The sequence below is a fragment of the Clavibacter tessellarius genome, from assembly GCF_001618005.1.
GTDB classification, from domain to species: Bacteria; Actinomycetota; Actinomycetes; order Actinomycetales; family Microbacteriaceae; genus Clavibacter; species Clavibacter tessellarius_A.
On record NZ_LQXA01000005.1, the window covers coordinates 1 to 81,066 of the forward strand.

An 81,066-nucleotide genomic window follows, 5' to 3' on the forward strand; every position below is an offset into this window, starting at 1 on the left:
CTCCCCCTCCCCGTCCGGATCCGACGACGCCGCTCCCCGCGGACGCGCCCGCGTCCTCGCCCATGCCGCCCGCCTCGGGATCGACGTCGAAGTGGTCGACCGACCGGAGGCCTCCTCGCTCGAGGAGGCGGCCGCGGGCCTCGGCATCGATCCGTCGCACCTCGTGAAGTCGCTCGTCGTGAAGCGGCACGACGGCGCGCTGCTCATCGCGCTCGTGCCGGGCGACCGGCAGATCAGCTGGGCGAAGCTGCGCGCTCTCGTCGGCGTCAACAAGCTCTCGATGCCGGCGCCCGAGGTCGCGTTCCAGGCGACGGGCTACGAGCGCGGCACGATCACGCCCCTCGGCGCGGAGGGCGACCTGCCGGTGTACGCCGACGAGCGGATCCGCGGCCGCCGCATCGGCATGGGCGCGGGCGAGCACGGCGTCTCGGCGCTCGTCGACGCGGATGCGCTGGTGACGGCGCTCGGCGCCACCCTCGGCGACATCACCGACGAGCTGACGATCCGCCGCCCCTGATCCCGCGCGAGGCGGCATCGGGGACGGCGGACCGGTCGTGCACGGAGCGGGTCAGGCGCCGATGAGCTGCCCCGCGAGGTACCCCATGAGGTCGTCGAGCGGAATGCGCTCCTGCGCCATGGTGTCGCGCTCGCGCACCGTGACCGCCTTGTCGTCGAGCGTGTCGAAGTCGACCGTGACGCAGAACGGCGTGCCGATCTCGTCCTGGCGCCGGTAGCGGCGGCCGATGGCGCCCGCGTCGTCGAACTCGATGTTCCACACCTTGCGGAGCTCGGCGGCGAGCTCGCGTGCCACGGGCGACAGGCGCTCGTTGCGCGACAGCGGCAGCACCGCGACCTTCACGGGCGCGAGCCGGCGGTCGAGGCGGAGGACCGTGCGCTTGTCGACGCCGCCCTTCGCGTTCGGCGCCTCGTCCTCGTGGTACGCGTCCACCAGGAACGCCATCATCGACCGGGTGAGGCCGGCCGCGGGCTCGATGACGTACGGGATCCAGCGCTCGTTCTTCGTCTGGTCGAAGTAGGAGAGGTCCTGGCCGGACGCCTCGGAGTGCGTGCGCAGGTCGTAGTCGGTGCGGTTCGCGATGCCCTCGAGCTCGCCCCACGCGCCGCCGGCGAAGCCGAAGCGGTACTCGATGTCGACCGTGCGCGTGGAGTAGTGCGAGAGCTTCTCGGCCGGGTGCTCGAAGAGGCGGAGGTTCTCGGGGTCGATGCCGAGGTCGGTGTACCAGGCGTAGCGCTGGTCGATCCAGTACTGGTGCCACTCGGCGTCGGTGCCGGGCTCGACGAAGAACTCCATCTCCATCTGCTCGAACTCGCGCGTGCGGAAGATCCAGTTCTGCGGCGTGATCTCGTTGCGGAAGCTCTTGCCGATCTGGCCGATGCCGAACGGCGGCTTCTGCCGCGCCGCGCTCAGCACGTTCGCGAAGTTGACGAAGATGCCCTGCGCGGTCTCGGGACGGAGGTAGTGCATGCCCTCCTGGTTGTCGACGGGGCCGAGGAAGGTCTTGAGGAGGCCGGAGAAGTTCTGCGGCTCGGTCCAGGAGCCGGGCTGGCCGGTGTCCGGGTCCTTGATGTCGGCGAGGCCGTTGACGGGCGGGTGGCCGTGCTTCGCCTCGTACGCCTCGAGGAGGTGGTCGGCGCGGTAGCGCTTGTGCGTGTGCAGCGACTCCACGAGCGGGTCGCTGAAGACCTCGACGTGGCCGGACGCCTCCCACACTCGGCGCGGCAGGATGACCGAGGAGTCGAGGCCGACGACGTCGTCGCGGCCGTTGACCATGGTCTGCCACCACTGGCGCTTGATGTTCTCCTTCAGCGCCACGCCGAGCGGCCCGTAGTCCCACGCGGAGCGCGAGCCGCCGTAGATCTCACCCGCCTGGAAGACGAATCCGCGCCGCTTGGCGAGGTTGATGACGGGGTCGAGACGCGAGGGGGTTGCCACGATTGCTCCTAGGTGGGGCCGGACTGGGTGCCCGGTCGGCGGACGACGACCGGTGGGCGGGCGCCGCGGGTCGCCGGGAAAGGCGGCCCCCAGTCTACGGGCGGGCGCTCAGTCCTCGTCGCCCGCGGTCCGGCGGTGGGCCAGCTCGACGATGCGGACGGTCTCGAGGGAGTCGCGCGGCTCGACGGGCACGGGTCCGCGTCCGCGCACGGCGTCGGCCATCGCGGCGTAGAAGTCGGCGTAGCGGCCGCGCTCGGTGGGGATCCGCTCGCCCGCGGGATCGCCCGCCGCCTCGACGAGCGTGCCCCACTCCGACTCGGGCGCCTCGCCGAAGCCGGCGTCGGTCGGCGACGCGCCCCGCTTGAGGAGCGGCTCCTGCGGGTCGAGCCCGTGCACGGCGTACGCGCCGGCGGTGCCGAGCACGCGGAAGCGCGGGCCCGCGAGGGCGGCGACTCGGCTGACGGTGATGTGCGACTGCACGCCCGACTCGTGCAGCAGCGAGTAGAAGGCGTCGTCGTCGCTAGCGGATCCGTCGCGCACCGTCGCGAGCTCGGAGGCGAAGTCGACGACCGGGCCGAAGAGCTGGAGCGCCTGGTCGATGAGGTGGCTGCCGAGGTCGTAGGAGATGCCGGCGGCGTCGGCCGGGGTCTCGCGGTCCTGCCAGCGGTCGCGGACCGGGCCGCCCCAGCGCTCGAAGGTCGACTCGAAGCGGTGCACGTCGCCGAGGCGCCCCGACTCGATGAGCGCGCGCACGGTGAGGAAGTCGCCGTCGAGGCGGCGGTTCTGGAAGACGGAGAAGGGCACGCCGAGCGCCTCGGCCCGCTCGATCAGCATGAGCGCCTCGTCGACGGTCGCGACGAACGGCTTGTCCATCACGACGGCGAGGTGCGCGTCGAGCGCCTGCATGCCCTGCTGCAGGTGCGCGGAGGCGGGCGACGCGATGACGACCATGTCGAGCTCGGCCGAGCGCGCGAAGAGCTCGTCGGCCGAGGGGACGACGTCGACGCCCGGGTGGCGCTCCCGGACCTGCGCGGCGCGGTCGGGGTCGGAGGTGGACACCAGCGCGACGCGGTACTCCGGGCTCGCCTCGAGGAACGGCGCGTGGAAGACGCGGCCCGCGAGGCCGTAGCCGACGATCCCGACGCGGATGGGCGCCTCGGCGGCGGTGTCGGACGGGGCTGCGGCGGAGGCGGTGTCGGGTGTGCTCACCCGACCGATGCTACTGAGCGTCCGGGTCCCGGTCGCCGTCCGTCGGGGCGTCGGGATCCTCGGCGGACCCCTCGTCGGCGTCGCCCGCGTGCGCGTCGATCGCCCCGCCGAAGCGCCGGTCGCGGTGCACGTAGCTCTCGACGGCGTCCCAGAGGTCCTTCCGCCGGAAGTCGGGCCAGAGCCGGTCGAGGAACACCATCTCGGCGTACGCCGACTGCCAGAGCAGGAAGTTGCTCGTGCGCTGCTCGCCGGAGCTGCGGATGAAGAGGTCGACGTCCGGCACGTCGGGCAGGTAGAGGTAGCGCTGGATCGTGCGCTCGTCGACGCGCGACGCCTTGAGGCGCCCGGCGTCCACGTCCTCGGCGATGCGCTTCACGGCGTCGCCGATCTCGGTGCGGCCGCCGTAGTTGATGCACATCGTGAGCGTCATCCCGGTGTTGTCCTTCGTCATCTCCTCGGCGACCCGTAGGTCGTCGATGACGCTGCGCCAGAGGCGGGGGCGGCGGCCGGCCCAGCGGATCCGCACGTTCCAGGCGTTCAGCTGGTCGCGGCGGCGGTGGATCACGTCGCGGTTGAAGCCCATGAGGAAGCGGACCTCCGCGGGCGAGCGCTTCCAGTTCTCGGTCGAGAACGCGTACACGGACAGGTGCGTCGCGCCGAGCTGCACGGCGCCGGCGACGGTGTCGAACCACGCCTCCTCGCCCGCCTGGTGCCCGGCGGTGCGGGGCAGGCCGCGCTGGTTCGCCCAGCGGCCGTTGCCGTCCATCACGACCGCGATGTGCTGCGGCACGAGGTCGGCCGGGATCTCGGGCGGACGCTCCCCCGTCCAGTCGAGCGGCAGGTCGGTGCGGCCGGGGACCTCGGGGCGTCGGCTCATGGGGTCGTCTCCTGTGCTCGGGATCGGTCGGCGGGGTCGGCGACGGCGGTCGCGTCGTCGGGGTCGGGGTCGGCGTCGCGCGGGGTGGCCCGGACGACGGACGCGGTCGCGGCGGCGAGGGCCGCGGCCGGATCCGGGTCGGCGCCGTCGAGGTCGGGTGCGTCGAGCGGCACGGGCTGCTCTGTGGGCGGGAGGAGCTGGCGGGCGTCGCTGCGGTCGACGAGGCCCAGCGAGCGGATCCCCCGGTCGAGGTGCCACTGCGCGTAGGCCGCGACCACACCGCTCGCGCGCGCCTGCGACCGGAGCGTCGCCGCCTCGGCGTGCCGCCAGTCGCCCGTGAGGAGCGCGGAGAGCAGGGCGAGGGTGTCGGGGTCGAGGCGCGGGGATCCGGGCGGGGCGGCGGCATCCGCGACCACGCCGCCGAGCTGCACGACGAACGCGGAGTGCGGGCCCGGCGCGCCCGTGACGGCGCAGTCCTGGAAGCTCGGCGCCCAGCCGGCCATCGAGAGGCTCCGCAGGAGGTACGAGTCGAGGGTCAGGCTCGCGCCGTGCTCGCGGCGGCTGAGCGATCGGAGCGCGCCGACGAGGAGCAGGTACTGCTGCAGCGAGCCCTCGTCCTCGGTGACGCGGTCGGCCGTCTCGACCATGGCGCTGGCGGCCGTGTAGCTGCCGTAGTCGGTCGCGATGAGGGCGCCGTAGGACGCGATGGACTCGGCCTGCGTGATGATGTCGAGCGTCCGGCCCTCGAAGAACTGGGCGTCGGCGACCATGAACGGCTCGAGCCGCGCGCCGAACTTGGACTGCGTGCGGCGCACGCCCTTCGCGACGGCCCGGATCTTGCCGTGCTGCCGGGAGAGCATCGTGACGATCCGGTCCGCCTCGCCCAGCTTGTGGGTGCGCAGGACGACGATCTCGTCACGGTAGAGGGGCACCCGTCGATTATCCGCCCCGCGCCCCGGCTCCCCCTCCGCCGCCGCGCGGGTCCGTCCCGGTCCACCCGGCGTCGCGCGGCCGGGTACGGCACCCGCGCTGTGCTATCAAGGGGAGGCCATGGATCCCGTCCCCCTCACCATCCCGCTGTGGGCGGACCTCCTGGCGGTCAGCATCGGCAGCCTCCAGGGCGCCATGTTCGCGGCCGGCTTCCGCGACCGGCGGCTCGACCTGCTCGGGGTCGCCATCATCGGCACGGCCACGGGGCTCGGCGGCGGCCTCCTCCGCGACGTGTTCCTCAACGTCACGCCGGCCGCGCTCTCCAGCAACTGGCTCATGCTCGTGGCCGTCGCCGCGGCGCTCGGCGGGATGCTGCTCGAGCGGATCTTCACCCGCCTCGACGTCGTCATCACCGTGCTCGACGCGCTCACCATCGGCCTCTTCTGCGCCATCGGCACGTCGAAGGCCATGGCCGCCGGCGTCCCCGAGGTGCCCGCGGTCTTCATCGGCGTCGTCTCGGCCGTCGGCGGCTCGTTCGTGCGCGACCTGCTCCTCAACCTGCCCATCGCGATGATGCACGTGGGCTCGCTCTACGCGGTCGCCGCCGCCGTGGGCGCGGTCATCGTGGTGGGGCTGGCCGCGTTCGGGGTGCCCATGTGGGGCGCCGCCATCGTCTGCGTCGCCGTCACCGCGACCACGCGGCTCCTCGCGGTGCGCTTCGGCTGGAGCCTGCCGGAGCAGCGCGCGCTCAGCCGCCTGCGCTTCACGGCGCTGCGCCGCCCGCGTCCCCGCCGCTGAGGCGCCCGCGTCCCCGCAGCTGCGCCGCCCGCGGGACGCCCCCCGCGCACGATGACGGCCGGGCGTCGCCGCCCGGCCGTCATCGTGGTGGTGCCCCGCGGATCAGACCGCGGCGAGCTCCGGTTCGCGTACCGTGCGGCGGATCGCCCGGTTGACCGCGGAGACGATGGCCTCGAGCGAGGCCGTGGAGCTGTCCTCGTCGATGCCCACGCCCCAGAGGCGCACGCCCTCGACCTCGAGCTCCACGTAGGACGCGGCCAGCGCGTCGCCGCTCGCGCTGAGCGCGTGCTCCACGTAGTCGAGGAGGCGCACGTCCACGCCCTGGTCGGCGAGCACCTGGAGGAACGCGGCGATGGGGCCGTTGCCCGCGGCGGATGCCTGCCGCACCTCGTCGCCGTCGCGGAGCTCGACGTCGAGCGAGACGGATCCGCCCATGTCGCTCGAGGTGCGCGTGGAGGTCAGCTCGAACCGCCCCCACTTCTCCTCGGCGCGGTCGAGGGGCGCGGGGAGGTACTCGTCCTGGAAGATCGACCAGATCTGCGCGCTCGTGACCTCGCCACCCTCGGCGTCGGTCTTGGCCTGCACGACGCCGGAGAACTCGATCTGGAGGCGGCGCGGCAGGTCGAGCGAGTGGTCGGCCTTCAGCAGGTACGCGACGCCGCCCTTGCCGGACTGCGAGTTGACGCGGATCACGGCTTCGTAGGAGCGGCCGAGGTCCTGCGGGTCCACCGGCAGGTACGGCACGGCCCACGGGATCTCGTCGACCGTCTTGCCCTGGGCCGCGGCGTCGACGGCCATGGCCTCGAAGCCCTTCTTGATGGCGTCCTGGTGCGATCCGCTGAACGCCGTGTACACGAGGTCGCCCGCCCAGGGGCTCCGCTCCGGCACGGCCAGCTGGTTGCAGTGCTCGGCCGTGCGCTTGATCCCGTCGAGGTCGCTGAAGTCGATCTGGGGGTCGATGCCCTGCGTGAACAGGTTGATCCCGAGGGCGACGAGGTCGACGTTGCCCGTGCGCTCCCCGTTGCCGAACAGGCAGCCCTCGATGCGGTCGGCGCCGGCCAGGTAGCCGAGCTCGGCGGCGGCGACGGCCGTGCCGCGGTCGTTGTGCGGGTGCAGCGACACGATGACCTCGTCGCGGCGGTCGATGTGGCGGCACATCCACTCGATGGAGTCGGCGTAGACGTTCGGCGTCGCCATCTCGACGGTCGCCGGCAGGTTGAGGATGACCTTGCGCTCGGGCGTGGGGTCGAGCACCTCGACGACGCGGTTGCAGATCTCGGCCGCGAACTCCAGCTCGGTGCCCGTGTAGCTCTCGGGCGAGTACTCGTAGTACACGTCCACGTCCGGGATCGTCTCCTCGTACCGCTTGCAGAGGCGCGCGCCCTCGAGCGCGATGTCGATGATCCCCTGACGGTCGGTGCGGAACACGACGTCGCGCTGCAGCACGCTCGTGGAGTTGTACAGGTGGATGATCGCCTGCTTGGCGCCGCGGATCGACTCGTAGGTGCGGGCGATGAGGTGCTCGCGCGCCTGCGTGAGCACCTGGATGGTGACGTCGTCCGGGATCGCGCCCTCCTCGATGAGGCTGCGCACGAAGTCGAAGTCGGTCTGGCTGGCCGATGGGAAGCCGACCTCGATCTCCTTGTAGCCCATGCGCACGAGCAGGTCGAACATGATCCGCTTGCGCTCGGGGCTCATCGGGTCGATGAGCGCCTGGTTGCCGTCGCGGAGGTCGACCGCGCACCAGCGCGGCGCCTCGGTGATCCGGCGGGAGGGCCAGGTGCGGTCGGGCAGGTCCACCTGGATCTGCTCGTGGAACGGGCGGTACTTGTGGATGGGCATCCCGCTGGGGGCCTGCGTGCTCTTCATGGTCGTCTCCTCGTCGTGTGCGGGTCAGCCGTGACGGGACTCCGCGACGAGGAGGGCCGGATCAGGCCTCGCCGCGGCGACTAAGGAGGAGGCGGCCGGACTGCATGGGTCCACGGTACACCGGCGCCCAGGCGGTCCGCACCCGCGGCCGGGCGGCGCTCATCGGGCGGAGCGGAGCACGCGCGTGAGGTCGCGCACCGACGTGGACGGCAGGTACGCCCGGGTGAGGGCGAGCCCGATGGTGGGCAGGGCGGTCGCGTCCGGGTACGCCATGATCAGCGGCACCAGCTCCGGCTGGAACTTGCGCTTGAACTCGAGCAGCGAGCGGAACCCGTAGACCGGCTCGAGCGAGTCGGCGAGGAACTCGAGGATCCGCTCGACCGCGCTCTCCCGGCGCTCCTCCCCCGGCGCGTCCGACGCGGTGTCGGGCGACGCCGCCCGGGTCTGCGCGAGGGGCGCCGCGGAGAGGCTCATGAACTCGATGCCGTCCTCCTTCATGCGCATGGCGGAGCGGGCGATGAGGAACTCCATCACGCCGTTGATGCCGTCGGGCCGGCGGCGCATGAAGTCGAGGGTCCAGCCGATCACCACGCCGTCGCGCCTGGTGGGCAGCCAGCTCGTCGCGGCCTGGACGCGGTCGTCGGCGTCGACCGCGAGCATGAGGCGCACCTGCGGGTCGCGCAGCTCCTCGACCCCGCCGAGCGTGAAGCCCATCTCGGGCAGCTCCTTCTCGGCGACCCACTCCTCGGACATCTGGTCGATCTGGCTGGCCCACGCCAGCGGCAGCTCGGCCCACGTCGTCCACTCGGCGCGGATGCCGGCCCGGTCGGCCCGGTTGATGGACGTGCGCACGTCCTGCCACTTCTTGCCCGTGGTCTGCCAGGTGCCCGGGCGCACGACCGTCTCCTCGGCGACGACCAGGGTCTCCCAGCCCATGTCGCGGAACAGCGGGGACATCGACGCGGGGACGCTGTAGAACACCGGCGTCCATCCGTTGTCGTCGGCGAAGCGCGCGAACTGGCCGAGGACGTCGCGGAGGGCCCGCTCGTCGTGGGCGGGCGCGCCGAGCGGCGCCGCCGTCGTGATGGCGACGCTGCCCACCACGCGGTAGGCGACGACCGTGGCTCCGTCCGCGGCGATCCAGTACGAGTTGCCGGGCCAGGTGGCCATGTGCGAGAGCGAGCCGATCGCGCCGCGCTGCAGCGCCGGGCGCACGAGCGACGCGGCCCGGGGAACGGCCTGGATGCGCACGTCCGCGATGGCCCGCAGGCTCGCGATGACCAGGATGATCCAGAACACCGGTCCGACGCCGCGGTAGACGATGTCGGTGATCGGGTCCGTGGGAAGGAAGTCGAGGGACTCGCCGCGGAGGAACGAGGCCGGGATGAAGCGGTCGGGTGCCTCGGCCAGCAGGTCGTTGAGGTCCACGGTCCGGGTGAAGGCGTCGGACAGCGCGAGGCCGACCCCGACGAACAGCGCCATGAGGCCCGCGAGCGCGCCCGCGACCGTCAGGAGGAAGCGGCGGATGGCGGGGGCCGTGGAGAGGATGGTGAAGTGCCGCCGCATGAGCACCAGGACGATCGCGCTCCCGAGCGGCAGCAGCACGGACGCCGCGAGCGCGGCCACCGCCTCCGGATGCGCGGACGGGGACGCCGACAGGCGCGGCGAGACCATGTCGCGGTGCACGAGCATGCCGAAGGCGTACGCCGACAGCACGGCGAGGAGCCCGTTGACGGCGACGGCGAGCCACACCGCGAACCGGCGTCCGCGGGCGAGGCCGTAGGCGGCGACGAGGAGGGCGAGCAGCGGGGCGACGGACAGGAGGATCGGCCCGACCCCGCCGCCGATGCGCGCCAGCATGATCTCCTGCAGGCAGTCGTGGGTGAAGTCGCTCGACAGGCAGCGCGTGGAGATGGCGTCGCCCGGCACGCGGTCGTCGACGAACAGGAGGGCGATGGGCGCGAGCGGGCCGTACCGGCTCCGCGACAGCAGCGCGATGGCGGGACCGGTGCCCAGGATTCCGACGACGGTGGCGAGGATCACGCGCACCTCGTGGTGGGAGCTGCGCTGCCAGCGCGCGCCGACGGCCGGGCGGTGGAGGAGCGCTCCGGCGACCCCGCCCGCGATGATCGCGAGCAGCCGGTAGAGGTCGGACGGCTGACCCGAGTAGAGCAGGAACACGAGCACCACGACCGCGAGGACCACGCGGATCCGGCGCCGCCACAGCACCCCGGCCCACGCGCTCGAGAGGGCGAGGACGCCGGCCACCGCCGTCAGCGGATCGGCCGTCGCGATGCCGCGGACGCCGTGCGACCACAGCTCGCCGTCGACGAGCCCCTGGGCCTGCACCGCGATGCCCAGGAGCGAGCCGACGGTGCCGGTGAGGAGGAACCCGAGGAGCGTCCGCCACCAGCCCATCAGCCGCTCGGCGGCGCCGACGAGCACGAGGACGGCGAGGAGGGACACGACGAGCTCCACGGGCCCGTCCGTCAGGAAGGCCGCGGTCGCCGTGGTCCACCAGTGCCCGCGTTCGACGACCGCGACGTAGCCGGTCGCGAGGTCGTGGTGCACCGTGTGCGCCCACCGGTCCGACACGGCGGGGAGGATGCCCAGCAGCAGCACGACCACGGCGATGCCCGTGGTCGCGGGGAGGGTCAGGGTGCGCATCATCAGCGCGCGACCGGTGCCCGACAGGGTGAGGAGCGGAGGGCGCGGGCTCATCGCGAGAGCCCCAGGCGCTGGCCGAGCGCCGGGAGCGCGTCCTGGACGCAGCTGGTCACGGCTCCCCAGTCGTGGGCTCGGCCGGGGGCGAGGCCCATCCGCGTGTCCATGCCCGCGGCCTTGGCCGCGGCCGACATCTCCTCCACCTGCGAACGGAAGGCCTGGTCGTTCTCGCCCACGCAGAAGAAGGCGCTCATGTCGTCGTAGGGCGCGCGGGCCTTCATCACGGCCTCCGGCGCGGCGGCCGCGAAGAGCTCCTGCGAGCCGCCGAACCCGGCCTGGACCGTGTCGGGTCCGCGGTTGGGCGTGAGCTCGCCCGAGATGTCCATGAGCGAGCCGAAGAGGTCGGGGTGGCCGGTGCCGAACTGCGCGGCGCACGTGCCGCCCTGCGAGAAGCCGAGGACGGCCCAGGCGTCGCGATCGGGGAGCACGCGGAGGTGGCTGCGGATCCACGCCGGCACGTCCACCGTGACGTACGTCTCCGAGTTGCCGAGCGGGGAGTCGATGCACAGGGGGTTGGCGTCGTCGGCGCCGAGCTGGTCGGGGATCACGACGATGGGCGCGAGACCGCCGTGGTCGGCGGCGTAGGCGTCGAGCAGGGTGTCGAGGCGCCCGGAGTCGATCAGGTCCACGGGCGAACCGGGCTGACCCGACATCCCCACGATGACGGGGAGCTGCGGGGCGTCCGCGACGAGCGCGGCCGGCGGCAGGTACACGAACGCCTCGCGTGCGGGGAAGCCCGACTGCGTGCCGGGGATGGTCACGCTGCCGACGCGCCCGCGGTGCGGCAGGTTCTCGCGCGCCTGCCACGTCTCGTCGAGCGGTGCCGACGCGTCCCTCGTCCCCGGGTCGCCCGCGGGGAGCGGTCCGGGGAGCGCGGAGACGTCGAGGGGGCTGATCCGCGACAGGCCGAAGACCGCCGCGATGTTCGGGTACTCCTGGATGTCGTCGTTGATGCCGACGGCCGCGGCGAACGCGACGAGCGGCACGACCAGCACGGCGACGACGGTGTGCAGAGCCCGGAGGCTCCGCGGCGGGGCCGCGCGCCCCCCGATGCCCGTCACGGCGCGTCGTCCGCGGACGAGGGACACCAGCGCGAGGCCGAGGCCCATGCCTCCGACCGCCGTCCAGCCGCGGGTCGGCATCGACAGCACGACGCCGAAGAGGTCCAGCACGTCGCCCAGGAGCCACGCCAGCGCGATGCCGGAGAGCGCTCCGAGGAGGGCCGCGAGGCCGAGGACGCCCGCCGTGCGGACGGGGTCCTCGGCACGTGCGCCGCGCACCAGCCGGGCGCGTCGCGCGATCACCGCGAGGAGCACGAGTCCCACGATCGGCGCGACCGCCACCGCGGTCACGAACGACGTCGAGATGATGGGCAGGTCGGCGAGTTGCTTGAGCACGGTCTTCCTCTGGAGCTGGAGGGTGGCGATCGAATGTAGCCCACGACCATGGGCGGGGCCGGAGCCGCGCGCCGAGCGGCTACGGAGTCGGTCGCGTGCCGGTCAGCCGGTGCTCGAAGGCGAAGACCACGAGCTGCACGCGGTCGCGGAGGCTGAGCTTCGCGAGGATCCGGCTCACGTGGGTCTTCACGGTCGCCTCGCTGAGGAACTCGGCCTGCGCGATCTCGGCGTTGCTGAGCCCGCGCGCCGCGAGCACGAAGATCTCCCGCTCCCGGGAGGTGAGCGACGAGAAGGCGGGCGGCGCGACGCGCGGTTGGGAGCCGGGATCGAAGTGCTCGAGCAGCTGCCGGGTCGCGGATGCGGCGATGACGGAGTTGCCCGCGTGGACCGTGCGGATGGCGGCGAGGAGGAACTCGGGGTCGGCGTCCTTCAGGACGAAGCCGCTCGCGCCGGCCCGGATGGCGCGCGCCGCGCTCTCGTCGAGGTCGAAGGTGGTGAGCACGAGGATGCGGGGCGGGCGCTCCCCGCGCGCGTCCGCCGCGCGCAGCACCTCGGCGGTGGCGTGGATGCCGTCCATCACGGGCATGCGGATGTCCATGAGCATCACGTCGGGCCGCTGCTCGCGCGCGAGGCCGACGGCCTCCTCGCCGTTGGCGGCCTCTCCCGCGAACTCGAGGTCGGGCTGCGAGGAGATGAGCATGCGGACGCCGGTGCGGAACAGGGCCTGGTCGTCGACCAGGGCGACGCGGATGGGGGGTGTCGGCACGGGGGTCCTTCTGTCGGGGTGCGGGAGGGCGGGGCAGCGGATGCGCGGGTCGGCGGATGCGCGAGTCAGGACGCCGTCGAGCGGTCGTCGTCCGCTCGGCGGGCGGCGGCACCGCGGGCGGCGGCGGTGCGGTGCGGGCTCATGCGCGGGTTCGGCGTCGCCGTGCCCGCGGCGGCGGCCTCGGGCGGGAACAGCTCGTCGAGGGTGAGGGGCCGGCTGCGCGCGTGGGATCCGGCCGTCGCGGCGGCGCCGGGCACGGGCACGCGCGGCACGGGTCGGGTGGCCGGCGCGAACGGGACCCACGCCGAGACCGTCCACACCCCGTCGCGCACGCCCGCGGAGAACCGTCCGCCGGACAGCGTGGCGCGCTCGCGCATGCCCGCCAGGCCGTGGCCGACCGGCTGCGGGGACGTGGCGGGCGCGGGCGGCAGGACGGGCAGCGCGATGATCCCGGTGGTGGTCCGCGCGGGCCGGACCGGATCCGGTAGCGTGCGGCTCCGCACCGCGACCGACACGCCGTCGGGCTCCCACGCCAGCTCCACGTCGACGGGGTGCGCGACGTCGCCGTGCCGCAGGACGTTCGTGAGGGCCTCCTGCACTATCCGGTACACGGCGAGCTGCTGGCCGGTGCCGAACGCACCCGGCTCGCCGGTCTCGACGACGGCGATGGTGAGGCCCGTGGAGCGCATCTGCTCGATGAGGTCGCTGAGCTCCTTGAGCTCGGGCTGCGGGCTGTCGTCGGAGCTGTGCCGCAGCTGCGCCAGGAGGATCCGGACGTCGCCCAGCGCCTGCCGCGCGGTGGTCGAGATGGTGCGGAGCGCCTGGTCGGACGCCTCCGGGTCCACCAGACGGGCGTAGCGGGCGCCGTCGGCCTGGGCGATCACGACCGCCAGCGAGTGCGCGACGACGTCGTGCATGTCCCGGGCGATGCGGTTCCGCTCCTGCTCGACGACGACGTCGTGCAGCGCGCGCGCCTGGTCGCGCTCGGCCGTCTCCTGCGCGCTCCGGCTGGCGTGCGACGCGCGCGACGCGACGACGAGGCGGCCCGCGGTCCACGACGCGAGCAGCACGCTCCACGCGCAGAGGAGGAGGAAGAGCACCAGGGTGGCGTACGCCGTCCACTCCCCCGTGCTGAAGGCCGCGCTGCCGATCGGCACCCGGCCCGACTCGTAGGAGAGGTAGAGGGCGGCCACGATCCCGCCGACGAGCGCGGAGGCGAGGCCGAGCGCGCGCACGATCCGGCCCCCGTACGCGGCGCTGCAGTACACGACGCCCGCGACGGCGAGGTCGCCGGGCTCGACGCCCACGCCCGCCCCCATCTGGATGACGGCGCCCGCCCACGCGATGGCGAGCGAGAGGCCGGGCGACAGGCGGCGCACGGCGAGGGCGGCGCCCATGACGAGCACGAGGACGAGCGAGACCGGCGATGTGGTGAACGAGAGGACGCCGAACGCGCCGGCGGCCATGACGCCGATCGAGCCGGGCGCGAGGAGCGCGACGAACGCCACGGCGAGGACGACGTCGAGGACGACCTGGTACCTCGGGATCCTGCGCAGCATGGGACCACCGTAGGGGCCGCGCCCGCCGGGCGCGCCCCGAGCGGCCGAGGATCCGCGGCCGGTCGCCCCGATCTCATCCGCGCGATGTACGCGCGGCGGCTCCCGTGTCCCGGTCAGAACCCGAGGCGGCCGAGCAGCTTCGGGTCGCGCTGCCAGTCCTTGGCGATCTTCACGCGCAGCGAGAGGAACACGCGCTTCCCGACGAGCGGCTCGATCTGCGCGCGCGCCACCTGGCCCACGTGCTTGAGCCGCGACCCCTGCGCGCCGATGACGATGCCCTTCTGGCTGTCGCGCTCGACGAAGAGGTTCGCGTAGATCTCGAGCAGCTCCTTGTCCTCGCGCTCGATCATGTCGTCGATCGTCACGGCGAGCGAGTGCGGCAGCTCGTCCTGCACGCCCTCGAGCGCGGCCTCGCGGATGAGCTCGGAGATGCGGGCCTCGAGCCCCTCCTCGGTGACGGCGTCGTCCGGGTAGAGCTGCTCCGAGACGGGCAGGGCCTTCAGGAGCTCGCCCACGAGCGCGTCGAGCTGGATGGCCTCGACCGCGGAGACGGGGACGATGGCGTCCCAGTCGCGGAGCTCCTGCACGGCGAGGAGCTGCTCGGCGACCGCGTGCCGCGACGCGGAGTCGGTCTTCGTGACGATGGCGATCTTGCGGGCGCGTGGGTACTCGTCGAGCTGCTCGTTGATGAAGCGGTCGCCCGGGCCGATCCGCTCGTCCGCGGGGATGCACAGGCCGATGACGTCGACGTCGCCGAGCGTGGTCTGCACGAGCGAGTTGAGCCGCTCGCCGAGGAGCGTCCGCGGGCGGTGGATGCCCGGGGTGTCCACGAGGATCAGCTGCCCGTCGGGCCGGTGCACGATGCCGCGGATGGCCTTGCGGGTGGTCTGCGGCTTGGAGCTCGTGATGGCCACCTTCTCCCCCACCAGCGCGTTGGTGAGCGTCGACTTGCCCACGTTCGGGCGGCCGACGAAGGAGACGAACCCGGCGCGGTACGCCGGGGCGCCGCCGCGGGGCTTGCGCTTCGGCCGGGCGGCCTCGGCGGCGGCGTCGGCGGCGCGGTCGATGCCCCACGCGGCGTCGGAGAGCGGGGCGGGCGCCGCGGCGTCGGCATCCGTCGTCGGAGCCGCGGCCACGTCGTCGTCGTCCCGGGGGTCAGTCATGGTCGTGTCCTCTGCTGGCGGCGGCGCCCGCGGGGGCCGCCTCGTGGTCGTCGTCGTCCGCGCGGTCGCGCTCGACGAGGATCGTGCTGATGCGCGTGCGGCGCCCCTCGACCCGGTCGGCCGTGAGCACCAGACCGCCGACCCGCACCACGGATCCGCGCTCCGGCAGGCGGCCGAGTGTCTTGGCGAGCAGGCCGCCGGCGCTGTCCACGTCGTCGTCGTCGAGCTCGAGGCCGAACAGGTCGCCCAGCTCGTCGATCGGGAGCCGGGCGCTCACACGGTACACGCCCTCGCCGAGGTCCTCGTACTCGGGCACGTCGCGGTCGTACTCGTCGCTGATGTCGCCCACGAGCTCCTCGATGAGGTCCTCGAGCGTGACGAGCCCGGCGATGCCGCCGTACTCGTCCACCACCATCGCGAGGTGGTTCGACTCCAGCTGCATCTGCCGCAGCAGCGCGTCCGCCTTCTGCGACTCGGGCACGAACACGGCGGGACGCGCGAGCTGGTCGACGGTCGCGCCCTCGGCCTCGAGGGGCCGCTCGTAGACCATGCGCGCGAGGTCGCGGAGGTACAGCACGCCCTCGATCTCGTCCGAGTCGCGCCCCGTGACGGGGGCCCGGGAGATGCCGCGGGAGAGGAAGAGGCCGAGGGCGCTGCCGACCTGCGCGGTCTGCTCGACCACGACCATGTCGGTGCGCGGGATCATGACCTCGCGCACCACGGTGTCGTTGAACTCGAAGATGGAGTGGATGAGCTCGCGGTCGTCCTCCTCGAGCACCTCGAGCTCCGTGGCCTCGTCCACCATGCTGAGCAGCTGCTCCTCGCTGGTGAACGTCGCCACGGTCTTGGGGCGGCCGGGCGTGACGCGGTTGCCGAGCGCGACGAGGGCGTCGGCGACCGGGCCGATGGCCACCCGGATCACGCGCACCATGAGCGCCGTCCACGCGAGGAGCGGGCGGGCGTGCACCCGACCGACCGAGCGAGGGCTGGCCCCGACGAGCACGAAGGACACGGCGGTCATGATGGCGGCGGCCACGAGCAGAGTGATCCACCACTCCGCGATCGTGTCCGCCAGCGCCAGCGTGACGAGCACGGCGGCGCTCGTCTCGGCGATGATGCGGACGAAGCTCAGCGCGTTGACGTACGCGCCGGCGTCGGTCGAGATGGCGAGCATCGACCGTCTCGCGCGCGACGTGAGCGCGAGCTCCTGGATGTCGGCGCGGGACAGGGACGAGATGGCCGACTCGGAGGCGGCGAGGAGGCCGCCGAGGACGACCAGGAGGAACGCGGGGACGAGGAGGGCGAGCATCGTCGGCGGGTCAGCGACCGCGCTCGCTCATGGCGAACCCGATCAGGATGTCGCGCTGGAGCCCGAACATCTCGCGCTCCTCGTCGGGCTCGGCGTGGTCGAACCCGAGCAGGTGCAGGATCCCGTGCGCGGTCAGCAGCAGGATCTCCTCCATGGTCGAGTGCCCCGCCGTCACGGCCTGCTCGGCGGCGACCTGCGGGCAGACCACGATGTCGCCGAGGAGCCCGGCGGGCGTCGGGCGGTCCTCGGTGCCGGGGCGCAGCTCGTCCATCGGGAAGCTGAGGACGTCCGTGGGACCCGGCTCGTCCATCCACTGCACGTGCAGCTGCTCCATCGCGCCCTCGTCCACCATCACGATGGCGAGCTCGGCGTCCGGGTGCACGTGCAGGGTGTCGAGCGCGTAGGTGGCGAGGCGCTGGATGAGCGGCTCGTCGACCTCGATCGCCGACTCGTTGTTGATCTCGATGCTCATCGGGTGCTCCCAGGGGCGATGCGGCGCTCGGCGTGAAGGTGGTCGGCGGCCTGGCGCTCCGCGTCGTAGCGCGTGTACGCGTCCACGATGCGGCCGACCAGGGTGTGCCGCACGACGTCGTCGCTCGTGAGGCGGGAGAAGTGGATGTCGTCCATGCCGTCCAGCACGCGGGTGACGAGCTGGAGGCCGCTCGACCCCGTGGGCAGGTCGACCTGCGTGATGTCCCCCGTGACCACCATCTTCGAGCCGAAGCCGAGGCGGGTGAGGAACATCTTCATCTGCTCCGGAGTGGTGTTCTGCGCCTCGTCGAGCACGACGAACGCGTTGTTGAGGGTGCGCCCGCGCATGTAGGCGAGCGGCGCCACCTCGATGGTGTTGGAGGCCATGAGCTTCGGGACGAGCTCGGGATCCATCATCTCGTTGAGCGCGTCGAACAGCGGCCGGAGGTACGGGTCGATCTTGTCGGTCAGCGAGCCGGGCAGGTAGCCGAGCCGCTCGCCCGCCTCGACGGCCGGGCGGGTGAGGATGATCCGCTCGACCTCCTTGCGCTGCAGCGCCTGGACGGCCTTGGCCATGGCGAGGTAGGTCTTGCCGGTGCCCGCGGGGCCGATGCCGAACACGATCGTGCTCGCGTCGATGGCGTCGACGTACTGCTTCTGGCCGGGCGTCTTGGGGCGCACGACGCGGCCGCGCGACTGCACGATGGCCTCGCTCAGCACGTCGGACAGCGTCCGGGCGTCGTCCTGGCCGAGCCGGCGCGCGCTCGTCTCGATCTCCTGCGGTTCCACGTGCTGTCCGTCCTCCACCATCGCCACGACCTCGTCGATGAGCCGACGGGCCGACGCCACGTCCGCCCGGGTGCCGACGAGCGTGATCTCGTTGCCGCGGACCCGGACGTCGACGTCCGGGTGCTCGCGCTCGATCTGCCGGAGCAGCCGGTCCTGCGGCCCGAGGAGGCGCACCATGAGCACGCCGTCCATCGTCGCCGTCTGCTCGACGCGCTCCTCCTCCGCGGACGCGCCGCCCCGCGGGTCAGAACCCGACATGGTCCCCCTGGCCGAAGCCCGCGAGCACGTGCGCGTGCACGTGGAAGACCGTCTGGCCGGCCGCCGCGCCCGTGTTGAAGACGAGGCGGAACTGCCCGCCCGCCCGCTCGGCGCCGATGCGCGACGCGAGGTCGACGACCTCCGCGAGGAGGCCCGGGTCGCCCGCGGCGAGCTCGACGACATCGCGGTACGCGGCCGTCTTCGGCACGACCAGGACGTGGACGGGGGCCTTCGGGGCGATGTCCTGGAACGCGATCACGCGCTCGGTCTCCGCGACGATCTCGGCCGGGATCTCGCGGGCGACGATGCGCTCGAAGACGGTGGGCTCTCGGGTCTCGCTCATGCGTCCAGCCTACGCGGCGCCCGCGACGTCACCATCGCCCGAGGGCCGCGTTCACGAGCGCGAGCGCTGCGGGTCCTGCGGTGGACGTGCGGAGGATGCCCGAGCCGAGCGCGACCGGGATCGCCCCGGCCTCCCGGAGCACCTCGACCTCCGCCGGGCTGATGCCGCCCTCGGGTCCCACGACGAGGAGCACGTCGGTCGCCTCGGCCTCGGCGGGGGCGGCGAGGTCGAGCGCGGACAGCCGCGTCGCGGCGGTCGGGTCGAGCACGAGCACGCGGGCGGTGGCGGCCATCCGCGCGAGGTCCTTCGTCGTCGCGAGCCCCTCCACGCCGGGCACGCGCGGGCGGATGGACTGCTTCACGGCCTCGCGCACGATCGCGCGCCAGCGGTCCCGCCCCTTGGCGACCTTGGCGCCCTCCCAGCGGGAGATCGAGCGCTGCGCCTGCCACGGGATCACGGCGTCGACGCCCAGCTCGGTCGCGGCTTGCACGGCGAGCTCGTCGCGGTCGCCCTTCGCGAGCGCCTGCACGAGCACGACGCGCGGCGACGGCTCGGGGTGCTCCTCGACACCGTCGACCCGCAGCTCCAGCCGCTGCGGATCCGCGGTCGTGACGATGCACGACGCGATCGTCCCGCGGCCGTCGCCGACGAGCAGGCCCTCGCCCGCGCGGATCCGGCCGACGGTCACCGCGTGCCGCGATTCCGCGGCGCCGAGCGCAACGACCGCTCCCACGGCCAGCTCGCCGTCGCCGAGGTCGTCCGCGAGGTGGAAGTGCGCCACGGTCAGACGTTGAGGAAGCGGTCGCGGAGCTTCTGGAACAGGCCCTGCTGGAAGTGCGCCAGGTGCGGCGCCGGCGCCTTGTTGCGCTTGGCGAACTGCTGGATGAGGTCGCGCTCCTTGTGGTCGAGCTTCTGCGGCGTGACGACCTGGATGCCGATCTTGAGGTCGCCGCGCCCGGAGCCGCGGAGCTTCGTGACGCCGCGCCCGCGGACCGTGATGATCTCGGCGCTCTGGATGCCGGGGCGGAGCTCCAGGTCCACGTCGCCGTCGAGCGCCTCGATGCGCGCGTCGCTGCCGAGGATCGCGTCGACCATGCTCACCTCGACGGTGGCCAGGAGGTCGTCGCCGTTGCGGCTGAAGACGTCGTGGTGCGCGACCTTGATCTCCAGGTAGAGGTCGCCGTTCGGTCCGCCCGCGGGGCCGACCTCGCCGGAGCCCGGCATCTGGAGGCGGAGGCCCGTATCGACGCCGGCCGGGATGTCGACCGGCACCGTGCGGCGCGCGCGGACGCGGCCCTGGCCGGCGCACGTGGGGCAGGGGTGCGGGATGACGGTGCCGTAGCCGCGGCAGGTGCCGCAGGGGCTCGACGTCATGACGTTGCCGAGGAGCGAGCGCACCTGGCGCTGGATGCTGCCGGAGCCGCGGCAGATGTCGCACGTGACGGCGCTCGTGCCGGGCTGCGCGCAGGATCCGTGGCACGTGTCGCACACGACGGCCGTGTCGATCTCGAGGTCGCGGTGCACGCCGAAGATGACCTCCTCGAGCTCGACCTCGACGCGGAGGAGCGCGTCCTGGCCGCGCTCCTGGCGCGAGCGCGGACCGCGCCCCCCTCCGCCCTGCTGGCCGCCGAAGAACGTCTCGAAGATGTCGCCGAACCCGCCGAAGCCCTGGCCGCCGCCGCCGAACCCGGCCTGCGGGCCGAGGTCGTACTGCTGGCGCTGCTGCGGGTCGGACAGCACGTCGTACGCGTGCGTCACGAGCTTGAACCGCTCGGCGGCGTCGGGGGCGTCGTTGACGTCCGGGTGCAGCTGGCGCGCCTGCTTGCGGTACGCCTTCTTGATCTCCTCGGACGTCGCCTCGCGGCTCACGCCCAGTACTTCGTAGTGGTCAGCCACGTCGGGCCCTTCGGTGGTGATGGTCGTGGGGAACAGGGGCGGTGCGCCGGCGTGCGGGCGTCACCGCTCCTCGAGCAGGCGCGAGAGGTAGCGCGCGACCGCGCGCACCGACGCCATGTTGGTGGAGTAGTCCATGCGGGTCGGCCCGAGCACGCCGAGGCGCGCGAGCACGCCTCCGGAGGAGCTGTAGCCGCTGGTGAGCACGCTCGTCTCGCCGAGCCCGAACGGGGCGTTCTCCCGCCCGATGCTCACGGAGACGCCGTGCTGGTCGGCTTCCATCTCGCCGAGCAAGCGCAGGAGCACCACCTGCTCCTCGATGGCCTCGAGGACGGGCGAGATGCTGCCCGGGAAGTCGCGCTCGGTGCGGGCGAGGTTCGCGGATCCGGCGAGCAGCAGGCGCTCCTGGCGGTTCGCGAGCACCTGCTCGACGAGCGTGCCCGCGAGAGCGGCGGCGGCGGCCCGCTGGGCGGGCTCGACCTCGTCGGCCAGGGTCTCGAGGCGCGCGGCCGCCTCGGCGAGGCCGAGACCGCCGACGGCCGCGTTCACCCGTGTGCGCATGGCCGCGAGGAACTCCTGGTCGGGATCGCCCTGCAGCTCGACGACGCGCTGCTCGACGCGGCCCGTGTCGGTGATGAGCACGGTGAGCACGCGCGTGGCCGACAGCGCGACCAGCTCGACGTGCTTCACGTGGCTCGTCGCGAGCGACGGGTACTGCACGAGCGCGACCTGGTTGGTGAGCTGCGCGAGGAGCCGCACGGTGCGCGCGAGCACGTCATCGAGGTCGACCGACTGGCCGAGGAACACGTGGATGGCCTGGCGCTGCGCCGGGGTGAGCGGGCGCACGTCCGCGAGCTGGTCGACGAAGAGTCGGTAGCCCTTGTCCGTCGGCACGCGTCCCGAGGAGGTGTGCGGCGCCGCGATGAGCTCCTCCTCCTCGAGCAGGGCCATGTCGTTGCGGATGGTGGCGGCCGAGACGCCGAAGGCGTGGCGCTCCACGATGGACTTGGAGCCCACGGGCTCACGGGAGGACACGTAGTCCTGCACGATCACCCGGAGGACGTCGAGTCCGCGTTCCGAGACCATGGCGGCTCCCTCCTGGCACTCGTCGGTTCTGACTGCCAATCGTACCGCGTGGATCCGACGGCCCGGCATTGCCGGTCGCGCGTCGGCGGAGGTAGCGTGGTGGGGCCGGGCGAGGCCGGGCACCACCCACACGATCCCGCGCGATCCACCGGCCGTCGGCCCGTGCCGTGCACCGAGAGGCCCGCGATGTCCGCACCCGATCCCCACCCCTACGGCGCCCCCGCCCCCCTCACCCCGGGCGAGGACCGGCTGTGGGCGTCGCTGACGCACTTCCTCGCGATCCTCATCGTGCCGTCGTTCATCGTCTGGCTCGTGTTCCGGGAACGCGGTCGCTTCACGGACCAGGAGGGCAAGGAGGCGACGAACTGGACGATCAACGTCGCCGGCGTGCTCGTCATCCTCAACGTGCTCCAGGCCGTCTTCGTGGTCATCCCGTTCCTCGGGATCCTCATCTCCGTGCTGCTCGGCCTCGTGATCTTCGCGGTCGTCGTGGTCAACATCGTGTTCGCGATCATCGGCGGCGCGCGCGTGCAGGGCGGTCGGCCCTACCGCTACCCGCTCAACATCCGGTGGATCAAGTAGTCGGGGACCGATGAGCGCCAGGATCCGCCACGTCGCCGTGGACTGCCGGGACCCGCACGCGCTCTCGCTCTTCTGGGCGGGCGTCACCGGCTTCGCGGAGGATCCGGACGAGCCCAACCGCCCCGACGAGGACGCGGCGTGGCTCGGCGACCCGGTGTCGGGCCTCGGCATCATCCTGCAGCGCACGGACGCGCCGAAGACGGCGAAGAACCGGGTGCACCTCGATCTGGCGCCCGACGACCGCACGCGCGACGAGGAGGTCGACCGGGTGCTCGCCCTCGGCGCGACGCTCGTCGCCGACCGGCGGAACGCGGACGGCAGCGGGTGGGTCGTGCTCGCCGACCCGGAGGGGAACGAGTTCTGCGTGGAGCGCAGCGACGCCGAGCGCGAGGCGGGCGACGAGGTGGGCGCGGTCGTCCTCTGACCCGGCGGCGGTGCGCGCCGGCCTCGAGGAGGCGGCGGACCACGGCCCGTGTCAGTCCTCGAGGAGGCGGCGGACCACGGCGTCGGCGAGGAGCCGCCCCGACAGGGTGAGCACGAGGGTGCCCGCGAGGGCGGCGCGCGGGTCCACGAGGCCGTCGGCGATGAGCCCGGCGACCTGGCGGCGCCCCTCGACGGTGAGGGTGGGAATGGACAGGCCGTCGCGGATCCGCGCCCCGAGCAGGACCCGCTCCACCTCGCGCGTGGCGTCGTCGAGGTTCTCGCGGCCGGCGCCCGGGGAGGCGCCCGCGAGCACGCGGTCGGCGTAGGCGGCCGGGTGCTTCACGTTCCACCAGCGCACGCCGCCGACGTGGCTGTGCGCGCCGGGTCCGACGCCCCACCAGTCGTGGCCCTGCCAGTACGCGAGGTTGTGGCGGCTGCGGCGGCCGCCGCGGGCCCAGTTGCTCACTTCGTACCACTCGTAGCCGGCCTCGCCCAGCATGCGGTCGGCCAGCTCGTACATGTCGGCCTGGAGGTCCTCGTCGGGCTCGGGCACCTCGCCGCGGCGGATCTGCCGCGCGAGCTTCGTGCCGGGCTCCACGATGAGCGCGTACGCGGACAGGTGGTCGGGCTCCTGGGCGATCGCCTGCTCGAGCGAGGCGCGCCAGTCGTCGATGCTCTCCCCCGGCGTGCCGTAGATGAGGTCGAGGCTCACCTCGAGCCCGGCCGCGCGGGCGCCGCGGACGACGGGCGCGATGCGGGCGGGGTCGTGCGTGCGCTCCAGCGTCGCCAGCACGCGCGGCACGGCCGACTGCATGCCGAACGAGACGCGCGTGAAGCCGCCCGCCGCGAGGGCCGCGAGGTAGGCGTCGTCGACGCTGTCGGGGTTCGCCTCGGTCGTGACCTCGGCGCCCTCCGCGATGCCCCACGTCTCGCGCACGGCGTCGAGCATCCGCACCAGGTCCTCCACCGGCAGGAGGGTGGGCGTGCCGCCGCCGAGGAACACGGTGGAGGCGGGCCGTGCGGGTACGCCGGAGTCGCGGAGGGCGGATCCGGCGAACCGCACCTCCTGCACGGCCTGCGACGCGTAGTCCGACTGCTTCACGCCCCGGAGCTCGGGCGCCGTGTAGGTGTTGAAGTCGCAGTAGCCGCAGCGCACGCGGCAGAACGGCACGTGCAGGTAGACGCCGAACGCGCGCTCGTCGGCGCCCGCGGACGCGGAGGCGGGCAGCAGGCCGTCGGCGGGGGCGGGATCGGCGAGGGGCAGGGCGGACGGCATCCGTCCATCATCCCCCGGCGCGGAGGCCGGTCCGTGCAGCGGCCTCCGGCAGGATGGGCGCATGACCGCCGCCCCCACGCCCCGGCCCCTCCACGTCCTCTGGGACGTCGACGGCACGCTCCTCCACAACAGCCCGCGCTCCGGCAGCATGTACCACCGCGCGATCGAGCTGGCCGCGGGCGAGCCGCTCGTGGACCGCACGGTGCACGCGCACGGCAAGACCGACGGGCAGATCATCTGGGAGACCCTGGACGTCTACGGCCTGCCCGAGTCGCTGCACGCGCCGGTCCGTCAGCACCTCGAGGAGCTGTCGCGGGTCGAGCACTACGGTCCTGGCCGCCGCACCGTGCCGGTCGGCGTCCCCGAGCTCGTGGCCGACGTGGCGGCACGCGGCTGGGTGAACGCGCTCCTCACGGGCAACTCGCCGCTCCGCGCCCGGTACAAGCTCGACGGCGCCGGGCTCGACGTCGGCCTGTTCGACTGGGACGCGTCCGCGTTCGGGCACGAGGCCCGGATCCGCAGCGACCTCACCCGGCGGGCGGCCGCCGAGCTGGCCGGCGCGCCCGTCGTGATCATCGGCGACACCCCCGCGGACGGCGTCGCCGCGGAGGCGGCGGGCTTCCCGTTCGTCGCGGTGGCGACGGGGGCGTATGACGTGGACGCGCTGCGGGCCCCGGACGCGCACGCGGCGCTCGTGGTGCCGGACCTCCGGGCCGGGCGCGACGAGGTGCTCGCGTTCCTGGACGGGCTCGCCGCGCGCTGATCCCGGCACCCGAGGGGCGGAGCACGCGGCGCCGCGGATCAGGCCGAGGCGACCGCCGGGTGCAGCGAGCGCAGGTACCTGCGCGTGAAGATCCCCTGCACGACGCGGAGGACGGGGCTCGCCAGCCGCAGCGGCCACGAGGCCGGGCGGGAGAAGACGCGGAGGGTGAGCCACACGCTGCCGTCGGGCTCCCGGGAGACGAGGAACGCCTCCTCGCCGCTGAACGGGTGGCCGGGCAGCGTGCCGTAGGCGAAGCCGACGCGGTCGGCCTCCTCGACGGTGTAGACGACGCGCACCGGCGCCTCCGGGTGGAACGGCCCGAACGGCATGCGCAGCACGGCCGAGGTCCCCGACGTGATCCACGCGGTCCCGTCGTCGCCGTACAGCGCCTCGCGCGGGCGGTCGGCGGGCACCTGGGGCACCCCGTCCTCGTCGAACTCCAGTCCGCGGTAGCCGGGCTCGTCCGGCACCTCCTGCTCGATGCGCGTGACGTCGATCCCGCTGCCGCGCTGCACCCCCCAGGTCATGAGGAGGGCGACGGCCTGCTCGAAGCGCTCGTCGCCGCTGCCGAGCCGGGCGCTCGCCTCGGCGGGGCGGTAGCCCTCGGGCGGGTAGGTCATGAGATCGACGGCCTGGGTGCCGCCGACGGAGCCGTACGTGACGGCGGTCGCGGTGTAGGTGCTGCGGCGCATGAGGATCAGACTACGGCGTGCCGCTGGACGTCCCGGCCGACGCCGGGCGGACCGCTGCGGAGCGGAGCCGAGCCGGTGCTCCGAGCCATCGCCGGATGCGCCGCGGCGCGTGCCGCCAGCATGGACGAGCCCCCGTCCGAGGGCTCTCGGTGCCCCCGGGCGGGGGCTCGGACCCTCGACGTCATCCCTCCGGATGAGGATCCTGACGGCGCCGTCATCCCCGCGATGCAGGGGCCCGAGGACCGTCACCGGATCGTGATCCGAACGCGCGCGGCCGTCCTCCGCGGACCCCTAGCCTTCAGTCGGCGCCGGGCCTCCCGAGCGTCGCGCATCCCCCTCTCCCGACGCTCGTCGTCGGTCCTCGGAAGGTCCTCCCGTGCTCCGCTCCCTCACCGCCCTCGCCGTCGCCGGCTCTCTCGCCGTCGCCGGAGTCGCCGTCGCGACCCCCGCCTCCGCGGCCGCCGGCGGCACGTTCTACTCCGTGCCCTACGACTCCTCGCTCTTCCAGGTGACGACGGTCGCCGGGCGCGCCGAAGCACAGCCCGCGTCCTTCGAGACGTGGCGCGCCGCCGGCTTCCCGGCGCCGCAGCCCGCCGCCACGCAGTACGTGCGCTTCACGTGGGAGTCGACCGTCCAGGCCGACAGCACCGCGGGCGACGCGGCGTTCTCGGTCTCGTTGACCTCCGCCGAGTGGCGGCGCGCCGGGTCCCCGACGCCCCGTACGGACCGCCTCCCGGCCGCGTCGAGCATCCTGCAGTACTCCGGATCGGGCGAGCTCTTCGTCGTGGAGTCCGAGTCCTCCTTCACCGACGACCCCGGATACCACCAGCTGACCTTCGCCGAGTACGCGCACCTCGGCTACCCGGCCGTCGACACGACGTCGCCGCGCATCTTCTCCAAGCTGTCCTGGAACGCGACGCTCGTCGGCCCAGTGTCCAGCTCGGGCGAGACGGGCCCCGTCTCGTTCGCGGTCTGGGACCGCTTCGCCCGCCCCACCCCCGTCGTGGTCGCGTCCTACGACGGCGACCGCTTCTGCCACGCGGCCGGAGCCGCCGAGATCCGCTACGTGGGGAAGGCCGCGCCCGAGGGCATGGCGCTCACCTACCGCGAGTGGGTCGCCGCGGGGTCGCCTGAGCCCGCCACCTGCTGACCCCTCCCGCAGCGCCTGACGCGCCCCGCCTCTCGAGGCGGGGCGCGTCTCGTCGTCCAGGCCACGTGCGGTGCGCACGCCTAGCAGGTCCAGGCGCCGCGCGCATCCCTCCCGCGAGGACCACCTCCTCATCCGTCCGCCCAACCCTCGTCCGGGGGTGGTCGGTGCCGTGATGAAACCGTGATCAGAGCTGCATTCCTACGCGAGTGGAAGCCGCTACCTTGGGCCTGCGAGGCCGAGCCGGAACGGGCGGATCCTCGGTTCGCATGATCCATGCACGACACCTCTCGGCGCCTCGGCGTCGCCCATCGGAAGGCCATCATGAACCGCTCACTGCCCGCCCGCGCCCTCGTCGGGGCGCTCGTCCTCGGCGGCAGCGTCCTCGCCGCGGCACCCGCCCAGGCCGCTGCCGGGGACACCTACTACTCGGTCCCCTTCAACGACTCGCTGATCGTCGAGTCCCCCGTCTCCGCCGACGTCCCCGGGATCGGCTACGCGACCTTCGCGGAGTGGAAGGCCGACGGCTTCCCGCGTCCCGTCCCCGCGGCCGTCGCCTACCGCCTCCTCCCCTGGGACAGCACCGTCTTCGCCGATGTGATGGGCACGCACTCCGGCCTCACGGCGGTGCTGACCGGCACCGAGTGGCGGCGCGCCGGATCGCCGGCGCCGACGCGGGGCGCGCTGCCGTTCTCCTCCACCGTCGTCCAGTACCCGACGTCCGACGAGCTGCTCGTGCGCACCGGCACGCTCTGGGGTTCGGATGCCGCCGAGTGGCACACGCTGACCTTCGCCGAGTGGCGCACCCTCGGCTACCCGGCGGTCGACCGCCGTGAGGCCGTCGGCTTCTCGAAGCTCTCCTGGCTCGGCACGATCGTCGGCCCGGATCCCCTCACGGGCGAGCAGACCGCGATCTCCTACGACACGTGGCTCGACGCCGGCCGTCCGACGCCGAAGGTCGTCCCGTCCTTCCCGAACGACAGGTACTGCTCCGCGCGGGGCAGCTCGGAGATCCGCTACGTCGGCCTCGCGGCTCCCCGGGGCGTCGCGCTGACGTTCCGCCAGTGGACCGCCGCCGGCTCGCCGAAGCCGACCGTCTGCTGACCTGCTCCGCACGCGACGCGCCCCCTGCCTCGAGAGGCAGGGGGCGCGTCGTGCGTGGGGGGCGGCTACTTGGCCTTCTTCTCCGTGTCGCCCGAGAGCGCGGCGATGAACGCCTCCTGGGGGACCTCGACGCGGCCGACCATCTTCATGCGCTTCTTGCCCTCCTTCTGCTTCTCGAGCAGCTTGCGCTTGCGGGTGATGTCGCCGCCGTAGCACTTGGCGAGCACGTCCTTCCGCATGGCGCGGATGGACTCGCGGGCGATGATCCGGGCGCCGATGGCGGCCTGGATCGGCACCTCGAACTGCTGGCGCGGGATGAGCTCGCGCAGGCGCCCGGTCATCAGCACGCCGTACGCGTACGCCTTGTCGCGGTGCACGATGGCGCTGAACGCGTCGACCTGCTCGCCCTGCAGCAGGATGTCGACCTTCACGAGGTCGGCCTCCTGCGAGCCCGCGGGCTCGTAGTCGAGCGACGCGTAGCCGGCCGTCTTGCTCTTGAGGTTGTCGAAGAAGTCGAACACGATCTCGCCGAGCGGCATCGTGTAGCGGATCTCCACCCGGTCCTCGCCGAGGTACTCCATGCCGAGCAGGATGCCGCGCCGCGACTGGCACAGCTCCATGATCGTGCCGACGTAGTCCTTGGGGGCGAGGATCGCGGCCTTCACCACGGGCTCGGAGACGCTCACGATCTTGCCGCCCGGGAACTCGCTCGGGTTGGTGACCGTGACGGTCTTCTTGTCCTCGCTCGTGACCTCGTAGATGACGGAGGGCGCCGTGGTGATGAGGTCGAGGCCGAACTCGCGCGAGAGGCGCTCGGTGATGATCTCCAGGTGCAGGAGGCCGAGGAACCCGCAGCGGAAGCCGAAGCCGAGCGCGACCGAGGTCTCGGGCTCGTAGACGAGCGCGGCGTCCGAGAGCTTCAGCTTGTCGAGGGCGTCGCGGAGGTCGGGGTAGTCGGATCCGTCGATCGGGTAGAGCCCGGAGAAGACCATGGGCAGCGGCTCGGTGTAGCCGGGCAGCGCCTCGGTCGCGGGGCGCGCCGCGGTCGTGACGGTGTCGCCGACCTTCGACTGGCGCACGTCCTTCACACCCGTGATGAGGTAGCCGACCTCGCCGACGCCGAGGCCGTCGGACGGCGTGGGCTCGGGCGAGCTCACGCCGATCTCGAGGATCTCGTGGGTGGCGCGCGTCGACATCATCGCGATCTTCTCGCGCGGGCTCAGCTTGCCGTCGATCATGCGGACGTAGGTGACCACGCCGCGGTAGGCGTCGTAGACCGAGTCGAAGATCATGGCGCGGGCGGCCGCGTCGGGGTCGCCGACGGGAGCGGGGATGGTGCGCGAGACCCGGTCGAGCAGCTCCTCGACGCCGGCGCCCGTCTTGCCGGAGACGCGCAGGACGTCGGCCGGGTCGCCGCCGATGAGGGAGGCGAGCTCGGCCGCGTACTTGTCGGGATCCGCCGCCGGCAGGTCGATCTTGTTGAGCACCGGGATGATCGTGAGGTCGTTCTCGAGCGCGAGGTAGAGGTTCGCGAGCGTCTGGGCCTCGATGCCCTGCGCGGCGTCGACCAGGAGGATCGCGCCCTCGCATGCGGCGAGCGAGCGGGAGACCTCGTACGAGAAGTCGACGTGACCGGGGGTGTCGATCATGTTGAGCGCGTAGGTCTTCCCCTCCAGCTCCCACGGCATGCGCACGGCCTGGCTCTTGATGGTGATGCCGCGTTCGCGCTCGATGTCCATGCGGTCGAGGTACTGGGCGCGCATGGCGCGCGACTCGACGACGCCCGTGAGCTGCAGCATGCGGTCGGCCAGCGTGGACTTGCCGTGGTCGATGTGGGCGATGATGCAGAAGTTGCGGATGGACGCGGGGTCGGTCGCGGCGGGCCGGAGGGCCTTCGTTGCTAGGGGGCTCACGCGTTCCTCAAGGTCGAGCGGGTGGGGCGGTCCGACGATCATCCCATGGCGGGGCGGTCCGGCCGGTCCGAGCGCCGGCGCCGGGGCCGGGCGCGGTCCCTGCCCGCGGAGGAGCAGGGACCGGGCCCGGCGACGGGATCAGCGGCGGACGATGTCGGCGACCGCCGCGCCGAGCTCCGGCCACCGGAACCGGTAGCCCGCGGCCTCCAGCGTCTCCGGGACGACCCAGCGGCTCTTGAGGACGAGCTCGGGCTCGGTGCGGAACAGCCACATGCCCGCCTCGAGCATCCACCGGTTCGCGGCGAGGCCGACCGGCATGCGGACGGCGTGGCGCAGCACCTTCATCAGCCGCCGGTTGGTGACGGGCGCGGGGCTCGACGCGTTGACCGGGCCCTCGATCGTCGGGGTGTCGCGCACGAAGCGGATGATCCCCACGAAGTCGTCGATGTGCAGCCAGCTGAAGACCTGGCGGCCGTTCGTCGGCTGGAAGACGTGGTGCGCGCCCGCCCGGATGCGCGACGGGCGCCCCGGGAACCGCCCGTCGAGCTGCGGCCCGCCGAGGCCGAAGCGCGCGAGGCCGAGGAGCGGCTGGAGCGCGCCGTCCCGTCCGAGGACGATCGCGATGCGCAGCGCGACGCGACGCGTGGACGGCAGATCCGGCGCGAAGAACGCGCGCTCCCAGGCGCGGCCCACCGACGGCGAGAAGTCGTCGCCGAGCTCCCCCGTCGACTCGGTCTGCGGCCCGTCGGTCGCGTGCCGGTACACCGTGGCGGTCGAGGCGTTGATCCACACGGGCACGGGGGCCACGCTGTCCTGGATCGCGCGTCCGAGCTCGGCGGTCGTCTCCACGCGCGAGCGCAGGATCTCCCGGCGGTTCGCCACGCCGTAGCGGCAGTTCACGCTCTTGCCCGCGAGGTTCACGAGGAGGTCGGCGCCGTCGAGGAGGCGGCGGATCCCCTCGGCGTCGCCCCAGCGCGCGTCCGCTCCCGCGCGTCCCATGGTGCGGACGCGGTAGCCCTCCTCCGTCAGCTCGCGGACGAGGACCTGCCCGATGAAGCCGGACGCGCCCGCGACCACCGCGGTGCGCGGGGCGCCCGGCCCCGGCGCGTCGCTCACGCGCCGAAGCGCGTGCGGCGCTCGACCGTCGTGCCGACGCCGTCGGCCCAGGTGTAGACCGTGTCGCCGCCGATGATGACGTGCTCGGCGCGCGACCGCACGTCGAGCGGGTCGCCCGACCAGATCACGACGTCGGCGTCGAGGCCCGGCGTGAGCGCGCCGACGCGGTGGTCGAGGCGGAGGATGGCGGCGGGGTTCGCGGTGATCGCCCGCAGCGCGATGTCCGCCGGCAGGCCGTCCTTCACCGCGAAGGACGCCTGGTGCACCAGGAAGTCGATGGGCACGACGGGCGCGTCCGTCGTGATCGCCACGAGGACGCCCGCCCGGTGCAGGGCCGCGAGGTTCGCGACGGCGCGGTCGCGGAGCTCGACCTTGGAGCGCGAGGTGATCATGGGCCCGAAGATGACGGGGATGCCGCGCTCGGCGAGCACGTCCGCGATCTTGTCGCCCTCGGTGCCGTGGTTGACCACGAGGCGGTAGCCGAACTCGTCGGCGAGGCGGATCGCGGTGGCGATGTCGTCGTGGCGGTGCGTGTGCTGGTCCCAGGCGAGCTCCCCGTCGAGGACGCGCACGAGCGTCTCCTTGCCGAGGTCGCGGGAGAAGGGCGTGCCCTCCTTCGCCGCGTGGTCGCGGGCGGCGCGGTAGTCCTCGGCGTCGCGGAAGGCCCGGCGGATCACCATGGCGACGCCCAGGCGCGTCGACGGCGTGCGGTCCTTGGAGCCGTAGACGCGCTTCGGGTTCTCGCCGAGCGCGCTCTTGACGCTCACGGAGTCGCTCACGAGCTGCTCGTCGATGGTGCGGCCGCCCCACGACTTGATGGCGACGGACTGGCCGCCGATCGGGTTGCCCGAGCCGGGCTTCACGACGATGGTCGTGACGCCGCCCTTGAGCGCGTCGCGGAAGCCCTCGTCGTCGATGTCGATGGCGTCGATCGCGCGCACCGACGACATGTCGGGGTCGGTCATCTCGTTGGTGTCGTCGCCCGCGGGGCCGTTGGCCTCCTCGTGGATGCCCACGTGGCCGTGCGCCTCGACGAAGCCGGGGAGGACCCAGCGGCCGGCGGCGTCGATCACGGTCGCGTCCGCGGGGACCTCGACGTCGGCGGCCGGGCCGACCGCGGCGACGAGGCCGTCGCGGAGGAGGACGGTGCCGCCGGGGATCGGGGCGCCGTCGACGGGGACGACGTGGCCTCCGGTGATGGCGGTGACGGTGGATGCGGAGGCGCGGACGGGGGCGGTGGGATCTGCGGGGAGGGCCATGCCCCGAGCCTAGGACGGCGGGGCGGCGGCGGCGGGGCGGCCGCGGCGCGTTCTGGCGGCCGCCGGGGACGGGGTCGCCGGAGGAGCCTCGGTAGGCTCGCGGGATGGGCATCCCCGACTTCATCGTGTCGCTCCGCGAGCGGATCGGCACGGAGCCCCTGTGGCTGTCCGGCGTGACCGCGGTGATCCTCGACGGCCCGCGCGTGCTCCTCGTCCGCCGCGGCGACACCGGCGGGTGGGCGCCCGTCACGGGGATCCTCGATCCCGGCGAGGAGCCCGCCGTCGGCGCCGCGCGGGAGGCCGCCGAGGAGACGGGCGTGGAGATCGAGGTCGAGCGGCTCGTCTCCGTGGGCACCACCGGCGAGATCACCTACCCCAACGGCGACCGCGCGAGCTACCTCGACCTGACCTTCCGCTGCCGCTACGTGGGCGGCGAGGCGCACGTCGCCGACGACGAGTCGCTCGACGTGGGCTGGTGGCCGGTGGACGCCCTCCCGGACATGCCCGCGGACCTCCGCCAGCGCATCCTGGACGCCGTCGACGACCTGCCCGAGGCCCGCTTCGTGCGTCCGGGCGAGCGCTCCCCGTGGGCGGACGGCGACGCGCGGGGCTCGGGCGCCTGATTTCCTGGCCGCGACCTGGTATCGTCGCCTGTTGGCTTGCGTGTGATCCTCCCCGATCACGCGGTATCGCCGCAGGCGCCCTCTCTCGCTGAGCGGCAACTCATCTGACGAAAAATCGAACGGAAGACATAACACGTGGCAAACATCAAGTCGCAGATCAAGCGCATCGGCACGAACAAGAAGGCTCAGGAGCGCAACAAGGCCGTCAAGAGCGAGCTGAAGACGGCGATCCGCTCGGTCAAGACCGCCATCACGGCGGGCGACAAGGACGCGGCCGTCAAGGCCGTCAGCCTCGCCGGCAAGAAGCTCGACAAGGCCGCCAGCAAGGGCGTCATCCACAAGAACCAGGCCGCGAACCGCAAGGGCGCGATCGCCAAGCAGGTCGCCAAGATCGGCTGACCTCGCCGCACCGCACGACGAAGGGCCCCGCTTTCCGCGGGGCCCTTCGTCGTGCTCGGCGCGATGCCGATGGGCGGCCTCAGGGGCGGTCCTGATGGGCGGCCTCAGGCGCGGTCCGCGTCGTGGTCTCAGTCGCGGTCCCCGTCGCGGCCCACGCCGTGGTCTCAGTCGCGGCCGCGGGAGGCGACCGTGCGGACCATGCGCTCGAGCGAGTAGACCGCGTCGCGTCCGCCGCCCTTGACCTGCGCGTCCGCCTCGGCCAGGGCCTCCACGGCGCGGCCCAGGCCCTCGTCGTCCCAGAGCTGCAGGTCGCGCCGGGCGCGGTCCACCTGCCACGGCGCCATGCCGAGCTTCGAGGCGAGCTGGCCGGACGGGCCGGAGACGCCGGAGACCTTCGCCATGGTGCGGATCTTCATGGCGAAGGCGGCGATGAGCGGCACCGGATCCGCCCCCGAGGTGAGCGCGTGCCGGAGGAGCACGAGGGCCTCGCCGCGGCGACCGGCGATGGCGGAGTCGGCGACCGCGAACGCGTTGATCTCCACCCGGCCGCCGTAGTACTCGTCGACCGTGACCTCGGTGATCTCGTGCGCCGTGTCGGAGATGAGCTGCTGGCACGCGGACGCGAGCTCGCTGACGTCGTCCTGGAACGCGGCGACGAGCTGGCGCACGGCGCCCGGCGTGATGGACCGCTTGGCCGCCCGGAACTCGGCGACCGCGAAGTCGTGCTTCTCGCTGTCCTTCTTCAGCTCCGCGCAGACGACCTCGATGCCGCCGCCCGTGCCCGCGCGCACCGCGTCGAGCAGCTTCTTGCCGCGCACTCCCCCGGCGTGCCGGAGCACGACGTAGGTGTCGTCGGCCGGGGACTCGAGGTAGGCGACGGCGTCGAGCAAGAACTGGTCGGAGCACTTCTCCACGTTGACCACGCGGATGAGCCGCGGCTCCGCGAACAGCGACGGGCTGGCCAGCGTGATGAGCTCCCCAGGGGCGTAGGAGTCGGCCTCGATGTCGGACACCTCGATGCTCGGATCCTCCGCGGTGAGGATGTCGCGGAGGCGCCGGATGGCCCGGACCGCGAGGAGCGCCTCCGTGCCGGAGACGAGCACGATGGGGGCGGGGCGGACGGCATCCCACGCGAGCTGCGGGATGGCCGCGGACGCCTTCGCGGCGGTGCCGCGGGTGGTCCTGGTCGCCATGCGGGTCCTTCCGGGCGGGGTGGAGTGGTCGGCCGCGGTCGGGTGCCGCGAGCGGATCCAGGTTAGCCGTCGGGTGGGACATCGGCCGTCCCCGGGCGCACGCCGTGCACGGGCGGCGGGCCCGCCGACGACGGGGCTGCGGGCGGGGCCGGGCCGGGAGTGACGGCGGTCCCGGCGCGGCGCTCCCCCGGCCCGCGTCCGAGCGCGAGCGCCGCGACCGCCAGCGCGCTGGCCAGCGTGAGCGCGACGACGCCGCCCAAGCCGGTGGGCCACGGGACCCGCCCCCACGGCAGCTCCGACATGACCCGGGCGACGGCCGCGATCCACGAGGACGGCAGCCAGGCGAGCCGCAGCGCCAATCCCCCCGCGGCCGGCCAGATCGGCAGCAGGACGCACGCGGCGAGCCCCGCGACGGTGGCGGGCGCCGCCGCGGGCTCGGCGAGGAGGTTCGCGAGCACGCCGTGGACGGGCAGTCCCGGCTGCAGCACCAGCAGGACCGGCTGGCAGGCGACCTGCGCGGCGACGGGGACGGCGAGCCCCTCGGCCAGGCGACGCGGCATCCCTCGCGCGAGGCGGTCGGCGAGCGGTGGCGCGAGCACGAGCAGACCCGCCGTGGCCAGCACGCTCAGCGCGAAGCCGAGGTCCCGAGCCAGCCAGGGATCGCCCACGAGGAGGATGACCACCGCGAGGGCGAGCGCGGGCAGACCGCGTGAGGGGCGGCCGGTGACGGTGGACACGATGAGCACCGCGGCCATGACGGCCGCGCGCAGCACGCTCGGCTGCGGGGTGACGAGCACGACGAACGCGGCGAGGGCCCCCACCGCGGCGACGGCGCGGGCCGGCCGCCGCAGCCCGACGGCGGCGGCCAGCGCGAGCACGATGCCCACGATGACCGCGCAGTTGGCGCCGGAGACGGCTGTGAGGTGCGTCAGGGAGGTGTCCTTCATGGTCTGCGCGAGCTCCGCGGGGACGGCGGACACGTCGCCGATGGCGAGCCCGGGGAGCAGACGCGCTCCCGGCCCGGGCAGCTCGGACGCGGCGCGCGTCAGTTCCCGGCGCAGGCCGTCGGCGACGGCGAGCGGGCCGTCGGGCCGGGCGATCTGCTCGAGGCCGCCGCGGGCGAGGAGCAGGTAGGCCGCCTGGTCGCCCGCTTCCGCGGCTCGCACCGCCGCGGTCAGCCGGATCGTCGACCCCACCCCGGGTCGCGCGCCGCCCACGGCGGCGGCGGGCGCGAAGACGACCACGGGGACGGGCGCCGACGGGGTCACCGTGACGTCGGCGGCCCGACCGGGCGCCTGCCCGCCGACGTGGATGACGCGGAGGCGGCCGACGATCCGGACCCGGGCGGGTGCGGCGGACGCGCCCGACGCGCGCCCCGCCACCGGGGCGGGCGACTCGTCGAGGACGACGTCGGCGACGACCATCCCGGCGGCGGCCGCCGCGGCCTCGAGCTCGACGGGATGGCGCAGCGGCTCGCGGGCGGCCGCCGCGCCGAGGAGCATCGCCGCCACGCCCGCGGCGACCGCCAGGCCGGCCGCGCCTCGGAGCATCCCGGGCGGGGATGAGGTGGGACCCCGGGATGCGCGCCGCGATCCGCGCCCGGGTGGGGCCGGTCGGGCGCCGCGCTCGTCACATCGGGACCGCCGCGCCGCGGCCACCGACGCCAGCGCGAGCGCAGCGGCCAGCGCCGCGGCGAGGACCGCGGCCGGAGCGGCGGACCCGCGGACGCCGATCGCCACGGCCGTCGCGCACCAGCCGACCCCCGCCGGGATGGCGAGCCGCAGGTCGAGCGGCGTCGCGGCGGCGGCTGCTCGCGCCCGATCACGGCCGCCCCGGACGTCACGAGGGCCACGGGCGGGGCGGTCGCGCGCGGTCGGGTCCGCTCGGCGGGGCGTCACACCCGCACCAGGGGCGTCAGCGAGGCGAGCGTCCGATCGCCGATGCCCGGCACGCGGCCGAGGTCGGCGACGCGCGCGAAGCGGCCGTGCGCGGATCGCCAGGCGATGATGCGCCCGGCGAGCGACGGGCCGACGCGCGGGAGCGTCTCCAGCTGCTCCGCTGTCGCGGTGTTGAGGTCGACGGGCGCGGACGGGGTCGCGCCGCCCGCGCTGCCGGCGGCCGCACCGGCGGGACCCGAGGCGGCGGCGGGAGGCGTCTCCCCCTGGCGCGGCACGACGAGCTGCTCGCCGTCGACGAGGACGCGCGCCAGGTTGACGCCCGCCGGATCCGCGCCGTCCGCGAGCCCGTGGGCTGCGGCGAGGGCGTCGACCACCCGACTCCCGGCCGCCAGCGGGTACAGGCCCGGAGAGACGACGGCGCCGACTACGTGGACGTAGACGGGGGCGGCGCCGGCGGTCCCGGAGCCGGAGCCGGATCCGGTGCCCGTGCCGTCGGCATCGGCTGCGCCCCCGGAGCGCGACACGGCATCCCCGGGATGGCCCGTCGTGCGGGGGGATCCGGCGTCGTCGGACCCGACGTCGGACACGGTGCCACCCGCTGCCGACGCGTCGGCGGTGGCCGCTCCCTCCCCGTGCGAGGTCGCGCGGGGCGAGGCGGCCCCGGCTGCGTCGGAGCCGGGCGTCCCGGTCGCCTGGACGGCCGTGACGAGGATCGTGACGACCAGCGCGGCGGCCACGAGCACCGCGGCCGCCCCGACCCCCGTGCGCAGGCGGAACCGCGGACGCCGCCCCACGAGGTCCGCCGGGAGCCGCGGCGCGGCGGCGCGCGTGCCCCGGTCCGCGGGGCGCGGCCGCGCGTCCTCGGCCGCGTCTGCGCGCGCACCGAACGGGTCCTCCGCGTCGAACGGGTCCTCCGCCGGGAACCGATGCTCCGTATCGAACGGATCCTCCGCCGGGAACGGATCCTCGTCGGGTCCGCCCCATCCCGTGGCGTCGCCCGCGGCGTCGCCGGGATCGTCGGCGGGGAGTGCGGGCCGGGAGGGGCGGTGGGAGCGCATGCGCGCACGGTAGGCCGCGACGCCGGTGCGGACGATCCCGTGCGTCCGGGCTGGGGATCGTGCCCCGCGGCGGCCCCTGGGATGGAGCGAGGGCGGCCCGGGATCCGGACCGCCCTCGTTCCCGCGTGCGCGGCGACCCGCTAGGAGGCGGGCTTGGTGGTGATGCTGACGATCTTCGGCGCGCGCACGATGACCTTGTCGATCGTTCGGCCGGCGGTGGACCGCGTGACGCCCGCCGTCTCCCGGGCCAGCGCCTCGAGCTCGTCGGCGCCGATGCGGGCGTCGACCTCGAGCTTGTCGCGCACCTTGCCGTCGACCTGCACGACGGCGGTGACCGTGCTCACGACGAGCAGGTTGCGATCGGCCTTGCGCCAGCCGGCGAACGCGACCGAGCCCGTGTAGCCGAGGCGCTTCCACATGTCCTCGGCCGTGTACGGCGCGAAGAGGCTGAGCGCCACGGCGACGACCTCGGTGGCCTCGCGGACGGCCGCGTCGCCGCCGCCCGGGCCCTGGTCGATGGTCTTCCGGATGGCGTTGACGAGCTCCATCGTGCGGGCGATGACCACGTTGAACTTGAACGCCTCGAGGAGCCCGGGGCCCTCCGCCAGGAAGCGGTGCGTGACGCGGCGGAGCGCCTCGTCCCCCGTCTTCCACTCGACCTCGGGCGCGCTCGTGATGTCGCCCGTGAGGCGCCACGCACGGGCCAGGAACTTGGCGGACCCGGACGGGGACACGTCCTCCCAGTCGATCGGGTCCTCCGGCGGGCCGGCGAACGCCATGGTGAGCCGGATGGCGTCCACGCCGTGGCGGTCGATCTCGGAGCCGAGGTCGACGCCGCCCTTGCTCTTCGACATCTTGACGCCGCCGGAGAGCACCATCCCCTGGTTCAGCAGCGCGCTGAACGGCTCCGTGAAGGTGACGTAGCCGAGGTCGAACAGCACCTTGGTGATGAAGCGCGAGTACAGCAGGTGCAGGATCGCGTGCTCGACGCCGCCCACGTACTGGTCGACGGGCGCCCAGCGGTCGGCGTCGGCCGGGTCGAACGCCTTCGTGGCGTCGTTCGGCGAGAGGAAGCGCAGCCAGTACCAGGAGCTGTCCATGAACGTGTCCATGGTGTCGGGGTCGCGCGTGGCCGGGCTGCCGTCCACCGGGCTCGGCACGTTCGACCACTCCGTCGCGGCGGCCAGCGGCGACTTGCCCTTGGGCGTGAGGTCGAGCCCCGCGGTGTCGGGCAGCCTGACGGGCAGCTGGTCCTCCGGCACGCGGATCTCGTTGCCCTCCGCGTCGTAGACGATGGGGATGGGCGTGCCCCAGAACCGCTGGCGCGAGATGAGCCAGTCGCGCAGCCGGTAGTTCTTCGCCGCACGGCCTCGGCCCTCCGCCTCGAGCTGCTCGATGACGCGCTTGATGGCGGGCTGCTTGCTCAGGCCGTTGAGCGACCCGGAGTTGATGAGGCGGCCCTCGCCGGGGAGCGCGACGCCCGTGCGACCGGGCAGCACCTCCTCGAGGTCGGGCAGCTCGCCGTCCTCCGGGATGATGCGGATGGCGCCCGTGACGGGCTGCGTGGTGTCGACCACCACGCGCACCGGCAGGTCGAAGGCGCGCGCGAAGTCGAGGTCGCGCTGGTCGTGCGCGGGGACGGCCATGACCGCGCCCGTGCCGTAGTCGGCGAGGACGTAGTCGGCGGCCCAGACGGGGATCCGCTCGCCGTTGACCGGGTTGACGGCCGTGCGGCCGAGCGGGATGCCCGTCTTCGGACGGTCGGTCGTGGAGCGCTCGATCTCGTTGAGGCGCTGCGTGCGCTCGAGGTAGCCGCGGAACTCCTCGCGGACCTCGTCGGACGCGCCCTCGACGAGCTCGGCCGCGAGGTCGCTGTCGGGCGCGACCACCATGAACGTGGCGCCGTGCAGCGTGTCCGGGCGGGTGGTGAACACCGTGACGGGCTCGTCGCGGCCCTCGATGACGAAGTCGACCTCCGCGCCCACGGAGCGGCCGATCCAGTTGCGCTGCATGTTGAGCACCTTGGACGGCCACTTGCCCTCGAGCTGGTTGAGGTCGTCGATCAGGCGGTCGGCGTAGTCGGTGATGCGCAGGTACCACTGCGTGAGCTTCTTCTTGACGACGACGGCGCCGGAGCGGTCGGACGTGCCGTCCGGCAGCACCTGCTCGTTGGCGAGCACCGTCTGGTCCACCGGGTCCCAGTTGACCCAGCTGTCCTTGCGGTAGGCGAGGCCCTTCTCGTGCATCTTGAGGAACAGCCACTGGTTCCACGCGTAGTACTCGGGGTCGCTCGTGTGGAGCTCGCGCTCCCAGTCGAAGGAGAGGCCGTAGCGCTTCATCGACTGCTTCTGCGTGTCGATGTTCGCGTAGGTCCACTCGCGCGGGTCGACGCCGCGCTTGATGGCGGCGTTCTCCGCGGGCAGGCCGAAGGAGTCCCAGCCGATGGGGTGGAGGACGGTGAAGCCCTGCTGGCGCCAGTAGCGCGCGACCGCGTCGCCGATGGCGAACGCCTCGCCGTGCCCCATGTGGAGGTCGCCCGAGGGGTACGGGAACATGTCGAGGATGTACTTGCGGGGACGGGTGTCGCTCGCGTCCGGCGTGCGGAACGGCTGCTCGCGCTCCCACACCTCCGACCACTCGGCCTCGATGGCGCGGAAGTCGTAGGTGTCGCCGGGGGTGTCGGGGGTCTCGTGTGCCAAGGGCGCTCTCGATTCGATGCGGGGGTCGCGGCCGTCAAGGCCTCGACAAGACTAGTGACCCGGCCGGGGGGAACCCGCACGGGCGACGGGGTGGCGGATCAGGCCCCGGCGGCGGCCCTGGGGAGGGAGGACGGGAGACCCCCGACGCGTTCCGCGACCCGGCCCGCGGCCACGGCGGCCAGCAGCGGCGCGGCCTTCACGCGCACCTCCTCGAGCTCCTCCTCGGGCACCGACAGGGCCGTGATGCCGCCCCCGGCGCCCACGGTTGCACGGCCGTCCACGACGACGACCGAGCGGATCACCATGGCCAGGTCGGCACGTCCGTCGTCGCCGAACCAGCCGAACGCGCCCGCGTACACGCCGCGCGGCCCGCGCTCGAGGGCCCGGAGGATGCCGACGGCCGCGGACTTCGGGGCTCCCGTCATGGATCCGGCGGGGAACAGGGCGCGCACCGCGGCCACCGCCGTGACGCCGGGCACGAGCCGGCCCTCCACACGGCTGACGAGCTGGTGCACCTGCGCGTACGCCTCGACGGCGAAGAGGCTCGTGACGCGGACCGAGCCGAGCACGCACACGCGGCTGAGGTCGTTGCGCATGAGGTCGACGATCATCACGTTCTCCGCGCGCTCCTTGTCGCTCGCGAGCAGCTCGGCGCGGGCCCGCTCGTCGGCTGCCGGATCGGCGTGACGCGGACGGGTGCCCTTGATGGGGAGCGTGCGCAGCGTGCCGCCCGCGTCCACCTCGACGAAGCGCTCGGGCGACGCGCTGACGAGCACGGTGCCGCCGATGCGGAGGAACCCGCCGTGGTGGGTGGGGCTGAGGGCGCGCAGGGCGGTGTGCACGCGCACCGGGTCGACGCGCCCGGGGACGCGCGCCTGGTTGGTGAGGCAGAGCTGGTAGGCGTCGCCGCGGCGGATGGACTCCTGGCACGAGCGGATGAGGGCGAGGTAGCCGTCGTCGTCGTGGCGCCAGACGGGGTCGGATCCCGGATCCGCGTCGGCGGGGCCGTGCGGTGGCGCCGCGGCGGCCCGACGGGGGTTCGCCGGGACGCCCGCGAGGTCGCCCTCGACGGCGTCGAGCCACGGGTCCCCCGCGCGCGCGACCGCCCAGACGGCGGAGGTGCCGTGGTCGAACGCGAGCAGGCGCTCCACCCGGAGGACGGCGGCGGCGGGCTCAGCATGCTCGGGCGCAGCATGCTCGGGCGGGGCATGCTCGGGCGCTGCGTGCTCGGGCGCGGCGCGGTCCGGGGCGTCCGCGACCGGCGCGTGGTGCAGCGGCACGGTCTCGGTCCAGGCGTCGTACGGGATCCAGCCGACCACGCCCAGCCGGAAGGCGAGGTCGGGTGGGAGGCCGTCGTCGAGGGAGGCGCCGGCGTCGAGGGAGGTGCCGTCGTCGGCGGCCGACGTGTGCGCCAGCAGCCCGGCCAGCCCGTCGAAGACGCCGTCCGGCCAGGCGGTGACGCTGCCCGCGCTCGCGCCGAGGTAGCTCCAGCCCTCCCCCGCCGAGTCGTCGAGCCACGCGACGTCACCCGCGGCCTCGTCGGCGAAGAGGGCCGTGAAGACGTCCTCGGGGTCGTGCCATCCGGCGATGCGGCGTCCCCGGACGGCCGTCCTCGCGTGCGCGAGCGCTCCGTCCATGCGCGGCCTCCCGGTGTCGTGGCCGCACCCCGTGGCCGCCTAGCCTCAAGGGTATGAGCTCCGAGCAGATCCTCCGGTGGACCCCCGCGGGCTGGGCGCCCGACGCCGCGGACGCGACCCGGGGAGGAGCCGAGGAGACGCGGCCCGCCGGGCACCGGGTCCTCGCGGCCGACTCGTTCCTGGTGGACGACGGGCGGGTCCTGGCGCTCGACGTGCACCGGCAGCGGTTCCTCGCGGCGCTCCGGACGCAGGCGGCCGCGGTGCCGGATCCCGCCGCCTTCCTCGACGCCGCCGTCGCCGCGCTGCCGCGCGCGGGCGCCTGGTTCCCCCGCGTGGAGGCGCTGCGCGGCCCGGACGGCGACGTCGCGCGCCTGCTCGTGCGACCCGCCCCCGAGCGCACCGCGACGGTCGTGCTGCGCGACCACGACGGGCCGGATCCGCGCACCCTGCCGCGCCTCAAGGGCCCGGACCTGCACGCGCTCGGCGCCCTGCGGAGCCGCGCGGCCCGGCACGGCGCGGGCGAGGCCGTGATCATCGCCGACGACGGGACCATCGTCGAGGGCGCCTACAGCGCGATCCTGTGGTGGCACGGCGACGCGCTCGCGGTGGTCGAGGGCGACGTGCCGCGGATCGCGAGCGTCACCGAGCGCAGCATCCTCGCGCTCGCGACCGCCCTCGGGGTCGATGTGCTGCACGACCGCGTTCGTCCCGCCGACCTCGACGGCCGCGAGGTGTGGGCCGTGAGCGCGCTGCACGGCATCCGCCTGGTGCGCGGGTGGATCGACGGCCCGGCCGTCGCCGCCGAGCCCGGCCGCGTGACCGCCTGGCGCGCGCGGCTCGACGCGCTGCGGCGCGAGCTGCCGGCGGGCTGAGTCAGCCAGCGGAGGGGAGGGTGCCCGCTCCCCCGATCGCGCCGAGCTCCACCGTCCGGTCGACGAGGTCCGCCGGCACGTCCGTGTGCGTGAGCAGCAGCACCCCGCGGCCCCGGTCGCGCGCGGCCCGCAGCACGTCGCGGAGGACGGCCCGGGCGCGGTCGGCGTCGACGTCCGCCGTCGGCTCGTCGAGCACCAGGATCGGGAAGTCGGCGAGGAGGGCCCGGGCCAGCGCGATCCGCTGCGCCTGGCCGCCGGAGACGAGCCCGCCCCGGTCGCCCACGCGCGCGTCCAGGCCGCCGCGATCGGCGGTCCAGCCCGCGAGCCCCACGCGGTCGAGTGCTGCGAGGAGCTCGTCGTCGGTCGCCTCCTCGCGGGCGAAGAGCAGGTTCTGCCGGATGCTCGCGTCGAACAGGTGCGGCGACTGCTCGCACAGGCCCACGATCCGCCGCACCTCGGAGGGCCGCCGCGACCGGGCGTCGACGCCGTCCAGCTCGTAGCCGCCCGTCGACTCGAGGAAGCGCACGAGCGCGGCGGCGAGCGACGACTTGCCGGATCCGCTCGGGCCGCGCACGACGACCGTCTCCCCCGGCCGCACCGCGAGCGACACCGGTCGGAGGGCGTCGGCGTCCGCGCCCGGCCAGCGGGTGACGAGGTCGCGGATCACCAGGGTCGCGCTGCCGCGGGCAGCGGAGGGAGCGGGGCCCGCCTGCTCCGGCTCCTCCGCCCGCTCCAGCGGGATCTCGGCGGGCACGACCGCCGGCGCGGCGCCCGCGACCCGATCCGCGCTCGTGCGCACCCGCGTCCACGCCTGCACCGCGAGCGGCACGGCGGTCGCCGACTCGACGAGCGCCAGCGGCACGAGCGCGGCGAGGACGAGCCACGCCGGATCCAGCGCGCCGGACGCGAGGCCGGGCACGCCCTGCAGCACGGTCCAGCCCGCGACCGCGCCCGTCCCGACGAGGACGACGCCCGTCGTCGCGCCCGTGGCCGCCGCGCTCCGCAGCTCCTCGCGGCGGAGCCGACGCGCGACCCGCTCGAGGTCCGCGAGCCGCGCGTCCACCGCCTGGAACGCCGTGAGCACGTCGAGCCCGCCGACGAGGTCGAGCACCCGGTCCTGCACGGCGGCGCGCAGCGGGGCGATCCGCGTCTCCGCGCGCCCCGCGAGCGCCCGCATCGCGAGGACGCCGACGGCGAGCGCGACGGCGAGTACGAGGGCGAGCGCGATCCCGGCGGCCGGGAGCACGGCCGTCACCACGGCGACGCTCGCCGCCTGCACGAGCACCGACACGGCGAGCGGCTGCACGACGCGCAGCGGGAGGTCCTGGAGCCGGTCGACGTCGCCGACGAGCCGCGCGAGGAGGTCGCCGCGCCGGGTGCGCCGGAGCCCGGCCGGCGCGTGCGGCAGGAGCCGTTCGAACACCCCGACCCGCAGCGTCGCCAGGGCGCGGAACGCGGCGTCGTGGCTCGTGATCCGCTCCAGGTAGCGGAACGCGGCGCGCCCCAGCGCGAAGGCGCGGACGCCGACGATGGCCATGCCGAGGAAGAGGATGGGCGGCTGCTCCGACGCGCGCGTGATCAGCCAGGCCGAGGTCGCGAGGAGGGCGACCGCGCCCGCCGCGCTCGCGAGCCCCGCCAGCAGCCCGGGGAGCGCCCGGCGGAGAGGCGGCTGCGCGAGGCGGAGCACCTCGCCGCGGTTCACGGCGCCACCTGCGCGCGCCAGGCGGGCTCGGGCGTCGTGCGCGCGGGATCGGCGACGGCGCCGGCCCGGTCGTGCTCCGCGGGCCGCGCGCCGGGCGAGGGAGGCGCGGCGGCGGATCCCGGCGCCGCGAGCCGCAGCTCCTCGTCGGCGGCGTCCACGAGCGCCGGGCGGTGGGTCACGACGACGACGGCGCGGCCCTGGTCGGCGAGCGCGCGGATCCCCCGCGCCAGCCGCTCCTCCGCCGCCGCGTCGAGGGCGGAGCTCGGCTCGTCGAGGAGCACGAGCGGGCAGTCGAGGGCGAGCGCGCGGTGCACGGCGCGGGCGACGGCGACCCGCTGGGCCTGCCCGCCCGAGAGGCCCTGGCCGCCGACGCCGAGCACGAGGTCGGGGTCGATGCCGTCGGCGGCTGCGAGGGACAGGGCGCGCCGGACGAGCGCATCATCCGGATCCGGGACGCCCAGCGCGACGTTCTCCCGCACCGTGCCGGCCACGAGTCCCGGCCGCTGCCCGGCCCAGGCGATCTCCGCGGGTGCCGGCCGCCGGAGCGCGGTCGGGTCCCCGTCGCCATCCGCCCAGCCGATGCCGCCGTCCGCGGGCAGCTGCCCGAGCACCGCCGCGAGGAGCGACGACTTCCCGGCCCCGCTCGGGCCGGTCACCGCCGTCACGCAGCCTCGGCGGAAGCGCGCCGAGAGGCCGTCGACCACCGGCCGGTCGTCGTGCGCGACGACCAGGTCGCGGATCACGAGCTCGTCGTCCGGAGCCGCCTCGCCGGGCGCGGCGCCCGCGCCGTACCGTGCAGACCCCGGAGCGGGTGCGGCTGCCGCTCCGGCGGCGCGGGACGCCCGCCCCGCCCGCTCCGCGTCGAGGATGCCGAGCACGTCGTCCGCGGCCGCCACCCCCTCCGCGGCGGCGTGGAACTGCACGCCGACCTGGCGGATCGGCAGGAACGCCTCGGGCGCGAGCAGCAGCACGAACAGCCCCACCTCGAGGTCGAGCTGCCCGCCGATGAGCCGCACGCCCACCGACACCGCGACGAGCGCCACCGACAGGGAGGCGGCGAGCTCGAGCACGAAGCCGGAGAGGAACGAGATCCGGAGCACGCGCATGGTCTCGACGCGGTGCTCCTCGGTGACCCGCCGGATCCTCGCCGTCTGCCGCCGCGCCCGCCCGAACACCAGCAGGGTGGAGAGACCGTCGACCACGTCGAGGAATCCCGACGCCAGCTCGGTGAGCCGGACCCACTGACGCCGCTGCACCTCCCGCGTCGCCCAGCCGACCAGCACCATGAAGACGGGGATGACGGGCAGCGTCACGAGCACCGTGACGCCCGTGAGCGGGTCGGCGAGGAGCAGCACCGCGACGACGATCGGCGTGGCGAGCGCCGTGAGGATCAGCTGCGGCACGTAGCGCGCGAAGTACGGGTCGAGCGCGTCGAGGCCGGGGCCGATGACCGTGGCGACACGGGCTCGGCTGCGGCTCGCGGTCCACACCGGGCCGAGGTCGACGACGGCCCGGAGCGCGCGCCGCCGCAGTTCCGCGACGACCTGCGCGGCCCCACGCGCGCCGACCACGTCGAGCAGCCAGCCGGCGACGCCGCGGAGGACCGCCGAGACGACGACGAGCGCGAGCACGGGCGCGAGCTCCTCCGCGGTCCGCCCCGCGATCGCCCGCACGACCAGCTGCGTGAGCGACCAGCAGAAGCCCACGAGCGCCGCGGTCTGCACGATGCCCGCGAGGGCGCCGACGACGAGCATCGTGCGGGCGGCGGCGGACGCCCGCAGCAGCCGCGGATCCAGGGGCTTCACCGTGCGCCTAGTGGGCGGCCCGGCTGATCACGGCGCGCGTGATGCGCTTCCGGAACACCCAGTACGTCCACCCCTGGTACGCGAGGATCAGCGGCAGCGCGAACCCCGCGGCCCACGTCATGATCGTCAGCGTGTACGCCGACGACGACGCGTTCGCGATCGTCAGCCCGTACGCCGGGTCGTTCGACGCCGGCATGACGAACGGGTGCAGCGCCGCGAACAGGCTGGCGACCGCGAGCGCGATAGTGGCCGCGAGCAGACCGAAGGCCCAGCGCTCCCGGCCGCGCACGTTGGCGAGGTACGACGCGACGAGCGCGACGGCGGCGAGCACCGAGATCAGCCCGGAGAGGGCCGAGCCGTGGGCCAGCGTTGTCCAGACGAGGAAGGTCGCCGCGACGACGATGGTGACGGCCCCCACCCGCATCGACAGCGCCCGGGCACGCGCCCGGATCGGCCCGTCCGTCTTCAGCGCCGCGAACTGCAGCCCGTGCACGAGGAACAGCGACAGCGTCGTGAGCCCGCCGAGGAGCGCGTACGGGTTCAGCAGGTCGAGCGTGGATCCCGTGTAGTCGTGGCCCGCGTCCATCGGCACCCCGCGCACCACGTTCGCGAACACGACGCCCCAGAGGAACGCGGGCACGACCGAGCCGACCACGATCATCAGGTCGAAGGACCCGCGCCACCGGTCGGACGCCCCCTGGTGCCGGTACTCGAACGAGACGCCGCGGAGGATGAGCGTGATGAGGATCGCGAGCAGCAGCAGGTAGAAGCCGCTGAACATGGTGGCGTACCACTCGGGGAACGCCGCGAAGAGCGCGGCGCCCGCGACGATGAGCCACGTCTCGTTGAGGTCCCAGACCGGGCCGATCGCGTTGATGAGGACGCGCCGGTCGGTGTCGTCCTTCGCGAGGAACGGCAGGCTCATCCCCACGCCGAAGTCGAAGCCGTCGAGCACGAAGTAGCCGACGAAGAGGAAGGCGATGACGCCGAACCAGAGGGTGGGCAGGTCCATGTCAGTACACGCTCGCTTCCCGGACGACCTCGCCCGTCACGGGATCCGGCTCCCGCTCGGGCTCCGGCCCGTGCTGCGCCGCCTTCAGGATGAGGCGGAACTCCACCACCGCGAGCGACCCGTAGACGAGCGTGAACGCGACGAGCGAGATCAGCACCTGCAGCCCGGTGACGTTGGGCGAGACGGCGGAGGACGTCTGCAGCAGGCTGAACACGATCCACGGCTGGCGGCCCATCTCCGTGAAGATCCAGCCGACCGTCATCGCGAGCAGCGGGAGCGGGGCGGCCCAGATGGCGACCCGCCACATCCACGGCCTGGTGATGCGGCGCCCGCGGCGCGTGAACCAGAGGCCCGCGACGGCGACGCCGATGGCCGCCATGCCGAAGCCCATCATCCAGCGGAACGCCCAGTAGGTGACCCAGATGGTGGGCGTGTAGTCGCCGGGGCCGTAGCTCGCCACGTACTGCGCCTGCAGGTCGTTGATGCCCTGCACGGTGCCGTCGAGCGTGTGCGTGGAGAGGAACGAGAGCAGGTACGGGATGCGGATGGAGAACAGCTCGCTGGAGCCGTCCGGCGTGCCCCAGGTGAAGAGCGAGAACGACGCGGCCGCTCCCGATGAGGTGTCGTAGTGCGCCTCGGCGGCCGCCATCTTCATCGGCTGCGTCTGCACCATGGCGAGGCCGAGCTGGTCGCCCGACAGGATCGTGAGCGCGCCGGAGACGACCATGAACCACATGCCGAACCTCAGCGCCGGCATCATCGTGTCGAGGTGCTGGTTGCGCGAGAGGTGCCAGGCGGCGACCGAGATGATCACGGCGGCCGCGCACATGAAGGCGGCGAAGATCGTGTGCGGGAACGCGGCGAGCGCGACCTTGTTCGTGAGGAGCGCCCCGATGTCGGTGAGCTCCGCGCGGCCGCGGGCCTCGTCGATGCGGTAGCCCACCGGGTTCTGCATGAAGGCGTTGGCCGCGAGGATGAAGTAGGCCGACAGGATCGACGCCGCCGACACCACCCAGATGGACGCCAGGTGCAGCCCCTTCGGGAGCTTGTCCCAACCGAAGATCCAGACGCCGATGAACGACGCCTCGAGGAAGAACGCCAGCAGCCCCTCGAGCGCGAGCGGGGCGCCGAACACGTCGCCGACGAAGCGCGAGTACTCCGACCAGTTCATGCCGAACTGGAACTCCTGCACGATGCCGGTGACGGTGCCCATCGCGAAGTTGATGAGGAAGATCCGCCCGAAGAAGCGCGTGAGGCGCAGGTACTCCTGCTTGCCGGTGCGCACCCAGGCGGTCTGATACAGCGCGCAGACGACGGCCATGCCGATCGTGAGCGGCACGAAGAGGAAGTGGTAGACGGTCGTGAGGCCGAACTGCCAGCGGGAGAGGACGAGCGGGTCGAGGAGCTCGTTCACGAGCGGGTCCCGCTCCGGGCGGCGCCCGTGCGGCGCGGATCCCGCGGGACCGACGCGTGCGACGGACGGGCGGCCGGGAGCCGGCTCGCGTGCGGGTGGTCGGCGGGGGCGGGATGCGGTGTCATGGCGACCGGCTGCGCTTCCTGTGGAGGGCGGATCGTGCGGTTCGAGGCTCCATCGCGACGCCTCCATTCTACGACTTGTAGACGATCGGCGCGAGGGGCGCGGCATATCCCGGTCGGGCCGCGTTCGCCCGACGGCGGCGCGCGCGACACCCGGCGTTCATCCGGCCGGGCGAGCCTTCGAGGACGCATCCGGTCGGCGTCGACCCGGTGCGCCCGCGTCCACGCGCGGCCCGCCGGGTCGCGCCTCCGCCGGATCCGATCCGCAGCACCCGGCCCCGCACGACCCGAACCGCACGACGACCGAAGGGCCGCCATGAACTCCTCCGCCCCCGCACCCCGGGCCTCCGGCCTCGCGACGGGATCCGCCGCTGCGGCTCCCGCGACCGCGTCCGCCTACGTCGGCGTCCTCGTGGCCGACGGCGCCCGGCTCGCCGGGCGCGTCGCCGAGGCCGCCGAGCGCGTCGTGGCCGAGGCCCCCGAGCGGTACGACGCACGCACCGCGTCGGTGCAGGACGTGCTCGTCGTGGCCCTCGCCCTGGTGGCCGGCGGGCTCGACGTCCGCGACGCCGCCCAGCACGCGGTCGCCGGGGATCCCGCACCCGTCATCCAGGCGCTGCACTCGCTCGCGGGGCGCGGCGGCGTCGAGCCGTACCTCCTCCGCAACGGCCTCGAGGTGCACCACTTCCACGCGCTGCGGGACGCCGTCGTCGCCGTCGGCGCGCGCGAGCTGGACGAGTCGCAGGACTGATCCGCGCCGCGCCCCTCCTACTGGGGCCAGCCCGGTGTGTCCGCATAAATGAGGACCGGCTAGAGTCGTCTACGAGCAGACGGCCCTTACCCCCCCCTGGGGCCGATGCTCGCAACCCGACGAGCGCGTCCGTCCATCCCCCCCCGGGCGGACCGCTCCCGGACCACGACGGCCTCCTCTCCCCCGAAGGAACCCGGGCCGTCGGAGAGAGGCCCGGCACCGTGCGGCGTTCCCGCGCCCCGTGCCGGGCCTCTCGACCGTCCGCCGCCTCAGGCGCGGGGCGCGTCCTCGAGCGGGAGGTGCAGGATCGCGAGGTCGAGCGACCGCCCGAACTTGACGCCGATTCCGGGCAGGAGCCCCACCCGACGGAAGCCGAGCCGCTCGTGCAGCCGGATGGATCCCGCGTTGCCGGCCTCGATGTCCGCGAACATCGCGCGCTTCCCGGCCGCCTTCGCGTGCGCGATGAGCCCCTCCACGAGCGCCCGGCCGATGCCCTGCCCCTGGAAGCCCTCGCGCACGTAGACGGAGTCCTCTACGGAGAAGCGGTAGCCGGACTTCTCCCGCCACTGCCCGTAGGTGCCGTACCCCGCGACGCGCCCGTCGACGTCGGCGATGAGGATCGGGTCGCCCGCCGCCGTGGTCTCCTCGTACCAGCGCTCGCGCTCGGCGCGGTCCACGGGCTCGTCCATCCAGAGGGCCGTGCCGTGCAGGATGGCGTCGTTGCGGATGTCCAGCAGGTCGTCGATGTCGCGGGGCTCGGCGGGGCGGATCAGCATCCCACCAGGGTATCGGCGCGGTCGTCGCCGGCCCACGAGTGCGGCAGGATCGATGCATGCACTGCACCATCGCGCCCGTCCCCGGGGACGACGAGGACGCGACCCTCCTCCGGCCGGCCCCGCACGCCGTGCGGTCCTCCGCGCCCGAGGGCTCGGCGGCGATCCCCCGCTCCGGCGCCTCCGCCGGATCCGCGCGCTCGCGCTGCTCCGGGCTGACGCTCGCGTGAGGCGCCCCCTGCGGTCGATCCGGCTCCTCGCGCTCTCCTCGCATCCGGGTCCGACGGCCACCGTCACCGTGCTCGCGGCCGGCCTCGCCGCGGCCCTCGGGTTCGCGCCCGGGCGCGTCGCCGCCGTCGCGGTGGCCGTGCTCCTCGGGCAGCTGTCGATCGGGCTGTCCAACGACTGGATCGACGCGGGCCGCGACCGCCGTGTCGGCCGCACCGACAAGCCGGTCGCGCGCGGCGAGGTGACCGTGGCCGAGGTGCGCGCCGCCGCGCTCGGCACGGCGGCCGCCTGCCTCGCGGTGTCCGCGCTGCTGGGGCCGGCCTTCCTCGTCGCGCACGTGGTGCTGGTCGGCGCGGGCTGGGCCTACAACGCGGGGCTCAAGCGCACGGCGGCGAGCGTCGTGCCGTTCGTCGTGGCCTTCGGGATCCTGCCGACCGTGGTGGCGCTCGGTGGCCCGGATCCGCTGCCCGCCGCCGCCTGGGCCGTCGCCACGGGCGCGGTGCTCGGCGTCTCCATCCACTTCACCAACGTGCTCCCCGACCTGGAGGACGACGCGCGGACGGGCGTGCGCGGCCTGCCGCACCGGCTGGGCCGCGTGCCGTCGGGCCTGGTCGCCTTCGGGGCGCTCGCCCTCGGCGCGGTGGTCGCGTCGGTCGGGCCCGTGCTCGCCGATCCCGCGCACGCCGTGACGCCGCTCGCCGTCGCGGGCCTGGTCGCGATGCTGGCGATCGCGGCGTGGGGCGCGGTGCTGGTCGTCACGCGACCACCGGGTCGGCTCCTGTTCCGGCTGATCATGGCGGCGTCGCTGCTGCTCGTGGCGCTCGTCGCGGCGAACGCCACGCAGCTCACCTGATCCGCGCGCCCGCGTCCCTGCCCATGGCGTAGACGGACGCGAGCCCGGCGGCGGCGGGCGACGCGAGGACCGCGCGGAGCCCGGCGTCGCGCACGACCCGCGTGAGGCCGCGGACCGGCCGGCCGAGCGCGGTGTTGATCTCCGACTGCACCGCGGCGCGTCGGGCGCTCGACATGCGGTCGCGCTCCCAGCGGGCGATGCGGTGCGCGTCCGGCACGCCGTCGCGGGAGCGGACGGCGTCGACCAGGATCGGCGCGAGGGCGTCCGCGTCGAGCCAGCCGAGGTTCATGCCCTGGCCGCCGATGGGGCTGATCTCGTGGGCCGCGTCGCCGATGAGCAGCGCGCGGCCGGCGGACATGCGACGCGCCAGACGCCGCCGTACGCCGAACCCGCTCACGGGATCGAGGTCCGCGGCGCGCACGACGTGGCCGGTGCGCGCGCGCACCGCCGCGGCGACGATCTCGGCCGGATCGCCGTCCCCCTCCCCGGCGCGCACGCCGACGACGAAGCGGCGCATGCCGCCGGGCAGCGGGAACGACTCGACGACGCCGTCCGGGTGCAGCGTGATCACGGCGTCGTCGCCGCCGTCCGTGGTGTCGGGGGCGTCGCCCATGAGGAAGCGGTCGGGCAGCGGGCGTTCGTCCACGCCGATGCCGAGGAGGTCGCGGACCCGGCCGCGCGTGCCGTCGGCGCCGATCACGAGGCGCGCCGTCGCCTCGACGAGCCGGCCGTCCGCGTCCTGGCCCGTCGCGCGGACGCCGCCGCCGGGCGCCTCGACCGGATCCGCGTCGAGCCCCGTGAGCGTCACGCCGCGTCGGAGCGCGTCCGGGGCGAGCGCGGCGAGGCGGCGGGCGAGGATCGCCTCGGTGCGCCACTGCGGCAACGCCGCCACGTACGGGTGCGTGGCGGACGCGCCGGCGAAGGACACCCGGCCGATCGCGCGGCCGCGCGCCATCGCGATGCCGTTCCGCACGAGCACCGCCTCGGCGACCATCTCGTCGGCCACGCCGAGGCGGTCGAACGCGTCGAGGGAGGGCGCGTGGATGCCGATGGCCCGGGACAGCCGCGCGGGCTCGGGCCGCGCCTCCCAGACGCGCACGTCGAGGCCAGCCTGCGCCAGGAGCGCCGCGAGGTGGATCCCCACGGGCCCGCCGCCCACGACCAGCGCGTCGCGCGGGCTCACCGCGTCGCGCCCCGCGCCGAGGGGTCGCGCACCAGGAGCAGCCGGCAGGGCACGGCCCCCTCGACGCGCCAGCCGTCCGGCACGCGCAGCGCGAGCTCCACGGGCGTCCAGCTGCGGCGGATCGAACGCAGCCCGTCGACGTGCACGAACGAGCCCCGCGCCACCAGCCGGGACAGCGGACCGTAGACCGCGTACGCGAGCCGGCTCCGCGCGATGTCGCCGTGCATCGCGCGCGGGGCGAGCGCCGCGGAGTCCGCGAGCAGCGCGTCGAGGGCGGCGTCGTCGAGATGGTGCAGCACGTGGTTGCTCGTCACCAGGTCGAAGCGGCGGCCCTCGCCGACGAGGTCGGCGCTCGACGCCCGGAGGAACGTCAGGTCGGGATCCGCCGGCAGGTCGCGCGTGAACTCGGCCGCGCGGGGATCGGGGTCGATGCCCGTCACGCGCAGCCGCAGCCCGTCCCGGCGCGCCCACCGGACGAGGGCGACGGGCACGTCCCCGCCGCCCGAGCCGATGTCGAGGAGCGTCGTCTCCCGCGCCGGGGACAGCAGCGGGCGGATCCGGGACCGGTACACCCCGCGCCACCCCGCCACGACGCGGTTGACGAGCGCGAAGCGGGCGTACGTGCGGTCGAGCGCCGCGGGGTCGCAGTCGGGGTCGTCCATCAGCTCGGTGAGGCCGACGTCGCGACGGGACAGGTCCATCAGGCGATGCGGCGGGTCATCAGCGACGTCTCGACCGTGAGCCCCGGTCCGAACGCCATGGCGCACACGCGACCGGCACCCGCGCCCGGGACGGCGACGGGTGCGGCCAGCTCGCTGCCGTCCACGCCCGGGACGTACGCGGGCGGGGTGCCGTGCAGGATCCGCCGGAGCACGAACAGCACGGTGGCGCTCGACATGTTGCCGACCTCCGCGAGCGTCGACCGCGACGCCTGGAGCTGGCGGGGCGCGAGCGCCAGCCGGTCCTCCACGCGGTCGAGGATGCTGCGCCCGCCCGGGTGGATCGCCCAGTCCTCGATGTCCGCGGGCGCGACGCCCCGGAGCGCGGGCACCTGCGCCCACAGCGGCTCGAGCGCGCCCGTGATGTGCTCGTCGATGATCTTCGGCACGTAGCTGGAGAGCACCATGTCGAAGCCCTGGTCGCCGATGGTCCACGCCATGTCGTCCTCGCCGACGGGCGTGAGGACGGTCTCGAACGCGTCGAGGTCGAGCACGGTGGATCCGGCGGGTGCGGGCCGCGCGGTGACGACGGCGGCCGCGGCGCCGTCGCCGAACACGGAGGACGCGACGATCGTGTCGGCGTCGTCCGAGGAGTGCAGGTGCAGCGAGCACAGCTCGACGCACACGACGAGGACGACCGCGTCCGGGTCGGCGGCGCAGAACTGCGACGCCATCCGGAGCGCCGGGAACGCGCCGTAGCAGCCCATGAACCCGAGGTGGAAGCGCTGGGTGGACGCGCCGAGGCCGAGGCCGCGGACGACGGCGTAGTCGGGTCCGGGCGCGTAGAAGCCGGTGCAGGAGACGGTGACGACGTGCGTCACGTCGGCGGCCTCGACCCCGGCCGCCTGCTCGAGGGCCTGCCGCGCGGCGCCGAGCAGCAGCGCGGGGGCCTCGCGGATGTACGTGTCGTTGCGGGCGCCGGTGCCGGGCGTGAGGATGCGGCCGGTCCCGCGGTCGTAGAACACGGGCTCCTCCGCGTGCGGCGCGGCCGGAGCATCGGCACCCGCCATGCCGGGCGCGGTGCCGAGCTCGTCGATGACCGTGTGGCGCGTGCGGATGCCGGACGCCCCGAACGCCGCCGAGACGAGCCGCGTCCCGAGGCGGCTGAGCTCGGGCTGGCTCCCGAACAGGTCGCGCACCCCCTCCTGCGCGAGGACGGTCGGCGGGACCTCCGTCGCGATGGAGCGGATCGACGCGGTCAGCGTCGGCCGCCGGAGACGACGGAGGCGCCCACCGCGATGACGACGGCCACGGCGCCCGCGCCGATCGAGGCGGCGAGGGCGGGGTCCTTCCGGGTGAAGGCGCGCGTGCGGGCCGTCAGGTCGTCGGTCGTGCTGCGGACGCGCGCGACGACGTCGTCGCGGATGCCGCGCACGCGGCCGGACGCCTCGGCCTTCAGGTCCGACGCCCGGGCCGGCACGTCGAGCGCGGTCTCGAGCTCGCGGACGGTGCGGGCGAGCTCGTCGCGGCCGGAGCGGATGTCGCGCTTCAGCTCCTCGGGGCTGCGCTTGGGCGCGGGCGGGATGTCGGCCCCCTGCCCGTGCGGGGCCGACTCGGCGACGACCTTGTGCTTGCGCACCTCGCGGGCCACGGTCGTCACGGCACCGAGCACGCTCACCTCGCCGGTCGGGGACTTCTTCTTCTTCGCCATGCGCGGGCTCCTGCCGTCGGGAAAGGACATCGGTGGGTCCATTGTGCTCCGCCGCGTGCACGGCGGAGCGCGATGCGACGAGGGGCCGGCGCTCGTGCGTCGGCCCCTCGTCGCGGGACGGGCCTCTCGGCCCGGTCGGCTCCTCCTAGAAGAGGGCCTTCTCCTTCAGCCAGTCGGAGGCGATGGCGGCGGGCTCCGCCTTCTCGTCCCCCTGGTTGCGGCGGTTCATCTTCGTGAGGTCCTCGGTGGTCAACGCGGCCGAGACCTTGTCGAGGATCGAGGTGATGTCGGGGTTCATCTTCGCGGTCTTCACGAGCGGCACGACGTTCTGCGCCTTGATGAGGTTCTCGGGGTCCTTCAGCGTGACGAAGCCGTTGTCGAGGATCGACGGCGTGGTCGTGTAGATGTTCGCCATGTCGACCTGGCCGTCGAGGAGCGCCTTGACGGTGTTGGGGCCGCCCTGGTCCTCGATGGTGACGAGGCTGGCATCGGCGCCGTAGACGCTCGTGAGCCCGGGGATCCCGTACTCGCGCTCGCCCAGCACCGCGCCGCCGCCCACGCGGACCGTCTTGCCCTTGAGGTCGGACAGGCTCGTGACGCCGTTGGCCGCGGAGTACTCCTTGGTGACGTTGTAGGAGTCCTTGTCCTCGGCGGGCGACTCGTCGAGCACCTCGAAGCCGTCGGGGAGGGCGGCGCCGAGGGCGGAGTAGACGTCGTCGCTGGAGGCGGCCGTCGAATCGGTGTCGTACGCCGCGAGCAGGTTGCCCGTGTACTCGGGGATGAGGTCGATGGACCCCTCCTCGAGCGCCTTGAGGTAGACCTCGCGCTCGCCGATCTGCAGGTTGCGCGTGACCTTCACGTCGTTGGCCTCGAGGGCCTGCGCGTAGACCTCCGCGAGGATGACGTTCTCGCCGAATGCGGCGGATCCCACGGAGATGGTGTCGCCGGGCGCCGCGGAGCCCTGGCCGCCCGAGGTGTCGAGGGGGTCGCCGGACGCGCAGCCGGCGAGGGCCATCGCGGTGCCCAGCGCGACGGTGCCGACGAGGAGCCGGCGGGTGATGCTGTGGGACATGTGCTGTGTTCCTTTCAGGAGGTGGTGCTGACCGCGTGCCTCGACGAGGCGTGCGGTGAGTCGGGGGTGCGTCCCGCGGCGGCGACGACGCCGCGGGGGATGACGAGTCGCTGCACGACGGCGAACACGCCGTCGACGACGAGCGCGAGGGCCGTGACGAGGATCGATGACGCCAGGAGGAGCGGGAAGTCCCGCGTGGTGAGGCCGGTGAAGATGTCGCGCCCGAGGCCGCCGAGGCCGAGGAAGGCGCCCAGGGTGACGGTGCTCACCACCTGCAGGGTCGCCGCGCGGAACCCGCTGATGATGAGCGGCAGGGCCAGGGGGATCTCGACCCGACCGAGGATCTGCCGTTCCGTCATCCCCACCGCGCGGGCGGCGTCGATGGCGGGCCGGTCGACGGCCTGGATCCCGGCGTACACGCCCGCGAGGAGCGGGGGGATGCCGAGGACGGAGAAGGTGAGGATCGGCCCGGTGAGCCCGATGCCGAACAGGAGGCCGAGGAGCACCAGCACGCCCAGCGTGGGCAGCGCGCGCAGCCCCCCGGAGAAGGCGACGGCGACGTTGCGTCCACGACCCGAGTGCCCGATGTAGAGCCCGGCGGGCACGGCCACGAGCGCCGCCAGGCCCATGGCGAGGCCGGTGTAGGAGAGGTGCTCGAGGAGGCGCGTGCCGTATCCGGTGCCCCCGCCCCACCTGGAGCCGTCGAGGAGGAGGCCGAACGCCTCGGCGAAGAGGTTCACGAGGCGCTCGCATCCGTGACGAGGGCGGCGCGGCGGGCGGAGCGCGACCGCGCGCGGAGGGAGGGCGTGCTGGCCCACGGCATGAGGAGCCGACCGGCGATGACCAGCAGGAGGTCGAAGACGAGGGAGATGAGGAGGATGCCGACGATCCCGGTGAGGATCTCCGTGTAGAACTGCCGCCGGTACCCCGAGAGGATCATCGTCCCGAGGCTCTGGATGCCGGACAGCGACCCGACCGTCACCATGCTGACCGTGCTCACCGAGACGACCCGGAGGCCGGCGAGCAGGACGGGCCCGGCCAGGGGCAGCTCCACGCGCCAGAAGCGCCCCCATCCGGCGTAGCCCATCGCGGTGGCGGACTGCGTGACGTCCTCGGGGACGGACGCCAGGGCGTCCGCGGTGATCCGGATCATGAGCGCGACGGCGTACACGCTGAGGGCGACCACGACGTTGAGCGGGTCGATGATGGTCGTGCCGATGATCGCCGGGATGGACAGCAGCAGGGCGATGGACGGGATCGTGTACAGCGCGCCCCCGACCGCGAGCAGCGAGCCGCGCGCCCGTCGGTAGCGGTTCGCCAGCCAGCCGAGCGGCAGCGAGATCACGAGTCCCAGGATGATGGGCGTCGCCGACAGCGCCACGTGCGCGACGGCCAGGTCGAGCACCGTCTGGATGTTCGCGAGGACCCAGTTCACGCGGGTCCCGCACCCTGCGCCGGAGCACCGGGGGCGTGCGCGGCCCCCGCCTCGGTCGTGGCGCGCCCGGACGTGGCGCGCTCCGATGCGGCGGCGGTCCGGGCGGCGCGGTCCTCGCCGTCGAGCACGCCGACGAGCCGGCCGTCGCGGTCGACGAGCACGCGGCCGGTGCCGGTGTCCTCGAGGTGGAGCGCGCGCTTGCCCTTGTCGGCGCCCACGAAGTCGCGGACGAAGTCGTTCGCCGGGGCCGAGAGGATCTCCTGCGGCGTGCCCTGCTGGGCGATGCGGCCGCCCTTCTCGAGGATCACGACCTGGTCCCCGAGGAGGAAGGCCTCGTCGATGTCGTGCGTGACGAAGACGACGGTCTTGTCGAGCTGCGTCCGGAGGCGGATCAGCTCCTGCTGCAGGTCGTCGCGCACGAGCGGGTCGACGGCGCCGAACGGCTCGTCCATGAGCAGGATGTTCGGGTCGACCGCGAGCCCGCGGGCCACGCCCACGCGCTGCTGCTGACCGCCGGAGAGCTGGGACGGGTAGCGGTCGGCCATCGAGCGGTCGAGGCCGACGGTGTCCATGAGCCGGAGCGCGTCCTCGCGCGCCTTCCGCTTGTCGACGCCCGTGAGGCGGGGCACGGTCGCGATGTTGTCGACGACCCTGCGGTGCGGCAGGAGGCCCGAGTTCTGCATCACGTAGCCGATGCTGCGGCGGAGCTTGACGGCGTCCTGGGTCGCGATGTCGGTGCCGTCGATCTCGATGCGGCCGCTCGTGGGATCGACCATGCGGTTGATCATGCGCATGAGTGTCGTCTTGCCGCAGCCCGAGGACCCGACGAGGACCGTCGTGGTCCGCGAGGGGACGACGAGGCTGAAGTCCTCGATCGCGAGCGTGCCGTCCGGGTACTGCTTGCGGACGTGGTGGAACTCGATCATGGGTGGCTCATTCCTCGTAGGCACTACGAATCGACACTTGCCAGGCACACCAGCGAACCACGCCCGCCGCGGTTCGGCCGCACCGGCGGCTCCCCTGACGCCACTTCGTAACAAATGGACGCTCGCCGGACAGCCCACCGGACGCGGGCCGGGGACCCGGGCATCCGGGGCGTCGGCCAGGATGGAGGGCATGACGCGCATCCTCGCCCGGGCCCTGTCCGCCGACGACCTGGTCGCCCTGCTCGACGTCGACCACGCGGGCGACGCCGTGCCCGCACCCTCCTGGCGCATCCAGCCGGGCCAGCGCGTCGCCGTCCTGGTGGACACGCTCCCCCGCCGCGCCGAGGGCGACACGGAGGACCAGGTGCCCGTCCGCCGGCTCGAGTCCGCGCGCTGGGGCCTCGTCCCGGCCGGATCCCCGGGGCCGGACCAGGTCCCGCCGCTCGCCGAGGTCCCCGCCGAGTCCCTCGCCTCCCGGCCCGAGCTCCTGCCGGCGCTCGTCTCCCGGCGCGCGGCCGTCCCCGTCTCCGGCTACTACGAGCACCACGAGACCGACGACGGGCTCCGCACGCCCTACCTCGTCGGCGCGGGTGACGGCGTCGTGCTGCTCGCGGCGCTGTACGAGTGGTGGCGGGATCCGTCGCGCGCCACCGACGACCCGGCCCGCTGGGTGCTGAGCTGCGCCGTCCTCACCCGGCCCGCGGCCGGCACGGTCGAGGCGCTGGCCGAGCGGATGCCCGTCGTGCTGTCGCCGGACGTCGTCGAGGAGTGGCTCGACCCCACGGCGGAGGGCTCGCCCGACCTGCTACGCGCGGTGGCCGCGCAGGCCGAGGACGTCATCGAGGAGCTCGCGATGGACGAGGTCGGCCCCGGCGTCGACCAGGGCGCGCCGGACACCGCGGCGCTCGCCCGCCCGGTGTGATGGGCGTCCCGCTCCGCCCGGGTCTGCTTGACTGAGCGCGTGGCCCCCTCCTCGAAGAAGAAGAAGCACGCGACCCGCACGCTCCTCGAGTCCCCCGCCGCCGCACCCGTCCTGCACCGGGCGGCGCGCATGGAGGACCGCATCCACGAGATCCGCGAGGGCCGCGCCCGCAAGCGGGGCCTCCAGCCGACCGTCATCCCGTACGCGGGCTACGGATCCGTCCGGTGGGTGCGCGTGCTCTGCCGCGTCCTCCTCACCGACCCGAAGAGCAAGCGCGCGCTGGCCGGCGACAAGGTCGTCCGCGGCTGGCGGAGCTTCACCAGCGTGCCGCTCACCGACGTCGACGTGGTCGTCGAGATCGACGGCACCGAGCACCACGTGCGGGCCGACCGAGGCGGCGTCGTCGACACGGTCGTCGAGGCGGCGCTGCCGAGCGGGTGGCACACCATCCGCATCCGCTCCGAGGGGTCGGAGACCGTCGAGGCCCCGGTGTTCATCGTGGGCGACGACGTGCGCACCGGGATCCTCAGCGACGTCGACGACACCGTCATGGTCACCGCGCTCCCCCGGCCCTTCCTCGCCGCGTGGAACACGTTCGTGCTCGACGAGCACGCGCGGACCCCCACGCCCGGAATGGCCGTGCTCTACGAGCGCCTGCGCGTGCGGCATGCGGGCTCGCCCGTGCTGTACCTCTCGACCGGCGCCTGGAACGTGGCGCCGACGCTCACCCGCTTCCTGTCGCGGAACCTGTACCCGCCGGGCCCGATCCTCCTCACCGACTGGGGTCCCACGGTCGACCGCTGGTTCCGCAGCGGCATGGAGCACAAGCGGCTGAACCTCCAGCGGCTCGCCGAGGAGTTCCCGCGCGTCAAGTGGATCCTCGCGGGCGACGACGGCCAGCACGACGAGCTGCTCTACGGCGAGTTCGCGGAGCGGAACCCCGACAACGTGAAGGTCGTGCTCATCCGCCAGCTCAGCGCCGGCGAGGCCGTGCTGGCGGGCGGCCGCGCCAAGGCCGAGGAGCGGGCGCTCGACAGCAGCGTCCCGTGGGTCTACGCCCCGGACGGCGCGAGCCTCCTCGCCCAGCTCGACGACCTCGGCCTCGCCGACGACTCCGGCACCCGCATCGGCACCTAGTCCCCGCACCACGACGAGGGCCCCGCAGGAGATCTCCTGCGGGGCCCTCGCGTGTGCGGGTGGATCAGACGGCGTCGGTGAGCGCCTGGAACTCGTCGTCGGTGAGCTCGATGGCCGCCGCGGCGATGTTGTCCTCGACGTGCCCGACCGACTTGGTGCCGGGGATCGGCAGCATCACGGGCGAGCGGCGCAGGAGCCAGGCGAGCGCGAGCTGCGACGGGCTCGCGTCGTGCTGCTTCGCGAGGGCGTCGAGCGGGCCGCCGTCCTTCGCGAGCTCGCCGGTCGCCAGCGGGAACCACGGGATGAACGCGAGGCCCTCGGCCTCGGCGTACTCGAGCAGCGGCTCGGCGTCGCGCTTGGCGAGGTTGAAGAGGTTCTGCACGGAGACGATCTCGGCGATCTCCCGCGCCGCCTTCACATCGTCGACGGAGACCTCGGACAGGCCGATGTGGCGGATCTTGCCCTCGGACTGCAGCTCCTTGAGCACGCCGATCTGGTCCTCCAGCGGCACGGCCGGGTCGATGCGGTGCAGCTGGTACAGGTCGATGCGCTCGAGGCCGAGGTGGCGGAGGCTCAGCTCGGCCTGCTGGCGCAGGTACTCGGGGCGGCCGACAGGGCGCCAGTCGCCGGGGCCGGGGCGCGTGAGCCCGCCCTTGGTCGCGACGACGACGTCATCGGCGTACGGGTGGAGCGCCTCCTTGAGGAGCTCCTCGGCGACGAACGGGCCGTAGGAGTCGGCGGTGTCGAAGAACGTGACGCCGAGCTCGGCGGCGCGGCGGATGACGCGGACGGCCTCGGCCGGGTCCGCGGGGGCGCCCCAGACGCCCTCGCCGGTCAGCTGCATGGTGCCGTAGCCGAGACGGACGACGGGCAGGTCGCCGCCGATGGTGAACGTGCCGGATGCGCCGGCTGCGGTGGTGGTGTCGGTCATGTGGACCCTCCTCGGGTGTCGATGACGAGGGAGGCGTCTGCCGCCCTCGGGACCCTGGTGCCAACGCACGGGTCGCCGGATCCATGCCCGATGCGCGTGACGAGCACGAGACCCTCAGGCTCCGGTGGAGGGTGAGGCGGATCCGCCCGCTCCCCTCGTGGATGTCGGCGCGCGTTCCTACACTCGGACCAGACGTTCGAACACCCGTTCGAACGCACGAGGCGCGGCCGGCGCGACGACGGGAGGAGCGGCATGATGCGGATCGACGAGGACGTGGAGGTCGAGCTCTCGGGAGACGGCTCGCCGCTGCGGTTCACCTGGCGGGGCGTCGTGTACGGCGTCGTCAGCTCGCCCGAGCGGTGGATCGCGCGGGTCGACTGGTGGCAGCGCACGGGCCGCGCGCCCCGCGGCGCGAGCGGGCACCTGCTCGAGCTCCGGATGTGGCGCGTCGAGGCCGTGCCGCTCACCACGGGAGCGCGCCGGGTCGACGGGTCCTTCGACCTGAGCGTCGACGGGCGCGGCAGGTGGTCGCTCGTCACGGCGTCGGACGAGGAGCTCGACACGCGCCTGTTCGCCTGAGCGCGGCTGTGGGTGACGCGGGGAATAGCCGACGGCGTCCCGGCCTTGGACCCCTCGGCGCCGCGCACGGCGCCGGCACGCGGTCACCCGGATCGCGGCGCACGGAGGGACCCGGCATGGCGGCACTCGAGTGGCTGTTCGACGCGCAGCTCCGCATCGGCGACCAGGTCGTGCTCTGGCGCGAGATCGTCGGCAACCTGTTCGGCCTGGCCAGCGCGCTCGGCGGCATGCGCCGCAAGGTCTGGGCGTGGCCCGTCGGCATCGTCGGCAACGTGCTGCTCTTCACCGTCTTCCTCGGCGCCGTCTTCGGCACGCCGAACCCCGTGAACCTCCTCGGCCAGGCCGGGCGCCAGATCATGTTCATCGCCGTGTCCGTCTACGGCTGGCACCGCTGGCAGCAGGCCCGCCACGGCGGCGCACCCGTCGTGCCGCGCTGGGCGTCCGGCCGCCAGCGCGCGCTGCTCGTGGTCGCGCTCGTCGGCGGCACCGCGCTCCTCACGCCGCTGTTCCGCGCGCTCGGCTCCTACGAGCCCGTGTGGGCCGACGCCTGGATCTTCGTCGGCTCGCTCCTCGCCACCTACGGCATGGCGAAGGGCTGGGTCGAGTTCTGGCTCATCTGGGTGGCGGTCGACCTCGTCGGCGTGCCGCTGCTCGTGGGCGCCGGCTACTACGCGTCCGCGTTCATGTACGTCTTCTACGGCGCCTTCACCCTCACGGGCTTCTTCGTGTGGATGCGCGCCCGCGGCACCGCGGCGCCCGCGGTCGAGACGGCGTTCCCGGATCCGCGCGTCGTCGAGGCGCCCGCCGAGCGCTAGGTCGAGGTCGGCCCGGTCGGCGATCCCCCGGTCGGCGATCCCCCGGTCGGCGATCCCCCGGTCGGCGAGCCCGCGGTCAGCGACCCTGGCCGTTGGAGCAGGTGCTCTGCGCCGCCGTCTGCCCGGTGATGCTCGGGTCGAGCACCTCCGAGGTCGGGGTGGGCGGCGTCGTCGGCGACGCGCCCTCGGCGGGCGGCGCGCCTTCGGCAGGCGGCGCGGCCTCGGCGGGCGGCGCGGCCTCGGCGGGCGGCGTCGGGGTCCCCGCGCCCGGCACGCTGCTGCCCGGCACGCTGCTGCCCGGCACGCTGCCGGCATCGTCGCTCGGAGCCGGCTGGCCGAGCGAGAAGTCCGCGTCGGAGGCGAGCAGGCTCACGAGCTGCGCGGCCGCCGCCTCGTCCGGCTGCACGCGGCCGTTGGCGAGGACCGCGCCCGGGTACTGGAGGAACACGACGTCGTCGAGCGGGATGTCCTTGAAGGTCAGCGCCACAGACACGAGGGTGTCGAGGTCGGCGAGCGACGTCGACAGCTGCATGTTGTCGACCACGGCGCGCGCGATGCCGTAGAGCTTCGCCGGGTTCGTGAGCGTGTCCGCGCTCTTGATCGTGCGGACGAGCGCGCTGAGGAAGACCTGCTGGTTGCCGATGCGCGAGATGTCGCTGCCGTCGCCCACGCCGTAGCGCGTGCGGAGGAACTGCACCGCGTCCTTGCCCTGGAGGGTGTGCGGGCCCGGATCGAGCGCGAGGTCGGTCTTCCTGTCGTAGATCCCGTTGGCCACGCAGACCTCGACGCCGCCGACCGCGTTGGACATCTCCACCACGCCGTTGAACTGCACGACCCCGCCGTACGGGATGTCGAGTCCCGTGAGGCCCTCGACCATGCGCACGGTGCACTCGAAGCCGCCGCGCGTCAGCGACTCGTTGAGCTGGGCGCGCGCGCTGGCCGGGTACTTCGTGCCGTCCGGTCCCTCGCAGGCGGGGATGGGGACGAGCATGTCGCGGGGGAAGGAGATGACCGTCGCGCGGCTGCTGTCCTCGCTGATGTGCAGGAGCATCGTCACGTCGTTGAGCGAGGCCGTGCCCACGTCCTTCGCGGCGCCGTAGCCGTCGCCCTGGCCGGCGCGGCTGTCGCTGCCGACGATGAGGATGTTCGCGCCGCCGTCGATGCCGCCGAGGGACGGCGGGAGGGCCTGGCCGCCGGAGATGTCGACCTGGTTCGCGGAGACGGTGCGGGAGAGGTCCCAGGCGGCGATGCCCACGACCGAGACCGTGCTCACGAGGGCGACCACCGCCGTCACCGCCACGCCCTTCATCACCGTGCGACCGGCGCTCGGGGCGCGGAGCCGACCGTGGCGGGCGATGCCGCGGACGCGGGCCCGATCGGCGCGGGTGCTCTGGGGGGCGTGCTGCATGGATGGATCTCTCGTCGCCGGGTGGGGAGCGCCGGGCTCGGGCACCCGGATCATCCACAGGCTAGCCGAGCCCGGTGGAGAGTCCCATCGGCACGCGGGCCGGATGCGCTATGCGCCCGCGCGCTCCCCGCCGCGCAGGTGCGCGTCGAGGAACGCGTCGATCCGGCGCCAGGCGTGCGCGGCCGAGGCGGGCTCCGTGCCCATGCCGAGCGCGCGCAGCACGGGGCGGAGGATCCGCGGGCCCGGCTCCGCGTCGTCGAGGAACGCGTGCCCGGCGTCCGGGTGCTCGCGCACGTCGTGGTCGATCCCGTGCGCGACGAGGGCGGCGGCGAGCCGGTCGGCGGATCCCGCCAGCTGCCGGTCGCGTCCGCCGTAGCTCGCGACGATCGGGCACGCAGAAGGGCCCGTGAACCACCACGACCGCGGGCCAGGGGCCCTCGCCGTCGGGGACCGCCAGCACGCCGTGCAGGCCCGGCCGGCGCCGGTCAGCGCCAGGCGGTCGGGCCCGTGGAGCCCGCGCGGTACTCGGCCATGGGCACGCGGTCGCCCTTCCAGGCGCGCATGACGGGCGCGACGATGCGCCAGCACCGCTCGGCCACGTCGCCGCGGACGGACAGCCGCGGGTCCCCCGCGAGGATCCCGTCGAGCACCTCGCCGTAGGGCGTGAGCTCGGGCTGCGCGAACTCGGCCCGGAACGTGGACTGCGTGAGGGTGAAGGGCTCGCCCGTGCCGTCCATCGTGACCTCGAGCGAGATGCCGTCGGGCTTCAGGTCGATGATGAGGCGGTCGGGCCGGGCCGGGCCGTGGAGCCCGCGCGGCAGGTGCGCCACGGGCTTGAAGGTGACGATGATGCGCTTCGACGCCTCCTTGAGGGCCTTGCCCGAGCGGAGGCGGAAGGGGACGCCGGCCCAGCGCGCGTTGGCGACGCCGAAGGTGACCTCGGCGAGCGTCTCCGTCTCGTTGGCCGGATCCACCCCCTCCTCCTTGGCGTAGGCGGGGATGCGGGTGCCGTCGATGGTGGCGCCCGTGTAGCGGGCACGGCGGCTGTGCGCGACGGGGTCGTTGCCCCACACCTCGGTGGCGCGGAGCACGGAGGCGATGTTCGAGCGCAGGTCGTCCGGGTCGATGCTCGCCGGCGGCTCCATGGCGAAGACCGCGAGCACCTGCAGCAGGTGGCTCTGGATCATGTCGACCAGCGCGCCCGACTTGTCGTAGTAGGCCGCCCGGCCCTCGAGCGCGAGCGTCTCGTCGTAGAGGATCTCGACCTTCTCGATGTCCTTCGCGCTCCACACCGACTCGAAGAAGCGGTTGGCGAAGCGCAGCGACACGAGGTTGAGCACCGTGGAGAGGCCGAGGAAGTGGTCGGTGCGGTGGATGCGGTCCTCCGGCACGAGCTTCAGCAGCTGGCGGTTGAGCTGGGCGGCCGTGCGGCTGTTCGACCCGAAGGGCTTCTCGAGCGCCAGCGTGGTGCCCTCCGGCAGGTCGAGCTGCTCGAGCTTCTCGCACACGGCGATGGAGATGGCCGGCGGCAGCGCGAAGTAGAGGGCCGGCGCGCCCTCGCATGCGTCGAGGATGCGCTTCAGGTCGTCGAGGTCCGTGGGGTCGGCCTGGATGTACTTCGTGGACGAGACGATGCCCGCCGCGCGACGCCCCTTCGCGTCCACCGAGTCGAACGCCGCCTTCACGGTCTTCCGCCACTCGTCCGCCCCGCGCTCGCTCCGGCCGGTGCCGATGAGCTGGATCCGACGCCCCCTGTCGCTCGCCACGAGGCTGCCGAGACCCGGCAGGAGGAGGCGTTCCGTGAGGTCGCCGCTGGCGCCGAGGATGACGAGGGTGGAGGGTTCGCTGGTCATCCTCCGAGACTACGGGTCGCGGCCGCGCGGGAGCCGACCTACACTGGGCGAGTCGAACATCCGTTCGAACCTCGTGCCCGGGAGGGCGCGGCAGATCCGTCGGGAGGCGCGCGTGAGCTTCACCCACCTGCACGTCGCGTCCGCCTTCTCCGCCCACTTCGGCACCACGGCGCCCGAGGCGCTGGTCGACCAGGTCGCGTCCCGGGGCGCGTCGGCCGCGGCCATCACCGACCGCGACGGGCTCTACGGCGCCGTCCGCCACATCCGCCGCGCGATCGCCGCGGGCGTCTCCCCCGTCGTCGGCGCGGAGCTCGGTCTCACGGGCGAGCACCCGGGCCGGATCACGGTGCTCGCGCACGGCGGCACGCACGGCCAGGGATGGGCGGCGCTCAGCCGGCTCATCAGCGCGAGCCACGGGCGGGGCACGGCGCGCAGCACGGCCCGCAGCGCCCAGGCGGGCATCTCCCGCACCCGGCCGCCCGGGTTCCTCCTCGGCGAGGACGGGCCGGTCGGCACCGTCCTGCTCGGGCCCGACTCGGACGTGGGCCGCGCGGTCGCGGCGGGCGACCACGCGCTCGCCTCCCGACACCTCACGGAGTGGGCGCGGCTCCTGCCGGGCGCGATCGCCGTCGAGGTGGTCTGCCACTACACCGAGCCCGGCGAGGCCGCGAGCCTCCGCCACGCCGCCCGGATGCTGGAGCTCGCGGACGCGCACCGCGTCCCGGCCGTCCTCACCAACGCGGTCCGCTACCTCGAGCCCGACGACGCGCTCACGGGCGACGTGCTCGACTCCGCGGGCACGCTCCGGCCGCTCGGCTCGTTCCGGCCGCAGCCCAACGGGCAGGCGTGGCTGAAGACCCCGGAGGAGATGCAGGGGATCGCGCGTGAGATCGCCGGCGCCTCCTCCCTCGACCGCCGCGCCGGCGAGGCCCTGCTGCGCGCCACCGAGGAGCTCGCCGACCGCTGCCGCCTGGATCCGGACGCCGACCTCGCCTGGCGGAAGCCGAAGCTGCCGGAGAAGGAGGTCATCGGGGTCACGGGCGACCCGGACGAGGCGCTCTGGCGGAAGGCCGAGGCCGGCGTCACCGAGCGGTTCGGCCACGTCGACGAGGCCATGCGGCAGCGCGTGCTCGCCCGCATGCGCACCGAGCTGCAGACCATCACGGGCTTCGGCTTCGCCACCTACTTCCTCACGGTCGCCGACGTGTGCTCGCTCATGCGGGACATGGGCGTGCGCAACCAGGCGCGCGGATCCGGCGCGGGCAGCCTGGTCAACTACCTCCTGCGCATCTCCAACGTCGACCCGCTCGAGCACGACCTGCTCTTCGAGCGCTTCCTCGGCAAGGTGCGCTCGACGCTGCCCGACATCGACATCGACGTGGAGTCCGCGCGGCGGCACGAGGTGTACCACCGGGTGTTCGAGCGGTACGGCAGCAACCGGGTCACGCTGCTGTCGATGCAGAACACCTACCGGGCCCGGGGCGCCGCGCGCGACGCGGGGCTCGCGCTCGACCTCGACGAGCAGCAGATCGACTTCATCGCGAAGAACATCTGGCGCTTCAACGCGCGCGAGTTCCGGGCGGTGCTCGAGACGAAGCCCGAGCTGAAGCCCATCGCCGACCTCGTGCGGGACGACCCGAGCATCGACCTGCTGGTCGACCTCACCGAGCGGCTCGACCGGCTCCCCCGGCACATCTCGATGCACCCGTGCGGCGTGATCCTCGGCGACTCCGACCTGCTGAGCACCACCCCGGTGCAGCCGAGCGGCATGGGCCTGCCCATGAGCCAGTTCGACAAGGACGACATCGACGACATGGGGCTCCTGAAGCTCGACATCCTCGGCGTGCGGATGCAGAGCACCATGGCGTACGCGCTGGACGAGATCCACCGCATCCACGGCACGCGGTCGGCGGTCGCGGGCGGCATCCCGGTGGACGCGCGCTACGTGCACCGCGACGGCCGCATCGAGCTCGACGAGATCCCGCACGACGACGAGGAGACGTTCGCCGCCATCCGCACCACGCACACGCTCGGCATGTTCCAGATCGAGTCGCCCGGCCAGCGCGAGCTCATCGGCAAGATGCAGCCCGACGTCTACGAGGACCTCATCGCCGACATCTCGCTGTTCCGGCCGGGGCCCATGAAGGGCAACATGGTGGCGCCGTTCCTCGACACGAAGCACGGCATCACACGGCCCGACTACCTGCATCCGCGGTTCGCGCCGTTCCTCGCGCCCACCTTCGGCGTCGTCATCTACCACGAGCAGGTCATCCGGATCTTCGCCGACTGCATGCAGGTCTCCCTCGCGGAGGCCGACGAGCTGCGCCGCAACATGGAGCGGCAGGACACCGTCGTCGAGCAGGCGTTCCGGGAGCGCACGACCACGCACGTCGACGGCCGCACGGGCCGCCGCCCGTTCTCCGACGCCGACGTCGAGCGCATCTGGAAGGCGCTGAAGGGCTTCGGCTCGTTCGGGTTCTGCAAGGCGCACGGCGCGGCGTTCGCGCTGCCCACCTGGCAGAGCGCGTGGCTGAAGACGCACTACCCGGCGGAGTTCCTCGCGGGGATCCTCACGCACGACCCCGGCATGTACCCGAAGCGCCTGCTGCTCACCGAGGCACGGCGGATGGGCGTGCCCGTGCTGCCGCTCGACGTGAACCGGTCCACGGACGCCTACCGGGTGGAGCGCGTGGAGGGCGAGGCGACCACGGGGCGCACGCGCATCGGCGAGCTGGGCATCCGGCTGTCGCTGCAGGACGTGCACGGCATGAGCGAGGCGGAGACGGCGCGCATCGTCGCCGGGCAGCCCTTCGACTCCATCTCCGACTTCTACGCGAAGGCCCAGCCGTCGCGCGCGCTGCTCGAGCGGCTCGCCGCGGTGGGCGCGCTCGACCCGCTCGCCGCGTCCGCCGACGACGCCGGCGGCACCGCCGACGACGCCGGCGGCACCGCCGCCGGCGCCCGGGGTCCGGCGTCGCGCGGCGACGTCATGGCGTACGTGCGGCGGCTCACGGCGCGGGCGGCCCGGCCCGCGGATCCGGCCGGCCAGCTGCCGCTCTTCGTCGACGACCGCGACCTCATCCCGCGCGGCTCGCCCGACCCCGACGGCCGGGCGCGGGTCGCCGCCGAGCTCGACATCCTGCAGATGGAGGTCACCGAGCACGTGCTCGAGAGCTACCGCCCGATGCTCGACGAGCTCGGCGTCATCCCGGCGAGCCAGCTGCTGGAGGTGCGCAGCGGCTCGGAGGTGGTGGTGGCGGGGATCCGCATCGCCACGCAGACGCCGCCCATGCGCAGCGGCAAGCGCGTGGTCTTCATCAGCCTCGACGACGGCTCGGGCTGCTCCGACTCCACCTTCTTCGACGAGGCGCAGCAGAAGGCGGGGCCCATGCTCTTCGGCACGCGGCTGCTCGTCATCCGCGGGCGCACCCGGCGCACGGGCGAGCGGGGCGTCTCCATCCAGGCGGAGGACGCGTGGGACCTGAAGGAGATGTGGGCGCGCTGGCAGGACGCGCGGCGGCAGGGCGGCGCGGGCGGCGCCGACGGGATGGACGACGCGGCCCAGGTCGCCTGAGCGGGTCGGCCCGCGGGATGATGGGGTACCCGAGATCCGCCGGAGGCCGCACGTGCGCATCACCACGACCGTCCGCACCACCACGCGGATCCCGTTCGTCCAGGTGGTCAAGACGAGCGTGGCCGCGATCATCGCCTGGTTCGTGTGCATCGCCCTGCTCCCGGCGCAGCTGCCCATCTTCGCGACCATCGCCGCGCTGCTCGTGGTGCAGCCGAGCATCAACCAGACCTTCGGCAAGGCGGTCGAGCGCAGCCTGGGCGTGATCACCGGGGTGCTGCTCGCGCTCGTCCTCGGCCTGGCCCTCGGCACGTCGAGCGGGGTGGTGCTCCTCGCGGTCGTCGTCGCCGTGCTGGTGGGCTGGGTGTTCCGCCTGACGCCGGGGTCGAGCACGCAGATCCCCATCAGCGCGATGCTCGTGCTCGCCATCGGGCAGCTCTCGCCCGTGTACGCGGTCGACCGCATCGTGGAGACGATCCTCGGCGCGGCGATCGGCGTGGTCGTCAACATCGCGATCGCCCCGCCCGTGCTGCACGAGGCGAGCCGCCGCGCGGTCATCGGCCTCGCGGGCGACTGCGCCGCCGCGCTCGACCGGCTGGCCGGCGCGCTGGCCGAGCCCGTCGACCGCGAGGAGCTGGACCGCATGCTCGTGCGCGCCCGCGAGCTCCGGCCGCGGCACACGAAGGCGGTCGCCGAGGTCGACCGCGGCCTCGAGAGCCTCACGCTGAACCCGCTCCGCCGTCGGCACCGCGCGCTGCTGGAGGCCGACCGGGAGCTGCTCGCGACCCTCACCGTGCTCGTCAATCGCGTGGTCGGCATGACGCGCGCGGTGCACGACCGCTACGACGCGTCGCTCGCGGAGGAGCCCGTGGTGCGCGGCATCGCGACCGAGCTGACGCGCGCCGCCCACGACGTGCGGCTGCTCGCCGAGCACGCGCTGCCGGGAGGCGGAGCCGCGGACGCCGCGCACGAGGAGCCGGCGCTCACGGCGCCGCTCGTGGTGCTGCAGCCGAACGAGGAGCACTGGATACTCATCGGCTCGCTGCTGGAGGACATCCGCCGCATCCGCTCCGAGATCATCGGCGGCGCGGAGTGACGCGGCCGCTGCCCGGCTACAGCCCGCTCGAGCTCGACCCGGATCCGCGCGCGGCCGGCCTCGTCCGCGGCACGACGCCCACGCCGCTCGGGGTCGTGCGGCACCACCACGTGGCGCGCCGCGGATCCGACACCGCGACCGTCCTGCTGCACGGCGCCGCCGGGTCGTGGACCACGTGGACGCCGCTCCTGCGCACCGCGCGGGACGCCGGCGTCCCGTTCGCGGACGTGGTCGCGATCGACCTGCCCGGCTGGGGCGGCTCCGCGCTCGACGCCGCCGACGCCGACGCGACCGTCGACGCCATCGCCGACGCCGTGACCCGGGTGGTCGACGGGCTCGGCTACGCGCGCTGGCGGCTGGTCGGCCACTCGATGGGCGGCTTCATCGCGCTGCACCTCGCGGCGCGCGACCCGGCCCGCGCCGTGTCGGTCGCGCTCGTCTCCCCCACCACGTACTCGGTCATCCGGAGCGTGGCGCATCCCGTCCGGGCCTTCCGCGTCATCCCGGGCTTCACGATGATGCTCGGGATCATGCGCACCATGCGCCGCCTCGGCCGCCCGGGCACGGCGCTCATCCGCGGGGTCGGCCGCATCCGGCTGATGCGCGCCATCGCCCTCCCGCTCTTCGCGCACGGCTGGCGCGTGCGCCGCTCGATCGTCGACGCCATCGCCACCGAGGCGCGCCCACGGGCCTTCTCCCTCGCCGCGGAGGTGACGCGCGGCTACGACGCCGACGGGCTGTGGGCGCGCATCGCGTGCCCGGTGGTCGCGGTGCGCGGCGACGACGACGTGTTCGTCTCCCGGGACGACCTCGACCTGCTGGCGCGCGTGGTCCCCGACCTCCGTTCGGCGGTCATCCCGGACGCCGGCCACTTCGCGCACGTCGAGCGCCCGGCGGAGACGCTGCGGGCCCTCGGGCTCGCGGCGGCGGGCGCGGCCGGTCCCGCCTGACGCCGAGGGCGTGGGCTCTCCGGATCCGCCGGGATGCCGCCCCGCGACACGACGGCGCCCCCTGTCCGCGCGGGACAGGGGGCGCCGGATCCGCCGTAGCGGAGCGGGCCGGGACGGTGCCCGGCCGGGATCGCTAGGCCGCGGGGGTCGCGAGGACCGCCTGGATGTCGAGCGTGATGGTGACCTTGTCGCCCAGCAGCACGCCGCCGGTCTCGAGGGCCGCGTTGTAGGTGAGGCCGAAGTCCTCGCGGTTCACGACCGCGGTGGCCGTCGCGCCGAACTTGGTGTTGCCGTAGGCGTCCTTGCCGAAGCCGCCGAACTCGACGTCGAACGTGACGGGCTTGGTGACGCCGCGCATCGTGAACTCGCCGTCGATCTTCGCGTCGCCGTCGGCCTCGACGCGCACCGCGGTCGAGACGAAGTCGATGGTGGGGTGGTTCTCGGCGTCGAAGAAGTCGTTCGTGCGGAGGTGCTGGTCGCGGTTCGGCTCGTTGGTGTCGATCGAGACGATGGTCGCGTGGGCCTTCACGGAGCTCTGCTCGGGCGTGGCGCCGGTGACGATCTCGGCGTCGAAGTCCTTGAACGTGCCCTTGACCTTGCTGATCATGATGTGGCGGATACTGAACCCGACCGAGCTGTGCGTCTTGTCGATGGTCCAGGTGCCGGCGATGTATCCGGGGACGGTGGTGGTGTCGCTCATGTGCGTGCCTCTCGTGCGGGGTCATGGGGTGCGGGCCGACGGCCTCGAAGGTATGCAAGCGCATGGATCTCGCATCCATTCCCGATTCCATTTGCGAGTTCATGCACTTCCCGCGGCGGGTCCGCGCCGGGCCCACCGGGCGCCTCGCCGTGGCGGTCCCGTGCCGGGCGCGGGCGTACCGTGGCGGGATGCGCGCGATCACCTTCCCCTCCCCCGGCGGCCCCGACGTCCTCTCCCTCTCCGAGCTCCCGGATCCGGTCGCCGGACCCGGCGAGGTGCTCATCCGGGTGGCGGCGGCGGGCGTCAACCGCGCCGACCTCAGCCAGCGCGAGGGCGCCTACCCGCCGCCCGCCGGCGCGCCGACGCACCTCGGGCTCGAGGTGTCGGGCACGGTCGAGGCGGTCGGCGAGGGCGCGACGCGCTGGGCCGTCGGCGACCGCGTCTGCGCGCTGCTCGCGGGCGGCGGCTACGCGGAGCTCGTCGCGGTCGACGAGCGGCACGTCCTCCCGGTCCCCGCGGGGCTCGACCTCGTCGCGGCCTCGGGGCTGCCCGAGGTGGTCGCCACCGTGTGGTCGAACGTCGTGCTCGACGCCCGGCTCCAGCCGGGCGAGACGCTCCTCGTGCACGGCGGGTCCAGCGGCATCGGCACCATGGCGATCCAGCTCGCGACGCGCCTCGGTGCGCGCGTGGCCGTGACGGCCGGCAGCCCCGCCAAGCTCGACGCATGCCGGGCGCTCGGCGCCGAGATCCTCATCGACTACCGGCAGCAGGACTTCGTGGAGGCGCTCCGCGAGGCGACGGGCGGCCGCGGCGCCGACGTGATCCTCGACGCCATCGCCGGCGACTACATCGACCGCGACATCCGCGCGCTCGCCCGCGACGGCCGGATCATGGTCATCGGCGCGCAGAGCGGCGCGCCCACGAGCATCGCCATCGGGCAGCTCATGGCGAGGCGCGGACGGATCTGGGGCACGACGCTCCGGGCGCGCGACGCCGACGACAAGGCCCGCATCGTCGCCGCGATCCGCGCGGACGTGTGGCCCGCCGTGGTCGACGGCTCGGTCCGCCCGGTGATCGACCGCGTCTTCCCGCTCGCGGAAGCCGCCGCGGCGCACGCGCACGTGGCGTCGTCGCAGCACGTCGGCAAGGTGCTGCTGGCCGTCTAGGCCCCGGGCGCGTCCGTCCCGACGGCGTCGGCGGGCGCCGCGTCCGGCCCCGCCGCCCGGCGCGACCGGATCCCGACGAGGGACACCAGCCCGCCCGCGATCAGCAGGGCGGCCGTGACGAGCGCGACGCGGTGGAACGCCGGGACGTCGAGGTCGGCCCCGGCGACGAGCCCGATGGCGGCGATCGCGACGAGGCCCGCCACGCGGGACACGGCGTTGTTCACCGCCGACGCGATGCCCGCCTGCGCGGACGGCACGGCCTCGAGCACGGTCGACGTCAGCGGCGCCACGGTCATCGAGAGGCCGAGGCCGAACACGACGATGCCCGGCAGCAGCTGCGACCAGTAGTCGACCGGCTCCGCGACCCGAAGCATCAGCAGGTAGCCGCCGCCCGCGACGACGGGGCCGATCCCCATCAGGAGGCGCGGCCCGATCCGCCCGGCCAGCGCGCCGAAGCGCGTCGACAGCAGCAGCATGATCACGGTCGTCGGCACGAGCGCGAAGCCCGCTGCCGTCGCCGACAGCCCGCCCGCCTGCTGCAGGAACACGGCGATCACGAAGCCGCCGAGCGACAGGGCGCCGTAGATCCCGACCGTCGCGATGTTGCCGACGAGGAAGTCGCGCTCCCGGAAGAGCGACAGCGGCAGCATCGGATGCGGCGTCCGGCGCTCGCGGAGCACGAACAGCACGAGGCACGCGATGCCCACGACGAGGCTGGCGACCACGAGCGGGTGGCCGAGCCCGAGCCGCGACTGCTCGATGAGCGCGAACACCGGGCCGCCGATCCCGAGCGCGCCGAGCACTGCGCCCGGGACGTCGACGCGCGTGCCCTCGGCCGCGGGCGCATCGTGCGGGAGCCGCGCGAGCAGCGCGAGCGTGACGGCGATGGGGAGCACGTTGATGCCGAACACGAGCCGCCAGTCGAGCGCGTCGACGAGGACGCCGCCGAGCACGGGCCCGACGAGCATCGCGGTGCCGGTCCACGCCGTCCACGAGCCGATGGCGCGCGACTGCGCGGCTCCCCGGAACGTCTGCGAGATGAGGGCCAGCGAGCTCGGCACGAGGAGCGCCCCGGCCGCGCCCTGGGCGGCGCGCGCGGCGATGAGGACCCCCGCGGACGGGGCGACGGCGCACACGAGCGACGTGACGCCGAAGCCGACGAGCCCCCAGCGCAGCACGCGCACCCGGCCGAAGGCGTCGGAGAGGGACCCGGCCAGGAGGATCAGCGCGCCGAGGGTGATGAGGTACGCGTCCACCACCCACTGCTGCACGACGAGGCCACCGCCGAGGTCCGCGCCGATGGCGGGCAGCGCCACGTTGACGACCGTGCCGTCGAGGAACGCGACGAAGGAGGCGAGGATCGCGACGACGAGGACGGTGCGGCCGCGGCCCTCCGCGGTGCCGCTGGTCCCGCCGCTCGATCGGGCGGGGGCGGCGGGGTGGGGCATGAGCCCAGTATGCGCCGGGCGGCGCGCCGGATCAGGCCGCGGGGCCCGTCGGCGGCCCGGCGCGGTCGATCGCGGCCTCCACGCGGCGGAGCACGTCCTCGTCGCCCATGATCCGGAAGTGCCCGGCGGCGGCGACGCGCTCGTTCACGGCGCCCTCGAGCGAGCTCCCGCCCGGGATGTGCGGGTCGAACCGCGCGTGGATGCTCGTGATCCGCGCGTTGGCCTCCCGCGACCGGCCGAGGGCGACGAGCGCGCCGTTGCGCGGCGAGAAGTCGCGGATGCTGCGGATCGGGATGAAGCGCGCGTACGACGAGCCGCCGAAGGGCGCGTTGATCGCGACCATCGCCCGGATCCGCCGGTCGGGGTCGTCGAAGGCCATGAGGTGCTTCCCGATCAGGCCGCCCTTGCTGTGCGCGACGACGATGACGTCCCGGAGGTCGGCGGCCTCGAGACGGGCGCGCGCCCGCCGCGCCATCTCGGCGACCCGGCCGACGTTCGCGCCGAGCGCGCCCACCACGTGCACGCCGTGGCCGCGCGCGTGCAGCCGCCGGATGATCGGGAGCATGAACTGCCACCGCTCGTAGACGCCGGGGAGCACGAGGATCGTGGGGCGGTCGTCGCGCCCGTCCTCGAAGGCGTGCGCGTCGTCCCGGGAGAGCGCGGCGGCGGCCTGCCAGCGGAGGACGTACGCGTAGTCGAGCGCCCAGTCGACGGCCTTCGCGAGCGGGGACAGCGGCGGGAGGGCGTCTCGTCCGTCGGCGGTCACCCCTCCATCCTGGCCGGGGGACGCGGCGGCGGGGTCGACGTCGCCGGCCGGATCAGCCCAGTCGGGCATGCTCGACGATCGCCCGGGCGACGCCGACCGGATCCGTGAACATCACGACGTGCGGCCCGTGCGCCACATGGAGGCGTCCGCGTGGGATCGCGTCGGCGAGGTCGCGCGCGAACGAGCGGTCGACCACGGCGTCGCGGTCGCCCACGATCACGAGCGTGCGGGCGCGGATCCGCCCGGCGCGGTCCTCCACCCGGTCCTGGATGAGGTGCGGGAGCTGCCGCAGGTAGTACGGCACGCCGCAGCGGAACAGGTAGTCGCCGATCACGACCGCGTTCGAGAGCAGCGGCTCGCGCAGCGTGTCGTGCGCGAGGGCCAGGCCGGCCCGCACGACGCCGCGCTTCCGCGGATCGAGCGTCGGCGCGATGAGCACGATCCGGTCGGCGACCTCCGGGTGCCGGGCCGCGAGGCGCGCGACGATCTGCGAGCCCATCGAGTGGCCGACCACGACCGGGTCGACGAGGCCGTGCGTCCGGATGACCTCGGCGACGACGGCCGCGTGGTCGTCGAGCGTCACGTCCCGGTGCACCCGCGGCGACTCGCCGTAGCCCGGCAGGTCGATCGCGTGCACGTCGCCGTGCTCGGCCAGCAGCGCCGCGACGGGGTGGAAGTAGCGGGAGGAGACGCCGATCCCGTGCACGAGCACGAACGACGGCCGGCCGGCGGCGGGCCCCGCGGACCCGATCCCCGAGGGCGCCGCGGAGAGCGTGCGCCCGGCGTTCCCGCGCGGCGAGCGGAACACCTTGATCGCGACGCGGAAGCCGAGCACCGTGCGGCGCTCGAGGTCGTGGTCCACCGGGATCGCGCGCGACCCGTAGCGGCGGGAGAGGAGCAGCCAGCGCGGCGGCGAGGACTCGGTGCGGTGCACGTCCCCCGGGCGCCGGACGCGGGTGAGCCGGACGAGGGGGGAGCGCATCCGACGACCCTAGCCGCCGGCCCCCGCGCATAAGGCGCGCGTGCGCGGACCGGCTGCCGGCGACGGGCCCCCGCCGGGAGCGATGGGAGGATGGGAACCCCCACCCGAAGAGGAGACACATGAGCCCCGACTGGTCGAGGACGACCCTCGCCGACCTGCCCCTCCGCGACGACCTCCGAGGCGAGGAGCCCTACGGCGCCCCGCAGCTCGACGTGCCGGTGCTCCTCAACGTCAACGAGAACCCGCACCCGCTGCCCGAGGAGGTGGCGGTCGCCGTGAGCGAGGCCGTGCTCGAGGCCGCGCGGGGGCTCAACCGCTATCCCGACCGCGAGTTCCTGGAGCTCCGCACCGAGCTCGCCGACTACCTCACGGCCGACAGCGGCCTGCCGCTCGGGCCGGAGAACGTCTGGGCGGCGAACGGATCCAACGAGGTGCTCCAGCAGGTGCTGCAGGCCTTCGGCGGCACCGACCGCGTGGCCCTGTCCTTCGCGCCGCACTACGCGATGTACCCGGAGTACGCGCGCAACACCCTCACCCGCTGGGTCTCCGGCCGCCGCCAGGAGGACTTCACGCTCGACCTCGAGAACGTGACGGCGCTCATCGAGCAGCACGAGCCGAGCGTCGTGTTCCTCACGTCGCCGAACAACCCGACGGGCACGGCGCTGACCATCCCGGAGATCGAGCACGTGCTGTCGGTGGCTCCCGGCGTCGTCGTGATCGACGAGGCCTACGCCGAGTTCCGCCGGGAGGGCGTGCCCACGGCCGTCTCGCTGCTGCCGGAGCACCCGCGCCTCATCGTGTCGCGCACCATGAGCAAGGCGTTCGCGTTCGCGGGCGGCCGGCTCGGGTACCTCGCCGCCTCCCCCGCGGTCGTGGACGCGCTGCGGATCGTGCGCCTGCCGTACCACCTGTCCCGCATCACCCAGGTGAGCGCGACCGCCGCCCTCCGGCACAGCGGCGTGCTGCTCGCGCAGGTCGCGTCGCTCCGGGAGGAGCGCGACGGGCTCGTCGACTGGCTGCGCGGCCGCGGCTTCGAGGTGGCGCCGTCCGACGCCAACTTCGTGCTCTTCGGCCGGTTCCCCGACCGGCACGCGGTGTGGCAGGGCCTGCTCGACCGGGGCGTGCTGATCCGCGAGACCGGCCCCGAGGGCTGGCTGCGCGTCTCCGTCGGCACGCCCGCCGAGACGGCCGCGTTCCGCGACGCGCTCGACGACGTGCTCGGGACGCCGCGCGACTGATTCCGCCCCCCCCGCCCGCTGTCGCCACCGTCGCCCTTCCTCAGGGCCGGAAGCGGATCCCCGTGGCGTCCTCGGCGGCGGCCCACAGCTGCTCGGCGACGGCCGTCGAGCGCGCGTGCTCGGCGACGAAGGCGGGCGCCGGCGGTCCCTTCAGCTCGAGCGGCCCGGCGGTTCCCCAGAAGGCGCCGCCCGTCACGCCGCTCGCTGCGGCCGCGTGCACGACAGGCCACGCGCCCGCGTCCTTGCCCTGCACGACGACGCGTCCCGCGCGGGCGAGGCGTCGACGCGCAGCGTCCGCGCCCCTCGGGCGGACGGCCGGGTCCTGCGGCGGCGTGAGCGCGTCCACCGCGTAGCCGGGGTGCGCCGACAGCGCGATGCGGTCGGATCCCGCGGCCCGCCAGCGCCGGTCGAGTGCGTCCCCGAGCATCATGCAGGCCGTCTTCGACCGGCCGTAGCGCACGAGCGCGGGCATGCGCCGCTCCCCCGCGAGGTCGCCGAGGTCGAGGGGCGAGAAGCGGTGGGCGAGGGATCCGAGCATCACGACCCGGCCGCCCGCGCGCAGCCGGGGCGCGAGCCCGGCCACGAGCGCGAAGTGGCCGAGCGCGTTGGTGCCCATGAGCTCCTCGAACCCGTCGACCGTCGTGCGGCGGTGGCGCGCGCGGCCGCCGGCGGGCGTCAGGCCGGCGTTCGCGACGATCGCGTCGATCTCCTCCCGCACGGCGCCGACGGCGGCGTCCACGCTCGCGAGGCTCGCCAGATCCAGGGCCACCAACTCGACGTCGGCCCGTGGCACGCGTGCCTGGAGCGCGCGTGCGGCGGCATCCCCGCGCTCGGCGGAGCGGCAGGCGAGCAGCACCCGGGCGCCCGCGCCGGCCAGCTGCGCCGAGGTCCAGAAGCCGATGCCGCCGTTCGCGCCCGTGACGAGCACCGTCCGCCCGGCGAGGTCGGGCAGGACCGGCGCCGCGCTCACGAGAGGGTGCCCACCCGGGTCACGCGCACGACGGCCTCGCCTGCCTCGTTCGACGCGTCGAGGTCGACCGTCGCCTCGATCCCCCAGTCGTGGTCGCCCTCGGGATCGTGCAGCGCCTGCCGGACGATCCACTCCGTCGGCCGCTCCTCGATCGTCACGAGCGCCTGGCTGCGCGCATCGCCGTCGGTGAGGATCCGGTCGTACTCGCCGAAGTAGCCGTCGAGCGCCTCGCCCCACGCGTCCGCGTCGAAGCCCGCGGCGGCGTCGAGCTCGCCGAGCGCGTTGAGGTCCTCGCGGGCCGCGAGCTGCACGCGCCGGAACATCTCGTTGCGCACGAGGATCCGGAACGCGCGCGTGTTCGAGGTGAGCAGCTTCGGCGCGGGCGGCAGCACGGGCGCGTCGCCGGGTGCCGCGGTCGGATGCGACAGCTCCTCCCACTCGTCGAGCAGGCTCGAGTCGACCTGGCGCACGAGCTCGCCGAGCCACTCGATCACGTCGAGCAGCTCCTCGGTCTTCGCCTCGTCGGGGATGGTCTGCCGCAGCGCCCGGAACGCATCGGACAGGTAGCGCAGCACGAGGCCCTCGGAGCGCATGAGCTTGTAGAAGGAGATGAGCTCGCTGAAGCTCATGGCCCGCTCGTACATGTCGCGGACGACCGACTTCGGGCTGAGCGCGAAGTCGCCGATCCACGGCTGGCTCGCCGCGTAGGTGGAGAACGCCTGGTCGAGCAGCTCCTCGAGCGGCTTCGGGTGGGTGATGGACTCGAGCAGCTCCATGCGCTCGTCGTACTCGATGCCGTCGGCCTTCATCGCCTGCACGGCCTCGCCGCGGGCCGTGAACTGCTGCTGCGACAGGATCGGCCGCGGGTCGTCGAGCGTCGCCTCGACCACGCTCACCATGTCGAGCGCGTACGTCGGCGACTCCCGGTCGAGCAGCTCGAACACGGCGACCGCGAAGGGCGACAGCGGCTGGTTGAGGGCGAAGTCGGCCTGCAGGTCGACCGTGAGCGTGATCCGCGCGGGCCCGCCGTCGGGGTCCGCCTCCTGCTCCACGATCCCCGCGGTGCGCAGCGTCCGGTAGATCGCGAGGGCGCGGCGGGCGAGCGCCAGCTGGCGGATCCGCGGCTCGTGGTTGTCCTCGACGAGCGCGCGCATGTTCTGGAAGACGTCGCCGTCACGCGCGATGACGTTGAGCATCATCGCGTGGCTCACCTGCATGCTCGAGGTCAGCCGCTCCGGCTCCGCGTCGATGAGCTTGCGGAAGCTCGGCTCGCCCCACGAGACGAAGCCCTCGGGCGCCTTCTTGCGCACGAGCTTCCGGCGCTTCTTCACGTCGTCGCCGGCGCGCTCGAGCATCTTGATGTTCTCGGTCTCGTGCTCGGGCGCCTGCGCGACCACGGTGCCCGCGGTGTCGTAGCCGGCGCGGCCCGCGCGCCCGGCGATCTGGTGGAACTCGCGCGCGTTGAGCTGGCGCATCCGGGTGCCGTCGTACTTGGTGAGGCCCGTGAACAGCACCGTGCGGATGGGCACGTTGATGCCGACGCCGAGCGTGTCGGTGCCGCAGATGACCCGGAGGAGGCCCTGCTGCGCGAGCTGCTCCACCAGCCGCCGGTACTTCGGCAGCATGCCCGCGTGGTGCACGCCGATGCCCGCGCGGACGAGCCGCGACAGCGTCTTCCCGAACGCCGTGCTGAACCGGAAGCCGCCGATCAGATCCGCGATGGCGTCCCGCTGCTCGCGCGTCACGATCTTGATGCTGGAGAGCGCCTGCGCCCGCTCGAGGGCCGCGGCCTGCGCGAAGTGCACGATGTAGACGGGCGCCTGCTTCGTGTCGAGCAGCTCCTCCACCGTCTCCTGCACGGGCGTCACGGCGTAGTGGAAGAACAGCGGCACCGGCCGCTCGATGCCCGTGATGCGCGCGGTCGGCCGCCCGGTGCGCCGCGTGAGGTCGTCCGCGAGGTCGGTGACGTCGCCGAGCGTCGCCGACATGAGCACGAACTGCGCGTGCGGCAGGAGCAGGAGCGGCACCTGCCAGGCCCAGCCGCGCTGCGGATCCGCGTAGAAGTGGAACTCGTCCATGACCACCTGGTCGACGGGCGTGTCCGCGCCGCCGCGGAGCGACCGGTTGGCGAGGATCTCGGCGGTGCAGCAGATGATGGGCGCGTCCGGGTTCACCGAGGAGTCGCCCGTGACCATCCCGACCTGCGCGGCGCCGAACAGCTCGACGAGCGCGAAGAACTTCTCGGAGACGAGCGCCTTGATGGGCGCCGTGTAGTACGAGCGGCGTCCCCGGGCCAGCGCCGCGAAGTGCGCCGCGACCGCGACGAGCGACTTCCCCGTGCCGGTCGGGGTCGAGAGGATGAGGTTCGCGCCCGACGCGATCTCGAGCGCCGCCTCGTCCTGCGCCGGGTACAGCTCGATGCCCCGCGCGAGCGCCCACTCGGCGAAGGCGTCGTAGATCGCGTCGTCGGTCGCCCCGTCCACGGCCAGGCGGGCCGCCTCCTCGGTGAGCGTGGGGGCGGGGGCGGTGTCGGGCATGATGCGTCCATCCTCCCCCACGCGCGGGTGCCGGCCGGGCGACGGGAGTTGTCCACAGGCGGCGGCGGCTCCCCGGCTGCGCCGCATACGGTCGCCGGATGCCCTCCCTCCCCCACGAGCCCAGCCCCGACCCCGCGCCCACCGAGGCGGAGCGCGCGCGCTGGCGCGACCGCCGCACCGGGCTCACCGCCCTCATCGTGGTGGCCATCGCCCTCTGGGCCGTCATCGCAGCCGCCGTGGGCTTCGCCACCACGATGTAGCCGCCGCGGGCCCCGCCCGGCCCCTCCCGCTCGGCCGTGCCC

At 74.1% G+C, this 81,066-nt stretch carries 72 protein-coding genes and 1 pseudogene; 23 read left to right on the top strand and 50 right to left on the bottom strand.

Translation table 11 applies throughout. The features are described 5' to 3' along the window. Positions 1–517, top strand: a 517-nt coding sequence (locus AWH51_RS00875; protein ID WP_063070258.1) for an aminoacyl-tRNA deacylase, incomplete at its 5' end; no start/stop codon positions are given. Positions 518–568: 51 nt separating this feature from the next. Here the strand turns inward: AWH51_RS00875 and AWH51_RS00880 are convergent. From AWH51_RS00880 to recO, 4 genes and pseudogenes are all read right to left on the bottom strand, one after another. Then, positions 569–1,954 carry a glycine--tRNA ligase gene (locus tag AWH51_RS00880; protein ID WP_063070259.1) on the bottom strand — a complete coding sequence of 462 codons (1,386 nt, stop codon included), beginning with the start codon at positions 1,952–1,954 and terminating at the stop codon, positions 569–571. A gap of 108 nt (positions 1,955–2,062) precedes the next feature. Next, positions 2,063–3,163 carry a Gfo/Idh/MocA family oxidoreductase gene (locus AWH51_RS00885; protein ID WP_063070260.1) on the bottom strand — a complete coding sequence of 367 codons (1,101 nt, stop codon included), beginning with the start codon at positions 3,161–3,163 and terminating at the stop codon, positions 2,063–2,065. A gap of 10 nt (positions 3,164–3,173) precedes the next feature. Next, positions 3,174–4,040, bottom strand: a complete 867-nt coding sequence (locus tag AWH51_RS00890) for an isoprenyl transferase (protein ID WP_063070261.1) — start codon at positions 4,038–4,040, stop codon at positions 3,174–3,176. Between the two features lie 218 nt (positions 4,041–4,258). Next, positions 4,259–4,972, bottom strand: a pseudogene (gene recO / locus AWH51_RS00895) (DNA repair protein RecO); the annotation flags it as partial. Positions 4,973–5,090: 118 nt separating this feature from the next. On the opposite strand from recO, the gene AWH51_RS00900 reads away from it, so the two are divergent. Next, a complete protein-coding gene (locus AWH51_RS00900; RefSeq protein WP_063070263.1) occupies positions 5,091–5,768 on the top strand; it encodes a trimeric intracellular cation channel family protein in 678 nt (225 codons plus the stop codon). A gap of 102 nt (positions 5,769–5,870) precedes the next feature. On the opposite strand, the gene leuA is transcribed toward AWH51_RS00900, so the two are convergent. From leuA to hrcA, 13 genes are all read right to left on the bottom strand, one after another. After that, the gene (gene leuA, locus AWH51_RS00905) at positions 5,871–7,637 is read right to left on the bottom strand and encodes a 2-isopropylmalate synthase (RefSeq protein WP_063070264.1); all 1,767 of its coding nucleotides are present in this window, start codon (positions 7,635–7,637) and stop codon (positions 5,871–5,873) included. A gap of 159 nt (positions 7,638–7,796) precedes the next feature. Then, on the bottom strand, positions 7,797–10,358 hold the full coding sequence (locus AWH51_RS00910) for a bifunctional lysylphosphatidylglycerol flippase/synthetase MprF (RefSeq protein WP_081234746.1): 2,562 nt from the start codon (positions 10,356–10,358) through the stop codon (positions 7,797–7,799). Continuing rightward, a complete protein-coding gene (locus AWH51_RS00915; protein ID WP_063070265.1) occupies positions 10,355–11,758 on the bottom strand; it encodes an alpha/beta hydrolase in 1,404 nt (467 codons plus the stop codon). Before AWH51_RS00915 ends, AWH51_RS00910 begins: the two co-directional genes overlap by 4 nt. Before the next feature lie 79 nt (positions 11,759–11,837). Further along, positions 11,838–12,524, bottom strand: coding sequence for a response regulator (locus AWH51_RS00920; protein WP_063070266.1), 687 nt, complete (start codon positions 12,522–12,524; stop codon positions 11,838–11,840). 65 nt (positions 12,525–12,589) lie between these two features. Beyond that, complete coding sequence (locus AWH51_RS00925) at positions 12,590–14,083, bottom strand: sensor histidine kinase (protein WP_063070267.1); 1,494 nt, start codon at positions 14,081–14,083, stop codon at positions 12,590–12,592. A 113-nt stretch (positions 14,084–14,196) separates the two neighbouring features. Beyond that, entirely contained in the window at positions 14,197–15,246 is a 1,050-nt protein-coding gene (gene era / locus AWH51_RS00930) for a GTPase Era (RefSeq protein ID WP_081234748.1), read from the bottom strand. Then, positions 15,239–16,555 carry a hemolysin family protein gene (locus tag AWH51_RS00935; RefSeq protein WP_063070268.1) on the bottom strand — a complete coding sequence of 439 codons (1,317 nt, stop codon included), beginning with the start codon at positions 16,553–16,555 and terminating at the stop codon, positions 15,239–15,241. Before AWH51_RS00935 ends, era begins: the two co-directional genes overlap by 8 nt. A 10-nt stretch (positions 16,556–16,565) precedes the next feature. Further along, the gene (ybeY, locus tag AWH51_RS00940) at positions 16,566–17,027 is read right to left on the bottom strand and encodes an rRNA maturation RNase YbeY (protein WP_043669058.1); all 462 of its coding nucleotides are present in this window, start codon (positions 17,025–17,027) and stop codon (positions 16,566–16,568) included. After that, on the bottom strand, positions 17,024–18,073 hold the full coding sequence (locus tag AWH51_RS00945; protein WP_063070269.1) for a PhoH family protein: 1,050 nt from the start codon (positions 18,071–18,073) through the stop codon (positions 17,024–17,026). Before AWH51_RS00945 ends, ybeY begins: the two co-directional genes overlap by 4 nt. Then, complete coding sequence (locus tag AWH51_RS00950) at positions 18,060–18,416, bottom strand: HIT domain-containing protein (RefSeq protein ID WP_063070270.1); 357 nt, start codon at positions 18,414–18,416, stop codon at positions 18,060–18,062. Before AWH51_RS00950 ends, AWH51_RS00945 begins: the two co-directional genes overlap by 14 nt. 28 nt (positions 18,417–18,444) lie before the next feature. Next, the gene (locus AWH51_RS00955) at positions 18,445–19,197 is read right to left on the bottom strand and encodes a 16S rRNA (uracil(1498)-N(3))-methyltransferase (RefSeq protein WP_063070271.1); all 753 of its coding nucleotides are present in this window, start codon (positions 19,195–19,197) and stop codon (positions 18,445–18,447) included. A 2-nt stretch (positions 19,198–19,199) separates the two neighbouring features. After that, the gene (gene dnaJ / locus AWH51_RS00960) at positions 19,200–20,312 is read right to left on the bottom strand and encodes a molecular chaperone DnaJ (protein ID WP_063070272.1); all 1,113 of its coding nucleotides are present in this window, start codon (positions 20,310–20,312) and stop codon (positions 19,200–19,202) included. Between the two features lie 60 nt (positions 20,313–20,372). Then, on the bottom strand, positions 20,373–21,395 hold the full coding sequence (gene hrcA, locus AWH51_RS00965; protein WP_063070273.1) for a heat-inducible transcriptional repressor HrcA: 1,023 nt from the start codon (positions 21,393–21,395) through the stop codon (positions 20,373–20,375). 186 nt (positions 21,396–21,581) lie between these two features. Between hrcA and AWH51_RS00970 the strand changes: the two genes are divergently transcribed. Further along, complete coding sequence (locus AWH51_RS00970; RefSeq protein WP_063070274.1) at positions 21,582–21,977, top strand: DUF4870 domain-containing protein; 396 nt, start codon at positions 21,582–21,584, stop codon at positions 21,975–21,977. A 10-nt stretch (positions 21,978–21,987) separates the two neighbouring features. Further along, positions 21,988–22,401, top strand: coding sequence for a VOC family protein (locus tag AWH51_RS00975; protein WP_063070275.1), 414 nt, complete (start codon positions 21,988–21,990; stop codon positions 22,399–22,401). A 51-nt stretch (positions 22,402–22,452) separates the two neighbouring features. Here the strand turns inward: AWH51_RS00975 and hemW are convergent, their stop codons facing one another. Then, positions 22,453–23,676, bottom strand: coding sequence for a radical SAM family heme chaperone HemW (hemW, locus tag AWH51_RS00980; protein ID WP_063070276.1), 1,224 nt, complete (start codon positions 23,674–23,676; stop codon positions 22,453–22,455). A 61-nt stretch (positions 23,677–23,737) separates the two neighbouring features. Here hemW and AWH51_RS00985 point away from each other — a divergent pair, with 61 nt between their 5' ends. Beyond that, positions 23,738–24,439 carry an HAD family hydrolase gene (locus AWH51_RS00985; protein WP_063070277.1) on the top strand — a complete coding sequence of 234 codons (702 nt, stop codon included), beginning with the start codon at positions 23,738–23,740 and terminating at the stop codon, positions 24,437–24,439. Positions 24,440–24,477: 38 nt separating this feature from the next. On the opposite strand, the gene AWH51_RS00990 is transcribed toward AWH51_RS00985, so the two are convergent. Further along, a complete protein-coding gene (locus AWH51_RS00990) occupies positions 24,478–25,131 on the bottom strand; it encodes a DUF1990 family protein (RefSeq protein ID WP_063070278.1) in 654 nt (217 codons plus the stop codon). A gap of 376 nt (positions 25,132–25,507) precedes the next feature. Here AWH51_RS00990 and AWH51_RS00995 point away from each other — a divergent pair, with 376 nt between their 5' ends. Both AWH51_RS00995 and AWH51_RS01000 read left to right on the top strand, forming a co-directional pair. After that, positions 25,508–26,281 (top strand): hypothetical protein, encoded by a 774-nt coding sequence (locus tag AWH51_RS00995; RefSeq protein ID WP_063070279.1) that lies wholly within the window; start codon positions 25,508–25,510, stop codon positions 26,279–26,281. 273 nt (positions 26,282–26,554) lie between these two features. Continuing rightward, on the top strand, positions 26,555–27,382 hold the full coding sequence (locus AWH51_RS01000) for a hypothetical protein (protein WP_254654419.1): 828 nt from the start codon (positions 26,555–26,557) through the stop codon (positions 27,380–27,382). Positions 27,383–27,447: 65 nt separating this feature from the next. Here the strand turns inward: AWH51_RS01000 and lepA are convergent, their stop codons facing one another. From lepA to AWH51_RS01015, 3 genes are all read right to left on the bottom strand, one after another. Next, complete coding sequence (lepA, locus tag AWH51_RS01005; protein ID WP_063070280.1) at positions 27,448–29,295, bottom strand: translation elongation factor 4; 1,848 nt, start codon at positions 29,293–29,295, stop codon at positions 27,448–27,450. 138 nt (positions 29,296–29,433) lie between these two features. After that, complete coding sequence (locus AWH51_RS01010; protein ID WP_063070281.1) at positions 29,434–30,411, bottom strand: epimerase; 978 nt, start codon at positions 30,409–30,411, stop codon at positions 29,434–29,436. Further along, positions 30,408–31,670: an amidohydrolase gene (locus AWH51_RS01015; protein ID WP_063070282.1), complete on the bottom strand. Its 1,263-nt coding sequence runs from the start codon at positions 31,668–31,670 to the stop codon at positions 30,408–30,410. The genes AWH51_RS01010 and AWH51_RS01015 overlap by 4 nt, the downstream gene beginning before the upstream one ends. 104 nt (positions 31,671–31,774) lie before the next feature. Between AWH51_RS01015 and AWH51_RS01020 the strand changes: the two genes are divergently transcribed. Next, the gene (locus AWH51_RS01020) at positions 31,775–32,293 is read left to right on the top strand and encodes an NUDIX hydrolase (protein ID WP_063070283.1); all 519 of its coding nucleotides are present in this window, start codon (positions 31,775–31,777) and stop codon (positions 32,291–32,293) included. 135 nt (positions 32,294–32,428) lie between these two features. After that, positions 32,429–32,692, top strand: coding sequence for a 30S ribosomal protein S20 (gene rpsT / locus AWH51_RS01025; protein WP_012038238.1), 264 nt, complete (start codon positions 32,429–32,431; stop codon positions 32,690–32,692). A gap of 164 nt (positions 32,693–32,856) precedes the next feature. Here rpsT and holA read toward each other — a convergent pair whose 3' ends face one another. From holA to AWH51_RS01050, 5 genes are all read right to left on the bottom strand, one after another. Continuing rightward, positions 32,857–33,885 carry a DNA polymerase III subunit delta gene (holA, locus tag AWH51_RS01030; protein ID WP_063070284.1) on the bottom strand — a complete coding sequence of 343 codons (1,029 nt, stop codon included), beginning with the start codon at positions 33,883–33,885 and terminating at the stop codon, positions 32,857–32,859. 62 nt (positions 33,886–33,947) lie between these two features. Beyond that, positions 33,948–35,435 carry a ComEC/Rec2 family competence protein gene (locus AWH51_RS01035; protein WP_063070285.1) on the bottom strand — a complete coding sequence of 496 codons (1,488 nt, stop codon included), beginning with the start codon at positions 35,433–35,435 and terminating at the stop codon, positions 33,948–33,950. A 344-nt stretch (positions 35,436–35,779) separates the two neighbouring features. Further along, on the bottom strand, positions 35,780–36,841 hold the full coding sequence (locus AWH51_RS01040; protein WP_254654420.1) for a ComEA family DNA-binding protein: 1,062 nt from the start codon (positions 36,839–36,841) through the stop codon (positions 35,780–35,782). A gap of 140 nt (positions 36,842–36,981) precedes the next feature. After that, complete coding sequence (leuS, locus tag AWH51_RS01045; protein WP_063070286.1) at positions 36,982–39,540, bottom strand: leucine--tRNA ligase; 2,559 nt, start codon at positions 39,538–39,540, stop codon at positions 36,982–36,984. 98 nt (positions 39,541–39,638) lie between these two features. Beyond that, complete coding sequence (locus AWH51_RS01050) at positions 39,639–41,177, bottom strand: anthranilate synthase component I family protein (RefSeq protein ID WP_063070287.1); 1,539 nt, start codon at positions 41,175–41,177, stop codon at positions 39,639–39,641. Between the two features lie 53 nt (positions 41,178–41,230). On the opposite strand from AWH51_RS01050, the gene AWH51_RS01055 reads away from it, so the two are divergent. Next, positions 41,231–42,049 (top strand): aminotransferase class IV, encoded by an 819-nt coding sequence (locus tag AWH51_RS01055; RefSeq protein ID WP_063070288.1) that lies wholly within the window; start codon positions 41,231–41,233, stop codon positions 42,047–42,049. 1 nt (position 42,050) lies between these two features. On the opposite strand, the gene cydC is transcribed toward AWH51_RS01055, so the two are convergent. Genes cydC through AWH51_RS01075 form a run of 4 tightly spaced genes read right to left on the bottom strand, consistent with a single transcriptional unit; the run spans position 42,051 to position 47,982 of the window. Beyond that, positions 42,051–43,751, bottom strand: coding sequence for a thiol reductant ABC exporter subunit CydC (gene cydC, locus AWH51_RS01060; RefSeq protein ID WP_063070289.1), 1,701 nt, complete (start codon positions 43,749–43,751; stop codon positions 42,051–42,053). Next, complete coding sequence (cydD, locus tag AWH51_RS01065; RefSeq protein ID WP_063070290.1) at positions 43,748–45,556, bottom strand: thiol reductant ABC exporter subunit CydD; 1,809 nt, start codon at positions 45,554–45,556, stop codon at positions 43,748–43,750. Before cydD ends, cydC begins: the two co-directional genes overlap by 4 nt. A gap of 7 nt (positions 45,557–45,563) precedes the next feature. Beyond that, positions 45,564–46,568 (bottom strand): cytochrome d ubiquinol oxidase subunit II, encoded by a 1,005-nt coding sequence (gene cydB / locus AWH51_RS01070; RefSeq protein WP_063070291.1) that lies wholly within the window; start codon positions 46,566–46,568, stop codon positions 45,564–45,566. A gap of 1 nt (position 46,569) precedes the next feature. Further along, the gene (locus tag AWH51_RS01075) at positions 46,570–47,982 is read right to left on the bottom strand and encodes a cytochrome ubiquinol oxidase subunit I (RefSeq protein ID WP_063070292.1); all 1,413 of its coding nucleotides are present in this window, start codon (positions 47,980–47,982) and stop codon (positions 46,570–46,572) included. 438 nt (positions 47,983–48,420) lie between these two features. Here AWH51_RS01075 and AWH51_RS01080 point away from each other — a divergent pair, with 438 nt between their 5' ends. Further along, positions 48,421–48,855 carry a hypothetical protein gene (locus AWH51_RS01080; RefSeq protein WP_063070293.1) on the top strand — a complete coding sequence of 145 codons (435 nt, stop codon included), beginning with the start codon at positions 48,421–48,423 and terminating at the stop codon, positions 48,853–48,855. Between the two features lie 269 nt (positions 48,856–49,124). Here AWH51_RS01080 and AWH51_RS01085 read toward each other — a convergent pair whose 3' ends face one another. Continuing rightward, a complete protein-coding gene (locus AWH51_RS01085) occupies positions 49,125–49,631 on the bottom strand; it encodes a GNAT family N-acetyltransferase (RefSeq protein ID WP_063070294.1) in 507 nt (168 codons plus the stop codon). Between the two features lie 56 nt (positions 49,632–49,687). Between AWH51_RS01085 and AWH51_RS16130 the strand changes: the two genes are divergently transcribed. Beyond that, on the top strand, positions 49,688–49,858 hold the full coding sequence (locus AWH51_RS16130; protein WP_175345442.1) for a hypothetical protein: 171 nt from the start codon (positions 49,688–49,690) through the stop codon (positions 49,856–49,858). Continuing rightward, entirely contained in the window at positions 49,855–50,709 is an 855-nt protein-coding gene (locus tag AWH51_RS01090) for a UbiA family prenyltransferase (RefSeq protein WP_254654421.1), read from the top strand. The genes AWH51_RS16130 and AWH51_RS01090 overlap by 4 nt, the downstream gene beginning before the upstream one ends. Here AWH51_RS01090 and AWH51_RS01095 read toward each other — a convergent pair. From AWH51_RS01095 to AWH51_RS01130, 8 genes are all read right to left on the bottom strand, one after another. Beyond that, positions 50,702–51,892: an FAD-dependent oxidoreductase gene (locus AWH51_RS01095; protein ID WP_063070295.1), complete on the bottom strand. Its 1,191-nt coding sequence runs from the start codon at positions 51,890–51,892 to the stop codon at positions 50,702–50,704. The genes AWH51_RS01090 and AWH51_RS01095 overlap by 8 nt on opposite strands. Then, positions 51,889–52,593 (bottom strand): class I SAM-dependent methyltransferase, encoded by a 705-nt coding sequence (locus AWH51_RS01100; protein WP_063070296.1) that lies wholly within the window; start codon positions 52,591–52,593, stop codon positions 51,889–51,891. Before AWH51_RS01100 ends, AWH51_RS01095 begins: the two co-directional genes overlap by 4 nt. Further along, positions 52,593–53,813: a type III polyketide synthase gene (locus AWH51_RS01105; protein WP_063070322.1), complete on the bottom strand. Its 1,221-nt coding sequence runs from the start codon at positions 53,811–53,813 to the stop codon at positions 52,593–52,595. The genes AWH51_RS01100 and AWH51_RS01105 overlap by 1 nt, the downstream gene beginning before the upstream one ends. Further along, positions 53,810–54,262 (bottom strand): DUF3618 domain-containing protein, encoded by a 453-nt coding sequence (locus AWH51_RS01110; RefSeq protein WP_254654423.1) that lies wholly within the window; start codon positions 54,260–54,262, stop codon positions 53,810–53,812. The genes AWH51_RS01105 and AWH51_RS01110 overlap by 4 nt, the downstream gene beginning before the upstream one ends. 145 nt (positions 54,263–54,407) lie before the next feature. Beyond that, positions 54,408–55,334 carry an ABC transporter substrate-binding protein gene (locus tag AWH51_RS01115; protein ID WP_063070298.1) on the bottom strand — a complete coding sequence of 309 codons (927 nt, stop codon included), beginning with the start codon at positions 55,332–55,334 and terminating at the stop codon, positions 54,408–54,410. 14 nt (positions 55,335–55,348) lie between these two features. Beyond that, on the bottom strand, positions 55,349–56,074 hold the full coding sequence (locus AWH51_RS01120) for an ABC transporter permease (RefSeq protein ID WP_063070299.1): 726 nt from the start codon (positions 56,072–56,074) through the stop codon (positions 55,349–55,351). Beyond that, positions 56,071–56,769, bottom strand: coding sequence for an ABC transporter permease (locus AWH51_RS01125; RefSeq protein WP_063070300.1), 699 nt, complete (start codon positions 56,767–56,769; stop codon positions 56,071–56,073). Before AWH51_RS01125 ends, AWH51_RS01120 begins: the two co-directional genes overlap by 4 nt. After that, positions 56,766–57,695 carry an ABC transporter ATP-binding protein gene (locus AWH51_RS01130; protein WP_063070301.1) on the bottom strand — a complete coding sequence of 310 codons (930 nt, stop codon included), beginning with the start codon at positions 57,693–57,695 and terminating at the stop codon, positions 56,766–56,768. Before AWH51_RS01130 ends, AWH51_RS01125 begins: the two co-directional genes overlap by 4 nt. A gap of 190 nt (positions 57,696–57,885) precedes the next feature. Between AWH51_RS01130 and AWH51_RS01135 the strand changes: the two genes are divergently transcribed. Next, the gene (locus AWH51_RS01135; protein ID WP_063070302.1) at positions 57,886–58,617 is read left to right on the top strand and encodes an SOS response-associated peptidase; all 732 of its coding nucleotides are present in this window, start codon (positions 57,886–57,888) and stop codon (positions 58,615–58,617) included. A gap of 39 nt (positions 58,618–58,656) precedes the next feature. Further along, a complete protein-coding gene (locus tag AWH51_RS01140; protein WP_063070303.1) occupies positions 58,657–59,754 on the top strand; it encodes an App1 family protein in 1,098 nt (365 codons plus the stop codon). A 64-nt stretch (positions 59,755–59,818) separates the two neighbouring features. Here the strand turns inward: AWH51_RS01140 and AWH51_RS01145 are convergent, their stop codons facing one another. Further along, complete coding sequence (locus tag AWH51_RS01145; RefSeq protein ID WP_063070304.1) at positions 59,819–60,685, bottom strand: aldo/keto reductase; 867 nt, start codon at positions 60,683–60,685, stop codon at positions 59,819–59,821. 252 nt (positions 60,686–60,937) lie between these two features. On the opposite strand from AWH51_RS01145, the gene AWH51_RS01150 reads away from it, so the two are divergent. Both AWH51_RS01150 and pnuC read left to right on the top strand, forming a co-directional pair. Then, on the top strand, positions 60,938–61,264 hold the full coding sequence (locus AWH51_RS01150) for a DUF6504 family protein (RefSeq protein WP_237583510.1): 327 nt from the start codon (positions 60,938–60,940) through the stop codon (positions 61,262–61,264). Between the two features lie 116 nt (positions 61,265–61,380). Next, a complete protein-coding gene (gene pnuC / locus AWH51_RS01155; RefSeq protein ID WP_063070305.1) occupies positions 61,381–62,079 on the top strand; it encodes a nicotinamide riboside transporter PnuC in 699 nt (232 codons plus the stop codon). Between the two features lie 76 nt (positions 62,080–62,155). Here pnuC and AWH51_RS01160 read toward each other — a convergent pair whose 3' ends face one another. From AWH51_RS01160 to AWH51_RS01170, 3 genes are all read right to left on the bottom strand, one after another. After that, positions 62,156–63,487: an LCP family protein gene (locus tag AWH51_RS01160; RefSeq protein WP_063070306.1), complete on the bottom strand. Its 1,332-nt coding sequence runs from the start codon at positions 63,485–63,487 to the stop codon at positions 62,156–62,158. A gap of 108 nt (positions 63,488–63,595) precedes the next feature. Then, on the bottom strand, positions 63,596–64,075 hold the full coding sequence (locus tag AWH51_RS16410; protein WP_254654422.1) for a dienelactone hydrolase family protein: 480 nt from the start codon (positions 64,073–64,075) through the stop codon (positions 63,596–63,598). Next, a complete protein-coding gene (locus AWH51_RS01170; RefSeq protein WP_063070307.1) occupies positions 63,973–65,340 on the bottom strand; it encodes a glucose-6-phosphate dehydrogenase in 1,368 nt (455 codons plus the stop codon). The genes AWH51_RS16410 and AWH51_RS01170 overlap by 103 nt, the downstream gene beginning before the upstream one ends. Positions 65,341–65,452: 112 nt before the next feature. Here AWH51_RS01170 and AWH51_RS01175 point away from each other — a divergent pair, with 112 nt between their 5' ends. From AWH51_RS01175 to AWH51_RS01185, 3 genes are read left to right on the top strand one after another with little or no spacing between them, the layout of a single operon-like run. After that, positions 65,453–68,914: a DNA polymerase III subunit alpha gene (locus AWH51_RS01175; protein WP_063070308.1), complete on the top strand. Its 3,462-nt coding sequence runs from the start codon at positions 65,453–65,455 to the stop codon at positions 68,912–68,914. A 52-nt stretch (positions 68,915–68,966) separates the two neighbouring features. Beyond that, positions 68,967–70,007, top strand: coding sequence for an FUSC family protein (locus AWH51_RS01180; RefSeq protein ID WP_063070309.1), 1,041 nt, complete (start codon positions 68,967–68,969; stop codon positions 70,005–70,007). Beyond that, complete coding sequence (locus AWH51_RS01185) at positions 70,004–70,957, top strand: alpha/beta hydrolase (protein ID WP_063070310.1); 954 nt, start codon at positions 70,004–70,006, stop codon at positions 70,955–70,957. Before AWH51_RS01180 ends, AWH51_RS01185 begins: the two co-directional genes overlap by 4 nt. 133 nt (positions 70,958–71,090) lie before the next feature. On the opposite strand, the gene AWH51_RS01190 is transcribed toward AWH51_RS01185, so the two are convergent. Beyond that, on the bottom strand, positions 71,091–71,657 hold the full coding sequence (locus AWH51_RS01190) for a YceI family protein (protein WP_063070311.1): 567 nt from the start codon (positions 71,655–71,657) through the stop codon (positions 71,091–71,093). A gap of 188 nt (positions 71,658–71,845) precedes the next feature. Here AWH51_RS01190 and AWH51_RS01195 point away from each other — a divergent pair, with 188 nt between their 5' ends. After that, positions 71,846–72,823: an NAD(P)H-quinone oxidoreductase gene (locus AWH51_RS01195; protein WP_063070324.1), complete on the top strand. Its 978-nt coding sequence runs from the start codon at positions 71,846–71,848 to the stop codon at positions 72,821–72,823. On the opposite strand, the gene AWH51_RS01200 is transcribed toward AWH51_RS01195, so the two are convergent. From AWH51_RS01200 to AWH51_RS01210, 3 genes are read right to left on the bottom strand one after another with little or no spacing between them, the layout of a single operon-like run. Continuing rightward, positions 72,820–74,271 carry an MFS transporter gene (locus tag AWH51_RS01200; protein WP_063070312.1) on the bottom strand — a complete coding sequence of 484 codons (1,452 nt, stop codon included), beginning with the start codon at positions 74,269–74,271 and terminating at the stop codon, positions 72,820–72,822. The two genes, AWH51_RS01195 and AWH51_RS01200, sit on opposite strands and share 4 nt — an antisense overlap. 31 nt (positions 74,272–74,302) lie before the next feature. Continuing rightward, positions 74,303–75,037 carry an esterase/lipase family protein gene (locus AWH51_RS01205; RefSeq protein ID WP_063070325.1) on the bottom strand — a complete coding sequence of 245 codons (735 nt, stop codon included), beginning with the start codon at positions 75,035–75,037 and terminating at the stop codon, positions 74,303–74,305. Positions 75,038–75,089: 52 nt separating this feature from the next. Beyond that, positions 75,090–76,019 (bottom strand): alpha/beta fold hydrolase, encoded by a 930-nt coding sequence (locus AWH51_RS01210; protein WP_063070313.1) that lies wholly within the window; start codon positions 76,017–76,019, stop codon positions 75,090–75,092. A gap of 119 nt (positions 76,020–76,138) precedes the next feature. Between AWH51_RS01210 and AWH51_RS01215 the strand changes: the two genes are divergently transcribed. Further along, the gene (locus tag AWH51_RS01215; protein WP_063070314.1) at positions 76,139–77,257 is read left to right on the top strand and encodes a histidinol-phosphate transaminase; all 1,119 of its coding nucleotides are present in this window, start codon (positions 76,139–76,141) and stop codon (positions 77,255–77,257) included. A 40-nt stretch (positions 77,258–77,297) separates the two neighbouring features. On the opposite strand, the gene AWH51_RS01220 is transcribed toward AWH51_RS01215, so the two are convergent. Further along, on the bottom strand, positions 77,298–78,227 hold the full coding sequence (locus tag AWH51_RS01220) for an SDR family NAD(P)-dependent oxidoreductase (RefSeq protein ID WP_063070315.1): 930 nt from the start codon (positions 78,225–78,227) through the stop codon (positions 77,298–77,300). Beyond that, a complete protein-coding gene (locus AWH51_RS01225) occupies positions 78,224–80,764 on the bottom strand; it encodes a DEAD/DEAH box helicase (RefSeq protein WP_063070316.1) in 2,541 nt (846 codons plus the stop codon). Before AWH51_RS01225 ends, AWH51_RS01220 begins: the two co-directional genes overlap by 4 nt. A 98-nt stretch (positions 80,765–80,862) precedes the next feature. Between AWH51_RS01225 and AWH51_RS16135 the strand changes: the two genes are divergently transcribed. Then, entirely contained in the window at positions 80,863–81,024 is a 162-nt protein-coding gene (locus tag AWH51_RS16135; RefSeq protein ID WP_175345443.1) for a hypothetical protein, read from the top strand. Positions 81,025–81,066: the final 42 nt, after the last annotated feature.

What these genes read in the sequence shown, in the direction of transcription:
- AWH51_RS00890 (WP_063070261.1), bottom strand. Translation starts at nt 4,040, where the DNA reads ATGAGCCGACGCCCCGAGGTCCCCGGCCGCACCGACCTGCCGCTCGAC.
- AWH51_RS00900 (WP_063070263.1), top strand. Translation starts at nt 5,091, where the DNA reads ATGGATCCCGTCCCCCTCACCATCCCGCTGTGGGCGGACCTCCTGGCG.
- leuA (WP_063070264.1), bottom strand. Translation starts at nt 7,637, where the DNA reads ATGAAGAGCACGCAGGCCCCCAGCGGGATGCCCATCCACAAGTACCGC.
- AWH51_RS00910 (WP_081234746.1), bottom strand. Translation starts at nt 10,358, where the DNA reads ATGAGCCCGCGCCCTCCGCTCCTCACCCTGTCGGGCACCGGTCGCGCG.
- AWH51_RS00925 (WP_063070267.1), bottom strand. Translation starts at nt 14,083, where the DNA reads ATGCTGCGCAGGATCCCGAGGTACCAGGTCGTCCTCGACGTCGTCCTC.
- era (WP_081234748.1), bottom strand. Translation starts at nt 15,246, where the DNA reads ATGACTGACCCCCGGGACGACGACGACGTGGCCGCGGCTCCGACGACG.
- AWH51_RS00935 (WP_063070268.1), bottom strand. Translation starts at nt 16,555, where the DNA reads ATGCTCGCCCTCCTCGTCCCCGCGTTCCTCCTGGTCGTCCTCGGCGGC.
- ybeY (WP_043669058.1), bottom strand. Translation starts at nt 17,027, where the DNA reads ATGAGCATCGAGATCAACAACGAGTCGGCGATCGAGGTCGACGAGCCG.
- AWH51_RS00945 (WP_063070269.1), bottom strand. Translation starts at nt 18,073, where the DNA reads ATGTCGGGTTCTGACCCGCGGGGCGGCGCGTCCGCGGAGGAGGAGCGC.
- AWH51_RS00950 (WP_063070270.1), bottom strand. Translation starts at nt 18,416, where the DNA reads ATGAGCGAGACCCGAGAGCCCACCGTCTTCGAGCGCATCGTCGCCCGC.
- hrcA (WP_063070273.1), bottom strand. Translation starts at nt 21,395, where the DNA reads ATGGTCTCGGAACGCGGACTCGACGTCCTCCGGGTGATCGTGCAGGAC.
- AWH51_RS00970 (WP_063070274.1), top strand. Translation starts at nt 21,582, where the DNA reads ATGTCCGCACCCGATCCCCACCCCTACGGCGCCCCCGCCCCCCTCACC.
- AWH51_RS00975 (WP_063070275.1), top strand. Translation starts at nt 21,988, where the DNA reads ATGAGCGCCAGGATCCGCCACGTCGCCGTGGACTGCCGGGACCCGCAC.
- hemW (WP_063070276.1), bottom strand. Translation starts at nt 23,676, where the DNA reads ATGCCGTCCGCCCTGCCCCTCGCCGATCCCGCCCCCGCCGACGGCCTG.
- AWH51_RS00985 (WP_063070277.1), top strand. Translation starts at nt 23,738, where the DNA reads ATGACCGCCGCCCCCACGCCCCGGCCCCTCCACGTCCTCTGGGACGTC.
- AWH51_RS00990 (WP_063070278.1), bottom strand. Translation starts at nt 25,131, where the DNA reads ATGCGCCGCAGCACCTACACCGCGACCGCCGTCACGTACGGCTCCGTC.
- AWH51_RS01000 (WP_254654419.1), top strand. Translation starts at nt 26,555, where the DNA reads ATGCACGACACCTCTCGGCGCCTCGGCGTCGCCCATCGGAAGGCCATC.
- AWH51_RS01015 (WP_063070282.1), bottom strand. Translation starts at nt 31,670, where the DNA reads ATGGCCCTCCCCGCAGATCCCACCGCCCCCGTCCGCGCCTCCGCATCC.
- AWH51_RS01020 (WP_063070283.1), top strand. Translation starts at nt 31,775, where the DNA reads ATGGGCATCCCCGACTTCATCGTGTCGCTCCGCGAGCGGATCGGCACG.
- holA (WP_063070284.1), bottom strand. Translation starts at nt 33,885, where the DNA reads ATGGCGACCAGGACCACCCGCGGCACCGCCGCGAAGGCGTCCGCGGCC.
- AWH51_RS01035 (WP_063070285.1), bottom strand. Translation starts at nt 35,435, where the DNA reads ATGCTCCGAGGCGCGGCCGGCCTGGCGGTCGCCGCGGGCGTGGCGGCG.
- AWH51_RS01040 (WP_254654420.1), bottom strand. Translation starts at nt 36,841, where the DNA reads ATGCGCTCCCACCGCCCCTCCCGGCCCGCACTCCCCGCCGACGATCCC.
- AWH51_RS01050 (WP_063070287.1), bottom strand. Translation starts at nt 41,177, where the DNA reads ATGGACGGAGCGCTCGCGCACGCGAGGACGGCCGTCCGGGGACGCCGC.
- AWH51_RS01055 (WP_063070288.1), top strand. Translation starts at nt 41,231, where the DNA reads ATGAGCTCCGAGCAGATCCTCCGGTGGACCCCCGCGGGCTGGGCGCCC.
- cydB (WP_063070291.1), bottom strand. Translation starts at nt 46,568, where the DNA reads ATGGACCTGCCCACCCTCTGGTTCGGCGTCATCGCCTTCCTCTTCGTC.
- AWH51_RS01080 (WP_063070293.1), top strand. Translation starts at nt 48,421, where the DNA reads ATGAACTCCTCCGCCCCCGCACCCCGGGCCTCCGGCCTCGCGACGGGA.
- AWH51_RS01085 (WP_063070294.1), bottom strand. Translation starts at nt 49,631, where the DNA reads ATGCTGATCCGCCCCGCCGAGCCCCGCGACATCGACGACCTGCTGGAC.
- AWH51_RS16130 (WP_175345442.1), top strand. Translation starts at nt 49,688, where the DNA reads ATGCACTGCACCATCGCGCCCGTCCCCGGGGACGACGAGGACGCGACC.
- AWH51_RS01100 (WP_063070296.1), bottom strand. Translation starts at nt 52,593, where the DNA reads ATGGACCTGTCCCGTCGCGACGTCGGCCTCACCGAGCTGATGGACGAC.
- AWH51_RS01110 (WP_254654423.1), bottom strand. Translation starts at nt 54,262, where the DNA reads ATGGCGAAGAAGAAGAAGTCCCCGACCGGCGAGGTGAGCGTGCTCGGT.
- AWH51_RS01115 (WP_063070298.1), bottom strand. Translation starts at nt 55,334, where the DNA reads ATGTCCCACAGCATCACCCGCCGGCTCCTCGTCGGCACCGTCGCGCTG.
- AWH51_RS01130 (WP_063070301.1), bottom strand. Translation starts at nt 57,695, where the DNA reads ATGATCGAGTTCCACCACGTCCGCAAGCAGTACCCGGACGGCACGCTC.
- AWH51_RS01135 (WP_063070302.1), top strand. Translation starts at nt 57,886, where the DNA reads ATGACGCGCATCCTCGCCCGGGCCCTGTCCGCCGACGACCTGGTCGCC.
- AWH51_RS01145 (WP_063070304.1), bottom strand. Translation starts at nt 60,685, where the DNA reads ATGACCGACACCACCACCGCAGCCGGCGCATCCGGCACGTTCACCATC.
- AWH51_RS01150 (WP_237583510.1), top strand. Translation starts at nt 60,938, where the DNA reads ATGATGCGGATCGACGAGGACGTGGAGGTCGAGCTCTCGGGAGACGGC.
- pnuC (WP_063070305.1), top strand. Translation starts at nt 61,381, where the DNA reads ATGGCGGCACTCGAGTGGCTGTTCGACGCGCAGCTCCGCATCGGCGAC.
- AWH51_RS01160 (WP_063070306.1), bottom strand. Translation starts at nt 63,487, where the DNA reads ATGCAGCACGCCCCCCAGAGCACCCGCGCCGATCGGGCCCGCGTCCGC.
- AWH51_RS01170 (WP_063070307.1), bottom strand. Translation starts at nt 65,340, where the DNA reads ATGACCAGCGAACCCTCCACCCTCGTCATCCTCGGCGCCAGCGGCGAC.
- AWH51_RS01190 (WP_063070311.1), bottom strand. Translation starts at nt 71,657, where the DNA reads ATGAGCGACACCACCACCGTCCCCGGATACATCGCCGGCACCTGGACC.
- AWH51_RS01195 (WP_063070324.1), top strand. Translation starts at nt 71,846, where the DNA reads ATGCGCGCGATCACCTTCCCCTCCCCCGGCGGCCCCGACGTCCTCTCC.
- AWH51_RS01200 (WP_063070312.1), bottom strand. Translation starts at nt 74,271, where the DNA reads ATGCCCCACCCCGCCGCCCCCGCCCGATCGAGCGGCGGGACCAGCGGC.
- AWH51_RS01210 (WP_063070313.1), bottom strand. Translation starts at nt 76,019, where the DNA reads ATGCGCTCCCCCCTCGTCCGGCTCACCCGCGTCCGGCGCCCGGGGGAC.
- AWH51_RS01215 (WP_063070314.1), top strand. Translation starts at nt 76,139, where the DNA reads ATGAGCCCCGACTGGTCGAGGACGACCCTCGCCGACCTGCCCCTCCGC.
- AWH51_RS01225 (WP_063070316.1), bottom strand. Translation starts at nt 80,764, where the DNA reads ATGCCCGACACCGCCCCCGCCCCCACGCTCACCGAGGAGGCGGCCCGC.
- AWH51_RS16135 (WP_175345443.1), top strand. Translation starts at nt 80,863, where the DNA reads ATGCCCTCCCTCCCCCACGAGCCCAGCCCCGACCCCGCGCCCACCGAG.